This window comes from Pseudomonas sp. MS01C9 (assembly GCF_058202755.1).
In genome coordinates this window covers 1,688,641-1,800,834 of the sequence record NZ_CM177073.1, presented here as the reverse complement: position 1 = coordinate 1,800,834, position 112,194 = coordinate 1,688,641, and the positions used below count along the sequence as shown (strand labels likewise).

Annotated in this window: 113 protein-coding genes, 4 tRNA genes and 2 rRNA genes (2 of these 119 cut by a window edge); 87 read left to right on the top strand and 32 right to left on the bottom strand. The window is 61.0% G+C overall.

Annotated elements, in window-relative coordinates; translation table 11 throughout:
- The 52 genes from AC1M7R_RS08400 to bfr all read left to right on the top strand — a co-directional run.
- Positions 1 to 1,599, top strand: a 23S ribosomal RNA gene (locus AC1M7R_RS08400) (it extends 1,293 nt beyond the left edge of the window).
- A gap of 159 nt (positions 1,600 to 1,758) precedes the next feature.
- Positions 1,759 to 1,874, top strand: a 5S ribosomal RNA gene (gene rrf / locus AC1M7R_RS08395).
- A 133-nt stretch (positions 1,875 to 2,007) separates the two neighbouring features.
- Positions 2,008 to 2,964: a bifunctional biotin--[acetyl-CoA-carboxylase] ligase/biotin operon repressor BirA gene (gene birA, locus AC1M7R_RS08390; protein WP_490610344.1), complete on the top strand. Its 957-nt coding sequence runs from the start codon at positions 2,008 to 2,010 to the stop codon at positions 2,962 to 2,964.
- Positions 2,954 to 3,703 carry a pantothenate kinase gene (locus AC1M7R_RS08385; RefSeq protein WP_072399302.1) on the top strand — a complete coding sequence of 250 codons (750 nt, stop codon included), beginning with the start codon at positions 2,954 to 2,956 and terminating at the stop codon, positions 3,701 to 3,703. Before birA ends, AC1M7R_RS08385 begins: the two co-directional genes overlap by 11 nt.
- 7 nt (positions 3,704 to 3,710) lie before the next feature.
- Positions 3,711 to 4,157: a hypothetical protein gene (locus AC1M7R_RS08380; RefSeq protein ID WP_490610343.1), complete on the top strand. Its 447-nt coding sequence runs from the start codon at positions 3,711 to 3,713 to the stop codon at positions 4,155 to 4,157.
- A 142-nt stretch (positions 4,158 to 4,299) separates the two neighbouring features.
- Positions 4,300 to 4,384, top strand: a tRNA-Tyr gene (locus AC1M7R_RS08375).
- A gap of 23 nt (positions 4,385 to 4,407) precedes the next feature.
- Positions 4,408 to 4,481, top strand: a tRNA-Gly gene (locus tag AC1M7R_RS08370).
- A gap of 26 nt (positions 4,482 to 4,507) precedes the next feature.
- A tRNA-Thr gene (locus AC1M7R_RS08365) sits at positions 4,508 to 4,583 on the top strand.
- Between the two features lie 84 nt (positions 4,584 to 4,667).
- Entirely contained in the window at positions 4,668 to 5,861 is a 1,194-nt protein-coding gene (gene tuf, locus AC1M7R_RS08360) for an elongation factor Tu (RefSeq protein ID WP_076406111.1), read from the top strand.
- Between the two features lie 53 nt (positions 5,862 to 5,914).
- Positions 5,915 to 5,990 (top strand) — tRNA-Trp (locus AC1M7R_RS08355).
- A gap of 45 nt (positions 5,991 to 6,035) precedes the next feature.
- Positions 6,036 to 6,404, top strand: coding sequence for a preprotein translocase subunit SecE (secE, locus tag AC1M7R_RS08350; RefSeq protein ID WP_072399281.1), 369 nt, complete (start codon positions 6,036 to 6,038; stop codon positions 6,402 to 6,404).
- A 9-nt stretch (positions 6,405 to 6,413) separates the two neighbouring features.
- Positions 6,414 to 6,947 carry a transcription termination/antitermination protein NusG gene (gene nusG, locus AC1M7R_RS08345; RefSeq protein ID WP_010443972.1) on the top strand — a complete coding sequence of 178 codons (534 nt, stop codon included), beginning with the start codon at positions 6,414 to 6,416 and terminating at the stop codon, positions 6,945 to 6,947.
- Between the two features lie 117 nt (positions 6,948 to 7,064).
- Positions 7,065 to 7,496, top strand: coding sequence for a 50S ribosomal protein L11 (gene rplK, locus AC1M7R_RS08340; RefSeq protein ID WP_003176435.1), 432 nt, complete (start codon positions 7,065 to 7,067; stop codon positions 7,494 to 7,496).
- The gene (gene rplA / locus AC1M7R_RS08335; RefSeq protein WP_072399283.1) at positions 7,496 to 8,191 is read left to right on the top strand and encodes a 50S ribosomal protein L1; all 696 of its coding nucleotides are present in this window, start codon (positions 7,496 to 7,498) and stop codon (positions 8,189 to 8,191) included. Before rplK ends, rplA begins: the two co-directional genes overlap by 1 nt.
- 198 nt (positions 8,192 to 8,389) lie before the next feature.
- Positions 8,390 to 8,890, top strand: coding sequence for a 50S ribosomal protein L10 (rplJ, locus tag AC1M7R_RS08330; protein WP_024776458.1), 501 nt, complete (start codon positions 8,390 to 8,392; stop codon positions 8,888 to 8,890).
- Positions 8,891 to 8,969: 79 nt separating this feature from the next.
- Positions 8,970 to 9,335: a 50S ribosomal protein L7/L12 gene (gene rplL / locus AC1M7R_RS08325; protein WP_072399285.1), complete on the top strand. Its 366-nt coding sequence runs from the start codon at positions 8,970 to 8,972 to the stop codon at positions 9,333 to 9,335.
- Between the two features lie 219 nt (positions 9,336 to 9,554).
- Positions 9,555 to 13,628, top strand: coding sequence for a DNA-directed RNA polymerase subunit beta (gene rpoB / locus AC1M7R_RS08320; RefSeq protein WP_072399286.1), 4,074 nt, complete (start codon positions 9,555 to 9,557; stop codon positions 13,626 to 13,628).
- Between the two features lie 64 nt (positions 13,629 to 13,692).
- On the top strand, positions 13,693 to 17,892 hold the full coding sequence (rpoC, locus tag AC1M7R_RS08315; protein ID WP_072399289.1) for a DNA-directed RNA polymerase subunit beta': 4,200 nt from the start codon (positions 13,693 to 13,695) through the stop codon (positions 17,890 to 17,892).
- A 216-nt stretch (positions 17,893 to 18,108) separates the two neighbouring features.
- On the top strand, positions 18,109 to 18,480 hold the full coding sequence (gene rpsL, locus AC1M7R_RS08310) for a 30S ribosomal protein S12 (RefSeq protein WP_003186084.1): 372 nt from the start codon (positions 18,109 to 18,111) through the stop codon (positions 18,478 to 18,480).
- Between the two features lie 103 nt (positions 18,481 to 18,583).
- A complete protein-coding gene (gene rpsG, locus AC1M7R_RS08305) occupies positions 18,584 to 19,054 on the top strand; it encodes a 30S ribosomal protein S7 (protein WP_003186074.1) in 471 nt (156 codons plus the stop codon).
- A 30-nt stretch (positions 19,055 to 19,084) separates the two neighbouring features.
- On the top strand, positions 19,085 to 21,190 hold the full coding sequence (fusA, locus tag AC1M7R_RS08300) for an elongation factor G (RefSeq protein WP_072399291.1): 2,106 nt from the start codon (positions 19,085 to 19,087) through the stop codon (positions 21,188 to 21,190).
- 31 nt (positions 21,191 to 21,221) lie between these two features.
- Positions 21,222 to 22,415, top strand: a complete 1,194-nt coding sequence (gene tuf / locus AC1M7R_RS08295) for an elongation factor Tu (protein WP_076406111.1) — start codon at positions 21,222 to 21,224, stop codon at positions 22,413 to 22,415.
- Positions 22,416 to 22,571: 156 nt separating this feature from the next.
- Positions 22,572 to 22,883, top strand: coding sequence for a 30S ribosomal protein S10 (rpsJ, locus tag AC1M7R_RS08290; RefSeq protein WP_003186070.1), 312 nt, complete (start codon positions 22,572 to 22,574; stop codon positions 22,881 to 22,883).
- An 80-nt stretch (positions 22,884 to 22,963) separates the two neighbouring features.
- Complete coding sequence (rplC, locus tag AC1M7R_RS08285) at positions 22,964 to 23,599, top strand: 50S ribosomal protein L3 (protein ID WP_053151955.1); 636 nt, start codon at positions 22,964 to 22,966, stop codon at positions 23,597 to 23,599.
- A 12-nt stretch (positions 23,600 to 23,611) separates the two neighbouring features.
- Positions 23,612 to 24,214, top strand: coding sequence for a 50S ribosomal protein L4 (rplD, locus tag AC1M7R_RS08280; RefSeq protein ID WP_003186057.1), 603 nt, complete (start codon positions 23,612 to 23,614; stop codon positions 24,212 to 24,214).
- Positions 24,211 to 24,510 carry a 50S ribosomal protein L23 gene (gene rplW / locus AC1M7R_RS08275; protein ID WP_002555488.1) on the top strand — a complete coding sequence of 100 codons (300 nt, stop codon included), beginning with the start codon at positions 24,211 to 24,213 and terminating at the stop codon, positions 24,508 to 24,510. Before rplD ends, rplW begins: the two co-directional genes overlap by 4 nt.
- Positions 24,511 to 24,524: 14 nt before the next feature.
- A complete protein-coding gene (gene rplB, locus AC1M7R_RS08270) occupies positions 24,525 to 25,349 on the top strand; it encodes a 50S ribosomal protein L2 (protein WP_053151953.1) in 825 nt (274 codons plus the stop codon).
- A 16-nt stretch (positions 25,350 to 25,365) separates the two neighbouring features.
- Positions 25,366 to 25,641 carry a 30S ribosomal protein S19 gene (rpsS, locus tag AC1M7R_RS08265; RefSeq protein ID WP_002555486.1) on the top strand — a complete coding sequence of 92 codons (276 nt, stop codon included), beginning with the start codon at positions 25,366 to 25,368 and terminating at the stop codon, positions 25,639 to 25,641.
- An 11-nt stretch (positions 25,642 to 25,652) separates the two neighbouring features.
- On the top strand, positions 25,653 to 25,985 hold the full coding sequence (rplV, locus tag AC1M7R_RS08260; protein ID WP_003103908.1) for a 50S ribosomal protein L22: 333 nt from the start codon (positions 25,653 to 25,655) through the stop codon (positions 25,983 to 25,985).
- Positions 25,986 to 25,998: 13 nt separating this feature from the next.
- A complete protein-coding gene (gene rpsC, locus AC1M7R_RS08255; protein WP_024778328.1) occupies positions 25,999 to 26,685 on the top strand; it encodes a 30S ribosomal protein S3 in 687 nt (228 codons plus the stop codon).
- Between the two features lie 12 nt (positions 26,686 to 26,697).
- Positions 26,698 to 27,111, top strand: coding sequence for a 50S ribosomal protein L16 (gene rplP, locus AC1M7R_RS08250; protein ID WP_003186052.1), 414 nt, complete (start codon positions 26,698 to 26,700; stop codon positions 27,109 to 27,111).
- The gene (gene rpmC / locus AC1M7R_RS08245) at positions 27,111 to 27,302 is read left to right on the top strand and encodes a 50S ribosomal protein L29 (protein WP_002555481.1); all 192 of its coding nucleotides are present in this window, start codon (positions 27,111 to 27,113) and stop codon (positions 27,300 to 27,302) included. The genes rplP and rpmC overlap by 1 nt, the downstream gene beginning before the upstream one ends.
- A gap of 2 nt (positions 27,303 to 27,304) precedes the next feature.
- A complete protein-coding gene (gene rpsQ / locus AC1M7R_RS08240; RefSeq protein ID WP_003194644.1) occupies positions 27,305 to 27,571 on the top strand; it encodes a 30S ribosomal protein S17 in 267 nt (88 codons plus the stop codon).
- 23 nt (positions 27,572 to 27,594) lie between these two features.
- Entirely contained in the window at positions 27,595 to 27,963 is a 369-nt protein-coding gene (rplN, locus tag AC1M7R_RS08235) for a 50S ribosomal protein L14 (RefSeq protein WP_024778329.1), read from the top strand.
- A gap of 11 nt (positions 27,964 to 27,974) precedes the next feature.
- A complete protein-coding gene (gene rplX / locus AC1M7R_RS08230) occupies positions 27,975 to 28,289 on the top strand; it encodes a 50S ribosomal protein L24 (protein WP_003186046.1) in 315 nt (104 codons plus the stop codon).
- A 20-nt stretch (positions 28,290 to 28,309) separates the two neighbouring features.
- The gene (gene rplE / locus AC1M7R_RS08225) at positions 28,310 to 28,849 is read left to right on the top strand and encodes a 50S ribosomal protein L5 (RefSeq protein WP_024778330.1); all 540 of its coding nucleotides are present in this window, start codon (positions 28,310 to 28,312) and stop codon (positions 28,847 to 28,849) included.
- A gap of 13 nt (positions 28,850 to 28,862) precedes the next feature.
- A complete protein-coding gene (rpsN, locus tag AC1M7R_RS08220; protein WP_072395485.1) occupies positions 28,863 to 29,168 on the top strand; it encodes a 30S ribosomal protein S14 in 306 nt (101 codons plus the stop codon).
- A gap of 209 nt (positions 29,169 to 29,377) precedes the next feature.
- Positions 29,378 to 29,770, top strand: coding sequence for a 30S ribosomal protein S8 (rpsH, locus tag AC1M7R_RS08215; protein WP_011063773.1), 393 nt, complete (start codon positions 29,378 to 29,380; stop codon positions 29,768 to 29,770).
- Between the two features lie 12 nt (positions 29,771 to 29,782).
- On the top strand, positions 29,783 to 30,316 hold the full coding sequence (gene rplF, locus AC1M7R_RS08210; protein ID WP_072395487.1) for a 50S ribosomal protein L6: 534 nt from the start codon (positions 29,783 to 29,785) through the stop codon (positions 30,314 to 30,316).
- A 10-nt stretch (positions 30,317 to 30,326) separates the two neighbouring features.
- Entirely contained in the window at positions 30,327 to 30,677 is a 351-nt protein-coding gene (rplR, locus tag AC1M7R_RS08205) for a 50S ribosomal protein L18 (RefSeq protein ID WP_003186037.1), read from the top strand.
- 3 nt (positions 30,678 to 30,680) lie between these two features.
- Positions 30,681 to 31,181 carry a 30S ribosomal protein S5 gene (gene rpsE / locus AC1M7R_RS08200; protein ID WP_003186035.1) on the top strand — a complete coding sequence of 167 codons (501 nt, stop codon included), beginning with the start codon at positions 30,681 to 30,683 and terminating at the stop codon, positions 31,179 to 31,181.
- Between the two features lie 2 nt (positions 31,182 to 31,183).
- Entirely contained in the window at positions 31,184 to 31,360 is a 177-nt protein-coding gene (rpmD, locus tag AC1M7R_RS08195) for a 50S ribosomal protein L30 (protein WP_003176408.1), read from the top strand.
- Between the two features lie 3 nt (positions 31,361 to 31,363).
- Entirely contained in the window at positions 31,364 to 31,801 is a 438-nt protein-coding gene (gene rplO, locus AC1M7R_RS08190; protein ID WP_003186032.1) for a 50S ribosomal protein L15, read from the top strand.
- Positions 31,802 to 33,130: a preprotein translocase subunit SecY gene (gene secY / locus AC1M7R_RS08185; RefSeq protein WP_072395489.1), complete on the top strand. Its 1,329-nt coding sequence runs from the start codon at positions 31,802 to 31,804 to the stop codon at positions 33,128 to 33,130. It abuts the gene before it with no gap.
- A gap of 30 nt (positions 33,131 to 33,160) precedes the next feature.
- Positions 33,161 to 33,277 carry a 50S ribosomal protein L36 gene (gene rpmJ / locus AC1M7R_RS08180; protein WP_002555468.1) on the top strand — a complete coding sequence of 39 codons (117 nt, stop codon included), beginning with the start codon at positions 33,161 to 33,163 and terminating at the stop codon, positions 33,275 to 33,277.
- A 130-nt stretch (positions 33,278 to 33,407) separates the two neighbouring features.
- Positions 33,408 to 33,764, top strand: a complete 357-nt coding sequence (gene rpsM / locus AC1M7R_RS08175) for a 30S ribosomal protein S13 (RefSeq protein ID WP_072395491.1) — start codon at positions 33,408 to 33,410, stop codon at positions 33,762 to 33,764.
- Between the two features lie 30 nt (positions 33,765 to 33,794).
- The gene (gene rpsK / locus AC1M7R_RS08170) at positions 33,795 to 34,184 is read left to right on the top strand and encodes a 30S ribosomal protein S11 (RefSeq protein WP_002555466.1); all 390 of its coding nucleotides are present in this window, start codon (positions 33,795 to 33,797) and stop codon (positions 34,182 to 34,184) included.
- A gap of 18 nt (positions 34,185 to 34,202) precedes the next feature.
- Positions 34,203 to 34,823 (top strand): 30S ribosomal protein S4, encoded by a 621-nt coding sequence (gene rpsD, locus AC1M7R_RS08165; RefSeq protein ID WP_003176404.1) that lies wholly within the window; start codon positions 34,203 to 34,205, stop codon positions 34,821 to 34,823.
- 22 nt (positions 34,824 to 34,845) lie between these two features.
- Positions 34,846 to 35,847 (top strand): DNA-directed RNA polymerase subunit alpha, encoded by a 1,002-nt coding sequence (locus AC1M7R_RS08160; protein ID WP_003186012.1) that lies wholly within the window; start codon positions 34,846 to 34,848, stop codon positions 35,845 to 35,847.
- A 42-nt stretch (positions 35,848 to 35,889) separates the two neighbouring features.
- Entirely contained in the window at positions 35,890 to 36,276 is a 387-nt protein-coding gene (gene rplQ / locus AC1M7R_RS08155) for a 50S ribosomal protein L17 (RefSeq protein ID WP_024778333.1), read from the top strand.
- A 222-nt stretch (positions 36,277 to 36,498) separates the two neighbouring features.
- A complete protein-coding gene (locus AC1M7R_RS08150; protein WP_490610342.1) occupies positions 36,499 to 37,947 on the top strand; it encodes a catalase in 1,449 nt (482 codons plus the stop codon).
- Positions 37,948 to 38,105: 158 nt separating this feature from the next.
- A complete protein-coding gene (bfr, locus tag AC1M7R_RS08145) occupies positions 38,106 to 38,570 on the top strand; it encodes a bacterioferritin (RefSeq protein WP_490610341.1) in 465 nt (154 codons plus the stop codon).
- Positions 38,571 to 38,672: 102 nt separating this feature from the next.
- Here the strand turns inward: bfr and uvrA are convergent, their stop codons facing one another.
- Positions 38,673 to 41,507 carry an excinuclease ABC subunit UvrA gene (gene uvrA / locus AC1M7R_RS08140; RefSeq protein WP_072395497.1) on the bottom strand — a complete coding sequence of 945 codons (2,835 nt, stop codon included), beginning with the start codon at positions 41,505 to 41,507 and terminating at the stop codon, positions 38,673 to 38,675.
- A gap of 178 nt (positions 41,508 to 41,685) precedes the next feature.
- Between uvrA and AC1M7R_RS08135 the strand changes: the two genes are divergently transcribed.
- Together AC1M7R_RS08135 and AC1M7R_RS08130 are read left to right on the top strand one after the other, a co-directional pair.
- Positions 41,686 to 43,083 carry an MFS transporter gene (locus AC1M7R_RS08135; RefSeq protein WP_072431446.1) on the top strand — a complete coding sequence of 466 codons (1,398 nt, stop codon included), beginning with the start codon at positions 41,686 to 41,688 and terminating at the stop codon, positions 43,081 to 43,083.
- A 9-nt stretch (positions 43,084 to 43,092) separates the two neighbouring features.
- Positions 43,093 to 43,605, top strand: coding sequence for a single-stranded DNA-binding protein (locus AC1M7R_RS08130; RefSeq protein WP_072395501.1), 513 nt, complete (start codon positions 43,093 to 43,095; stop codon positions 43,603 to 43,605).
- A 79-nt stretch (positions 43,606 to 43,684) separates the two neighbouring features.
- On the opposite strand, the gene AC1M7R_RS08125 is transcribed toward AC1M7R_RS08130, so the two are convergent.
- Positions 43,685 to 44,239, bottom strand: a complete 555-nt coding sequence (locus tag AC1M7R_RS08125) for a cysteine hydrolase family protein (protein WP_341965817.1) — start codon at positions 44,237 to 44,239, stop codon at positions 43,685 to 43,687.
- A gap of 98 nt (positions 44,240 to 44,337) precedes the next feature.
- Between AC1M7R_RS08125 and AC1M7R_RS08120 the strand changes: the two genes are divergently transcribed.
- From AC1M7R_RS08120 to AC1M7R_RS08110, 3 genes are all read left to right on the top strand, one after another.
- Positions 44,338 to 45,333, top strand: a complete 996-nt coding sequence (locus tag AC1M7R_RS08120) for a GlxA family transcriptional regulator (RefSeq protein ID WP_072395505.1) — start codon at positions 44,338 to 44,340, stop codon at positions 45,331 to 45,333.
- 183 nt (positions 45,334 to 45,516) lie between these two features.
- A complete protein-coding gene (locus AC1M7R_RS08115) occupies positions 45,517 to 46,626 on the top strand; it encodes a DUF3182 family protein (protein WP_072431442.1) in 1,110 nt (369 codons plus the stop codon).
- On the top strand, positions 46,616 to 47,374 hold the full coding sequence (locus tag AC1M7R_RS08110; RefSeq protein ID WP_072395509.1) for an alpha/beta hydrolase family protein: 759 nt from the start codon (positions 46,616 to 46,618) through the stop codon (positions 47,372 to 47,374). The genes AC1M7R_RS08115 and AC1M7R_RS08110 overlap by 11 nt, the downstream gene beginning before the upstream one ends.
- Positions 47,375 to 47,506: 132 nt before the next feature.
- Here AC1M7R_RS08110 and AC1M7R_RS08105 read toward each other — a convergent pair whose 3' ends face one another.
- From AC1M7R_RS08105 to AC1M7R_RS08090, 4 genes are read right to left on the bottom strand one after another with little or no spacing between them, the layout of a single operon-like run.
- Positions 47,507 to 48,523 (bottom strand): lysylphosphatidylglycerol synthase domain-containing protein, encoded by a 1,017-nt coding sequence (locus AC1M7R_RS08105; protein ID WP_072431441.1) that lies wholly within the window; start codon positions 48,521 to 48,523, stop codon positions 47,507 to 47,509.
- Positions 48,510 to 49,808, bottom strand: coding sequence for a cardiolipin synthase ClsB (gene clsB, locus AC1M7R_RS08100; protein ID WP_072431440.1), 1,299 nt, complete (start codon positions 49,806 to 49,808; stop codon positions 48,510 to 48,512). Before clsB ends, AC1M7R_RS08105 begins: the two co-directional genes overlap by 14 nt.
- A complete protein-coding gene (locus AC1M7R_RS08095; protein ID WP_231991113.1) occupies positions 49,805 to 50,626 on the bottom strand; it encodes an endonuclease/exonuclease/phosphatase family protein in 822 nt (273 codons plus the stop codon). Before AC1M7R_RS08095 ends, clsB begins: the two co-directional genes overlap by 4 nt.
- Positions 50,623 to 51,549, bottom strand: coding sequence for a DUF72 domain-containing protein (locus AC1M7R_RS08090; RefSeq protein WP_072395515.1), 927 nt, complete (start codon positions 51,547 to 51,549; stop codon positions 50,623 to 50,625). Before AC1M7R_RS08090 ends, AC1M7R_RS08095 begins: the two co-directional genes overlap by 4 nt.
- Before the next feature lie 379 nt (positions 51,550 to 51,928).
- Between AC1M7R_RS08090 and AC1M7R_RS08085 the strand changes: the two genes are divergently transcribed.
- Positions 51,929 to 54,016 carry a mechanosensitive ion channel family protein gene (locus tag AC1M7R_RS08085; RefSeq protein ID WP_072395517.1) on the top strand — a complete coding sequence of 696 codons (2,088 nt, stop codon included), beginning with the start codon at positions 51,929 to 51,931 and terminating at the stop codon, positions 54,014 to 54,016.
- Between the two features lie 36 nt (positions 54,017 to 54,052).
- Here AC1M7R_RS08085 and AC1M7R_RS08080 read toward each other — a convergent pair whose 3' ends face one another.
- The gene (locus AC1M7R_RS08080; protein ID WP_072458879.1) at positions 54,053 to 58,366 is read right to left on the bottom strand and encodes a DEAD/DEAH box helicase; all 4,314 of its coding nucleotides are present in this window, start codon (positions 58,364 to 58,366) and stop codon (positions 54,053 to 54,055) included.
- A gap of 325 nt (positions 58,367 to 58,691) precedes the next feature.
- Here AC1M7R_RS08080 and AC1M7R_RS08075 point away from each other — a divergent pair, with 325 nt between their 5' ends.
- Together AC1M7R_RS08075 and AC1M7R_RS08070 are read left to right on the top strand one after the other, a co-directional pair.
- Positions 58,692 to 59,576, top strand: a complete 885-nt coding sequence (locus AC1M7R_RS08075) for a sugar nucleotide-binding protein (RefSeq protein WP_072395531.1) — start codon at positions 58,692 to 58,694, stop codon at positions 59,574 to 59,576.
- A complete protein-coding gene (locus AC1M7R_RS08070) occupies positions 59,569 to 60,498 on the top strand; it encodes an NAD-dependent epimerase/dehydratase family protein (RefSeq protein WP_072395542.1) in 930 nt (309 codons plus the stop codon). The genes AC1M7R_RS08075 and AC1M7R_RS08070 overlap by 8 nt, the downstream gene beginning before the upstream one ends.
- 83 nt (positions 60,499 to 60,581) lie before the next feature.
- Here AC1M7R_RS08070 and AC1M7R_RS08065 read toward each other — a convergent pair whose 3' ends face one another.
- From AC1M7R_RS08065 to AC1M7R_RS08045, 5 genes are all read right to left on the bottom strand, one after another.
- Entirely contained in the window at positions 60,582 to 61,280 is a 699-nt protein-coding gene (locus AC1M7R_RS08065) for an OmpW/AlkL family protein (protein WP_072395544.1), read from the bottom strand.
- Between the two features lie 183 nt (positions 61,281 to 61,463).
- Entirely contained in the window at positions 61,464 to 61,982 is a 519-nt protein-coding gene (locus AC1M7R_RS08060; RefSeq protein WP_072395546.1) for a DUF3299 domain-containing protein, read from the bottom strand.
- A gap of 11 nt (positions 61,983 to 61,993) precedes the next feature.
- Positions 61,994 to 63,259, bottom strand: coding sequence for an ABC transporter permease (locus tag AC1M7R_RS08055; RefSeq protein WP_072395549.1), 1,266 nt, complete (start codon positions 63,257 to 63,259; stop codon positions 61,994 to 61,996).
- A gap of 1 nt (position 63,260) precedes the next feature.
- Positions 63,261 to 63,971 carry an ABC transporter ATP-binding protein gene (locus AC1M7R_RS08050; protein ID WP_072395551.1) on the bottom strand — a complete coding sequence of 237 codons (711 nt, stop codon included), beginning with the start codon at positions 63,969 to 63,971 and terminating at the stop codon, positions 63,261 to 63,263.
- A gap of 131 nt (positions 63,972 to 64,102) precedes the next feature.
- Positions 64,103 to 64,687 carry a DUF2796 domain-containing protein gene (locus AC1M7R_RS08045; protein ID WP_072395553.1) on the bottom strand — a complete coding sequence of 195 codons (585 nt, stop codon included), beginning with the start codon at positions 64,685 to 64,687 and terminating at the stop codon, positions 64,103 to 64,105.
- Positions 64,688 to 64,817: 130 nt separating this feature from the next.
- Here AC1M7R_RS08045 and AC1M7R_RS08040 point away from each other — a divergent pair, with 130 nt between their 5' ends.
- On the top strand, positions 64,818 to 65,165 hold the full coding sequence (locus tag AC1M7R_RS08040) for a hypothetical protein (protein ID WP_490610340.1): 348 nt from the start codon (positions 64,818 to 64,820) through the stop codon (positions 65,163 to 65,165).
- A 61-nt stretch (positions 65,166 to 65,226) separates the two neighbouring features.
- Here the strand turns inward: AC1M7R_RS08040 and trxA are convergent, their stop codons facing one another.
- The 3 genes from trxA to AC1M7R_RS08025 all read right to left on the bottom strand — a co-directional run bounded on the left by trxA (position 65,227) and on the right by AC1M7R_RS08025 (position 67,411).
- Complete coding sequence (trxA, locus tag AC1M7R_RS08035; protein ID WP_490610339.1) at positions 65,227 to 66,099, bottom strand: thioredoxin; 873 nt, start codon at positions 66,097 to 66,099, stop codon at positions 65,227 to 65,229.
- A 176-nt stretch (positions 66,100 to 66,275) separates the two neighbouring features.
- Entirely contained in the window at positions 66,276 to 66,935 is a 660-nt protein-coding gene (locus AC1M7R_RS08030; protein WP_337349713.1) for a class I SAM-dependent methyltransferase, read from the bottom strand.
- Positions 66,936 to 66,946: 11 nt separating this feature from the next.
- Entirely contained in the window at positions 66,947 to 67,411 is a 465-nt protein-coding gene (locus AC1M7R_RS08025) for a YbaY family lipoprotein (RefSeq protein ID WP_072395568.1), read from the bottom strand.
- Between the two features lie 127 nt (positions 67,412 to 67,538).
- Between AC1M7R_RS08025 and nrdR the strand changes: the two genes are divergently transcribed.
- The 12 genes from nrdR (at position 67,539) to AC1M7R_RS07965 (ending at position 76,358) form a co-directional block, all read left to right on the top strand.
- A complete protein-coding gene (gene nrdR, locus AC1M7R_RS08020; RefSeq protein WP_013694316.1) occupies positions 67,539 to 68,003 on the top strand; it encodes a transcriptional regulator NrdR in 465 nt (154 codons plus the stop codon).
- The gene (gene ribD, locus AC1M7R_RS08015) at positions 68,000 to 69,133 is read left to right on the top strand and encodes a bifunctional diaminohydroxyphosphoribosylaminopyrimidine deaminase/5-amino-6-(5-phosphoribosylamino)uracil reductase RibD (protein ID WP_072458877.1); all 1,134 of its coding nucleotides are present in this window, start codon (positions 68,000 to 68,002) and stop codon (positions 69,131 to 69,133) included. The genes nrdR and ribD overlap by 4 nt, the downstream gene beginning before the upstream one ends.
- A 46-nt stretch (positions 69,134 to 69,179) precedes the next feature.
- Positions 69,180 to 69,854, top strand: coding sequence for a riboflavin synthase (locus AC1M7R_RS08010; protein ID WP_072395572.1), 675 nt, complete (start codon positions 69,180 to 69,182; stop codon positions 69,852 to 69,854).
- 16 nt (positions 69,855 to 69,870) lie between these two features.
- Positions 69,871 to 70,962 (top strand): bifunctional 3,4-dihydroxy-2-butanone-4-phosphate synthase/GTP cyclohydrolase II, encoded by a 1,092-nt coding sequence (ribBA, locus tag AC1M7R_RS08005; protein WP_072395574.1) that lies wholly within the window; start codon positions 69,871 to 69,873, stop codon positions 70,960 to 70,962.
- 246 nt (positions 70,963 to 71,208) lie between these two features.
- Complete coding sequence (ribH, locus tag AC1M7R_RS08000) at positions 71,209 to 71,685, top strand: 6,7-dimethyl-8-ribityllumazine synthase (RefSeq protein WP_072395576.1); 477 nt, start codon at positions 71,209 to 71,211, stop codon at positions 71,683 to 71,685.
- Positions 71,682 to 72,182, top strand: coding sequence for a transcription antitermination factor NusB (gene nusB / locus AC1M7R_RS07995; protein ID WP_072395578.1), 501 nt, complete (start codon positions 71,682 to 71,684; stop codon positions 72,180 to 72,182). The genes ribH and nusB overlap by 4 nt, the downstream gene beginning before the upstream one ends.
- Entirely contained in the window at positions 72,183 to 73,148 is a 966-nt protein-coding gene (thiL, locus tag AC1M7R_RS07990) for a thiamine-phosphate kinase (RefSeq protein ID WP_072395580.1), read from the top strand.
- Positions 73,145 to 73,648: a phosphatidylglycerophosphatase A family protein gene (locus AC1M7R_RS07985; RefSeq protein WP_072395583.1), complete on the top strand. Its 504-nt coding sequence runs from the start codon at positions 73,145 to 73,147 to the stop codon at positions 73,646 to 73,648. Before thiL ends, AC1M7R_RS07985 begins: the two co-directional genes overlap by 4 nt.
- A gap of 11 nt (positions 73,649 to 73,659) precedes the next feature.
- Positions 73,660 to 74,418 (top strand): substrate-binding periplasmic protein, encoded by a 759-nt coding sequence (locus tag AC1M7R_RS07980; RefSeq protein ID WP_490610338.1) that lies wholly within the window; start codon positions 73,660 to 73,662, stop codon positions 74,416 to 74,418.
- 109 nt (positions 74,419 to 74,527) lie between these two features.
- Entirely contained in the window at positions 74,528 to 75,145 is a 618-nt protein-coding gene (gene ribA, locus AC1M7R_RS07975) for a GTP cyclohydrolase II (protein ID WP_072395587.1), read from the top strand.
- Entirely contained in the window at positions 75,142 to 75,561 is a 420-nt protein-coding gene (locus AC1M7R_RS07970) for an MFS transporter (protein ID WP_072395589.1), read from the top strand. The genes ribA and AC1M7R_RS07970 overlap by 4 nt, the downstream gene beginning before the upstream one ends.
- Positions 75,561 to 76,358 (top strand): helical backbone metal receptor, encoded by a 798-nt coding sequence (locus AC1M7R_RS07965; protein ID WP_072395591.1) that lies wholly within the window; start codon positions 75,561 to 75,563, stop codon positions 76,356 to 76,358. The genes AC1M7R_RS07970 and AC1M7R_RS07965 overlap by 1 nt, the downstream gene beginning before the upstream one ends.
- A gap of 138 nt (positions 76,359 to 76,496) precedes the next feature.
- On the opposite strand, the gene AC1M7R_RS07960 is transcribed toward AC1M7R_RS07965, so the two are convergent.
- From AC1M7R_RS07960 to AC1M7R_RS07940, 5 genes are all read right to left on the bottom strand, one after another.
- A complete protein-coding gene (locus AC1M7R_RS07960; protein WP_490610337.1) occupies positions 76,497 to 78,377 on the bottom strand; it encodes a TonB-dependent receptor domain-containing protein in 1,881 nt (626 codons plus the stop codon).
- A 146-nt stretch (positions 78,378 to 78,523) separates the two neighbouring features.
- Positions 78,524 to 80,422, bottom strand: a complete 1,899-nt coding sequence (gene dxs / locus AC1M7R_RS07955; RefSeq protein ID WP_092181404.1) for a 1-deoxy-D-xylulose-5-phosphate synthase — start codon at positions 80,420 to 80,422, stop codon at positions 78,524 to 78,526.
- A 91-nt stretch (positions 80,423 to 80,513) separates the two neighbouring features.
- The gene (gene ispA, locus AC1M7R_RS07950; protein WP_072395597.1) at positions 80,514 to 81,401 is read right to left on the bottom strand and encodes a (2E,6E)-farnesyl diphosphate synthase; all 888 of its coding nucleotides are present in this window, start codon (positions 81,399 to 81,401) and stop codon (positions 80,514 to 80,516) included.
- On the bottom strand, positions 81,398 to 81,640 hold the full coding sequence (locus AC1M7R_RS07945; protein WP_072395599.1) for an exodeoxyribonuclease VII small subunit: 243 nt from the start codon (positions 81,638 to 81,640) through the stop codon (positions 81,398 to 81,400). Before AC1M7R_RS07945 ends, ispA begins: the two co-directional genes overlap by 4 nt.
- Positions 81,641 to 81,784: 144 nt before the next feature.
- The gene (locus tag AC1M7R_RS07940; protein WP_490610480.1) at positions 81,785 to 82,921 is read right to left on the bottom strand and encodes a Fic family protein; all 1,137 of its coding nucleotides are present in this window, start codon (positions 82,919 to 82,921) and stop codon (positions 81,785 to 81,787) included.
- Between the two features lie 270 nt (positions 82,922 to 83,191).
- Between AC1M7R_RS07940 and AC1M7R_RS07935 the strand changes: the two genes are divergently transcribed.
- The 7 genes from AC1M7R_RS07935 to AC1M7R_RS07905 all read left to right on the top strand — a co-directional run bounded on the left by AC1M7R_RS07935 (position 83,192) and on the right by AC1M7R_RS07905 (position 94,443).
- Positions 83,192 to 83,980, top strand: coding sequence for a YfaP family protein (locus AC1M7R_RS07935; RefSeq protein WP_076406154.1), 789 nt, complete (start codon positions 83,192 to 83,194; stop codon positions 83,978 to 83,980).
- A 36-nt stretch (positions 83,981 to 84,016) separates the two neighbouring features.
- Entirely contained in the window at positions 84,017 to 85,726 is a 1,710-nt protein-coding gene (locus AC1M7R_RS07930; protein WP_165887240.1) for a DUF2138 domain-containing protein, read from the top strand.
- Positions 85,711 to 86,370: a DUF1175 domain-containing protein gene (locus AC1M7R_RS07925; protein WP_072458873.1), complete on the top strand. Its 660-nt coding sequence runs from the start codon at positions 85,711 to 85,713 to the stop codon at positions 86,368 to 86,370. The genes AC1M7R_RS07930 and AC1M7R_RS07925 overlap by 16 nt, the downstream gene beginning before the upstream one ends.
- Complete coding sequence (locus AC1M7R_RS07920; protein WP_165887856.1) at positions 86,367 to 90,935, top strand: alpha-2-macroglobulin family protein; 4,569 nt, start codon at positions 86,367 to 86,369, stop codon at positions 90,933 to 90,935. Before AC1M7R_RS07925 ends, AC1M7R_RS07920 begins: the two co-directional genes overlap by 4 nt.
- A 1-nt stretch (position 90,936) precedes the next feature.
- Positions 90,937 to 92,556 (top strand): DUF2300 domain-containing protein, encoded by a 1,620-nt coding sequence (locus AC1M7R_RS07915; RefSeq protein WP_165887241.1) that lies wholly within the window; start codon positions 90,937 to 90,939, stop codon positions 92,554 to 92,556.
- A gap of 3 nt (positions 92,557 to 92,559) precedes the next feature.
- Positions 92,560 to 93,390 carry a YfaP family protein gene (locus AC1M7R_RS07910; protein WP_165887242.1) on the top strand — a complete coding sequence of 277 codons (831 nt, stop codon included), beginning with the start codon at positions 92,560 to 92,562 and terminating at the stop codon, positions 93,388 to 93,390.
- Positions 93,391 to 93,552: 162 nt separating this feature from the next.
- Positions 93,553 to 94,443 carry an MBL fold metallo-hydrolase gene (locus AC1M7R_RS07905; RefSeq protein WP_072395632.1) on the top strand — a complete coding sequence of 297 codons (891 nt, stop codon included), beginning with the start codon at positions 93,553 to 93,555 and terminating at the stop codon, positions 94,441 to 94,443.
- 59 nt (positions 94,444 to 94,502) lie between these two features.
- Here AC1M7R_RS07905 and AC1M7R_RS07900 read toward each other — a convergent pair whose 3' ends face one another.
- The 7 genes from AC1M7R_RS07900 to AC1M7R_RS07870 form a co-directional block, all read right to left on the bottom strand.
- A complete protein-coding gene (locus tag AC1M7R_RS07900; RefSeq protein WP_072395634.1) occupies positions 94,503 to 95,435 on the bottom strand; it encodes a phosphatidate cytidylyltransferase in 933 nt (310 codons plus the stop codon).
- Between the two features lies 1 nt (position 95,436).
- Positions 95,437 to 96,057 (bottom strand): lysophospholipid acyltransferase family protein, encoded by a 621-nt coding sequence (locus tag AC1M7R_RS07895; RefSeq protein ID WP_165887243.1) that lies wholly within the window; start codon positions 96,055 to 96,057, stop codon positions 95,437 to 95,439.
- 9 nt (positions 96,058 to 96,066) lie between these two features.
- Positions 96,067 to 96,522 carry a hypothetical protein gene (locus AC1M7R_RS07890; RefSeq protein ID WP_072431426.1) on the bottom strand — a complete coding sequence of 152 codons (456 nt, stop codon included), beginning with the start codon at positions 96,520 to 96,522 and terminating at the stop codon, positions 96,067 to 96,069.
- Positions 96,519 to 97,850 (bottom strand): phosphatase PAP2/dual specificity phosphatase family protein, encoded by a 1,332-nt coding sequence (locus tag AC1M7R_RS07885; protein ID WP_490610336.1) that lies wholly within the window; start codon positions 97,848 to 97,850, stop codon positions 96,519 to 96,521. Before AC1M7R_RS07885 ends, AC1M7R_RS07890 begins: the two co-directional genes overlap by 4 nt.
- Positions 97,850 to 99,607, bottom strand: a complete 1,758-nt coding sequence (locus tag AC1M7R_RS07880; protein ID WP_337349703.1) for a bifunctional alpha/beta hydrolase/class I SAM-dependent methyltransferase — start codon at positions 99,605 to 99,607, stop codon at positions 97,850 to 97,852. The genes AC1M7R_RS07885 and AC1M7R_RS07880 overlap by 1 nt, the downstream gene beginning before the upstream one ends.
- An 11-nt stretch (positions 99,608 to 99,618) precedes the next feature.
- Positions 99,619 to 100,242, bottom strand: a complete 624-nt coding sequence (locus AC1M7R_RS07875) for a CDP-alcohol phosphatidyltransferase family protein (protein WP_072395653.1) — start codon at positions 100,240 to 100,242, stop codon at positions 99,619 to 99,621.
- A gap of 189 nt (positions 100,243 to 100,431) precedes the next feature.
- Positions 100,432 to 101,343: a LysR family transcriptional regulator gene (locus AC1M7R_RS07870; RefSeq protein ID WP_490610335.1), complete on the bottom strand. Its 912-nt coding sequence runs from the start codon at positions 101,341 to 101,343 to the stop codon at positions 100,432 to 100,434.
- 95 nt (positions 101,344 to 101,438) lie between these two features.
- Here AC1M7R_RS07870 and AC1M7R_RS07865 point away from each other — a divergent pair, with 95 nt between their 5' ends.
- Positions 101,439 to 101,885 carry an ester cyclase gene (locus AC1M7R_RS07865; protein ID WP_072395657.1) on the top strand — a complete coding sequence of 149 codons (447 nt, stop codon included), beginning with the start codon at positions 101,439 to 101,441 and terminating at the stop codon, positions 101,883 to 101,885.
- Between the two features lie 15 nt (positions 101,886 to 101,900).
- Positions 101,901 to 102,821, top strand: coding sequence for an NADP-dependent oxidoreductase (locus AC1M7R_RS07860; protein ID WP_072395659.1), 921 nt, complete (start codon positions 101,901 to 101,903; stop codon positions 102,819 to 102,821).
- 4 nt (positions 102,822 to 102,825) lie between these two features.
- Here the strand turns inward: AC1M7R_RS07860 and AC1M7R_RS07855 are convergent, their stop codons facing one another.
- Genes AC1M7R_RS07855 through AC1M7R_RS07845 form a run of 3 tightly spaced genes read right to left on the bottom strand, consistent with a single transcriptional unit; the run spans position 102,826 to position 105,270 of the window.
- Entirely contained in the window at positions 102,826 to 103,779 is a 954-nt protein-coding gene (locus tag AC1M7R_RS07855; protein WP_123595576.1) for a hypothetical protein, read from the bottom strand.
- Between the two features lie 16 nt (positions 103,780 to 103,795).
- Positions 103,796 to 104,065, bottom strand: coding sequence for an acyl carrier protein (locus AC1M7R_RS07850; RefSeq protein WP_072395663.1), 270 nt, complete (start codon positions 104,063 to 104,065; stop codon positions 103,796 to 103,798).
- A gap of 20 nt (positions 104,066 to 104,085) precedes the next feature.
- Entirely contained in the window at positions 104,086 to 105,270 is a 1,185-nt protein-coding gene (locus tag AC1M7R_RS07845) for a hypothetical protein (protein ID WP_490610334.1), read from the bottom strand.
- A 358-nt stretch (positions 105,271 to 105,628) separates the two neighbouring features.
- Here AC1M7R_RS07845 and AC1M7R_RS07840 point away from each other — a divergent pair, with 358 nt between their 5' ends.
- The 5 genes from AC1M7R_RS07840 to AC1M7R_RS07820 are packed head-to-tail and all read left to right on the top strand — an operon-like array spanning position 105,629 to position 110,628.
- Positions 105,629 to 107,014, top strand: coding sequence for an AMP-binding protein (locus AC1M7R_RS07840; protein WP_165887247.1), 1,386 nt, complete (start codon positions 105,629 to 105,631; stop codon positions 107,012 to 107,014).
- A 51-nt stretch (positions 107,015 to 107,065) separates the two neighbouring features.
- Complete coding sequence (locus AC1M7R_RS07835) at positions 107,066 to 108,010, top strand: chlorinating enzyme (RefSeq protein WP_072431416.1); 945 nt, start codon at positions 107,066 to 107,068, stop codon at positions 108,008 to 108,010.
- Between the two features lie 53 nt (positions 108,011 to 108,063).
- Complete coding sequence (locus tag AC1M7R_RS07830) at positions 108,064 to 108,981, top strand: beta-ketoacyl-[acyl-carrier-protein] synthase family protein (protein ID WP_072458865.1); 918 nt, start codon at positions 108,064 to 108,066, stop codon at positions 108,979 to 108,981.
- Between the two features lie 32 nt (positions 108,982 to 109,013).
- Complete coding sequence (locus AC1M7R_RS07825; RefSeq protein WP_072395690.1) at positions 109,014 to 109,265, top strand: acyl carrier protein; 252 nt, start codon at positions 109,014 to 109,016, stop codon at positions 109,263 to 109,265.
- A 43-nt stretch (positions 109,266 to 109,308) separates the two neighbouring features.
- Positions 109,309 to 110,628 (top strand): tetratricopeptide repeat protein, encoded by a 1,320-nt coding sequence (locus tag AC1M7R_RS07820; RefSeq protein WP_072395699.1) that lies wholly within the window; start codon positions 109,309 to 109,311, stop codon positions 110,626 to 110,628.
- Between the two features lie 45 nt (positions 110,629 to 110,673).
- Here the strand turns inward: AC1M7R_RS07820 and AC1M7R_RS07815 are convergent, their stop codons facing one another.
- Positions 110,674 to 111,633: an amidohydrolase family protein gene (locus AC1M7R_RS07815; RefSeq protein WP_072431414.1), complete on the bottom strand. Its 960-nt coding sequence runs from the start codon at positions 111,631 to 111,633 to the stop codon at positions 110,674 to 110,676.
- Positions 111,626 to 112,194: the 3' portion of a gamma carbonic anhydrase family protein gene (locus tag AC1M7R_RS07810; RefSeq protein WP_076406177.1), read on the bottom strand. Its footprint extends 22 nt past the window's final position; the window shows 569 of its 591 coding nt (coding positions 23-591); the start codon falls outside the window, past its right edge — the gene reads right to left on this strand; its stop codon occupies positions 111,626 to 111,628. Before AC1M7R_RS07810 ends, AC1M7R_RS07815 begins: the two co-directional genes overlap by 8 nt.

Sequence of the window (112,194 nt, the reverse complement as noted above, 5' to 3'; positions counted from 1 at the left end):
CAAGGTTTCCTGCGCAACGTTAATCGACGCAGGGTTAGTCGGTCCCTAAGGCGAGGCTGAAAAGCGTAGTCGATGGAAAACAGGTTAATATTCCTGTACTTCTGGTTATTGCGATGGAGGGACGGAGAAGGCTAGGCCAGCTTGGCGTTGGTTGTCCAAGTTTAAGGTGGTAGGCTGAAATCTTAGGTAAATCCGGGGTTTCAAGGCCGAGAGCTGATGACGAGTTACCCTCTGGGTGACGAAGTGGTTGATGCCATGCTTCCAAGAAAAGCTTCTAAGCTTCAGATAACCAGGAACCGTACCCCAAACCGACACAGGTGGTTGGGTAGAGAATACCAAGGCGCTTGAGAGAACTCGGGTGAAGGAACTAGGCAAAATGGCACCGTAACTTCGGGAGAAGGTGCGCCGGTGAGGGTGAAGCACTTGCTGCGTAAGCCCACGCCGGTCGAAGATACCAGGCCGCTGCGACTGTTTATTAAAAACACAGCACTCTGCAAACACGAAAGTGGACGTATAGGGTGTGACGCCTGCCCGGTGCCGGAAGGTTAATTGATGGGGTTAGCTAACGCGAAGCTCTTGATCGAAGCCCCGGTAAACGGCGGCCGTAACTATAACGGTCCTAAGGTAGCGAAATTCCTTGTCGGGTAAGTTCCGACCTGCACGAATGGCGTAACGATGGCGGCGCTGTCTCCACCCGAGACTCAGTGAAATTGAAATCGCTGTGAAGATGCAGTGTATCCGCGGCTAGACGGAAAGACCCCGTGAACCTTTACTATAGCTTTGCACTGGACTTTGAATTTGCTTGTGTAGGATAGGTGGGAGGCTTTGAAGCGTGGACGCCAGTCTGCGTGGAGCCATCCTTGAAATACCACCCTGGCAACTTTGAGGTTCTAACTCAGGTCCGTTATCCGGATCGAGGACAGTGTATGGTGGGTAGTTTGACTGGGGCGGTCTCCTCCTAAAGAGTAACGGAGGAGTACGAAGGTGCGCTCAGACCGGTCGGAAATCGGTCGTAGAGTATAAAGGCAAAAGCGCGCTTGACTGCGAGACAGACACGTCGAGCAGGTACGAAAGTAGGTCTTAGTGATCCGGTGGTTCTGTATGGAAGGGCCATCGCTCAACGGATAAAAGGTACTCCGGGGATAACAGGCTGATACCGCCCAAGAGTTCATATCGACGGCGGTGTTTGGCACCTCGATGTCGGCTCATCACATCCTGGGGCTGAAGCCGGTCCCAAGGGTATGGCTGTTCGCCATTTAAAGTGGTACGCGAGCTGGGTTTAGAACGTCGTGAGACAGTTCGGTCCCTATCTGCCGTGGACGTTTGAGATTTGAGAGGGGCTGCTCCTAGTACGAGAGGACCGGAGTGGACGAACCTCTGGTGTTCCGGTTGTCACGCCAGTGGCATTGCCGGGTAGCTATGTTCGGAAAAGATAACCGCTGAAAGCATCTAAGCGGGAAACTTGCCTCAAGATGAGATCTCACTGGAGCCTTGAGCTCCCTGAAGGGCCGTCGAAGACTACGACGTTGATAGGCAGGGTGTGTAAGCGCTGTGAGGCGTTGAGCTAACCTGTACTAATTGCCCGTGAGGCTTGACCATATAACACCCAAGCAATCTGTCGACTCGACAGAGGCCAGATTGCGGTGTTGTGAAGACGAAACGAACCGAAAGTTCGAACGTGCTTGCAGGCAACACACAAACTATCGCATACCCATTCGCTGGAACGTGACCGCAAGGCACGCGCTGGCTACCGAATTTCTTGACGACCATAGAGCGTTGGAACCACCTGATCCCATCCCGAACTCAGAAGTGAAACGATGCATCGCCGATGGTAGTGTGGGGTTTCCCCATGTGAGAGTAGGTCATCGTCAAGATTAAATTCCGAAACCCCTATCTGCTGACGCAGGTAGGGGTTTTGTTTTGCCTTCAGGAAAGCGCCTTCTGTGTTTCTATGCAACCGTCTTGTGCATGGCTATCATGCGGGCCTCATTATCAGGGCGCGTTCGCATGCTCACGTTGCTAGAACTTCTGAAAGATGGCCGTTTCCATTCGGGGCAGGCATTAGGCGCTGCGCTCGGGATCAGCCGTAGTGCTGTGTGGAAACAATTGCAGCACCTGGAGGCGGAGCTTGGCTTGTCCATTCATAAGGTGCGGGGCAGGGGTTATCAATTAGCCAGGCCATTGCAACTTCTGAATGCGGCTGAGATTGGCGCGCAAGAGTCTTGTGATTGGCCTGTTCATATATTTGATTCTATCGACTCCACCAATGCTGAGGCATTGCGGTCCATAGAGCGTGGGATGCACGCGCCATTCCTCATCCTGGCCGAGCGGCAAACTGCTGGGCGCGGTCGTCGTGGTAGGAAGTGGGTCAGCCCCTTTGCCGATAATCTCTATTACAGCTTGGTATTGCGCATTGATGGCGGCATGCGCCAGGTCGAAGGCCTAAGCCTCGCTGTTGGCCTTGCTGTTCTGCGTGCGTTGCGTGATATGGGAGTGCTGGAGGCTGGGTTGAAATGGCCCAACGATTTATTGGTTGGTGATAAAAAAATCGCAGGTATCTTGCTTGAGCTGGTTGGCGATCCAGCAGATGTTTGTCACGTTGTTCTGGGGGTCGGTATCAATGTGAACATGCAGTCTGCAGATGAGGTGGATCAGCAATGGACCTCCATGAGCCTTGAGACGGGCAGAAACTTCAATCGGAATGAGCTTGTGGCGCGTTTGGGCGGCAGCCTTCGGCAATATCTGAGCCTGCATCAGGCGTCAGGGTTTTCGGCACTTCAGGCGGAGTGGGAGCGATATCATTTGTGGCAGGGGCGTTCCGTGTCGTTGGTTGCCGGCGCCAATCGCATTGATGGTGTTGTGCTGGGAGTCGATCGTCAGGGTGCGCTGCGTTTGAAGGTGGATGGTGTGGAAAGAATCTTTAGCGGTGGTGAGCTCAGCCTGAGGTTGCGTGATGATTCTTGAGCTCGATTGTGGCAACAGCTTTATTAAGTGGCGTGTTCTTCGCTCCGATGGCGTAACGCCTGTTGATGGGGGGGTAGTCGGTTCTGATGCTGATCTGCTGGCGAGTTTGAGTGGCTCGGGAAGATTCCAGCTTGCGAAGTGCCGCCTTGTCAGCGTGCGAACTCAAGAAGAAACCGAGTCGCTGGTTTCTTCGTTGGTTGACGCTTTTGGGATCTCTGTCGTACGAGCAGTGCCTGCCCGGGAAATGGCTGGTGTCAGGAACGGCTACGAAGATTATGAGCGATTGGGGCTGGATCGATGGCTGGCGCTACTTGGAGGGTTTCATCTTGCCTCGAGTGCCTGCCTGGTGCTCGATTTTGGTACGGCCATCACGGCCGATTTCGTAGCGGCAGATGGGGGGCATCTGGGAGGGTTTATTTGTCCAGGTATGCCCTTGATGCGTAATCAGTTGCGTACCCATACCCGGCGAATTCGATATGACGATACGGCTGCCGAACGTGCTCATGAGAGTCTTGAGCCGGGGCGTACAACTGTAGAGGCGGTTGAGCGTGGGTGCATGTTGATGCTTAGGGGATTTGTGCTGACTCAGCTCGAATTGGCTCGACAGTACTGGGGAGAGGATTTCGTTGTGTTCCTGACGGGGGGGGATGCCAACCTGGTTGCGGGGGTTGTCCCGGATGCCAGGGTGGTCCCGGACTTGGTATTTGTCGGGCTCGCGATGGCCTGCCCTTTGTCTTGAGGTTCCTATGCGTTGGGTCTTTCTGCTCTTGCTTGTTTTAAACGCGTTCTACTACGTCTGGCACCAGCAGGAGGTCCCGCTTCGCGCTAAGGATGTCACTCCGCTGAATCTGTATCGTGGTCCGCAGCAGGATATTCATCTGCTGAGTGAAACGGCGGATGCGCTAGTAAGGAGGGACTTGGCCAGGCCAGGCGAGGCGCAAAGGAGCTGCTCTTATCTGGGGGGCTTCAATCGTTCAGAAACTGCCAGGCAGCTAGAGCAGAGGTTGCTAGCGTTGGGGGTCGTGGCTCGCGCTGCTTCTTCGAGTTCTCCTGAGGTGGGGGGATTCTGGGTCCAGGTTTCGCCAGAAAGTACTGTAAAGTTGAATGACATGTTGCTCCAAAACCTTTCCAAAGAATTCAATGAGTTAAAACATAAAATAATGCCTTGTGAGGGGGTTGCACCCACGGGGTAGTTTGCATAGAATGGCGCCCGCTTCGCAGCGAAGGCCTTTAACGGTTGATGGTGCGAAGCGTCGTCAACGCATCTAACCTCAGGTTTTTAATGAGAAAATGGTTGACAGAAGGCTGGCATGATGTAGAATGCCGGCTCGCTTAGGAGGGGTTCCCGAGCGGCCAAAGGGATCAGACTGTAAATCTGACGTCTACGACTTCGAAGGTTCGAATCCTTCCCCCTCCACCAGTTTAGCGTGAGCTGCAGGCTCCGCGGGTATAGTTTAGTGGTAGAACCTCAGCCTTCCAAGCTGATGATGCGGGTTCGATTCCCGCTACCCGCTCCAAGTTTGCAGGTTGTGCAAAGTGTTTTGCTCTTGTAGCTCAGTTGGTAGAGCACACCCTTGGTAAGGGTGAGGTCAGCGGTTCAAATCCGCTCAAGAGCTCCATATAACAAGGCAGATATGAAAATATCTGCCTTTGTTTTAATGGTTAGTGTGACTTGCTAATTTCTTCTCCTAGGGGTGATTTCGATGGCTAAGGAAAAGTTCGAACGTAATAAGCCGCACGTCAACGTTGGCACCATTGGTCACGTCGACCACGGTAAAACCACGCTGACCGCTGCTCTGACTCGTGTCTGCTCCGAAGTCTTCGGCTCGGCCAAGGTTGATTTCGACAAGATCGACAGTGCCCCTGAAGAGAAAGCTCGCGGTATCACCATCAACACCGCTCACGTTGAATACGATTCGGCCGTGCGTCACTACGCACACGTTGACTGCCCAGGTCACGCCGACTACGTAAAAAACATGATCACTGGTGCTGCGCAGATGGACGGCGCGATCCTGGTTTGCTCGGCCGCTGATGGTCCGATGCCGCAAACCCGTGAGCACATCCTGCTGTCCCGTCAGGTAGGTGTTCCGTACATCGTTGTCTTCCTGAACAAGGCTGACATGGTTGACGACGCTGAGCTGCTGGAACTGGTTGAGATGGAAGTGCGCGACCTGCTGAGCACTTACGACTTCCCAGGTGATGACACCCCGATCATCGTTGGTTCCGCGCTGATGGCCCTGAATGGCCAAGACGACAACGAAATGGGCACCACTGCTGTCAAGAAGCTGGTGGAAACTCTGGACAGCTACATCCCAGAGCCAGAGCGTGCTATCGACAAGCCGTTCCTGATGCCGATCGAAGACGTATTCTCGATCTCCGGTCGTGGTACCGTTGTGACTGGTCGTGTTGAGCGTGGCATCGTCCGTATCCAGGAAGAAGTTGAGATCGTCGGCCTGCGCGACACTCAGAAAACTACCTGCACCGGCGTTGAAATGTTCCGCAAGCTGCTGGACGAAGGTCGTGCTGGCGAGAACTGCGGCGTGCTGCTGCGTGGTACCAAGCGTGACGACGTAGAACGTGGTCAGGTTCTGGTCAAGCCAGGCACCGTCAAGGCTCACACCAAGTTCACCGCAGAAGTTTACGTTCTGAGCAAGGAAGAAGGCGGTCGTCACACTCCGTTCTTCAAAGGCTACCGTCCACAGTTCTACTTCCGTACAACTGACGTGACTGGTAACTGCGAGCTGCCAGAAGGCGTTGAAATGGTAATGCCAGGTGATAACATCCAGATGACTGTCACCCTGATCAAGCCGATCGCGATGGAAGATGGTCTGCGTTTCGCTATCCGTGAAGGCGGTCGTACCGTCGGCGCTGGCGTCGTCGCCAAAGTCATCGAGTAAACGGTTGTAATGTCTTTTTCGGGCCGGCATAATGGTCGGCCTGATTTTGTTTTAGGTCAGTAGCTCAATTGGCAGAGCGACGGTCTCCAAAACCGTAGGTTGGGGGTTCGATTCCCTCCTGACCTGCCAGATTCACTCGATGTGTCTGGCTTTCTTTTCACAGGATCTTCATAGATGACTCCTAAAGCTGAAGCTCAAAGCTCTCGCTTCGATCTGCTCAAGTGGCTAGTGGTAGTCGCTTTGGTGGTTGTTGGCGTTGTTGGCAATCAGTATTACTCTGCATCGCCGATCCTGTATCGTGTACTGGCATTGCTTGCCATTGCTGCTGTTGCTGCCTTCGTGGGTTTGCAGACGGCCAAGGGTAAGTCTTTCTTTGTACTCGCTAAGGAAGCTCGAACCGAGATCCGTAAAGTCGTATGGCCAACTCGCCAGGAAACCACTCAGACCACGTTGATTGTCGTGGCTGTTGTTTTGGTGATGGCGTTGCTGTTGTGGGGGCTTGATTCCCTGCTCGGTTGGCTTGTTTCCTTGATTGTTGGCTAAGGGTGTCCCGTGGCTAAGCGTTGGTACGTTGTGCATGCTTACTCGGGTTACGAGAAGCATGTCATGCGCTCTCTGATAGAGCGTGTAAAGCTGGCTGGCATGGAAGATGGCTTTGGCGAGATTCTGGTCCCCACTGAAGAAGTGGTTGAGATGCGTAATGGCCAGAAGCGCAAAAGTGAACGCAAGTTCTTTCCAGGTTACGTGCTGGTGCAGATGGATATGAACGAAGGGACTTGGCACTTGGTCAAGGATACCCCTCGCGTCATGGGCTTCATTGGTGGTACTGCTGATAAGCCGGCACCTATTACAGATAAAGAAGCAGAGGCGATTCTGCGTCGCGTCGCTGATGGTAGCGACAAGCCTAAGCCTAAGACGTTGTTTGAGCCTGGTGAGGTTGTACGAGTCACCGATGGTCCATTCGCTGATTTTAATGGCACGGTTGAAGAAGTTAACTACGAAAAGAGCCGGATTCAGGTCGCGGTGCTCATTTTCGGTCGCTCTACTCCGGTGGAGCTGGAGTTCAGTCAGGTCGAAAAGGTCTGATTGGGCAAGCATCCCAACCCCACAGCCCAAGGCTGTGGGGTTTTGTCGTCACTGGGATAAACGCGCAAGTAACCGGGGAGCCTTTCGAGGCGTTTGAACCCGTAATTGGAGTGCCTCATGGCCAAGAAGATTACCGCTTACATCAAGCTGCAAGTGAAGGCCGCTCAGGCTAACCCAAGCCCACCCGTTGGTCCTGCCCTGGGCCAACACGGTGTCAACATCATGGAATTCTGCAAGGCCTTCAACGCCCGTACTCAGGGTCTTGAGCCGGGTCTGCCGACTCCAGTGATCATCACTGTATACAGCGACCGTAGCTTCACTTTTGAAACAAAAAGCACACCTGCTTCGGTACTGCTGAAGAAGGCTGCAGGTTTGACCAGCGGTTCCGCTCGTCCGAACACCGTTAAGGTTGGCACTGTTACCCGTGCTCAGCTGGAAGAGATCGCGAAAACCAAAAACGCGGATCTGACTGCAGCTGATATGGATGCAGCCGTGCGTACTATCGCCGGTTCTGCTCGTAGCATGGGCCTTAACGTGGAGGGTGTGTAATGGCTAAGCTGACCAAGCGTCAAAAGGCTATCGCCAGCAAGATCGAAGCAGGCAAGGCCTACAACTTTGTAGATGCCGCCGCACTGCTGGCTGAGCTGTCGACTGTCAAGTTCAGCGAGTCGTTCGACGTTGCTGTTAACCTGGGTGTTGATCCACGTAAATCCGACCAGGTTGTTCGTAGCGCTACCGTGTTGCCACATGGCACTGGTAAGACCGTTCGCGTCGCTGTCTTCACCCAGGGCCCAGCAGCCGAAGCTGCTCTGGCTGCCGGTGCAGATCGTGTAGGCATGGACGATCTGGCTGCCGAAATGAAAGCTGGCGAGCTGAACTATGACGTTGTCATCGCATCCCCGGATGCCATGCGCGTTGTAGGTCAACTGGGCCAGATTCTCGGTCCTCGTGGCCTGATGCCTAACCCTAAGGTCGGCACCGTTACGCCAGACGTAGCTACCGCGGTTAAAAACGCCAAGGCTGGTCAGGTTCGTTATCGCACCGACAAGAACGGCATTATCCACACCTCCGTTGGCAAGATCGGCTTCGATGCCGTCAAGCTGAAGGAAAACGTTGAAGCCCTGATCGCTGACCTGAAGCGTATCAAGCCGGCCTCCTCGAAAGGTATCTACGTCAAGCGCGTTACCCTGAGCACCACTATGGGCCCAGGTCTGGTCATCGACCAGAGCTCGCTCGACGCGTAAGACTCGAATTGGCGCAAGCGATTGCGCCAATTGAAAAATTGGGGTCCCTGCCTGGCGGGGGCTATCCAAGACCGTAGGCGACGCAAGTCTTAAACCACAAGCCTACGCAGATGGTGCTCCCGGTTCCTTACCGAATCAGACACCAAAACGACATTCGGTTTCGACCGGATGAAACGGTAACAAGCAGGAGTTAAACCCGTGGCAATTAAACTCGAAGACAAGAAGGCCATCGTCGCTGAAGTCAACGAGGCTGCCAAAGTCGCTCTGTCCGCTGTCGTGGCTGATGCCCGTGGCGTAACAGTAGGCGCTATGACCGGACTCCGTAAAGAGGCCCGCGAAGCTGGCGTTTACGTACGTGTAGTACGTAACACCCTGCTCAAGCGCGCTGTTGAAGGCACTCAATATGACGTGCTCAACGACGCGTTCGTCGGCCCGACCCTGATCGCATTCTCGAAGGAACATCCGGGCGCTGCTGCTCGTATCTTCAAAGAGTTCGCCAAGGGTCAGGACAAGTTCGAGATCAAGGCAGCTGCGTTCGAGGGCAAGTTCCTCGCAGCAAACCAAATCGACGTGCTGGCAACTCTGCCGACCCGTGACGAAGCAATTTCTCAGCTGATGAGCGTGATTCAGGGCGCTACCAGCAAGTTGGCTCGTACTCTGGCGGCAATTCGCGATCAGAAAGAAGCTGCTGCAGCCTGAGGCTGAGCGTTTCCTTTCTCGCGTATTTTTGTTTATTTCGATGGCCGTGCCGGCTATCCCCCAATTCAGGAATTGAGTCATGTCTCTGACTAACGAACAAATCATCGAAGCAATCGGCGAAAAATCCGTAATGGAAATCGTTGAGCTGATCAAGGCAATGGAAGAGAAGTTCGGCGTTACCGCTGCTGCTGCTACCGTTGCTGCTGCTGGTCCAGCTGCTGTTGTTGAAGAACAAACCGAGTTCAACGTTGTTCTGGCTGCCGCTGGCGACAAGAAAGTAAACGTGATCAAGGCTGTTCGCGAACTGACCGGTCTGGGTCTGAAAGAAGCCAAGGAGAAGGTTGACACCGCTCCTCAGGTTATCGCTGAAGGCGTTAGCAAAGAAGCTGCTGAAGACGCGAAGAAGAAGCTGGAAGAAGCAGGCGCTACCGTCGAAATCAAGTAATTTCGACCTTGCGTCTCCAGCCCGAGCGTCGAGCGAAAGGCTGATGGCTGGTGGCTTTTGCCACCGGCCTTTTTCCGTTATTGGCAGCCGACTGGGTCGGTGCTGATAACGAGCTGTAACCACCCGAGGCGGTGGCGCAAACCATGGGGTTTGCACGATTTTCTGGCTGCTCCCGTCGGGAGGGGCCAAACAAGCAGGTGACCAAGCTGGGGAACGCTGATGGCTTACTCATATACTGAGAAAAAACGTATCCGCAAGGACTTTAGCAAGTTGCCGGACGTCATGGATGTGCCGTACCTCCTGGCCATCCAGCTGGATTCGTATCGTGAATTCTTGCAAGCGGGAGCGACTAAAGATCAGTTCCGCGACGTGGGCCTGCATGCGGCCTTCAAATCCGTTTTCCCGATCATCAGCTACTCCGGCAATGCTGCGCTGGAGTATGTCGGTTATCGCCTGGGCGAACCGGCATTTGATGTCAAAGAATGCGTATTGCGCGGTGTGACTTACGCCGTACCTTTGCGGGTAAAAGTGCGCCTGATCATTTTCGACAAAGAGTCGTCGAACAAAGCGATCAAGGACATCAAAGAGCAAGAAGTCTACATGGGTGAAATCCCCCTGATGACTGAAAACGGTACCTTCGTTATCAACGGTACCGAGCGTGTAATCGTTTCCCAGCTGCACCGTTCTCCAGGCGTGTTCTTCGATCACGACCGCGGCAAGACGCACAGCTCCGGCAAGCTGCTTTACTCTGCACGTATCATTCCTTACCGCGGCTCCTGGCTGGACTTCGAGTTCGACCCGAAAGACTGTGTATTCGTGCGTATCGACCGTCGTCGCAAGCTGCCTGCATCGGTATTGCTGCGGGCCCTCGGTTATACCACCGAGGAAGTCCTCGACGCGTTCTACACCACCAACGTCTTCCACGTGCAGGGCGAAAACCTCAGCCTGGAGCTGGTGCCTCAGCGCCTGCGCGGTGAAATCGCGGTCCTGGATATCCAGGATGACAAAGGCAAGGTCATTGTCGAGCAAGGTCGTCGTATTACCGCTCGTCATATCAACCAGCTGGAAAAGGCCGGAATCAAAGAGCTGCAGGTGCCTATGGACTACGTCCTTGGGCGCACCACGGCCAAGGCCATCGTTCACCCGGCCACCGGCGAGATCCTGGCAGAGTGCAATACCGAGCTGAGCACCGAAATCCTGGCGAAGATCGTCAAGGCTCAGGTCGTTCGCATCGAGACGCTGTACACCAACGATATCGATTGCGGTCCGTTCATTTCCGATACGTTGAAGATCGACTCCACCGGTAACCAACTGGAGGCTCTGGTCGAGATCTACCGCATGATGCGTCCTGGCGAGCCGCCAACCAAGGATGCCGCCGAGACCCTGTTCAACAACCTGTTCTTCAGTCCTGAGCGCTATGACCTGTCTGCGGTCGGCCGGATGAAGTTCAACCGTCGTATCGGTCGCACCGAAATCGAAGGTTCGGGCGTTCTGAACAAGGACGACATCGTTGCGGTGCTCAAGACCTTGGTCGACATCCGTAACGGCAAGGGCATTGTCGACGACATCGACCACCTGGGTAACCGCCGTGTTCGCTGCGTAGGCGAAATGGCCGAGAACCAGTTCCGCGTAGGCCTGGTGCGTGTAGAGCGCGCGGTCAAGGAACGCCTGTCGATGGCTGAAAGCGAAGGCTTGATGCCTCAGGACTTGATCAACGCCAAGCCGGTAGCGGCCGCGGTGAAAGAGTTCTTCGGCTCGAGCCAGCTGTCCCAGTTCATGGACCAGAACAACCCGCTGTCCGAGATCACTCACAAGCGTCGTGTTTCCGCGCTCGGCCCAGGTGGTCTGACTCGTGAGCGTGCGGGCTTCGAAGTTCGTGACGTACACCCGACCCACTACGGTCGTGTATGCCCGATCGAAACGCCGGAAGGTCCGAACATCGGTCTGATCAACTCCTTGGCTGCCTATGCCCGCACCAACCAGTACGGCTTCCTGGAAAGCCCGTACCGCGTGGTGAAAGAAGGTCTGGTAACCGACGAGATCGTGTTCCTGTCCGCCATCGAAGAGGCCGATCACGTGATCGCCCAGGCTTCGGCGACCATGAACGAAAAAGGTCAGCTGACCGACGAGTTGGTGGCCGTCCGTCACCTGAACGAGTTCACCGTCAAGGCGCCGGAAGATGTCACCTTGATGGACGTTTCGCCCAAGCAGGTGGTTTCGGTTGCGGCCTCTTTGATTCCATTCCTGGAACACGACGACGCCAACCGTGCATTGATGGGCTCGAACATGCAGCGTCAGGCTGTACCAACCCTGCGTGCCGACAAGCCGCTGGTAGGTACCGGCATGGAGCGTAACGTTGCCCGTGACTCCGGCGTTTGTGTCGTTGCTCGTCGTGGTGGTGTGATCGACTCCGTCGATGCCAGCCGTATCGTGGTTCGTGTTGCGGATGATGAAGTCGAACCAGGCGAAGCCGGTGTCGACATCTACAACCTGACCAAGTACACCCGCTCCAACCAGAACACCTGCATCAACCAGCGTCCGCTGGTGAGCAAGGGTGATCGGGTTCAGCGCAGCGACATCATGGCCGACGGTCCGTCCACCGACATGGGTGAATTGGCACTGGGCCAGAACATGCGCATCGCGTTCATGGCGTGGAACGGCTTCAACTTCGAAGACTCCATCTGCCTGTCCGAACGTGTAGTGCAGGAAGACCGCTTCACCACGATCCACATTCAGGAACTGACCTGTGTGGCTCGTGATACCAAGCTTGGCCCGGAAGAAATCACCGCGGACATCCCGAACGTGGGTGAAGCTGCGCTGAACAAGCTGGACGAAGCCGGTATCGTTTATGTGGGTGCTGAAGTAGGCGCTGGCGACATCCTGGTTGGTAAGGTGACTCCGAAAGGCGAAACCCAGCTGACTCCGGAAGAAAAACTGCTGCGCGCCATTTTCGGTGAGAAAGCCAGCGACGTTAAGGACACCTCCCTGCGCGTGCCAACCGGCACCAAGGGCACCGTCATTGACGTGCAGGTCTTCACTCGCGACGGCGTTGAGCGTGATGCTCGTGCCTTGTCCATCGAGAAGACCCAGCTCGACGAGATCCGCAAGGACCTGAACGAAGAGTTCCGTATCGTTGAAGGTGCAACTTTCGAACGTCTGCGCTCCGCCCTGGTCGGCCACAAGGCTGAAGGTGGCGCTGGCCTGAAGAAAGGTCAGGAAATCACCGACGAAGTTCTCGACGGTCTCGAGCATGGCCAGTGGTTCAAACTGCGCATGGCCGAAGACGCGCTGAACGAACAACTCGAAAAGGCCCAGGCCTATATCGTTGATCGTCGCCGTCTGCTGGATGACAAGTTCGAAGACAAGAAGCGCAAGCTGCAGCAGGGCGATGACCTGGCTCCAGGCGTGTTGAAAATCGTCAAGGTTTACCTGGCAATCCGTCGTCGCATCCAGCCGGGCGACAAGATGGCCGGTCGTCACGGTAACAAGGGTGTGGTCTCCGTGATCATGCCGGTTGAAGACATGCCGCACGATGCCAACGGCACCCCTGTCGACGTGGTCCTCAACCCGCTGGGCGTACCTTCGCGTATGAACGTCGGTCAGATCCTTGAAACTCACCTGGGTCTCGCGGCCAAAGGGTTGGGCGAGAAGATCAACCGCATGCTCGAAGAGCAGCGCAAGGTCGCTGACCTGCGCAAGTTCCTGCACGAGATCTACAACGAGATCGGCGGTCGTAACGAAGATCTTGATAGCTTCTCCGACCAGGAGATCCTGGATCTGGCGAAGAACCTCAAGGGCGGCGTTCCAATGGCCACTCCGGTATTCGACGGTGCCAAGGAAGTTGAAATCAAGGCCATGCTGAAACTGGCTGACCTGCCAGAAAGCGGCCAGATGCAGCTGTTCGATGGTCGTACCGGCAACAAGTTCGAGCGCCCGGTTACCGTTGGCTACATGTACATGCTGAAGCTGAACCACTTGGTGGACGACAAGATGCACGCTCGTTCTACCGGTTCTTACAGCCTGGTTACCCAGCAACCGCTGGGTGGTAAGGCGCAGTTCGGTGGTCAGCGTTTCGGGGAGATGGAGGTCTGGGCACTGGAAGCGTACGGTGCTGCATACACTCTGCAAGAAATGCTCACAGTGAAGTCGGACGATGTGAACGGCCGGACCAAGATGTACAAGAACATCGTGGACGGCGATCACCGTATGGAGCCGGGCATGCCCGAGTCTTTCAACGTGTTGATCAAGGAAATTCGTTCCCTCGGCATCGATATCGATCTGGAAACCGAATAACACGTGACGCGAATCGAGAGCGGGGCTGTTTAGCCCGCTCTCTGCTCCGCCAGGAGGAAAGGCCTTGAAAGACCTACTGAATTTGCTGAAAAACCAGGGTCAAGTCGAAGAGTTCGACGCCATCCGTATCGGATTGGCCTCGCCTGAGATGATCCGTTCGTGGTCGTTCGGTGAAGTAAAAAAACCGGAAACCATCAACTACCGTACGTTCAAGCCTGAGCGTGACGGCCTGTTCTGCGCCAAGATCTTTGGCCCGGTAAAGGACTACGAGTGCCTGTGCGGTAAGTACAAGCGCTTGAAGCATCGTGGCGTGATCTGCGAGAAGTGCGGCGTTGAAGTTGCGCTGGCAAAAGTTCGTCGTGAGCGCATGGCGCACATCGAGCTGGCGTCGCCGGTTGCCCATATCTGGTTCCTGAAGTCACTGCCGTCCCGTATCGGCCTGCTGATGGACATGACCCTGCGTGATATCGAGCGTGTTCTCTATTTCGAGAGCTATGTCGTTATCGATCCAGGCATGACCACCCTTGAAAAAGGTCAGCTGCTCAACGACGAGCAGTACTTCGAAGCGTTGGAAGAGTTCGGTGATGACTTCGATGCCCGCATGGGTGCCGAAGCTGTCCGTGAACTGCTGCACGCTATCGACCTGGAGCACGAGATTGGTCGCCTGCGTGAAGAGATTCCGCAAACCAACTCCGAAACCAAGATCAAGAAGCTGTCCAAGCGTCTGAAGTTGATGGAAGCTTTCCAGGGTTCCGGCAACCTGCCAGAGTGGATGGTGCTGACCGTTCTGCCGGTGCTGCCGCCAGATCTGCGTCCTCTGGTTCCGCTCGATGGCGGTCGTTTCGCGACTTCCGACCTCAACGACCTGTATCGTCGAGTGATCAACCGTAACAACCGTTTGAAGCGCCTGCTTGACCTGTCCGCCCCGGACATCATCGTGCGCAACGAAAAGCGTATGTTGCAGGAAGCGGTCGACGCGTTGCTCGACAACGGTCGTCGCGGCCGCGCTATCACCGGTTCCAACAAGCGTCCTCTGAAATCCCTGGCTGACATGATCAAGGGTAAGCAGGGTCGTTTCCGTCAGAACTTGCTCGGTAAGCGCGTTGACTACTCCGGTCGTTCGGTTATTACCGTTGGTCCGACCCTGCGCCTGCATCAGTGCGGCCTGCCTAAGAAAATGGCTCTGGAGCTGTTCAAGCCGTTCATTTTCGGCAAGCTGGAGATGCGTGGCCTCGCTACCACCATCAAAGCGGCCAAGAAGATGGTCGAGCGCGAGTTGCCAGAGGTCTGGGATGTTCTCGCCGAAGTGATTCGCGAACACCCCGTGCTGCTCAACCGTGCGCCGACCCTTCACCGCCTGGGTATCCAAGCGTTCGAACCAGTACTGATCGAAGGTAAGGCTATTCAGCTGCACCCGCTGGTCTGTGCTGCGTACAACGCCGACTTCGACGGCGACCAGATGGCCGTTCACGTACCGCTGACGCTGGAAGCCCAGCTCGAAGCGCGTGCGCTGATGATGTCGACCAACAACATCCTGTCGCCCGCCAACGGTGAGCCAATCATCGTTCCTTCGCAGGACGTTGTATTGGGTCTCTATTACATGACTCGTGAAGCGATCAACGCCAAGGGCGAAGGTCGTGTGTTCGCGGACCTGCAGGAAGTTGACCGCGTGTTCCGTGCTGGCGAAGCCGCGCTGCACGCCAAGGTCAAGGTTCGCATCAACGAAACCGTGAACGATCGCGATGGCAACAGCGTGACCAACACTCGTATCGTCGACACTACTGTCGGCCGTGCGCTGTTGTTCCAGGTTGTGCCGAAAGGTCTGTCCTTCGACGTCGTCAACCTGCCGATGAAGAAAAAGGCGATCTCCAAGCTGATCAACCAGTGCTATCGCGTGGTTGGTCTGAAAGAGACCGTGATCTTCGCTGACCAGCTGATGTATACCGGTTTCGCCTATTCGACCATTTCCGGTGTCTCCATCGGTGTTAACGACTTCGTTATCCCGGATGAAAAGGCCCGCATCATCGGTACCGCTACCGAAGAAGTGAAAGAGATCGAAAGTCAGTACGCCTCCGGCCTGGTAACCCAGGGCGAGAAGTACAACAAGGTGATCGACCTGTGGTCCAAGGCCAACGATGAAGTATCCAAGGCGATGATGGCCAACCTCTCGAAAGAGAAAGTCATCGATCGGCATGGCGACGAAGTCGAGCAGGAATCTTTCAACTCGATGTACATGATGGCCGACTCGGGCGCGCGGGGTTCTGCTGCGCAGATTCGTCAGCTCGCCGGTATGCGTGGTCTGATGGCCAAGCCGGACGGCTCCATCATCGAGACGCCAATCACCGCGAATTTCCGTGAGGGTTTGAGCGTACTCCAGTACTTCATCTCCACTCACGGTGCTCGTAAGGGTCTTGCGGATACCGCGTTGAAAACGGCGAACTCCGGTTACCTGACTCGTCGTCTGGTAGACGTTGCGCAGGATCTGGTCGTGACCGAGATCGATTGCGGCACCGAGCATGGCCTGCTCATGACCCCTCACATTGAAGGTGGTGATGTTGTAGAGCCGTTGGGTGAGCGCGTATTGGGTCGTGTAATTGCCCGTGATGTGTTCAAGCCAGGTACCGAGGACGTCATCGTTCCTGCCGGCACTCTGGTCGACGAAAAGTGGGTCGAATTCATCGAGCTCAACAGCATCGACGAAGTGATCGTGCGTTCGCCGATCAGCTGCGAAACCCGCTACGGCATCTGCGCCAAGTGCTACGGTCGCGACCTGGCTCGTGGTCACCAGGTGAACATCGGTGAAGCGGTCGGCGTTATCGCTGCCCAATCCATCGGTGAGCCGGGTACCCAGCTGACGATGCGTACGTTCCACATCGGTGGTGCTGCAAGCCGGACCTCCGCGGCCGACAGTGTCCAGGTGAAGAATGGCGGTACTGTCCGCCTGCACAACCTGAAGCACGTCGAGCGAGTGGACGGTCATCTGGTTGCCGTATCGCGTTCCGGCGAGCTGGCGATCGCTGACGACTTCGGTCGTGAGCGTGAGCGCTACAAGCTGCCGTACGGTGCCGTGATTTCGGTCAAGGAAGGTGACAAGGTCGACGCTGGCGCCATCGTCGCCAAGTGGGATCCGCACACTCACCCAATCGTCACCGAGATGAAAGGTACCGTGACCTATGTGGGCATGGAAGAGGGCATCACGATCAAGCGTCAGACCGACGAATTGACCGGTATGACCAACATCGAAGTGCTCGATGTCAAAGACCGTCCAGCTGCCGGCAAGGACATCCGTCCTGCCGTGAAGATGGTCGACGACAACGGCAAGGACCTGTTGCTGCCAGGTACTGACGTAATCGCTCAGTACTTCCTGCCCGCCAACGCCCTGGTCGGTGTTGCGGACGGCGCGCGGATCGCGATCGGTGACGTTATCGCTCGTATCCCGCAGGAAACTTCGAAAACCCGTGACATCACCGGTGGTCTGCCGCGTGTTGCCGACCTGTTCGAAGCCCGTCGTCCGAAGGAAGCTTCGATTCTGGCTGAAGTCAGCGGCACCATCGCGTTCGGTAAGGAGACCAAGGGCAAGCGCCGTCTGGTCATTACTCCGAACGACGGTAGCGATCCGTACGAAGAGCTGATTCCGAAGTGGCGTCACCTGAACGTCTTCGAAGGCGAACAGGTAAACCGCGGCGAAGTTATCTCCGACGGTCCGAGCGATCCTCACGACATCCTGCGTCTGCTGGGCGTGAGTGCGCTGGCCAAGTACATCGTGAACGAGATCCAGGACGTTTATCGTCTGCAAGGCGTGAAGATCAACGACAAGCACATCGAGACCATCCTGCGTCAGATGCTGCGTAAAGTTGAGATCACCGAGTCCGGCGATTCCAGCTTCATCAAGGGCGACCAGATGGAACTGACTCACGTGCTGGTGGAGAACGAGCGTCTGGCGGCCGAAGACAAGTTCGTCTCCAAGTTCACTCGTGTGCTGCTGGGTATCACCAAGGCATCGCTGTCCACCGAATCGTTCATCTCGGCGGCTTCCTTCCAGGAAACCACTCGAGTACTGACCGAGGCGGCGGTTACCGGCAAGCGCGACTACCTGCGCGGCCTGAAAGAAAACGTGGTCGTGGGGCGTCTGATCCCGGCTGGTACAGGTTTGGCCTATCACAGTGAGCGTAAGCGTCGCCGTGATGCAGACAAGCCACTGCGCGTAAGCGCCAGTGAAGTGGAAGCTGCACTGACCGAAGCGTTGAACTCGAGTGGTAACTGAGTTCTGCGGTAATTGAGTGCCTGGCCCTGATCATCCCGTTCGGCGGATCGAGACAAAATGTCGAGATTCGGCGGGCGGGGAGGTCGGGGCCTTGCCTTGACTGGGGGCAAGATCCTCTTTAGACTCTTGATCCCCTAAATTTGGCGGGAATACGTTCCTGCCATTTTGCTTTTCTTGTAAGACAATAGCGTCGCAAGACAACAGTGGAGCTAGTAGATGGCAACTATCAACCAGCTGGTACGTCAGCCGCGTAAGCGTATCGTCGAGAAATCCGACGTGCCTGCGCTGCAGAACTGCCCGCAACGTCGTGGCGTATGCACCCGTGTGTATACCACCACGCCGAAAAAACCTAACTCGGCACTGCGTAAGGTATGCCGTGTGCGTCTGACCAACGGTTTCGAGGTTTCCTCGTACATCGGCGGTGAAGGCCACAACCTGCAGGAACACAGCGTGGTTCTGATCCGTGGCGGTCGTGTAAAAGACTTGCCAGGTGTTCGTTATCACACCGTTCGCGGCTCCTTGGATACCTCCGGCGTCAAAGGTCGTAACCAGGGTCGTTCGAAGTACGGTACCAAGCGTCCGAAGTAATCGGTCGTTCTGCAGTTTTTCATTTTTATTGAGTCGATAAGAGTAAGGTCGGGCACGCACATGCTGTCCCGGGCTAACCTGAAGACCGTTTGAGGGCTTATCAATGCCAAGACGTCGCGTAGCAGCCAAACGTGAGATTCTGGACGATCCGAAATACGGAAGCCAGATTCTCGCCAAGTTCATGAACCACGTTATGGAAAGCGGCAAGAAAGCCGTTGCCGAGCGTATTGTTTATGGCGCACTGGACAAAGTTAAGGAACGCAAGAACAGCGATCCCCTGGAAATCTTCGAAAAAGCTCTCGACGCCATCGCTCCGCTGGTCGAAGTGAAGTCGCGCCGTGTAGGCGGTGCTACTTACCAGGTTCCGGTCGAAGTTCGTCCGTCCCGTCGTAACGCCCTGGCAATGCGCTGGTTGGTAGACTTCGCCCGCAAGCGCGGTGAGAAGTCCATGGCTCTGCGCTTGGCTGGCGAACTGTTGGACGCTGCTGAAGGTAAAGGTGCTGCAGTTAAGAAGCGTGAAGACGTGCACCGTATGGCTGAAGCCAACAAGGCTTTCTCGCACTACCGCTTCTAATTTTAGCGTCACTCAATTTGCGAGGGCTTTATGGCTCGTACTACACCGATTAATCGCTACCGTAACATCGGTATCGTTGCTCACGTGGATGCTGGTAAGACCACCACCACCGAGCGCGTCCTTTTTTACACTGGCAAAAGTCACAAAATGGGCGAGGTGCATGATGGCGCCGCGACCACAGACTGGATGGTGCAGGAGCAGGAGCGTGGTATTACCATTACTTCTGCTGCTATCACCGCCTTCTGGAAAGGTTCTGAGAAGCAGTACCCGCACGAGCATCGCTTCAACGTTATCGATACCCCGGGCCACGTAGACTTCACCATTGAGGTTGAGCGTTCCCTGCGTGTGCTCGACGGCGCGGTAGTTGTGTTCTGTGGTACCTCGGGTGTTGAGCCCCAGTCGGAAACCGTATGGCGTCAGGCCAACAAGTACGGTGTTCCGCGTCTTGTTTATGTAAACAAGATGGACCGTGCTGGTGCCAACTTCCTGCGTGTGATCGGTCAGATCAAGCAGCGCTTGGGTCACACTCCGGTGCCGATCCAGCTGGCTATCGGTTCCGAAGACAACTTCCAGGGTCAGATCGATCTGATCAACATGCAAGCGGTCTACTGGAACGATTCCGACAAGGGCATGGTCCCTGTTCGCAAGGAAATTCCTGCTGAACTGTTGGAAGAAGCCGAGCAATGGCGCAGCAACATGGTTGAGGCTGCGGCCGAAGCCAGCGAAGAGCTGATGAACAAGTATCTCGAAGGCGAAGAGCTCACCAACGAGGAAATCAAGGCCGCTCTGCGTCAGCGTACTATCGCTGGTGAGATCGTTCTGGCTGTTTGCGGTTCTTCCTTCAAGAACAAGGGCGTTCCCCTGGTTCTTGACGCCGTTATCGACTTCCTGCCTGCTCCAACCGACATTCCTGCTATCAAGGGTTCCAACCCGGATAACGAGGAAGAGGAAATGGAGCGTCACGCAAGTGACGACGAGCCGTTCGCGGCTCTGGCGTTCAAGATCGCTACCGACCCATTCGTGGGTACCTTGACCTTTGTTCGAGTCTACTCGGGCGTGTTGGCCTCCGGCGACGGCGTGATCAACTCGGTAAAAGGCAAGAAAGAGCGCGTGGGTCGTATGGTGCAGATGCACGCAAACGCCCGTGAAGAGATCAAGGAAGTACGCGCTGGCGACATCGCGGCCTTGATTGGCATGAAGGATGTCACCACTGGTGAAACTTTGTGCAACGCTGAGAAGCCGATCATCCTGGTTCGCATGGACTTCCCGGAGCCGGTTATTTCGGTTGCCGTTGAGCCTAAGACCAAGGACGACCAGGAAAAAATGGGTATCGCTCTGGGCAAGCTTGCTCAGGAAGACCCGTCTTTCCGCGTCAAGACTGATGAAGAGACTGGTCAGACGATCATCTCCGGCATGGGCGAGTTGCACCTGGACATCCTGGTTGACCGGATGCGCCGTGAGTTCAACGTCGAAGCCAACATCGGTAAGCCTCAGGTTTCCTATCGTGAGCGCATCACGAAGAGCTGTGAAATCGAAGGCAAGTTCGTTCGCCAGTCCGGCGGTCGTGGCCAGTTCGGTCACTGCTGGATCCGTTTTGCACCGGCTGACGAAGGTCAGGAAGGTCTGCAATTCCTGAACGAAGTCGTAGGTGGTGTGGTTCCTAAGGAATACATCCCGGCGATCCAGAAAGGTATCGAAGAGCAGATGAAGAACGGCGTTGTCGCCGGCTATCCGCTGATCGGCCTGAAGGCAACTGTGTTCGATGGTTCTTACCATGACGTCGACTCCAACGAGATGGCGTTTAAGGTGGCTGCCTCCATGGCAACCAAGCAGCTGGCCCAGAAGGGTGGTGGTGAGTTGCTTGAGCCGATCATGGCGGTGGAAGTCGTTACGCCTGAAGACTACATGGGTGATGTCATGGGCGACCTTAACCGTCGTCGTGGCATGATTCTGGGTATGGAAGATACGGTTTCCGGCAAAGTGATTCGCGCTGAGGTTCCGTTGGGTGAAATGTTCGGTTACGCAACCGACGTTCGTTCCATGTCTCAGGGTCGCGCAAGCTACTCTATGGAATTCAAAAAATACAACACAGCTCCGTCGCATATCGTCGAGACTGTTACCAAAAAGCAAGGCTGATTCAGCCCCTTTAAGCTAGGAGTTAATTGTCGTGGCTAAAGAAAAATTTGAACGGAACAAACCGCACGTCAACGTTGGCACCATCGGTCACGTTGACCACGGTAAAACCACGCTGACCGCTGCTCTGACTCGTGTCTGCTCCGAAGTCTTCGGCTCGGCCAAGGTTGATTTCGACAAGATCGACAGCGCCCCTGAAGAGAAAGCTCGCGGTATCACCATCAACACCGCTCACGTTGAATACGATTCGGCCGTGCGTCACTACGCACACGTTGACTGCCCAGGTCACGCCGACTACGTAAAAAACATGATCACTGGTGCTGCACAGATGGACGGCGCGATCCTGGTTTGCTCGGCCGCTGATGGTCCGATGCCGCAAACCCGTGAGCACATCCTGCTGTCCCGTCAGGTAGGCGTTCCGTACATCGTTGTCTTCCTGAACAAGGCTGACATGGTTGACGACGCTGAGCTGCTGGAACTGGTTGAGATGGAAGTGCGCGACCTGCTGAGCACTTACGACTTCCCAGGTGATGACACCCCGATCATCGTTGGTTCCGCGCTGATGGCCCTGAATGGCCAAGACGACAACGAAATGGGCACCACTGCTGTCAAGAAGCTGGTGGAAACTCTGGACAGCTACATCCCAGAGCCAGAGCGTGCTATCGACAAGCCGTTCCTGATGCCGATCGAAGACGTATTCTCGATCTCCGGTCGTGGTACCGTTGTGACTGGTCGTGTTGAGCGTGGCATCGTCCGTATCCAGGAAGAAGTCGAGATCGTCGGCCTGCGCGACACTCAGAAAACTACCTGCACCGGCGTTGAAATGTTCCGCAAGCTGCTGGACGAAGGTCGTGCTGGCGAGAACTGCGGCGTGCTGCTGCGTGGTACCAAGCGTGACGACGTAGAGCGTGGTCAGGTTCTGGTCAAGCCAGGCACCGTCAAGGCTCACACCAAGTTCACCGCAGAAGTTTACGTTCTGAGCAAGGAAGAAGGCGGTCGTCACACTCCGTTCTTCAAAGGCTACCGTCCACAGTTCTACTTCCGTACAACTGACGTGACTGGTAACTGCGAGCTGCCAGAAGGCGTTGAAATGGTAATGCCAGGTGACAACATCCAGATGACTGTCACCCTGATCAAGCCGATCGCGATGGAAGATGGTCTGCGTTTCGCTATCCGTGAAGGCGGTCGTACCGTCGGCGCTGGCGTCGTAGCCAAAGTCATCGAATAAGACTCTTATCAGAGTCCGCTTGATGAGTGAAGAAGCCCCCGCCTAGCGGGGGCTTCTTTATTGAGTTGACACCTACCAGGGGCGTCTATAGAATTGCGCCTCCTTTTAACGGGCGTATTGCGCCCGGTGGGAATAGCAGCCGGAGTCTGAAATCCAATGCAAAATCAGCAAATCCGTATCAGGTTGAAGGCTTTTGACCATCGCCTGATCGACCAATCCACCCAGGAAATCGTGGAAACCGCGAAACGTACTGGTGCTCAAGTGCGTGGTCCAATTCCACTGCCTACCCGTAAAGAGCGGTTCACCGTTCTGGTCTCCCCGCACGTCAACAAAGACGCGCGTGACCAGTACGAGATCCGTACTCATAAGCGCGTTCTGGACATCGTCCAGCCAACGGATAAAACCGTTGATGCACTTATGAAGCTCGATCTTGCGGCCGGTGTGGAAGTGCAGATCAGCCTCGGCTAAGACTCGGTCTTGGTCGTGTAACGCTCTGAAATGGGCGGCCATAGCGGGTGAAAGCCCCGTACACTCATGAGGTTTACAACATGACTATTGGTGTAGTCGGTCGTAAATGCGGTATGACCCGTATTTTCACCGAAGAAGGTGTCTCCATTCCGGTCACGGTCATTGAGATCGAGCCGAATCGCGTCACCCAGTTCAAAACTGAAGAGACCGATGGCTATCGTGCAGTGCAAGTCACTGTCGGCGAGCGTCGTGCTTCGCGTGTAACAGCAGCTCAGGCTGGCCACTTCGCCAAGGCGAACGTTGCCGCTGGTCGTACCGTAATGGAATTCCGCCTTGAAGAAGGCGAGTACCAGGCCGGCGATCTGATCAAGGCCGAAATCTTCGCCGCAGGCCAACTGGTTGATGTAACCGGTCAGTCCAAGGGTAAAGGCTTCCAGGGTACGATCAAGCGTTGGAACTTCCGCGGGCAAGATAACACCCACGGTAACTCCGTATCCCACCGCGTCCCAGGCTCTATCGGCCAGTGCCAGACTCCTGGTCGTGTATTCAAGGGCAAGAAAATGTCCGGTCATATGGGCGCTGAGCGCGTGACCGTGCAGTCCCTGGAAGTAGTGCGCGTGGACGCTGAACGCAATCTGTTGTTGGTCAAGGGCGCTGTTCCTGGCGCTACTGGCGGCAACGTGGTTGTACGTCCAGCAGCCAAGGCTCGCGGTTAAGGGGAAGCTGACATGCAATTAAATGTAAATGACGCTCAAGCGATCGAAGTTTCCGAACTGACATTTGGCGGCGAATTCAACGAGACGCTGGTTCACCAAGCAGTCGTGGCCTACATGGCTGGCGGCCGTCAAGGTAGCAAGCAGCAAAAGACCCGTTCCGACGTTTCCGGTGGCGGCAAGCGCCCATGGCGTCAGAAAGGTACTGGCCGTGCTCGTGCCGGTACTATCCGTAGCCCAATCTGGCGTGGCGGCGGTACCACTTTTGCAGCTCGTCCTCAGGATCACTCCCAAAAGCTGAACAAGAAGATGTATCGCGCAGCAATGCGTTCCATCCTTGCTGAGCTGGTGCGTACTGATCGTCTGGTCGTGGTTCAGGACTTCGCTGTCGAAGCACCGAAAACCAAAGATCTGCTGAACAAGCTCAATGGCATGGGTCTGACTGATGTCCTGATCGTGTCCGATGCTGTTGATCAGAACCTGTACCTGGCTGCTCGCAACCTGCCACACGTCGATGTTCGTGACGTGCAGGGTTCCGATCCGGTCAGTCTGATCGCATACGACAAGGTGTTGATCACCGTGTCGGCCGTGAAGAAATTCGAGGAGCTGCTGGGATGAACCAGGAACGCGTATTTAAAGTTCTGCTTGGCCCGCACGTTTCCGAGAAGGCTACGGTTCTGGCAGACAAGAAAGGCCAGTTCGTTTTCAAGGTTGCTACCGACGCAACCAAGCTGGAAATCAAGAAGGCCGTCGAAAGCCTGTTCAGCGTGAAAGTAGAGCGCGTGACTACCCTGAATGTTCTGGGTAAGAGCAAGCGCACTGCTCGCGGTCTGGGCAAGCGCAATGACTGGAAGAAGGCAGTTATCTCCCTTCAGCCAGGCCAAGATCTCGATTTCAGCAGCAGTGCTGAGTAAGGAAGGGGTGCATCATGGCAATCGTTAAATGCAAACCGACTTCCCCTGGCCGCCGTTTTGTGGTCAAGGTGGTCAACCAGGAGCTGCATAAAGGCGCTCCTCACGCACCGCTGCTCGAGAAAAAATCGAAGTCTGGTGGTCGTAACAACAATGGCCGTATTACCACTCGTCACGTTGGTGGTGGTCATAAGCAGCATTATCGTCTGGTCGACTTCCGTCGCAACGACAAGGATGGCATCGCTGCCACCGTCGAGCGTATCGAATACGATCCAAACCGTACTGCTCACATCGCCCTGCTGCTGTACGCAGATGGCGAGCGTCGCTACATCATCGCCCCTAAAGGCGTGAGCGCTGGCGACCAGCTGATCTCTGGTGCTCTCGCACCGATCAAGCCGGGCAACGCTCTGCAACTGCGTAACATCCCAGTGGGTAGCACCGTACACGGCATCGAACTGAAGCCAGGTAAAGGCGCGCAGATCGCTCGTTCCGCTGGCGCCTCGGCTCAGCTGATCGCTCGTGAAGGTGTGTACGTTACCCTGCGTCTGCGCTCCGGTGAGATGCGTAAAGTACTGGCTGAGTGCCGTGCGACCCTGGGTGAAGTCTCGAACTCCGAGCACAGCCTGCGTTCGTTGGGTAAAGCTGGTGCCAAGCGCTGGCGTGGCGTTCGCCCAACCGTTCGTGGTGTTGCCATGAACCCGGTTGACCACCCACATGGTGGTGGTGAAGGTCGTACCTCTGGTGGTCGTCATCCGGTATCGCCATGGGGCTTCCCGACTAAGGGCGCGAAGACTCGTGGTAATAAGCGTACCGACAAAATGATCGTCCGTCGTCGCAAGTAAATAGAGGGATACGACAGTGCCACGTTCTCTGAAAAAAGGTCCTTTTATTGATCTTCACCTACTGAAGAAGATCGAAGTGGCGGCGGAAAAGAACGATCGCAAACCAGTTAAGACCTGGTCGCGTCGTTCGATGATCCTGCCACAGATGGTCGGTCTGACCATCGCTGTACACAACGGTCGCCAGCACGTCCCAGTTCTCGTGAACGAAGACATGGTCGGCCACAAACTGGGCGAGTTCGCCGGTACCCGCACATACCGTGGGCACGTGGCTGACAAGAAAGCCAAGCGTTAAGGGGTAAGGAAATGGAAGTAGCCGCTAAGTTGTCGGGCGCTCGAATCTCCGCCCAGAAAGCCCGCTTGGTCGCCGACCAGATCCGCGGGAAGAAGGTGGGCGAAGCGCTCAACCTGTTGGCTTTCAGCAGTAAGAAAGCCGCCGAGATCATGAAAAAAGTGCTGGAGTCGGCCGTAGCCAACGCCGAGCATAACGAAGGCGCAGACGTTGATGATCTGAAGGTCAGCACCGTTTTCGTTAACGAAGGGCGTTCGCTGAAGCGCATCATGCCACGTGCCAAAGGCCGTGCTGATCGCATCGTCAAGCGGTCTTGCCATATCACTGTCAAGGTTGCTGACAAGTAACGGAGTCGAAGAGATGGGTCAGAAAGTACATCCCATTGGCATTCGCCTGGGAATCGTCAAGGAGCACACCTCCGTCTGGTACGCAGACGGTCGGACTTATGCGGACTACTTGTTCGCTGATCTGAAGGTGCGTGAGTATCTCCAAGACAAACTAAAAAGCGCGTCCGTAAGCCGTATCGATATCCATCGTCCGGCTCAGACAGCACGTATCACCATCCACACCGCTCGCCCAGGTATCGTTATCGGGAAGAAAGGTGAAGATGTTGAGAAACTGCGTCAGGACCTGACCAAGCAAATGGGTGTGCCTGTGCACATCAATATCGAAGAGATCCGCAAGCCGGAGCTCGACGGTATGCTGGTTGCGCAGAGCGTAGCTCAGCAGCTGGAGCGTCGCGTAATGTTCCGTCGCGCTATGAAGCGTGCTGTACAGAACGCCATTCGCATTGGTGCCAAAGGCATCAAAATCCAAGTGAGCGGTCGTCTCGGCGGTGCTGAAATCGCACGTACTGAATGGTATCGCGAAGGTCGTGTGCCACTGCACACCCTGCGTGCCGACATCGACTATGCCAACTACGAAGCTCACACCACCTACGGTGTGATCGGTGTAAAGGTTTGGATCTTCAAAGGCGAAGTAATTGGTGGTCGCCAAGAAGAGCTGAAGCCACAAGCACCAGCGCCTCGTAAAAAAGCTGCTAAGTAAGGGGTACGCCAAATGTTGCAACCAAAGCGTACGAAGTTCCGCAAGCAGATGACCGGTCACAACCGTGGCCTGGCATTGCGCGGTAGCAAAGTCAGCTTCGGCGAGTTCGCGCTGAAGTCTGTTGCTCGTGGTCGTCTCACCGCTCGTCAGATCGAGTCAGCACGTCGTGCTCTGACCCGTCACGTAAAACGTGGCGGCAAGATCTGGATCCGTGTGTTCCCGGACAAGCCTGTCACCAAGAAGCCTCTCGAAGTGCGGATGGGTAAAGGTAAGGGTAACGTGGAATACTGGGTTGCCCAGATTCAGCCAGGCAAAGTCCTGTATGAAATCGAGGGTGTTTCTGAAGAGCTGGCGCGTGAGGCTTTCGCCCTGGCTGCTGCAAAGCTGCCGCTCGCCACCTCCTTTGTTAAACGGACGGTGATGTGATGAAAGCGAATGAACTTCGTGAAAAATCCGCACAGCAGCTGAACGAGCAACTGCTCGGCCTGCTGCGCGACCAGTTCAATCTGCGTATGCAGAAGGCAACTGGCCAGTTGGGGCAGTCTCATCTGCTCTCGCAAGTTAAGCGTGACATCGCTCGCGTGAAAACTGTGCTCAACCAGCAGGCAGGTAAGTAATCATGGCAGAAGCCGAAAAAACTGTCCGTACGCTGACTGGCCGTGTTGTCAGCGACAAGATGGACAAAACCATCACCGTTCTGATCGAGCGTCGCGTAAAGCACCCGATCTACGGTAAATACGTTAAGCGTTCGACTAAGCTGCACGCGCACGACGAAACCAATCAGTGCCACATCGGCGACAAGGTCACTATTCGTGAAACCCGTCCGATGGCCAAGACCAAATCTTGGGCGCTGGTTGATGTTCTCGAACGCGCTGTGGAAGTCTAAGGGCTAGGGGTCGGAGAAATTATATGATTCAGACTCAATCCATGCTTGATGTGGCCGATAACAGCGGCGCTCGCCGCGTTATGTGCATCAAGGTGCTGGGTGGCTCCCATCGTCGTTACGCTGCAATTGGCGACATCATCAAGGTTACCGTCAAGGAAGCAATTCCTCGCGGTAAGGTGAAGAAAGGCCAAGTGATGACTGCTGTTGTAGTCCGCACTCGCCATGGTGTTCGTCGTGCAGACGGCTCCATCATCCGCTTTGATGGCAACGCTGCTGTTCTGTTGAACAACAAGCAAGAGCCAATCGGCACCCGTATCTTTGGGCCAGTGACCCGTGAACTTCGTACTGAGAAGTTCATGAAGATCGTCTCGCTCGCCCCAGAAGTGCTGTAAGGAGATCCGACATGCAAAAGATTCGTCGTGACGACGAGATCATCGTGATCGCCGGCAAAGACAAGGGCAAGCGCGGTAAGGTGCTTAAGGTTCTCGCTGACAACCGTCTGGTTGTTGGTGGTCTGAACCTGGTCAAGCGTCATACCAAGCCTAACCCGATGTCGGGCGTACAGGGCGGTATCGTCGAGAAAGAAGCGCCACTGCACGCTTCCAACGTCGCCATTTTCAACGGCGAAACCAACAAGGCTGACCGCGTTGGTTTCAAAGTAGAAGACGGCAAAAAAATTCGTGTCTTCAAGTCGACCCAAAAAGCGGTTGATGCTTGAACACTGCTAGGTAGAAGACCATGGCACGACTGAAAGAGATTTACCGGAAGGAAATCGCACCGAAGCTTAAGGAAGAACTTAAGCTGGCGAACGTGATGGAAGTTCCGCGCATTACCAAGATCACCCTGAACATGGGTCTGGGCGAAGCGATCGGCGACAAAAAAGTCATCGAGCACGCGGTAGCTGACCTGGAGAAGATCACCGGCCAGAAAGTCGTTGTGACTCACGCTCGCAAATCCATCGCTGGCTTCAAAGTCCGTGAAGGTTGGCCGATCGGTGTCAAAGTGACCCTGCGTCGCGATCGTATGTATGAGTTCCTGGATCGTCTGCTGTCGATCTCCCTGCCTCGGGTTCGCGACTTCCGCGGCCTGAATGCCAAGTCCTTCGACGGTCGTGGCAACTACAGCATGGGCGTGAAAGAGCAGATCATTTTCCCGGAAATCGATTACGACAAGATCGATGCTCTGCGCGGTCTGGACATTACCCTGACCACCACTGCCAAATCGGATGACGAAGGTCGCGCTCTGCTGCGTGCTTTCAAATTCCCGTTCCGCAACTGATTGGAGTAGGAAAATGGCCAAGAAGAGCATGAAGAACCGTGAGCTGAAGCGTCAGCTCACCGTTGCCAAGTACGCCGCCAAGCGTGCAGCGCTTAAAGCTATCATCGTTGATCTGAACGCAAGTCCAGAAGCACGCTGGGAAGCTACCGTAGCACTGCAGAAGCAGCCACGTGACGCGAGCGCCTCGCGCATGCGTAACCGCTGCCGCCTGACTGGTCGTCCGCATGGCGTGTACCGCAAGTTCGGCCTGGGCCGTAACATGCTGCGTCAAGCTGCAATGCGTGGTGACGTTCCAGGTCTGGTCAAAGCCAGCTGGTAAGCACTGTCAAAGTCTCGGTGGTCAGGGTCTCAGGATCCTGACCGCCGGTGGCCTTGAAGCCGAATCAAGCCCCTTTTGGGGCTTGATTCATTTCTGGGGTGTGTCTAGAATGACCGGCTCGCCTGAGCCCGTGTTTTTCATGCCCGGAGTTTCTCGGCGACACGTAGTAGCCGTAAGGCTAATTTTTTTGCATTAGGAGCGTCTAGCCCATGAGTATGCAGGACCCGTTAGCGGACATGCTAACTCGAATCCGTAATGCCCAGATGGCTGAAAAGTCCGTCGTAAGCATGCCGTCTTCCACGTTGAAGGTGGCTGTAGCAAAAGTCCTGAAGGACGAAGGTTACATCGCGGGTTATCAGATCAGCAGCGAAATCAAGCCTCTGCTGTCCATCGAGCTGAAATACTTCGAAGGCCGTCCGGTCATCGAGGAAGTGAAGCGCGTTAGCCGTCCAGGCCTGCGTCAGTACAAGTCCGTCGAGGAGTTGCCGAAAGTTCGCGGCGGTCTGGGCGTGTCTATCGTCTCCACCAACAAGGGTGTGATGACTGATCGTGCTGCGCGCGCTGCCGGTGTCGGCGGCGAAGTTCTTTGCACTGTGTTCTAAGGGGGGATAAGCATGTCTCGCGTCGCTAAGAACCCCGTTAAGCTGCCAGCCGGTGTCGAAGTCAAATTCGCAGGCCAACAGCTTTCGGTGAAGGGTGCCAAGGGCACTCTTGAACTGAACATCCATTCGTCCGTTGAGATCGTTCAGGAAGCCGGTGAGCTGCGTTTTGCTGCTCGCAATGGCGACCAACAGACTCGCGCAATGGCTGGTACCACTCGTGCGTTGGTAAACAACATGGTCCAAGGCGTAAGCCAAGGCTTCGAGCGCAAGCTCCAGCTGGTCGGTGTTGGTTACAAAGCGCAAGCAAAAGGCTCGGTTCTGAACCTGGCTCTTGGCTTCTCGCACCCAGTGGATTACGAACTGCCGGAAGGCATCACCGCTGAGACTCCTAGCCAGACCGATATCCTGATCAAGGGCATCGACAAGCAGCTGGTAGGTCAAGTGGCCGCCGAGATCCGCGACTTCCGTCCACCAGAGCCGTACAAAGGCAAAGGTGTGCGCTACGCGGACGAAGTCGTCCGTCGTAAAGAAGCCAAGAAGAAGTAGGGCATAGCAAATGACCGACAAAAAAGTTACTCGACTGCGTCGCGCTCGCAAAGCACGCCTGAAAATGCACGAACTCGAAGTCGTGCGTCTCTGCGTGTTCCGCTCTTCGCAGCACATCTACGCCCAGGTCATTTCGGCCGACGGCAACAAAGTCCTGGCAAGTGCCTCGACTTTGGATAAAGAACTGCGTGATGGTGCTACCGGCAACATCGACGCGGCCACTAAGGTTGGCCAGCTGGTCGCTACGCGTGCTAAAGCCGCTGGCGTCTCGCAGGTGGCTTTCGACCGCTCTGGCTTCAAGTACCACGGCCGCGTCAAGGCGCTGGCTGATGCTGCTCGTGAAGCTGGGCTGGAGTTCTAAGTTATGTCCAATAACGACCAAAAGCGCGACGAAGGCTACATCGAGAAGCTGGTTCAAGTTAACCGCGTAGCCAAAACCGTAAAAGGCGGCCGTATCTTCACTTTCACCGCGTTGACCGTGGTAGGTGATGGCAAGGGCCGTGTTGGCTTCGGCCGTGGCAAGTCGCGTGAAGTGCCTGCTGCGATCCAGAAGGCAATGGAAGCTGCTCGCCGCAACATGATCCAGGTTGATCTGAACGGCACCACTCTGCAGTACGCAATGAAGTCTGCCCATGGCGCTTCGAAGGTGTACATGCAGCCTGCTTCTGAAGGTACCGGTATCATCGCCGGCGGCGCCATGCGTGCTGTCCTCGAGGTTGCTGGCGTTCAGAACGTTCTGGCCAAGTGCTATGGCTCGACTAACCCTGTAAACGTGGTTCACGCCACTTTCAAGGGCTTGAAGGCTATGCAGTCTCCTGAATCCATTGCCGCCAAGCGTGGCAAAAGCGTCAAGGAGATCTTCTGATCATGGCTACCGTAAAAGTTACGCTGATCAAAAGCATGACCGGCCGCATCCCTAACCACAAACTGTGCGTTAAGGGTCTGGGTCTGCGTCGCATCGGTCACACTGTAGAAGTCCAGGATACTCCCGAGAATCGCGGGATGATCAACAAGGCTTACTACATGCTGCGTGTCGAGGGTTAATCGATGAAACTCAATGATCTGAGTCCAGCGCCGGGTTCCCGTCGCGAAAAGCATCGTCCGGGCCGTGGTATCGGTAGTGGTTTGGGCAAGACTGGTGGCCGTGGTCACAAAGGTCAGACCTCCCGCTCCGGTGGCACCATTGCTCCAGGCTTTGAAGGCGGTCAACAGCCGCTGCATCGTCGCCTGCCGAAGTTCGGTTTCGTTTCCCTGAAGGCCATGGACCGCGCAGAAGTGCGTCTGTCCGAGCTGGCTAAAGTGGACGGCGACATCGTCACCGTGCAGTCCCTGAAGGATGCCAATGTGATCAACCAGAACGTACAGCGTGTGAAAATCATGCTGTCGGGCGAAGTTGCTCGCGCTGTCACCATCGGAAAGGGAATCGGCGCCACCAAAGGTGCGCGTGCGGCTATCGAAGCAGCTGGCGGCAAGTTCGAGGAATAAATGGCTAAGCAAGGTGCTCTCTCTGCGCTCGGCAAAGGCGGTATGTCTGAACTCTGGGCTCGTCTGCGTTTTCTGTTCCTGGCGATTATCGTCTACCGAATAGGCGCACACATCCCGGTTCCAGGTATCAACCCGGACCGACTCGCAGACCTGTTTCGACAGAATGAGGGGACCATTCTTAGCTTGTTCAACATGTTTTCCGGCGGCGCGCTGGAGCGGATGAGCATCTTTGCACTGGGGATCATGCCGTACATCTCGGCATCGATCATCATGCAGCTGATGACCGCTGTCAGCCCGCAGCTGGAACAGTTGAAGAAGGAAGGTGAAGCTGGCCGTCGCAAGATCAGCCAGTACACCCGCTACGGCACTGTCGTTCTCGCTCTTGTCCAGGCCATTGGCATGTCCATCGGCCTGGCGGGGCAAGGCGTTTCGTTCACTGCTGACTTCAGCTTCCATTTCGTCGCGGTAACCACTTTCGTGGCGGGCGCGATGTTCATGATGTGGCTGGGTGAGCAGATTACTGAGCGTGGTGTTGGCAACGGTATCTCGATGTTGATCTTCGCAGGTATCGTCGCCGGTCTTCCGAGAGCGATCGGGCAGTCTTTCGAGTCTGCGCGTCAGGGTGATATCAACATTTTCGCTCTGGTTGCCATCGGTTTGCTGGCAGTAGCGATTATCGGTTTCGTGGTATTCATCGAGCGTGGTCAGCGTCGTATTGCTGTTCACTACGCCAAGCGTCAGCAGGGCCGCAAGGTATTTGCTGCGCAGACGAGCCACTTGCCGTTGAAGGTGAACATGGCCGGTGTTATTCCGGCTATTTTCGCGAGCAGCATCTTGCTGTTCCCGGCTTCGTTGGGCGCCTGGTTCGGCCAGTCTGAAGGTATGGGCTGGTTGCAGGATCTCTCGCAGTCGATCGCTCCTGGTCAGCCGTTGAATATTCTGCTGTTTAGTGCAGGGATTATTTTCTTCTGCTTCTTCTATACGGCGTTGATGTTCAATCCGAAAGACGTAGCGGAAAACCTGAAGAAGTCCGGTGCCTTTATTCCGGGTATCCGTCCGGGTGAGCAGTCTGCGCGCTACATTGATGGCGTTCTGACTCGCTTGACCATGTTCGGTGCTCTTTACATGACGGCCGTCTGCCTGTTGCCCCAGTTCCTGGTGGTTGCGGCAAACGTACCGTTCTACCTTGGCGGGACCTCGTTGCTGATCGTGGTCGTGGTTGTGATGGACTTCATGTCCCAAGTACAATCGCACCTCGTTTCGCACCAGTACGAATCCCTGATGAAGAAAGCCAACCTGAAGGGCTACGGCAGCGGCATGTTGCGCTGAGTAGCGTCCATAAGGTTCGAGGAGTTGGTGATGAAAGTTCGTGCATCGGTGAAAAAGCTGTGCCGTAACTGCAAGATTATTCGCCGCGAAGGTGTTGTTCGGGTAATTTGCAGCGCGGAACCGCGTCACAAACAGCGCCAAGGCTGAGTGTGATTGTGCTTTAAGCCCGGCAGCTAGTGCGCTGCCGGGTTGATTATTTGTTATTACAGCGATATTATCTCGCGCCCTATTTCTTGGCTTCCGGGGCGTAGGTAGCTGTCAATTGGAGTCCCACTGAATGGCCCGTATTGCAGGCGTCAACATTCCAGATAACAAGCATACTGTTATCTCGCTGACCTACATCTATGGTGTTGGTCGCACTACTGCACAGAAAATTTGTGCAGTGGCTGGGGTCAACCCAGCGGCAAAGATCAAAGATCTGAGCGACGAGCAGATTGAACAGCTGCGTGGCGAAGTGGCGAAGTTCACCACTGAAGGTGACCTGCGCCGTGAAACCAACATGAAAATCAAGCGCTTGATGGACCTCGGTTGCTATCGCGGTCTGCGTCATCGTCGTGGTCTTCCAGTACGCGGTCAGCGTACCAAGACCAACGCGCGTACCCGTAAAGGCCCGCGTAAGCCGATCCGCAAGTAATCGCCCCAGCGAATCGACAGGAATTTAATCATGGCAAAACCTGCTGCTCGTCCTCGTAAAAAAGTTAAAAAGACAGTGGTTGATGGCATCGCCCACATCCATGCATCTTTTAACAACACCATCGTGACCATTACCGACCGTCAAGGTAACGCTCTTTCCTGGGCTACCTCCGGTGGTTCGGGTTTCCGCGGTTCCCGCAAGTCCACCCCGTTTGCCGCTCAAGTTGCTGCTGAACGTGCTGGTCAAGCTGCGCTGGAATACGGCCTGAAAAACCTCGACGTCAACGTCAAGGGTCCAGGTCCAGGTCGTGAATCCGCAGTTCGTGCATTGAACGGCTGTGGCTACAAGATCGCCAGCATCACCGACGTGACGCCAATCCCGCACAACGGGTGCCGTCCGCCGAAGAAGCGCCGCGTGTAATCCAGGAGATTGTAAAGAATGGCTCGTTACATTGGTCCAAAATGCAAACTCGCTCGTCGCGAAGGCACCGATCTCTTCCTGAAGAGCGGCGTGCGCGCGATCGAATCGAAGTGCAACATCGAAGCAGCACCTGGTATCCACGGCCAGCGCCGCGGTCGCCAGTCCGATTACGGCACCCAACTGCGTGAGAAGCAGAAGGTTCGTCGTATCTACGGCGTTCTCGAGCGTCAGTTCAGCGGCTACTACAAAGAAGCAGCTGGCAAGAAAGGCGCAACCGGCGAAAACCTGTTGCAACTGCTCGAATGCCGTCTGGACAACGTTGTATACCGTATGGGCTTCGGTTCTACTCGTGCCGAATCCCGTCAGCTGGTATCGCACAAGTCGATCAGCGTTAACGGTCAGACCGTAAACGTTCCGTCCTACCAGGTTCGTGCTGGTGACGTGGTTGCTGTTCGCGAGAAAGCAAAGAATCAACTTCGCATTGTCCAAGCTCTCGATCTGTGTGCCCAACGTGGCCGCGTAGAATGGGTAGAAGTAGACACTGAGAAGAAGTCGGGCGTTTTCAAGAACGTTCCAGCTCGCAGTGATCTGTCCGCCGACATCAACGAAAGCCTGATTGTCGAGCTCTACTCCAAGTAAGGGCTAGAAAATAGGTGCATCCATGCAGATTTCGGTAAATGAGTTCCTGACACCCCGCCATATCGATGTGCAGGTTGTCAGTCCAACCCGCGCCAAGATCACACTCGAGCCTCTCGAGCGTGGTTTCGGCCACACCCTGGGCAACGCGCTGCGCCGCATCCTGTTGTCCTCAATGCCCGGCTGTGCAGTAGTCGAGGCCGAGATTGACGGTGTACTCCATGAGTACAGCGCGATCGAAGGCGTACAGGAAGATGTCATTGAAATCCTGTTGAACCTTAAAGGCCTGGCTATCAAGCTGCACGGTCGTGACGAAGTTACGCTGACCTTGTCGAAGAAGGGTTCGGGGGTGGTTACCGCTGCCGATATTCAGCTGGATCATGATGTCGAGATCGTTAACCCCGATCACGTAATCGCTAACCTGGCGTCTAACGGCGCCCTGAACATGAAGCTCACCGTAGCTCGTGGTCGTGGTTATGAGCCGGCAGACTCGCGTCAGAGCGATGAAGACGAAAGCCGCAGCATCGGTCGCTTGCAGCTTGACTCTTCGTTCAGCCCGGTTCGCCGTATCGCATACGTGGTGGAAAACGCCCGTGTCGAGCAGCGTACTAACCTGGACAAGCTGGTTATTGATCTGGAAACCAACGGTACCCTGGATCCTGAAGAGGCTATCCGTCGTGCTGCAACCATCCTGCAACAGCAGTTGGCTGCGTTCGTCGACCTCAAGGGTGACAGTGAGCCAGTGGTTGTCGAGCAGGAAGACGAGATCGATCCGATCCTGCTTCGCCCGGTTGACGATCTGGAACTGACTGTACGTTCGGCTAACTGCCTTAAGGCGGAAAACATCTACTACATCGGCGACCTGATTCAGCGTACCGAAGTAGAGCTGTTGAAGACTCCGAACCTTGGCAAGAAATCCTTGACTGAAATCAAGGACGTTCTGGCCTCCCGCGGTCTGTCCCTCGGCATGCGCCTCGACAACTGGCCGCCTGCAAGTCTTAAGAAGGACGACAAGGCGACTGCCTGATCGTCGTAATCACCGAACGTTGTGTTTGGTAAGGAATGAACCATGCGTCATCGTAAAAGTGGTCGTCACCTGAGCCGCACCAGCTCGCACCGCAAGGCCATGTTCCAGAACATGGCGGTGTCGCTGTTCGAGCACGAGCTGATCAAAACTACACTGCCGAAAGCCAAAGAACTGCGCCGCGTTGCCGAGCCGCTGATCACTCTGGCCAAGACAGACAGCCTGGCTAACCGCCGCCTGGCTTTCGACCGTACTCGTTCGAAAGCTATCGTTGGTAAGCTCTTCAACGACCTGGGCAAGCGTTACGCTACCCGTGAGGGTGGCTACCTGCGCATCCTCAAGTGCGGTTTCCGCGCTGGCGACAACGCGCCTATGGCGTACGTCGAGTTGGTTGATCGTGCTACCGGCGGTGAAGCTGTATCCGCTGAGTAAGACGGCAATAAAGAAAAAACCGGGCCTTGTGCCCGGTTTTTTTGTGCCTGTGAAAAGGTAAGCGGCCGTTTCGGCTGGTCTCGCTATTGGCAACACGGCAGCATTAGATAATGACTATCGATATCCATGATTTAATGAATTTGGATACTGTAACTAACATGGTCAATACTCCTTTCCAGCCGATTAGCCGGCAGTTCAGAGACCGACCGAGGAAGATTGAGCATGAGCCAGACCAAAACGCTTACGACAGCAAGCGGCGCTCCTGTCGCCGATAACCAGAATTCTCGCTCTGCGGGCCCCCGTGGCCCGTTGCTGCTCGACGACTTCCACCTTATCGAGAAGCTCGCTCACTTCAACCGCGAGAATATCCCCGAGCGCCGCGTGCACGCCAAAGGCTCGGGTGCCTACGGCACATTCACCGTGACACGGGATATCACCCAATACACCAGTGCCAAATTGTTCGAGTCTGTCGGCAAGCAGACGCCTACTTTCCTGCGGTTTTCCACTGTGGGAGGCGAGCGAGGCTCTGCCGATACTGAGCGCGATCCCCGTGGTTTCGCCCTGAAGTTCTACACCGAGGAAGGTAACTGGGACATTGTGGGTAACAACACGCCGGTATTCTTCATTCGCGATCCGCTGAAGTTCCCGGACTTTATTCACACCCAGAAACGTCTGCCGCAAAGTAACCTGAAAAGCGCCCAGATGATGTGGGATTTCTGGTCGCATTCGCCTGAGGCCCTGCACCAGGTCACCATTCTGTTCTCTGACCGCGGCATTCCTGACGGCTATCGTCACATGCACGGCTTTGGTAGCCACACCTACAGCTTGATCAATGCACAGGGTGAGCGTCACTGGGTCAAATGGCACTACAAGACCAAGCAAGGCATCAAGAACCTGTCGCCGGCCGAGGCCGCTCGCCTGGCGGGTACTGATCCGGATTACGCCCAGCGTGACCTGTTCAACGCCATTGAGCGCGGTGATTACCCGAAATGGAGCGTCTGCATCCAGATCATGACCGAAGCCCAGGCTGCTGCGCATTACGAAAATCCGTTCGATGTGACCAAGACCTGGTCGCAGAAAGAGTTTCCGCTGATTGAAGTCGGCGAGCTGGAGCTCAACCGCAACCCTCTGAACTACTTCGCTGAAGTGGAGCAAGCAGCGTTCGGGCCCAGCAACATGGTGCCAGGTGTGGGGCTTTCGCCGGACCGCATGTTGCAAGGCCGCGTATTCGCCTACGCGGATGCGCACCGCTACCGTGTCGGCACCAATCATCAGCAGTTGCCGGTGAATGCTCCGCGCAGCCCGGTCAACACCTATCAGCGCGACGGTGCCATGGCGTTCGGCAGCAACGGTGGAGCAGCGCCCAACTACGAGCCGAACAGCTATGTGGAGGCGCCGAAGCAGGCACCACGTTATGCGGAGCCGGCTCTGGCCTTGAGCGGGGCGGCCGATCGCTACGATCATCGCGAGGATACTGACTACTACAGCCATGCGGGAGCGCTGTTCCGCTTGATGAACGACGAGCAGAAAGCGCTGTTGATCAGTAATATCGCCGGTGCGATGGCGGGTGTCTCGGCAGACGTCGTCGACCGTCAATTGCAGCACTTCTTCAAGGCAGACGCCGCTTACGGCGAAGGCATCGCAAAGGCGTTGGGCGTACAGCTTAACTAAGTCTAAACGAGAAGCAGAACCGCCCTCATTTGGGCGGTTTTTGCGTTATTTAACCCTATTTTCTCGGATTTTCTTCGCTTTTATTGCGATGAGCGAGTGACCTTGCAGTCAGCATGGTTCAAACTAGAGCCTTTCAAAGCTTGTGGAGATGTAGGGCGATGCAAGGTCACCCAGACGTAATCGATTACCTCAACACGCTGCTGACCGGTGAGCTGGCGGCACGTGATCAATATTTCATCCATTCGCGGATGTACGAGGATTGGGGTTTTACCGAGCTCTACGAACGTATCAACCATGAGATGGAAGAAGAGACTCAGCACGCCGATGCACTCATGCGCCGGATCCTGATGCTTGAAGGCACTCCACGCATGCGCGCAGACGACCTGGATATCGGAACCACCGTGCCCGAAATGCTGGTCGCTGACTTGCGTCTGGAATACAAGGTCCGCGCGGCGTTGTGCAAAGGCATCGAACTGTGCGAGCAACACAACGACTACGTGACCCGCGAGATCCTGCGCGTCCAGCTCAACGATACCGAGGAAGACCACACCTACTGGCTTGAGAAGCAGTTGGGGCTGATCAAGTTGATCGGGTTGGAAAACTACCTGCAGTCGCAGTGCTGATTCTGGCTTGAGGTCGGTGAGACCGTTGTTCTGGTGGGCATGCCGTTATGAAAAAGCCCCTGGCATCGATGAGATGGCAGGGGCTTTTTCATGTCCGGTGTCTCAATCCCGGTCGCGCTCCAGCAGAGGCTTGAGGTAGTGACCGGTATGGGATTGCTTCATCTGCGCCACTTGCTCGGGCGTCCCCACCGCAATGATCTGGCCACCCTTGGAGCCACCTTCCGGCCCAAGGTCCACCAGCCAGTCGGCGGTCTTGATCACGTCCAGATTGTGCTCGATCACCACCACGGTGTTGCCGTGATCGCGAAGACGATGCAGCACGTCGAGCAATTGCTGGATATCGGCGAAGTGCAGGCCGGTGGTCGGTTCGTCGAGGATGTACAGGGTCTTGCCGGTGTCGCGCTTTGACAGTTCCCGGGACAGCTTGACCCGTTGGGCCTCCCCCCCGGACAAGGTTGTCGCCGACTGCCCGAGCTTGATGTAGGACAGGCCCACGTCCATCAGCGTCTGGAGCTTGCGTGCCAGGGCCGGCACCGCGTCGAAGAACTCCCGCGCCTCTTCGATGGTCATCTCGAGGGTTTCGTGGATGTTCTTGCCCTTGTATTTGATCTCCAGGGTTTCGCGGTTGTAGCGCTTGCTCTTGCACACGTCGCACGGCACATAGATGTCCGGAAGGAAGTGCATCTCCACCTTGATAAGGCCATCGCCCTGGCACGCTTCGCAGCGCCCGCCCTTGACGTTGAACGAGAACCGGCCCGGGCCGTAGCCCCGGGAACGGGATTCGGGCACGCCGGCGAACAGCTCACGAATCGGCGTGAACAAGCCGGTGTAGGTCGCCGGGTTCGAACGCGGCGTACGGCCGATCGGGCTCTGGTCGATGTCGACCACCTTGTCCAGGTGCTCCAGGCCCTTGATGCTGTCGTGAGCCGCCGCTTCCAGGGTGGTTGCGCCGTTCAGGGCCGTGGCGCTGAGAGGGAACAGGGTGTTGTTGATCAGAGTGGATTTGCCGGAGCCGGATACGCCGGTGACACAGGTGAGCAGACCGATCGGGATCTCCAGGTCAACGTTGCGCAGGTTGTTGCCACGGGCCCCCTTGAGGGTCAGGGACAGCTTCTTGTTGCGCGGCGTACGTTTGGCCGGGACCTTTATCTTCACACGGCCGGACAGGTATTTGCCGGTCAGGGAGTCAGGATGGGCCATGACCTCGGCGGCAGTGCCCTGCGCCACGATATGCCCGCCATGTACCCCCGCACCGGGGCCGATATCCACCACGTAGTCCGCCAGGCGGATCGCGTCTTCATCGTGCTCCACCACGATCACCGTGTTGCCGATGTCCCGCAAATGCTTCAGGGTCCCCAGCAGCCGATCGTTGTCCCGTTGGTGCAGGCCGATGGAAGGTTCGTCGAGGATGTACATCACCCCCACCAGGCCCGCGCCGATCTGGCTGGCCAGGCGGATGCGCTGGGCTTCGCCGCCGGACAAGGTGTCCGCGCTGCGATCAAGGGTCAGGTAGTCCAGGCCGACATTCACCAGGAACTGCAAGCGTTCACGAATCTCCTTGAGAATCTTGTCCGCGATTTCGCCGCGGCGCCCGGTGAGCTTGAGGCCGCCGAAATAGTCGGTGGCATCGCCGATCGGTAGGTTGGTCACCGCCGGCAAGGTCTTCTCGCCCACCCAGACATGCCGGGCCTCCCGCCGCAAACGGGTGCCACGACAGTCGGGGCAGGGCTGGGTGCTGAGAAACTTGGCCAGCTCTTCGCGCACGCTCGCCGATTCGGTCTCACGGTAGCGCCGCTCGAGGTTCGGCACGATGCCTTCGAACGGGTGGGAGCGCTTGACGATGTCGCCGCGGTCGTTCAAGTACTTGAAGTCGACGTTCTGCGAGCCGCTGCCGTGCAGGATGTACTGCTGCCGGTCGGCGGGCAGTTCGTTGAACGGCTTGTCCAGGCTGAACTTGTAGTGGGCCGCCAGGGACCCGAGCATCTGGAAGTAATAGACGTTGCGCCTGTCCCAGCCGCGAATCGCGCCTTCGGCCAGGGTCAGTTCGCCATTGACCAGGCGCTTGGTGTCGAAGAACTGCTTGACCCCCAGGCCATCGCACGTCGGGCAGGCGCCCGCCGGGTTGTTGAAGGAGAACAGCTTGGGTTCCAGCTCGCTGATGGCATGGCCGCAGACCGGGCAGGCGAAGCGTGCGGAAAAAATGATTTCCTCACCGGGTTCGTCGTCCATCGGCGCGACCAGAGCAATGCCGTCGGCCAGCTTCAAGGCGGTCTCGAAGGACTCGGCCAGGCGTTGTTGCAGGTCGGGTCGGACCTTGAAGCGGTCCACCACCACATCGATCGAATGCTTCTTCTGTTTATCCAGCTTCGGCAGTTCGTCCAGTTCGCACAACTTGCCGTTGACCCGGGCCCGCACGAAGCCCTGGGCTCGCAGCTCTTCGAAGACCAGCAGGTGCTCGCCCTTGCGCTCGCGGACGACCGGTGCCAGCAGCATCAGCTTGCTGCCTTCGGGCTGGGCCAGTACCAGGTCGACCATCTGGCTGACGGTCTGGGCTTCCAGGGGGATGTCGTGATCGGGGCAGCGGGGGATCCCGACTCGCGCGTAGAGCAGGCGCAGGTAGTCGTAGATCTCGGTGATGGTGCCGACCGTCGATCGGGGGTTATGGGAAGTCGATTTCTGTTCGATGGAAATCGCCGGCGACAGGCCTTCGATGGTGTCGACGTCGGGTTTTTCCATCATCGACAGGAATTGCCGGGCGTAGGCCGACAGCGATTCGACATAGCGTCGCTGGCCTTCGGCGTACAGGGTGTCGAAAGCCAGGGATGATTTGCCGGATCCGGACAGGCCGGTGATGACGATCAGCTTGTCCCGTGGCAGGGTCAGGTCGATATTCTTCAGGTTGTGGGTACGGGCCCCACGAATCAGGATCTTGTCCAAAATGGCCTCGCTCGGCGGGCGTCGAAAACGTAGGAGTATAAGGGCAAATACTGGATGGATGCACACTATTGAATCGCGACGGCGGCCATACATGAAGACTGCGCGTCAAACCGTCGCGATATACCCCCTCAATCGATGGGACTGGTAGAATCGCCGCCGGTTCAGATGAGGTTTTTCCATGCACGATCCCCACAGCGAACGCATGAGTAGCGGCGAGACCCGAGCGGCAAGCGGTCTGGCCCTGGTGTTCGCCTTCCGTATGCTGGGCATGTTCATGGTGTTGCCGGTGCTGGCGACCTATGGCATGGACCTGGCGGGCGCGACGCCGGCCCTCATCGGGCTGGCGATTGGCGCGTATGGCCTGACCCAGGCGATTTTCCAGATTCCCTTTGGTGTCATTTCCGACCGTATCGGCCGGCGTCCGGTCATTTACCTGGGGTTGATCGTCTTTGCCCTGGGCAGCGTCCTGGCGGCCAGCGCCGATTCGATCTGGGGCGTGATCGCCGGGCGGATCCTGCAAGGTGCCGGGGCGATTTCCGCCGCCGTCATGGCACTGCTGTCAGACCTGACCCGCGAGCAGCACCGGACCAAGGCCATGGCCATGATCGGCATGACGATCGGCCTGTCGTTCGCCGTCGCCATGGTGGTCGGTCCCTTGCTGACCCGGGCTTTCGGCCTGTCGGGGCTGTTCCTGGCGACCGGTGCCATGGCCCTGCTGGGCATCCTGATCGTGGCCTTCGTGGTACCGCAATCCACCGGGCCGCTGCAGCATCGCGAGTCCGGCGTGGCCCGCCAGGCGCTGATACCCACGCTCAAGCACCCGGACCTGTTGCGCCTGGACCTGGGCATCTTCGTGCTGCATGCCATGCTGATGTCCAGCTTCGTGGCCTTGCCGCTGGCGCTGGTCGAGAAGGCCGGCCTGCCCAAGGAGCAACACTGGTGGGTTTACCTCACCGCGCTGCTGATTTCTTTCTTCGCCATGATTCCCTTCATCATCTATGGCGAGAAGCGACGCAAAATGAAACGAGTTTTGCTCGGCGCCGTCGTGACGCTGATGCTCACTGAGCTATTCTTCTGGCAGTTCGGCGACAGCCTGCGGGCCCTGGTGATCGGCACGGTGGTATTTTTCACCGCGTTCAATCTGCTGGAGGCCTCCCTGCCGTCGCTGATCAGCAAGGTTTCACCGGCGGGCGGCAAGGGCACGGCGATGGGGGTCTATTCCACCAGCCAGTTCCTGGGTTCGGCGTTGGGCGGGATCCTGGGCGGCTGGTTGTTCCAGCATGGCGGTTTGTCGGTTGTATTCCTGGGATGCGCGGCGCTGGCTGCACTTTGGCTGGTCTTTGCTGTTACCATGCGCGAACCTCCGTATGTGACGAGCCTGCGCTTGCCGTTGTCGCCCGAAGCCATCCGCGAAGCAGGCCTGGCCGAGCGCCTCAGGGCCGTCGTTGGAGTAACCGATGCAGTGGTGGTCGCCGACGAAGCGGCCGTTTATATCAAACTGGACACCGAATTATTGGATCGTGCGACGCTCGAGCGCCTGGTGAACAACCCGGCACCGACCGCGTGCGAAGCCTAGGAGAACGTTATGGCCCGTGGGGTTAACAAAGTCATATTGGTCGGTACTTGCGGCCAGGATCCCGAGGTTCGCTACCTGCCTAACGGCAACGCCGTGACCAACCTGAGTCTGGCGACCAGCGAACAGTGGACCGACAAGCAGACCGGCCAGAAGGTCGAAAAGACCGAATGGCACCGCGTGTCGATGTTCGGCAAGGTGGCGGAGATCGCCGGCGAATACCTGCGCAAGGGTTCGCAGGTGTACATCGAAGGCAAGCTGCAGACCCGCGAGTGGGAAAAAGACGGCATCAAGCGCTACACCACTGAAATCATCGTCGACATGCAGGGCACCATGCAACTGCTGGGCGGCCGTCCGCAGGGCGATCAACAAGGTGGCAACAACTACCAGCAGTCCGCGCCTCGTCAGCAGGCTCCACGTCCGCAGGCGGCGCCTCAGCCACAGCGCGAGCGTCCGGCCCCGCAACAGACCGCACCGCAGCCGGCGCCGGATTTCGACAGCTTCGATGACGATATTCCGTTCTAAGAGTCGCTGAATACCGCATCGCACAAAAAACCGCGCTTCGTTTTCGAAACGCGGTTTTTTTACGCCTGGCCCTTGGTGCTCAGGCCCTGCCACCTAGAAATTGCTCCGCGCTCACGACGTTTGCATAGGCAAACCCCAGCGCCGCCATGAAGGCCGCATGCACTTGGGCGGCGGGGACGACGACGCCGTTGAATTCCAGGTCCAGGGTGGCGCAAGCGTCGTGGATCACCGTGACGTCATAACCCAGATCCGCCGCCGCACGGGTGACACCGTCGACGCACATATGGCTCATGCTGCCGACGATGACCAATTGTTCGATACCGTGCTGGTCGAGGAGGGCCTGCAGCTCGGTTTCACGGAACGAATTGACATAATGCTTGAGCACCACCGGCTCATCGGCGCGGTTGAGCACCTTGGAATGCAGCTTCGCGCCTTCGGAGCCTGGCGTGAAGAACGGAGCATCTTCGGAGGTGAATTCGTGGCGAATATGCACCACTTGGTTGCCGGCCTGGCGAAAGGCTTCAATGATCCGGGCGGCGTTGTCGGCGGCGGCTTCGGCGCGGACCAGCGGCCATTTTCCCTGGGGGAAGTAGTCGTTCTGGATATCGACTACGATGAGCGCTTGCTTGGACATGGGGCTTTCCTCGATCAGGTTGGAAGTGAGGCCATCATCGGCTTTTGCCGCCGCGTCGAGGATTGGCCGCAACGACAATAAGCGAGGGAAAACTGACAATGGTGCAACAAAGGGCGGTCGCGGAGCTCGGGGTGTTGATCTATCCGGGCGCGCAGTTGGCGGCGGTGCATGGCTTGACCGACCTGTTCGCCGTGGCGGACCGGATCGCGCTGGAGCATGCCAGCGCGCCGTTGCCGCGTTTGCGGGTCAGCCATTGGCGGGCGGAGCACGGTGAGGCACCGTCACGGGTGTTCGACAGCGCAGCCGGGCCGGCGGGCCAACTGGCCGCGCTGCTGATCCCGCCATCCCTCGACGGTTTCAGCGAAGGCCAGGCTGCCGACGGACTGATGAACTGGCTGCGGACACAGCATGCCGGCGGCACGGTACTGGGCGGGGTCTGCGTCGGTTCGATCCTGCTGGCCGAAAGCGGCTTGCTCGATGGGCGTAGCGCCACCACTCACTGGACGTCCGCCAAGAGTTTCGCCGCCCGCTACCCCAAGGTCAGGCTCCAGGCGGACAAGCCCATCGTCGACGATGGCGACCTGATTACCACGGCCGGACTGATGGCCTGGTCGGAGCTGGGGTTGCGCCTGGTGGACCGCCTGCTCGGGCCGAGCATCGCCACACGCACGGCGCAATTTCTGGTGATCGAGCATAGCGACAGCGCCAGCCAGTGCGGCAGCAACTTCGCGCCGATCCTCGGGCATGGGGATGCGGCGATTCTCAAGGTCCAGCACTGGCTGCAAGGCAGCGGAGCGGTGGATGTGTCTCTGGGCGCGATGGCCGAACGGGCAGGGCTGGAAGAACGCACCTTCCTGCGAAGGTTCCGCGCCGCCACCGGCCTCAAGCCTACCGAATACTGCCAGCACCTGCGGGTTGGCAAGGCACGGGAAATGCTGGAATTCACCAACGGCACCATCGACCACATCGCCTGGACCGTGGGCTATCAGGATGCAAGCGCCTTCCGGGCGATCTTCAGGAAAATCACCGGGCTGGCGCCGAGCGACTACCGGACGAGATTCGGTGTGAGCCCGCCGAGCGGTTCAAAGGGATAGCGACGCCTTTATCCCCAGTCGTGCAAATTGCGGGATGCTTTGCGCTGGTCGTGCAGAATGAAACAGGCCAGATGCTATTAATCCTCCGACGGGACGCCCATTTTCCTGACCGTTCGTCCCCCGCCGAGCCTTGGCCTGATCTCTGCACCCCTTTACTTGAAGCCATCGAGGTAAGGGCAACGCATGACGTCAGTCAAACGCAACAAAACGGTAGTGGCGCATTCCATCAATCCTCACGCGCCCGTCCATGAGGTGCAAACCAATCGAGCCTTGGCCCATTGGTTGGCGCAGATCCTCGGGTTTGAATACGGCGGCAGCTATGACCGCGAGCAACATGCGGGGCGCGACTTGTATCTGCTGCCTACGCAAACCCTGATCGGCGCCGAAGCCGCGCGGCAGTTCGGTGTCCATGGGCCGGACGATCTGTGGGGCGGCTATGTCGAGCATGATTTCATCTGCACCAAGGCCATCACCCACGGTCTGTTGAACAAGTACGCCGTCGCGCCCGAGGGGTGGTCGCCGTTGTTCGCCAAATTGAGCCGCGGCGTGGTGCTCGACGGTGTCAGTGTCTTTTCGCTCAAGGACGCGCGCCCCGCAGCCGAACATCTGCTGTACGCCGGGCCGATCCGCTTCAAGCCCATCCATGCCTGTGCCGGGCGCGACCAGCGCGTGATCGAGAGCATCGCCCAGTTCGACGAAATCGTCGCCGCGCCCGATGCCCAGGCGTTGTTCAGCGCCGGAGTGGTATTGGAGCAGAACCTGCGGGAGGTCAAGACCCAGAGCGTTGGCCAGAGCTGCATCGGCGGCAAGGTCATCAGCTATTGCGGCGTGCAACACCTCACCCGTGACAGCGAGGGGCTGGAGGTCTACGGCGGTTCGGACCTGCTGGTGGTGCAGGGCGGTTACATCGAGTTGCTCAGGCTTGAACTGGCCGACGACGTTCGCGAAGCGGTGCGACTGGCCCAGGTGTTCGACGATGCCGCCAACCAGGCCTATCCCGGTTTCTTCGCGTCGCGGCGCAACTACGACATTGCCCAGGGCCTCGACGCCGGCGGCCAGCCCCGTGGCGGTGTGCTGGAACAATCCTGGCGCATGGGCGGGGCCAGCAGTGCCGAGCTTGCGGCGTTGCAGGTATTCGTCGAGGACCCCTCCACCAGTGTGGTGCGCGTGTCCTCGGTGGAAACCTATACCGACCAACCGCTACCCGCCGGTGCCCGGGAGGTGTATCGCGGCGCGGCGGAAAATGGTGATTTCCTACTCAAATACGTAACGGTTCAATCCCATGACGGCTAGAAGCGAAACCATTCAGATCGAGATCGATGATGAGCACATGAACGGGACGTTCCTCAGTCCCAAATCGAAAGTGCCCGGCGTGTTGTTCGTACACGGTTGGGGTGGCAGCCAGGAGCGTGATCTGGAACGGGCCAAAGGCATCGCCGGCCTGGGCTGCGTGTGCCTGACCTTCGACTTGCGCGGCCACACTGGCGGGGCGGGCATTCCGTTGTCCCGGGTCACCCGGGAAGACAATCTGCGGGATTTGCTGGCGGCCTATGACCGGTTGCTCGCCCATCCGGCCCTGGACACCTCGGCGATTGCTGTGGTGGGCACCAGCTACGGCGGTTACCTGGCAGCCATCCTGACCTCGCTGCGACCGGTACGCTGGCTGGCCTTGCGGGTGCCGGCTCTGTACCGCGACGAGCAATGGCATACGCCCAAGCGCGACCTGGACAAGACTGACCTGCTGGATTATCGCAGCACCCTGGTCCACGCCCATACCAATCGTGCCTTGCACGCGTGTTCGCAGTTCACGGGGGACGTGCTGTTGGTGGAGTCGGAGACCGACGATCATGTACCCCACGCCACCATCATGAGCTACCGCGCCGCGTGCCAGCAGACCCACTCGCTGACGCACCGGATCATCGACGGAGCCGACCATGCCCTGAGCGATCCCGTGTCACAGCAGGCTTACACCTCGATCCTGGTGGACTGGATCACGGAAATGGTGGTGGGAGAGCGGTTGAGCATCATCCAGGAGCGCTGATCATGTGGGTGTGTGCGGGGCTTATCGCGAGCAGGCTCGCTCCCACACCGGACTGCGACGGGCGCCAACCCCATGTCCAATGCCATCTCCTGTGGGAGCGAGCTTGCTCGCGATGGGGCCGGGCGTGGCACCTCAGCGCTTGACCCCAGGCTTGACCCGCAACGCCTTGGCCTTCGCCTCGATCACCAGATACATCACCACCGTGATCAGCAACGGCAGGATGAAATAGATCGCCCGATAGGCGATCAACCCCGCCAGCAAGCTGCCCCGAGAGACTTCGTGTTGCAGCAGCGCGATGAACACCGCTTCCAACACGCCGAGCCCCGCAGGAATGTGCGTAATCACCCCGGCGATGCTGCTGATGAGCAATACGCCCAGCACCAGCGGATAGTCCAGTTTGCTCGGCAGCAAGGTAAAGATCACCGCCGCCATCAGCGACCAGTTCAACGCGCCGAGCGCCAACTGCAGCACCGCCATGCGCAGGGACGGCAGATTGATTTCCATGCCCCGGATCGTCCAGGCCCGACGTTTGGAGAACCGGCAGGCCAGCAGATAACCGGCACTCACCAACAGCAGCAGCACACCGACACCCTGCAAGGCATTGCTGCTGAGTTTCCAGCCCGGTGGCAGGGTGACCAGCCCGCTGCTGAACACCACGCCGGCCAGGGTCATGTAGCCGAACCAGTTGGTGGCCAGGCTCAGGCCTAGGATCTTGGCGATGTTGCCGGTGCTGACCCCCAGCCGCGAATAGAGCCGGTAGCGCATGGCGATGCCGCCGACCCAGGCGCTGAGGTTGAGGTTGAAGGCGTAGCTGATCACCCCCACCGGCAGGATCTGCCGCCACCCCAGTTTCTGCCGGATGTAGGTCCGTCCGATCAGGTCGAAGCAGGCATAGGTAATGAAGCTGGTAATGGTCAGGGCTGCGGCGATGAGCAATGTGCGAATCTTGAAATCGGCCAGGGTGGCCAGGACCTCCGCCCAGTCGATACGCCTCGCCAGGGCTGTGAACAGTACGATCAGCAGCAGGAAGAACGCCAGGGTCAGCGGTCTTTTCCAGCGGCTCCAGCGCGATGCGGGCCTGGATGCGGTGTTGGCCTGGTCCGGCCCGTGGGCGTCCCTCGGCACGGAATGCGCTTCAGAGTGGTTCATGGGGTTCGCTCCGAACCGCCGTCGGCGGCGAAAAAGGTTTCAGACGCGGTTTATGGGCCGGCAGCCATCCGGCCCAGGCCGGAAAATGCCGCAGGAAGTGGAACACCATGAAACCGATGGTCATGCGCCACAGCAGCCCGCGTGGGGCATGGTTGGGGCGCATGACGGTGCAATGGTTGTGGCTCAGGTGTTCGAGCCGCTGGAACAGTTCGCGGTTGAAGGCCCGGTCGCGGATCAGCACATTGGCTTCCAGGTTCAGCGACAGGCTCAGGGGGTCGAGGTTGCTGGACCCGACCGTGCTCCAATCCTCGTCCACCAGGGCCACCTTGCCGTGCAGGGGGCGCTCGCAGTATTCGTAGATCACCACTCCGGCCTTGAGCAGATAGTCGTAGAGCATGCGCGCCGCGAGCTTGGCGATCATCATGTCCGGCTGGCCCTGCAGGATCAGCCGCACCTCCACGCCACGCCGCGCCGCATTGCGGATTTCGCGCAGCAACCGGTAGCCGGGGAAGAAATAGGCATTGGCGATCACCACCCTGCGCTTGGCGCTACGCAGCACTTGCAGATAGACCTCTTCGATATCGGTCTGGTGCTCGTGGTTGTCGCGATAGACCAGGCGCACCTGGCCATCATGTTCGTTGAACGCCAGTTCGCTGCGGCGGCTGCGGCGTCGCTGCCACCAGTATTTGGCCCGGGCCGGCCGGCCGCTTTGCAACAGGGCGAAATGATGGATATCCACCACTGCCGGCCCTTTGACTTCCACGGAATAGTCCTGCTTGGCCTCGGGGCCAAAGTCGCCCAGGTGGTCGGCGGAAAAATTGATCCCGCCAATGAACGCGATCACCCCGTCCACCACCACGATCTTGCGGTGCAACCGCCGGAACCAGTTGGTGCGGATGCCCAGGTGCCGGGGTGCCGGGTCGAACATCTGCAGGCGCACCCCCGCGTCGCTCAGCGATGTCAGGAACTGCGGCGTCAGTTCGCCGCAGCCGAAGCCGTCGAGACTGACGGTGATGCGCACGCCCCGTTGGGCGGCGTCCACCAGCAGGTCCCGCAGTTCGTAGCCGACCTTGTCCTCGAACAGGATGAAGGTTTCCAGGAGGATCTCCTGCTCGGCCCGGCGTATGGCCTCGAAGACCCTGGGAAAGTATTGCTCGCCATTCTCCAGCAGTGTGACGCGGTTATTGCCATGCCAACCGTATTCGATGTCCACCAGCGCCGGATTGCGCTCGGTGGGTGGAACCTCGACCTGTTCCACCGTCGCCTTGTTCATCGTCGCGCTCATAACTCGATCTCCACCGACAAAGGGGCATGGTCGGAAAGGTGCGACCAGGGTCGTACGCTCAAGACCTTGGGATGATGGGCCTTGAGGTTGCGCACGTAGATGCGGTCCAGGCGCAGGATGGGCAGGCGCGCCGGAAAGCTGCGGGCCGGTTTGCCCCATTGCTCGGCGAACACTTCCCGCAGGCCGCAGGGCGCAAGCAGCTCGTTGGCCTTGCCGCGCCAGTCGTTGAAATCCCCGGCCACGATCACTGGCGCCTCGGGCGGCAATTCGCTCAACCGTTGGCAGAGCAGTTTCAATTGCTCGACACGATGGTTCTCGCGCAATCCCAGGTGTACGCAGATGGCATGCACCTGCGGGGCATCGCCATCCGGCAGGCGCAGCACGCTATGGAGCATGCCGCGGTTTTCATGGCCGCTGATGGAGACGTCCAGGTTGTCGTGACGGATGATCTGGAACTTCGACAGCAGCGCGTTACCGTGGTCCCCCGCCGGGTAGACCGCGTTGCGCCCGTAGGCGAACTGTGGCCACAGGCTGTCGGCCAGGAATTCGTATTGCGGCATGCTCGGCCAGTTGCTATAGCGCTGGGGATGATGCTCGTGTGTGCCATGGACTTCCTGCAGGAACACCACATCGGCGGACACGCTGCGCACCGCTTCGCGCAGCTCCGGCAGGATGAAGCGCCGGTTCAGGGCGGTGAACCCCTTGTGGGTATTGACCGTCAGCACCGTGAAACGGCGGATCCGGCCAAGATCCCGGGCCTGGCCCTGGATCGCGTCACCCCTTGGGTCCAGGCCCGTTTCGGAGGGGATCGTGCTCATGGCAACACTCCCTCGGCGGGACGCTGGCCGGGAGCTGTGGCCAGGTCCTTGTCCAGATCGAAGCGCTCCAGCAGATGGCGTGCGTCGTAAGGGGCGCGAACCTTGATGTCGTTGTCGAAATAGCAGAACACTTCCCGGTGCTTGCGCGCCCTGGGTCGGGTTGTCGGATCGATCAGTTGGGCATCCTCCGGTTGCTTGCCGTGGCTCCAGGCTTCGATCCGGTCACCCCAGCGCTTCAAGGCTTCGTCGGTATAACCGCTGGCATACAGTTCCTCGGCGCCGTGCAGGCGCAGGTAGACGAAATCGCTGGTGACGTCTTCGCGATACGGCCATTTACCAGCGGTGTCGGCGATCACCAGGGCGACGTCGTAGCGCTTGAGCAGCGCGACGAAGCGCGGGTCGATGAAACTTTCATGGCGGATTTCGACCGCATGGCGCAGCGGGCGTTTCTTGTCGGTTTCGGTACTGGCGTGGCCTTCCATGCGCGGTTCGTGCTCCCGGGCCAGGGCCGCGGCCGCTTCGGTGTCGTGGGGCAGTTGTTTGAGAAAGTCTTCGAACAGCTCAGGGTCGAATTTGAAGCTGGGGGGGAATTGCCAGAGGATCGCCCCCAGCTTTTCCTTGAGCTCCAGCACCCCGGAGGCGAAGAAATTGGCCAGGGGCTTGCGGATGTCCCGCAGACGCTTGATGTGCGTGATGAAGCGCGGCGCCTTGACGCTGAACACGAAGCCCGGCGGTGTTTCGGCGTACCACTGGGCATACCGTTCAGGGCGTTGCAGGGCATAGAACGATCCGTTGATCTCGATGCTGTTGACCGCTCGCGAGGCGAACTGCAATTCACGCTTTTGGGTCAGTCCCTTGGGGTAGAAGTCCCCCCGCCAAGGCGTGTATCGCCAACCGGAAATACCGATGTGGATCGCCGTCATGTGTCCCTCCCGCGCCAGATGACCTCGTACTGCCTGTGTCTTGTGATGACCTTCGCGCGGTGAAGAAAGTTTCGACGGGATGCCCGGCGGTGAGGCCCATGAGGTCCTGTGGAGAAAGGTATTGATGGCAGTGAGCATTGTGGCGAGGGGATTTATCCCCGCTGGGCCGCGAGGCAGTCCCAGACAAAAACACGCGGTTGAGCTGATGCACCGAGGTGCCGCCTTATAGGGCTGCTGCGCAGCGGGGATAAATCCCCTCGCCAAAGGATCTGGTCTTGGCTGAAGTCCCGGAGGTTTTCCCGATTCACCCGGCAAAGCGAACTTGCCGGCTCGTTTTGAATCAGTTCCTTACCAATCCCGTGTGAAGGAGCCTCGCGTTTTGTCTCGATTGAGCACTGCCTTGCTGCTGGTCCTGTCGCTGCTGACGGGCGGTATCGCCCACGCTGCGGCCGCCGCGCCTGCCGCACCGGCGCCCAGTGAGGCCCCCGCCGAACCCGAGCCACTGGTGCAGGGCGGTTTACTGGGCGCCATCAGTTCGAGCATCGACGATGTCCAGGACAAGCTCGACCTCAACCAGAGCCTGATCGATGCCTGGCGCCTGCGGGCGGACCGGGCGGCGGACGAAGTGGACAGGCTGGTGGACCAGACCGCCCGGTCCTCCTGGCGCGTGGCGGGGGATTTCCTGTTGCTTTCCGGCGTCTGGCTGGGTGCCTTTGCTCTGATCTGGGCCGGGGCCCGGCTGCTGCTGCGCCATCTGGGCCATCGTCGTTGGCTGCGCAGCCGGCAACGGATACGGGACCTGCTCGGCTACCTGCTGCCCTACACCGTGCCGGCGCTGGTCTGCCTGCCGCTGACCCTGTATGTCAGCCACTTCCTGCAAGTTTCGGTCGGGCGTGCCCTGGCCCTGTGTTTTGCCTATGCCACCAGCAGCGGGATCTTCTCCACCTCGGTGCTGCTCTGCGTGATCGTGATGTTCAATGCCGGCCACAAACGTCGGGCGGTGTCGATCATTCGCCATTTCATTCCCCGTCCGTTGTTCCTGTTCGGTTTCCTCGCCGCCCTCAGCGATGCACTGACCAGTCCGCAGATCGCCCGGCAACTGGGGGGCAACATCACCGCCAGCGTCGCGGTGTTCACCGGGCTGTTCGCCTCGGTGCTGTTTGGCTGGCTGGTGATCCGCATGCGCCGGCCCGTGGCGCATCTGATTCGCAACCGCCCGCTGGCCCAACGCTTGAAACAGCCGGCCCTGCAGGAGTCGCTGCGGGTTTTTTCCGGGCTGTGGAACTGGCCGATATTGCTGATGGTGCTGGTCTCGGCGGTGAGCCTGATCGGCGTGGGCGAGGATAACCAGAGGGCCCTGCGCTGTGCGTTGTTCACCACTATCCTGCTGATCGCCACGGTATTTCTCAGCACCGTGTTCCAACAGGTGTTCAAGTCTCCCAAGGCCGAAGCCATCCAGCGCAACAGTGCCTACAAGGGCCGGTTGTTGAGCCTGTTGCATGCCTTGCTGCGGATTGTCATGGCGGTGGCGTTCATCGAGATCCTCGGCAGGATCTGGGGGCTTTCGTTGTTCGAATTCGCTTCGCGCAATGCCGTGGGGCGGGCGATCAGCGATTCCTTGAGTCGCATCGGGTTGATCCTGCTGGTGACCTGGCTCATGTGGGTGGTGCTCGATACGGCCATCCAGGAAGCCCTGAAACCACCGCTCAACAAACGTGGGGCGCGCCAGCCCAGTACGCGGGTCAAGACCATCCTGCCGCTGTTGCGCAACGCGGCGAAAATCATCCTGGTGGTGATTTGCGCAATCACCACCATGGCCAACCTGGGTATCAACGTCGCCCCGTTGCTGGCCGGTGCCGGGGTGGTGGGGTTGGCGATCGGTTTCGGTTCGCAGCAATTGGTGCAGGATGTGATCACCGGGCTGTTCATCATCATTGAAGACACGCTGTCCATCGGCGACTGGGTGGTGCTCAGCTCCGGCCACGCCGGCACCGTCGAAGGCCTGACCATCCGCACCCTGCGCCTGCGCGACGGCAAGGGGTTCGTGCACTCGGTACCGTTCGGCCAGATCAAGGCGGTGACCAACCAGTCCCGCCAATTCGCCTTTGCATTTTTCTCGGTGCAGTTCACCTACGACACCGATGTCGACCAGGCCATCGAGCTGATTCGCGAGGCCGGGCGTTCGATCGCTGAAGATCCGTTTCTCAAGTTCAACCTGCAAGGGCCGCTGGATGTGTTCGGCGTGGACAAGATGGACCTCAACGGCGTGGTGCTCACGGCGCAGTTCCGCACGGTCTCCGGCGGGCAGTACGCGGTGAGCCGCGCGTTCAACCATCAATTGAAGAAGCTTGTGGATAACCACCCGGCGGTGCACTTTGCGCAGACTTATCCACAGCAGGTGATGATGCCCAAGCGATTCGTGGAAGAGCCGAAAGAGGGGGAGCAGGTGCCTGATCAATCTCGGTAGTGGGTGAGGTTCGGGCGGGGGCCCGTCCAGACACCCTCAACCTTTCTGAATAAGCTTGTTCCGGACCTCAGCCATCCCTTGAGCATCCAGCTCCATCCAAAGATGCTGCTTGCCGGCGATCTGCGCCGCTACCGGCAGCCCATCCAGATACACCAGCCGATTACTCGCCAGCGCCGGTACTTTCGCCCCTGGCAGCAGGGTGCCGGCCAGGTTCAATGGGTCGACCCCGCACACGGCGATCAGGCTGCCGTCGGTGGGGCGGCGGCGCACTTCGCGCAGCAGCGGGATGGCTTCCGGCAGGGCGAATTGCTCGCCTGCCAGGCCGCTGACGAAGCGCCCGCCGCGAATTTCCCCGCGGGCTTCCAGGCGATGGAACGTGCGCAGCAGCTCGCGCCAGCTCGGCAGCCAGTCGGCTTCGCGCTCCAGCATGCGCCAGAACACCACCCCGTAGCGGCGCAACAGGGTCATGGCGATGTGTTCCAGCGTCTCGGGCGGGGTCGATGCGGGGCGATTGCCTTCTTCGGGGGCGGGTTGGCTGCGGCGGAGCAGGGCCCAGCGGCCGGCGTCGTCCATGCCGCCGACAAACGCCCCGCGCCCACGCCGACTGCTGCGGGCCTGGCGTTTGCTGGCAGGGGTGATCAACGCCCGTAACCCGGCGAAACTGTCGGCGTTCACCAGTCCGGCGCCCACCAGCTCCTGCAAGGCGATCTCCAGTTCACTGCGCAACAGATGCGCTTCGTGCAGCAGTTCGTCGAAGAACAGGGCGCCGTGCTCGCTGAGGGCCCGATGGACCTTTTGCGTCTTCAGGGACAGTTCGCCGGGGGGCGTTTGCTCGGCCAGGCCACTCCACAGGGCGACCCGGTTGCGCGGCAGCAATACGATCGGCGTGCTGCGCAGGGCGCCGGCCGATGGTTTCTGCCGGGCATTGAGGCGCGTCCACACCAGTTTGCCGCTGCGACACAGTTCGTCGAGCCAGGTGGGCGAATAGTCCTTGATCCGCGCCGGCAGCAGCTCACCGTCCCAGGCCGAGGCGGCGGCCGGGTAGCCTTCGAACTGACCAACGATCGACGGCAGGACGGCCGCGCCCCGGCCCTGGGTGGCGGGCGACAGGTGTTGCCAGTCGAACAAAAAGCGCATGAAGTCCTTAAGCGACACCGGTTCGATTTCCCGGCGCAGACGCTTGACGGTATAGCGATGGATGCGCGCCAGCAGGTGTCGCTCGCACCATTGCTCCTGCCCGCCACCCGGTGTGAACCGCCCCCGCAGCACGTAGCCTTGCTGTTCGAGTTGCGCCAAGGCCTGGGTGACCTGTGGCGTCGACAAGCCCAACGGGTAAGCGATGGCCATGAGGGGCTGCGGACCGAAGGCGCTGAGGCGAGCGCGGAGCAGTTCCACCACGGCCTCGTCGGGATCCCAGGCTTCGTCGAAACCGGCCAGGGGAGTCAATGGCGGTTGCCATGAAGCCTGTGGATAAATCGCCTGCAGGCAGGTCAACCGTTCCAGGGGCAGCCACAGGCCGCGTTCGGTGCTGAGCTGAATGTGACAGGCGCGACCGCTGTCGGCCAACGTCCGCAACCAACCCGGCCATGAGGCATGGGCGGTGGCTTCGTGGTCGGCGATACAGGCCAGGCTCATCAGCGTTTCATGCATTTCATCGACAGTGGCCGGTGTCGGCCAGGCTTCGTCCTGGACGGCCTGGATGGCCTCGGCGTCCAGCGCGCCAAGGTCATCGGTGGACTGTGGGTCGCTCCAGCGGCGATTGATCACCGCCTGGGTGCGACGCTCTTCCAGCGGTGCATCGTCGAGGAACGTGTAGGGCCGGGCGCTGAGGATTTCCGCCGCCAGGGGCGAGGGGGCCGGCAGGTCCCGGCTGATCAGGCGGATTTCCCCCGCTTCCATGCGTCGCAACAGTGTCAGCCAGCCTTCGCTGTCCATGGCTTCATGCAGGCAATCGTCGAGCGTCTGTTCCACCAGGGGATGATCGGGGATCTCCCGTTCACCGGCGAGGTTTTCCAGGCAGGCGATCTGGTCGGGAAACACGCTGGCGATCAGGTCTTCGCTTTTCATCCGCTGGATCTGCGGCGCGACCTTGCGCCCGCCGGTGTAGCGCGGCAAGGCCAGGGCCACGCCGGCGTTCCAGCGCCAGCGCACGCCGAACAATGGCGCATCCAGCACGGCCTGGACGAGGACCTGCTCGGCGCTCTGGCTGTTGAGGTAGCGCCAGACCTCGTCCAGCTCGAAGCTATGACCGGTGGACAGCGAAAGCACGATGGCGTCTTCGCTGGCGGCGGCCTGCAGCTCGAAATTGAAGGTGCGGCAGAACCGCTTGCGCAGGGCCAGGCCCCAGGCGCGGTTGATGCGGCTGCCGAAAGGGCTGTGGATGATCAGTTGGGTGCCGCCGGACTCGTCGAAAAAGCGTTCCATCAGCAAGGTGTCCTGGGACGGCAAGGCGCCGAAGGCCAGCCGGGCCGGGGCCAGGTAATCCACCAACTGCTCGGCGCTGGCCTGGTTCAACTGCAGGGTGCCGGTCAGCCAGTCCAGGGCCGGTTGCAGATTGCCCGGCGTCGCGCCCAACAGACGGTCGAGCTGAGCCTGCAGGCGCGCCACCGCCATGGACAGCTCGGCGCTGCGCCCTGGCGCTTCGCCGAGCCAGAACGGAATGGTCGGGGGCTGGCCCTGGGCGTCCTCGACCCGCACGCGGCCGGTCTCGACGCGAATGATGCGGTAGGACGTGTTGCCCAGCTGGAACACGTCGCCGGCGATGCTTTCCACCGCGAAGTCTTCGTTGACGCTGCCGATGTTCAACCCCTGGGGTTCGAGCAGCACGCTGTAGTCGGCGTTGTCCGGGATGGTGCCGCCGCTGGTCACCGCCGTCAGCTTGCTGCCCCGGCGCCCGCGCAGGGTACGGCTGACAGCGTCTCGGTGCAGGTATGCGCTGCGCACGCCCTGGCGGCCGTTGACGCCTTCGGCGAGCATCTGCAGCAATGCCTGGTAGTGCCCTTCGTCCAGGGCGGCGTAGGGCGAAGCGCGACGGAAGGTCTCCAGCAGCGCCTGTTCCTGCCATTCCTGGCAACTGACCTCCGCGACGATCTGCTGGGCCAGCACATCCAGCGGCGCGGTGGGAATGTGCAGGATGTCCAGCTCGCCACGGCGCACGCAATCGAGCAGGGCGGCGCATTCGATAAGGTCGTCGCGGGTGGTGGCGAACAGGCGCCCCTTGGGCGTCCCTCCGACCTGGTGGCCGGAGCGGCCGACCCGCTGCAGGAACGCCGAAATCGAGCGGGGCGAGGCGATCTGGCACACCAGGTCGACATCACCGATGTCGATCCCCAGTTCCAGGGACGCGGTGGCGATCAATACCTGCAGTTCGCCGCGCTTGAGACGCTGCTCGGCGTCGAGGCGGAACTCCTTCGCGAGGCTGCCGTGATGGGCCGCCACCGCGTCCTTGCCCAGGCGTTCGCTCAGATGGCGACTCAGGCGTTCGGCCAGGCGTCGGGTATTGACGAACACCAGCGTGGTGCGGTGCTCACGGGCCAGGTCGGCGAGGCGGTTGTAGACCAGCTCCCACACATCGTTGGCCATTACCGCCGAGAGCGGTACCGGAGGCACTTCGATGCCCAGGTCCCGGGGGCGGGCGTGGCCGATGTCGACGATTTCACACGGGCGTCCTGCGCCCACCAGAAAGCGCGACACCGCTTCGATGGGTTTCTGCGTGGCGGACAGGCCGATGCGCACCAGCGGTTCGGCACACAACGCCTGCAGGCGCTCCAGGCTCAAGGCCAGGTGACTGCCGCGCTTGCTCGCCGCGATGGCATGTATCTCGTCGACGATGACCGTACGGGTGCTGGCGAGCATCTGCCGGCCCGAATCGGAGCCCAGCAACACATAGAGCGATTCAGGGGTGGTCACCAGGATGTGCGGCGCGGTCTTGCGCATGGCCGAGCGTTCTTTCTGCGGCGTGTCGCCGGTGCGCACGGCGGTGGTGATGTGCAGGGGCGGCAGGTCCATCCGCCGCAGTTGTTCGGTGATGCCGGCCAGTGGATTCTGCAGGTTGATCCGGATGTCGTTGCTCAGCGCCTTGAGCGGCGAGACGTAGACCACCAGCGTCTGGTCCGGCAGGCCGCCCTGTTCAAGGCCGCGATGCACCAGTTCATCGAGCACCGCGAGGAAGGCGGTCAGGGTCTTGCCCGAGCCGGTGGGCGCGGCCACCAGGGTCGAACGGCGCTGGCCGATCAGCGGCCAGGCCCGGGCCTGGGCGGCCGTGATCGCCGGGAATGTCTGGCTGAACCAGGCGCGGACGGCAGGGTGGAAGCCTGCCATGGCGTGGTCGGCGGCAAGGGGCAGATTCATGTGGCAGTTTATGCGGGCGCAGTGGGGAAGATGCAAGTACTGATACTGCGTCTGTGGCGAGGGGCAGTTATCCCCGCCGGGCTGCAAGACAGCCCCGGACGAATGGAATGGACCTGACCCGCCCGGGTGGCAATCAAAGGGGCCGCTTCGCAGCCCAACGGGGATAAATCCCCTCGCCACAGGCCAGCTACCAGCCTTGTAGGATGCGATCCACACTTTACGGATGACGGTTGCGCACTAAACCCGCAAAATGCAAGGATTCCGACGACGCCTGTGGGCGTTGTCGACCAAATTCTTGTGCCAACAGACTGGGCCTGCTGACTTTATGCGAATGCGCCTTATGTTACTGGGCGGCGGAAATGCCCTTGGGCAGGCGCTGATTCGCCTCGGTGCGGAAGAAGACATCGGTTTTCTCGCCCCCCGCCCGCCCGAAGACGGCTGGGATGCCGCGAGCCTGACGCAGCTGCTCGACGACACCCGCCCGGACGCCGTGATCAACCTGGCGTACTACTTCGACTGGTTCCAGGCCGAGGCGGTGAGCGAACAGCGCCTGGCCAGCCAGGAGCGTGCCGTCGAGCGCCTGGCCGAGTTGTGCCAGCATCACAATATCGTCTTGCTGCAACCGTCGAGCTATCGCGTCTTCGACGGTTCCCGCGCCACCGCCTACAGCGAAAAGGACGAACCGGTGCCCCTGGGCCTGCGCGGCCAGGCACTGTGGCGGATCGAGCAGAGCGTGCGGGCCACCTGCCCGCAGCATGTGCTGCTGCGTTTCGGCTGGCTGCTGGACGACAGCCCCGACGGCATCCTGGGGCGCTTCCTGGCCCGGGCCGAACACCCCGAGGAATTACTGCTGGCCGACGACCGTCGCGGCAATCCAACGCCGGTCGATGACGCGGCGCGGGTCATCATCTCCGTGCTCAAGCAGCTCGACTGTGCGGCGCCGCTGTGGGGCACCTACCATTACGCCGGACACGAGGCGACCACGCCGCTGGCGCTGGGGCAGGCGATCCTGACCGAAGCCCGCGCCCTGCATCCGCTGGCGATCGAGTCGCCCACGCCCCAGGCCCACGCCGCACGGCCGGACGCCGCGGAAGAACCGCAGCACGCGGTCCTGGCCTGCAAGAAAATTCTGCATACCTTCGGGATCAAGCCCCGCGCCTGGCGCGCGGCCCTCCCGTCTCTCCTGGATAGGTTCTATCGTCATGGCTAAAGGCCCTGTTCTCATTACCGGCGGTGCGGGTTTCATCGGTTCGCACCTGACCGACGCGTTGCTCGCCCAGGGCCATTCGGTGCGAATCCTCGACGATTTGTCTACCGGCAAGCGCAGCAACCTGCCCCTGGACAACCCTGCCGTGGAGCTGATCGAGGGCGATGTCGCCGACGCGGCGCTGGTGGCCCGGGCCATGGCCGGTTGCAGTGCCGTCGCGCACCTGGCCGCCGTGGCCTCGGTGCAGGCTTCGGTGGACGACCCGGTGCGCACCCACCAGAGCAATTTCATTGGCACCCTGAACGTCTGTGAAGCCATGCGCCAGGCCGGCGTCAAGCGGGTGCTGTTCGCTTCCAGCGCGGCGGTCTATGGCAACAACGGCGAAGGCCAGTCCATCGACGAAGACACCCCCAAGGCGCCGCTCACGCCGTATGCCTCGGACAAGCTGGCCAGCGAGTTCTACCTGGATTTCTATCGTCGCCAGCATGACCTGGAGCCGGTGGTGTTCCGCTTCTTCAATATCTACGGCCCGCGCCAGGATCCGTCCTCACCGTATTCCGGTGTGATCAGCATCTTCAGCGAACGGGCGCAGAAAGGCCTGCCGATTACCATCTTCGGCGATGGTGAGCAGACCCGGGACTTTGTCTATGTCGAAGACCTGGTGGACCTGCTGGTGCAGGCCATCGAGAAAACCGAGGTTGAAGTCGGGGCGGTGAACGTGGGCTGGAACCAGGCCACGACCCTCAAACAGATGCTTCAGGCGCTGGCCGCGGTGGTCGGTGACTTGCCGCCGATCAGCCATGGTCCGGCGCGTCCTGGCGATATCCGGCACTCACGAGCCGACAATCACCGGCTGTTGCAGCGCTTCCGCTTTCCCCCACAGACACCGATGAGCGTGGGGCTGGCGCGGCTGCTGGGCCGCTGAATGAGAAAAGGCGCCTTTCGAGGCGCCTTTTTTTGTCACGGCATACGCTGTTGTGTGTTTTCAACTTGCCATCGTGCTGCAGGTCAGAACTTGTAGCCCAAGCCCACCATGTAGATCCATGGATCCACGTCGACGTTCACCTTGGCCCGGGTGCCGCCGGCCACGGCGTTGTTGTCGACATAGGCGGTAGTGTCGATGTCGATATAGCGAACCTGACCGTTGATCATGATGTTGTCGGTCAGCATGTAGTCAGCGCCCACCTGCCACGCCATGCCCCAGCTGTTGCTCGCGCGGAAGTTGCTGAAGCCGTTGGCGCTGGCTTCGCTGCCCACGTGTTCGTCGTAGATCCAGGTGTAGTTGATGCCGGCGCCGACATAAGGCTGGAAGGCCGACTTCGCGTCGAGCGGGTAGTAGACCAGGCTCAGGGTCGGAGGCAAGTGCTTCAGGGTACCGAGCTTGTTGTTGGCCGCGCCCAGGGCGGTGCCCTTGATCTTCACATCGTGCTCGAACGGCGACGCCGCCAGCAGCTCGATCCCCAGGTTGTTGGTGATCATGTAGGCGAAGTTCAGGCCCAGTTGAGTGTCGCTGCTCATGGTCGCCTTGCCGCCCAGGTCGGCACCGGCCAGCGGACCACGGTCGACCTTGACGCTGGAACTGTCGGCCTCCGGATTGACGGTGATGGCGCCGGCGCGAACGATGATATCGCCGGCCGTATGGGCCTGGGCGATGGGGGCAGCGAGTGCGAGGGCGACCAGGGAGGCGCTGAGCAAGGACTTGTGCATGGGGGCTCCAGAGAACATTTGAAATTGATGTCCTATGGTACGAAGGCGTCTGCCCCGGTCTTTTGACTCAGCTCAATGAGTCTTGGTCGATTAATTGACTCAGCTCAATGAAGTGATGATGAGCAAGCCTTGACGGCCCCATCGCGAGCAAGCTACCCGACGGACTGCACATCACCAGCCGATTCACTCCGGCAACTCATACACGTAGATCTTCTCGGCCTCCATCTGGTACCCGGCATCGGCCAGTTCACTGGTGGACGGCTTGACCTGCATCGGCCCTTCGACCCAATACGGCTGGTACAGCTCATCGAGCTTGACCCCGACTTCGCTTTTCACATGCACGATCTGGTTCGAGGGCGGAGGCGGTACATGGATGCAGGCGCCGAAATACGGCACCAGCAGGAAGTCCGTGGTCCGGCCTTCCTCGCTCACTTCCAGGGGCACGATGTAGCCCGGCAAACGAATCTGCTGGCCATCGAGTTCCTTGACCACCGGCGCATTGGGCATGTCCTGCCTGGCCGCCGGGGCGGATTCGGCGGCCAAGGCATCGCCCATCTGCGACAGGTCGTGCAGCGGGGTCATGTTCGGCACCTCGGGCGGTGCCCCGGCCGGGATCATTTCCGACCAGGCCAGGTCTCTCGGTTCGGCCGCCCACAGGGGCAGGGCGACCATCAGCAGCAGTGCAAGCACGGCGCGGGGCATGTTCAACGTCCTCATAAACGGATCGACAGGCCATCGGCCAGGGATTGGCGATAGGCGCGCCAGGCCGGCACGGTGCCCATCAGCAGGGCGGCGACCAGGATGCCAGCCATGAGCGTCCATTCATACTCGCTCGGCCAGGCCAGCGGCAGGTACAAGCCGTAGGTCGACTGCACGTAGCCCTGTGCCGCGGCAATGCCGACATAGAGCAAGACCAGCCCCGCGGCCACCCCGGCCAGCGCCAGGGCGAAGGCCTCGAGCACCAGCAGGCTCGCGATGTGCCACGGCCGGGCACCCACCGAGCGCAGGATCGCCATTTCCCGGCGGCGCTCGTTGAGGCTGGTGAGGATTGCCGTGAGCATGCCGATCAGGCCGGTCAGCACGACGAACAGGGATATCACGAACAGGGCCTTTTCCGCCGTGCCCATCAGGCTCCACAGCTCCTGCAACGCCACGCCGGGCAGGATCGCCAGCAGGGGTTCGCCTCGGAACTCATTGACCTCGCGCTGCAGGGCAAAGGTGGAAATCTTGTTGTTGAGGCCGAGCATGAACGCGGTGATCGCCTGGGGCGTGAGGTCCATGTTGCGAGCCTGGTCGGCGCTGATGCGACCGTTGCCCTGGGCCGGCACGCCATTCTTCCAGTCGATATGGATCGCCTCCATGCCGCCGAGGCTGATGTGCAGCGTGCGATCCACCGGAGTGCCGGTGCGCTTGAGGATGCCGACCACGGTGAAGGGCTTGTCGTCATGCTTGACCAGGCTGACTGTCGCCACGCCGTGGGCCAATACCAGTTTGTCGCCGAGCTTGTAGTGCAACGCTTCGGCCACTTCGGCGCCAAGCACCACTTCGAAGGGATCGGTGGCGAACGCCCGGCCATCGGCCAGCGCCAGGTGTTGCTGGCGGCCATACCGGTAATGCTCGAAGTAGGCCTCGGTGGTCCCCATGACCCGGTAGCCGCGATGGGAATCGCCCAGGGACATGGGAATGGCCCATTTGACCTTCGGATTGCTGGCGAAGTGTTCGAAGCTGTCCCAGCGAATGTTATTGGTGGCGTTGCCGATGCGGAATACCGAATACAGCAACAGGTTCACCGAGCCTGAGCGGGCGCCGACGATCAGGTCGGTGCCACTGATGGTGCTGGCGAAACTGGCGCGGGCCTCGGTGCGCACTCGCTCCACCGCCAGCAACAGGCAGACCGACAGGGCAATGGCAAAGGCGGTGAGGAACGCGGTGAAGCGGCGGTTCGCCAGGCTGGCCATGGCTAGACGGAACAGATACATCTCAGACCTCGAGTGGCTTGGCGGCGCGATTGAGATCGGCCAGCGAGAGGTTGCGGTCGAACAGCGGCGCCAGGCTCCGGTCATGGCTGACAAACAACAGGCTCGACCCCGCTTCGCGGCATTCGGCGAACAACAGCCGCAGGAAGTTTTCCCGAGCATCGTGGTCCAGTGCCGAAGTGGGCTCGTCGGCGATCACCAGTTCCGGCTGGCCAATCAGGGCCCGGGCGGCAGCGACCCGTTGCTGCTGGCCGATGGATAATGAGTCGGCGCGGCGCCCGAGCAGGTCCGGATCGGCCAACCCCAGGTGCGTCAGCAGCGTAGCGGCGGCCTGGCCGATACTGCCATGGCGCTGCACGGCACGTTGCGCGCGCAACCGGGAAAAGTGGCAGGGCAGCTCGACGTTTTCCCGCACCGAAAGGAACGGCAGCAGGTTGAATTGCTGGAAGATATAGCCGGTGTGGTCCACCCGAAAGCGATCGCGGCTGGCGGCGCTCAGCGCGCTGAGCTCCTGACCGAGCAGGCGAATGCTGCCCCGGTCCGGTGTCTGTACTGCGCCCAGCAGCCCCAGCAGGGTGGTCTTGCCGCTACCGCTGGGGCCTTTCAGGAACAGGGTCTCGCCGGCTTCCAGGCGAAATGCCGGGATGTCCAGCAAGGGCGGATGTCCGGGCCAGCTGAAGACCAGGTCGGACAGTTCGATGAGAGCTTGGGTCATATGAAACCGGTCAGATCAAGGTGAACCCTGTGGGAGCGAGCTTGCTCGCGATGGCGGTGTCAGGCTGCATCCGTTCGGATGTGTCGGCCTGATCGCGAGCAAGCTCGCTCCCCCATGGGGTTTGCAGTGAATCAGAATTTCAGGCTGGCCGCCTTGGGCGTCAATTCCGCGCCTTGCTGGCCGCTCGGGCCGATCAGTTGTACCTGGATTTTCTGGGTGGCGGGGAAGATCTTGAACAGGGGCGCCAGGTCCAGGTGGGTCAGGGCGCCAGGCGCGACACAGGTGAACTGGTAACGGGCGTGGATCTCGCTGTGTTCGTGGTGCTCGTCGCCATCGTCGTCTTCGTCATGGCCTGCATGCTCCGGCTCGTCGCCGAACAGCGGGCTTTCCAGCTCCTGCTGGGCCAGGGAGCATTTGGCATCGGCCAGGTTGAACAAGGCCTGGGGCTTTTCCAGCTGGGCCCGGACGGCGGCGACCTTCTTCTTGTCGGCGTCGCTGGTGGCGGCATGTTCGAAGCCCACCAGGTTCATGGCCGGGCTGTCCAGGTCCAGTTCCAGGGTCTGGCCGTCCAGCACGGCGCTCAAGCGGCCGACCCCGTGTTCGTGGGCGCCGAGGCTGCCATGTTCATGGTCATGGTCGTGATCATGCTCGGCGGCCGCATGGGCGACAGCCAAAGGCAGCAGGGCAAACGGCAGGGCGAGAAGCAGACGGCGCATGACGAGTCTCCGGACAGGTGAATATGTGTTATGTAATCTTATAACGAAAGTGCGGAGAGTTTGACCGGCTGCTTGGCGTCGCGCAAGGCCCATGGGAGCATGGCAACATTAAATCTTCAGGAGCACGGTGATGTTGCGCATACGCGGAACCGTCGGCGATTGGCCGGTGGACTTGACGATCGAAATGGATGAGGGCGACTGGGCGCAGCTCGGCGCGCAGTTGCAAGTGGCCAAGTCCGAAGGCACGGCGGCACCGGCGACCAAACCGACGAACCAGGACGATGCCCAATGGCAGATCGCCAGGGAACTGCTGCGCAAGGCTGGGCAACTGAGCGGCCCGGACCTGCTGGAACAGCTCGAAGGCCTGACCGGCAGCGCGTCGGCGGGCAAGCGTCTGCTGGTGCGGTTGCGCCATTGCGCCGAGGTGAAAGTATCGAGCGGCGGCGATACGCCGCTCTATAGCTGGGTCGCAGAGTAGGTTTCAAGCTACAGGCTAAAACCGTCTTGACGCTTGTAGCGTGAAGCTTGCAACTGCCTCTTCAATACAACGCTGCGAACAGCTTGCGACGATAGGTCGTCACCAGCGGATGGTCGTTGCCCAGCAGTTCGAACACCTGCAGCAGCGTCTTGTGAGGCAAGCCTTCGCTGTAGGCGCGGTTGCGGGTGAACAGCTTGAGCAGCGCATCGAGGGCCGGTTCGTACTGCTGGCGGGCCAGTTGCTGGACAGCCAGTTGATACACCGCTTCATCGTCCTGCGGGTCCTTGGCCAGGCGTGCCTTGAGGTCGGCGGCATCCGGCAGGTTCCGGGCCAGGGCGAGAAACTGGATCTGCGCCTTGGCCCCGGCAAGGGCGGCCTTGTGCTCATCGCTTTTCACCGCGTCGAGCACGGTTTGCGCTTCGCCCAGTTCACCGCGTTCGGTCAGGCAACGGGCGTACAGGATCAGCGCCTTGGCGTTGGTGTTGTCTTCACCCAGCAGCGTCTTGAGCAGGGCTTCAGCGTCGGCATAGCGCCCCTCGTCGAACAGTGCCTGGGCTTGCTCGAACGGGTCGGCGGCGGCTGGCGGCGGCATCTGTACGTGGGGTTCGAGCATCGCCCGCACCGCCGATTCGGGCTGGGCCCCGGCGAAACCATCGACGGGCTGGCCATCCTTGAACAGCACCACCGTGGGCAGGCTGCGGATACCGAAGCGGGCGACGATGTCCTGTTCGATATCGCAGTTCACCTTGGCCAGCAGCAGTTCGCCCCGATAACTCTCGGCGATCCCTTGCAGCATCGGCATCAGCGCCTTGCACGGGGCGCACCACTCGGCCCAGAAATCGACCAGCACGGGCTTGTGGAAAGAGGTCGCGATCACCGACTGGTCGAAATCGGCGGTGGTGGCGTCGAAGATGTAGGGCGTGTCCTGGGTCATGGGAATCTCATAGAACGCTTGAGTGCAGCAACTATACGGCTTGGTGGGGGTGGCTGAAAGCGGGGTGTGGGTAAGAGGCGTGTTGATGGGCAGGGCCCCATCGTGAGCAAGCTCGCTCCCACGGGGCTTGCATGAGCACTGGATCCCTTGTGGAAGCGAGCTTGCTCGCGAGGCTTCTAGGACTGGCGCTGCGCGTGGTACAGGCTCACATGCCGAAACTCTTCTGGCTCGGCCAGGTCCGGCAAGGTCATGGCCTCGAGCAGTTCGATACGTCGGTACAGCGGATGCCGGAAGTCCCGTACCCGGGAGTCGGCCACCAGGGCCTCGCGGCCGCGGCTGAGGAAGTGATCGAGCAGTGGCAGGTTGGCCCGGTCGTAGAGCACATCGGCCACCAGGACCAGGTCGAAGCGATCGGCCTCGGCGAAAAAATCCGTCGAATACCCCAGCTCCACGCCATTGAGCGCCGCATTGGCCCGGCACGCGGCAATCGCCAGCGGATCGAGGTCGCACGCCACCACTTCCAGCGCCCCGGCCTTGACCGCCGCGATGCCCGCCACGCCGGAGCCGGCGCCGAAGTCCAGTACCCGCTTGCCTTCCACCCAGTGCGGCCGCTCAGCCAGATAGCGGGCCATCGCCAGGCCGCTGGCCCAGCAGAAGCTCCAGTACGGCGGTTCGTGAAGGATGCGCCGGGTTTCTTCCGGGCTGAAGGCCCGGTCCATGTTGTCGCCGTCGATCAGCCACAGCCCCAGGTCCGTACCGGGCAGCGGGCAGGCCGTCAGCCGCGCGTCGCCCAGCAGTTCGCCCAGGGCCTGTTGCAGGGTCTGCGGTGCCTGCATGCCTTGGCGGATCACGGCGCCTTGACGAATTGCAGCGAGCCCAGGGCCTGGGTGGTCGGTTGCGTGATCCGCTGTTCCGGCAGGTGCAGGATCAACTGGCCCGACTGGGTGGCGCGTCCGCGCAACTCCACCCGTGCGCCGACCGGGAAGGCCTGTGGGTTGAAGCGCAGGCGGAAGGGCAGGGTCTGGTTGGTACCGATCAGGCTCGAACTGGCGAGCAGTTGCTGGGGACGATCCTTGTCGTCGATCACCAGCAGTGCCAACTCCACTTCGGCCCCGGCCGGTACACCGTCGAGGGTACCGCTCAGCTCTCGTTGGTGGGCGGGCAACGGCCCCAGCTCCGCGGCTTGCCGGGCTTTCTCCTGGGCCTGTTTCGGCGCCGGAGCCGGTGCTGGCGCAGCGGGTTTCGGGGCGTCGCTGCTGCACGCCACCAGCAGGCTGAAAAGACTGAGCAGAACGAGCGATCGTAGCGGCATGTGTGGCTCCAGCAAGGTGAATTCCATGGATCAGGCGATAAGCCCGTCTGTATACCGTAAACCCTATGGCTTGTCTTGCCAGTGGGATGCGCTACCATGGCCCTCCCTTTTTTTGTTGCCTGCCACCATGCACTGTCCCTTCTGCGGTGCCAACGACACCAAGGTCATCGACTCGCGACTGGTCGCCGAGGGCGAACAGGTGCGCCGCCGGCGCGAATGCCTGGCCTGCGGCGAACGCTTCACCACGTTCGAGACCGCTGAACTGGTGTTGCCGCGCCTGATCAAGACCGACGGCAGTCGCCAGCCGTTCGACGAAGAAAAACTGCGCGCCGGTATGCAGCGCGCCCTGGAAAAACGCCCGGTGAGCGTCGAGCGCCTGGAAGCGGCGCTGGTGCACATCAAGCACAAGCTGCGGGCCACCGGCGAGCGGGAAGTCAAATCCCTGGTGGTCGGTGAGCTGGTGATGGCCGAGCTGCAGAAGCTCGACGAAGTCGCCTATATTCGCTTCGCCTCGGTGTATCGGCGCTTCCAGGACCTGAACGAGTTCCGCGAGGAAATCGACCGCCTGGCCCGCGAACCGGTGAAAGAATGACCGTTACGGCGCAACAGGCCATCCTCGATGCCCAGTACATGGCCCGTGCCCTGGAGCTGGCGCGGCGTGGTCACTACACCACCCATCCCAATCCGCGGGTCGGTTGCGTGATCGTGCGTGACGGACAGATTGTCGGGGAAGGCTGGCATGTCCGCGCCGGGGAGCCCCACGCCGAAGTCCATGCCCTGCGCGCCGCCGGTGAACTGGCCCGGGGCGCCACGGCCTACGTGACCCTGGAACCTTGCAGCCACCATGGGCGTACGCCGCCCTGTGCCGATGCGCTGGTCAATGCCGGTGTCGCCAGGGTCGTGGCGGCGATGCAGGACCCGAACCCGGAAGTCGCCGGTCGCGGCCTGCAGCGGCTGGCCCAGGCCGGCATCGCCACCCAAAGCGGCGTGCTGGAGGGCGAGGCGCGCAAGCTCAACGAAGGTTTCCTCAAGCGCATGGAACACGGCCTGCCCTTCGTGCGGGTCAAGCTCGCCATGAGCCTCGATGGCCGCACCGCCATGCAAAGCGGCGAAAGCCAATGGATCACCGGTCCCGCCGCGCGTTCGGCGGTACAGCGCCTGCGCGCCCAGGCCAGCGTGGTCTTGACCGGCGCCGACACGGTGCTGGCGGACAATGCCCGGCTGACCGTGCGCGCCGACGAACTGGGGCTGGATGCGCAGCAGACGGCGCTGGTCATGAGCCGTCCGCCGCTGCGGGTGCTGGTGGACGGGCGCCTGCGGGTGCCGCTGGACGCGCCTTTCTTCAAGGCCGGTCCGGCGCTGGTCGCCACCTGCATGGCGGTTGAAGAACAGTATGCCAATGGCCCTGAGTGCATGATCGTGGCGGGGGATGACGGCCAGGTCGATCTGCATCGCCTGCTCAAGGCACTGGCGGCCCGTGGCGTCAATGAAGTGCTGGTGGAGGCCGGTCCGCGCCTGGCGGGGGCATTTGCCCGGCAAGGGTTGGTGGACGAATTCCAGATTTTCATCGCCGGCAAGTTCCTGGGCTCTTCGGCGCGACCGTTGCTGGACTGGCCGCTGGCGCAGATGAAGGACGCTGCGGAACTGAAAATCACCGAAATCCGTGCCGTGGGCGATGACTGGCGAGTCATCGCCATTCCCGTTCCGCTGGCCAGCGTATAATTGCCGGCCTTCGCTCAAGCGGCGGCCTGTTCTCGAGGAGGACTCCATGTTTACCGGCATCATCGAATCCATCGGCAGCATCCGCGCACTCACCCCCAAGGGCGGTGATGTGCGGGTCTACGTCGAAACCGGCAAGCTCGACCTGAGCGACGTCAAGCTGGGCGACAGCATCGCCGTGAACGGCGTGTGCCTGACGGCCGTCGAACTGCCGGGCAACGGTTTCATGGCCGATGTCAGTCGCGAGACGCTCGACTGCACCGCCATGAACGACCTCAAGAGCGGCAGCCCGGTCAACCTGGAAAAGGCCCTGACTCCCACCACGCGACTGGGCGGGCATCTGGTCAGCGGTCATGTGGATGGCGTCGGCGAAGTGGTTTCCCGCACCGATAACGCCCGGGCGGTGGAGTTTCGCATCCGCGCCCCGAAAGAACTGGCCAAGTACATTGCCCATAAAGGCTCGATCACCGTCGACGGCACCAGCCTGACGGTCAACGCGGTGGATGGCGCCGAGTTCCTGCTGACGATCATTCCCCATACCTTGAGCGAAACCATCATGGCCTCGTATCGGCCGGGGCGCCGGGTCAACCTGGAAGTCGACCTGCTGGCCCGTTACCTGGAGCGCCTGCTGCTGGGGGACAAGGCCGCGGAGTCGGGCTCCTCGCAAAAGCCTGGCAACATCACTGAAAGTTTTCTGGCCGCCAACGGCTACCTCAAATCCTGACCCAAGGGGGTGCCGCGTGGCGCTCAATAGCATCGAAGAACTGGTTGAAGACATCCGCCAAGGCAAGATGGTCATCCTCATGGATGACGAAGACCGCGAGAACGAAGGCGACCTGATCATGGCCGCCGAGTGCTGCAAGGCCGAGCACATCAACTTCATGGCCAAGCATGCCCGTGGGCTTATCTGCATGCCGATGACCCGCGAGCGCTGCGAACTGCTGAAGCTGCCACTGATGGCGCCGCGCAATGGCTCCGGCTTCGGCACCAAGTTCACCGTCTCCATCGAGGCCGCCGAAGGCGTGACCACCGGCATTTCCGCCGCGGACCGTGCGCGCACCGTGCAGGCCGCCGCCGCAAAGGACGCCAAGGCCGAAGACATCGTCAGCCCCGGTCACATCTTCCCGCTGATGGCCCAGGCCGGCGGCACCCTGGCCCGCGCCGGCCACACCGAAGCGGCTTGCGACCTGGCGCGCATGGCCGGTTTCGAGCCTGCCGGGGTGATCTGCGAAGTGATGAACGACGACGGCACCATGTCCCGTCGCGCGGAACTGGAAGCCTTCGCCGCCGAACACAACATCAAGATCGGCACCATCGCCGACCTGATCCACTACCGGATGATCCACGAACGTACCGTTCAGCGGATCGCCGAGCAGCCACTGGACAGCGAGCTGGGCCATTTCAACCTGGTGACCTACCGCGACTCGGTGGAGGGTGATGTGCACATGGCGCTGACCCTGGGCACCGTGTGCGCCGAAGAGCCAACCCTGGTCCGGGTGCACAACATGGACCCGCTGCGCGACCTGCTGATGGTCAAGCAGCCTGGCCGCTGGAGCCTGCGCGCCGCCATGGCCGCGGTGGCCGAGGCCGGCAGCGGCGTGGTGCTGCTGCTCGGACATCCCCTCGACGGTGACGTGCTGCTGGCCCACATCCGTGAAACCGCCGATCAGACCGCCGTGAAAAAACCGACCACCTACAGCATCGTCGGTGCCGGTTCGCAGATCCTTCGCGACCTGGGCGTGCGTAAAATGCGCCTGATGAGTGCGCCGATGAAGTTCAATGCGATATCCGGTTTCGATCTGGAAGTTGTAGAATACGTGCCCTCCGAATAAAGGCCCGGAGATTTCAGCATTGTTGTTCAGGCTTGTCGGATTATTGTGGCGAGGGGATTCATCCCCGCTGGACTGCGCAGCAGTCCCAGGAAAAGGGGCCGCTTTGCAGCCCAGCGGGGAAGCCCCTCGCCACAAACGTGACGCAAGCGAGCGGCAATGGCGGGATCTGCGGTGCTGTAATTCGAAGCTAATATCACTGAAAGAGCGCGTATAGAACGCGCTCTGGCTCTTTAAGAGATCTGACGAATGACCCTGAAGACCATCGAAGGTACCTTCATCGCCCCCAAAGGCCGCTACGCTCTGGTAGTGGGCCGTTTCAACAGCTTCGTGGTCGAGAGCCTGGTTGACGGTGCGGTCGATGCCCTGGTTCGCCACGGCGTGAGCGAAAGCGACATCACCATCATCCGTGCCCCTGGCGCCTTCGAAATTCCGCTGGTTGCGCAGAAAGTCGCTCAAAAGGGCGAATTTGCGGCAATCATCGCCCTCGGCGCGGTCATTCGCGGCGGTACTCCGCACTTCGAATACGTGGCCGGCGAGTGCACCAAGGGCCTGGCCCAGGTCTCCATGGAGTTCGGCGTGCCGGTCGCCTTCGGCGTGCTGACCGTTGACTCCATCGAGCAAGCCATCGAGCGTTCCGGCACCAAGGCCGGTAACAAAGGTGCCGAAGCTGCCCTGTCCGCCCTGGAAATGGTCAGCCTGCTGGCGCAGTTGGAGGCCAAGTGATTAGCGACGAAAGCGATCGTTTCAACCCGCGCGATCCCAAGCCGGCCGATGCCGGCAAGCCGTCGAAAAGCGCCAAGCGTCGCGAAGCCCGTCAGCTCGCGACCCAGGCCCTGTATCAATGGCACATGGCCCGGCAATCGTTGAACGAGATCGAAGCTCAGTTTCGGGTCGATAACGATTTCAGCGATGTCGACGGTGCGTATTTCCGCGAGATCCTGCACGGCGTCCCGGCTCACAAGACCGAGATCGACAAGGCCCTGGCCCCTTGCCTGGACCTGACCATCGAAGAGCTGGATCCGGTTGAGCTGGCGGTATTGCGGCTGTCCACCTGGGAACTGATGCACCGCGTCGATGTACCCTATCGTGTGGTGATCAACGAGGGGATCGAGCTGGCGAAGGTCTTCGGTTCCACCGATGGCCACAAATTTGTCAACGGCGTACTCGACAAGCTCGCACCGCGTCTGCGCGAAGCCGAAGTGAAGGCGTTCAAGCGCTGAATGGGTGAGTTTGAGCTGATCCGCAGCTACTTCGCCGCCGCGCCTTGTGCGCAGGGCGGCGAGGGCGTTGCGCTGGGGATCGGCGACGATTGTGCCTTGCTGGCGGTCCCTGCCGGGGAACAGTTGGCCGTTTCCACCGACACCCTCGTGGCCGGTGTGCATTTTCCCGACCCTTGCGATCCCTATCTGCTGGGCCAGCGCTCGCTGGCCGTGGCGGTCAGTGACCTGGCTGCCATGGGGGCGACCCCGCTGGCCTTTACCCTTGCCTTGACCTTGCCGACGGTGACCGCCGATTGGTTGCAGGCCTATGCCCGCGGCTTGAACCAGATGGCCCAGGCCTGCGGTGTCGGGTTGGTGGGCGGGGATACCACCCGAGGGCCGCTGAGCCTGACCATGACCGTGTTCGGCCGCGTGCCGACCGGCCAGGCCCTGACTCGAAGCGGCGCGCGCCCCGGCGACTGGCTGTGTGTCGGTGGTGAACTGGGTAACGCTGCCGGTGCGCTGCCCCTGGTGCTCGGCCAGCGAGCAGCCGAACCGGCGGTCGCCGAGCCATTGCTGGCGCAGTACTGGTCGCCACGGCCCCAGGTCGACCTGGGCCTGGCGTTGCGAGGCCTGGCGAGTGCGGCGATGGACATTTCCGATGGACTGCTGGCCGACTGCGGGCATATCGCATTGGCGTCCGGCGTCGCATTAAAGGTTGAACGGGACCGCCTGCCGTTGTCCAAGGCTTTGCTGGCATTGCTTGGGCGTGCCCAGGCCGAACAGGCCGCGCTGAGTGGTGGGGACGACTATGTGCTGCTCTTCACCCTACCGCCTGTCCGATTGTCGCAATTGCAGGCGCAAGGTTGGCCCGTCCACGTGGTCGGCCGTGTCGAAGCAGGGCAGGGCGTCAGCCTGGTCGACCCGGACGGACGCGACATCACCCCGCAAATCCGGGGTTATCAACATTTTCGGGAGACACCGTGACAGATCATCCCAACCAGGTCCCGGCTGAATTCGTACCCCCGTCGGTCTGGCGCAATCCCTGGCATTTCGTGGCGTTTGGCTTCGGTTCCGGCACGTTGCCCAAGGCCCCGGGCACCTGGGGCTCGCTGGTTGCGCTACCCTTCATACCGTTGTGGCAGATGTTGCCGGACTGGGGCTACTGGCTGGCGCTGGGCATCACCATGCTGTTCGGCTTCTGGTTGTGTGGCAAGGTCGCGGACGACCTGCGGGTGCACGATCATGAAGGTATCGTCTGGGACGAAATGGTCGGCATGTGGATCACCCTGTGGCTGGTGCCGGAGGGCTGGTACTGGTTGTTGACGGGGTTTTTGGTGTTCCGCTTCTTCGATATCCTCAAGCCATGGCCGATTCGCTGGGTCGACCGTCACGTACACGGCGGTGTCGGTATCATGCTTGACGATGTGTTGGCGGGTGTTTTCGCCTGGTTGGCAATGCAGGGGTTGGTGTGGTGTTTCACCTGAGGGATTCAGGCATGGGCGTAAGCCGCGCACTGTTGCTGTTGCTGTGTCTAGGAGCTGGCCTTGGCATCCGGGTGGCCGACTCGGCGCCGCTGCCCGACAAGGTCCGTGCCGCCAGCGAGGAATGGTCCGACTACACCCAGGCTGATGGCAAGGGCATGGCTTGGGACATCCTGCGGGAAGTGTTCGAGCCCGAAGGCGTCCGGTTGGAGATCCGCAGCGTGCCCTACACCCGTTCGATCGGGTTGGTGCAGCGCGGCGAGGCCGACGTGCAGGTCGGCGCGTACCTCGATGAGTCCGAGGGCGTGCTGTACCCGAAGTGGCATTACGATGTCGATCACATCTATGCCCTGGGGTTGGCCTCCAAGCCAACGCCGACCCTGGCGACCATAGGCAATTATCGCCTGGTGTGGATGCGCGGGTACGAATACAACAACTACCTGCCCAATATCCGGCGCTTCAATGAAATCCACCGCTCCGTGGGCATCCTGCCGATGTTGCTGCATGATCGGGCCGACTTCTACATCGACGCCTTGATGGAAATCGAGGATGTACTGTCCAAGGCCGATAACCCCCAGCAGTACAAGCTCTCGCCGCTGATCAACCTGCCGTTGTACCTGGGCTTCGCCAACACCGAAAACGGAAAGACGTTGAGCGCGCTGTTCGACCGCCGCATGGAGATCCTGGTCAGGAGCGGCCAGTTGAAACCGATTTTCGAGCGTTGGAAACAACCTTATCCTTTCGACGCACACGGCAAGCCGCCGAAACCGTGATCAACCTTTTCGATGGTAATGGCCGATAATTCAGCCTAAGCGTCCATCGGAAGCTGCTGTTACAATGCCCCCCTCTGCGAATCTCCAGTACTAGATCAGGAGCACACCGGTGCCTGTCGTTTTTGTTGCCGCTTCCAAGCTGCCAACGCCCTTTGCGCAATTCACCATGCATGGTTTCCTCGATGAAGCCACCGGTCGCGAACACGTCGTGCTGAGCCTGGGTGATGTTGCCGATGGTGCGCCGGTGCTTGGTCGCCTTCACTCCGAATGCCTGACGGGCGATGCCCTGTTCAGCCAGCGCTGCGACTGCGGTTCGCAACTCGAAGCCGCGCTGCAGGCCATCGCCCGGGAAGGCCGCGGCGTGCTGTTGTACCTGCGCCAGGAAGGGCGCGGCATTGGCCTGTTGAACAAGATCCGCGCCTATGAATTGCAGGATGGTGGCGCCGATACCGTGGAAGCCAACGAGCGCCTCGGGTTCGCCGCCGACCTGCGCGACTACAGCATCTGCCAGCCCATGCTCGAACACCTGGGCATCAAGTCCCTGCGGTTGATGACCAACAACCCGCGCAAGGTCAAGGCGCTGACCGACATGGGCATCGTGGTGGCCGAGCGTGTGCCGCTGCACACCGGCCACAATCCTCACAACAAGCTCTACCTGGCGACCAAGGCCAGCAAGCTCGACCATATGATGGGCAACGAGCACCAGGGCGAGGTCGACCGCGCGTGACGCGGGGTCAGGTCCGCAGGCGGCTGGCCGTCAGTTGGTGGAAATACCTGGCGCTGGCCTTGCTGCCGCTGTTCGTGATCAACGCGGTGTTTGGTCAGGGCGAGGCGATCCTGCCGGTGCTGGCGATGCCGCTGTTCATCGCCGGCGTGGCCTCGATGTTCGTCAGCCTGCGATTCTTCGGCGCGTACAAGCTTGCCCTGATTGCCACGCAGAAGTCTCTCGACACCCCTGAAGAGCCCCAGGCCTGGATCGAGCTGGCGGCCCGCCGCCGTGCCGCTTTCCTGGCCGCCGGCTTGCCGGCCTGGATCGGTGCGCTGGCGGTGTTCGTCGGCCTGGAGGCCGTGCCGTTGATGCTGCTGGCCTTGTCTACTGCGGTGCTGTTCTACCTGTATCGCCTACCGCGCCAACTCGGCTGATGGGCCGCTGGCTGGCGGTCTTGCTGCTGGTCGCCAGCGCCTCGACTGCCGCGGCCCCGCGGGTGGTCAGCCTGGCGCCGTCAATGTCGGAAATCGTCGTTGAGCTGGACTCCGCCGACCTGCTGGTGGGGGTGCTGGATGGCGGTGAGCGTCCGCCCGTGCTGAAGGATCTGCCTTCCGTAGGACGTTACGGGCAGCTGGATATGGAGCGGTTGCTCAGCCTGCGGCCCGATCTGCTCCTGCTCTGGCCCGGCAGCGTCGGCAAGGCGCAACGCGAGCAGCTCAAACGCCTGGCTATCCCGGTCTATGTGGCCGAGCCCCACAACCTCGACCAACTCATCGGTCAGATCGAAGACATTGCCGCGCGGCTCGGCCGTCCCGAACGAGGGCAGCAGCGAGCGGCGCTGTTGCGCGAGCGTCTCGAGGCGTTGCGCCGCCGCTATCGGCGCGCTGAGCCATTGCCGGTGTTCTACCAGGTCTGGGATCGGCCGCTGTACACCGTCGGCGGTGGGCAGGTCATCAGCGATGCCCTGGCGGTTTGCGGGGCGCGTAACGTCTTTGCCGACCTGACCCTGCCGGCGCCGCAGGTCAGCGTGGAATCGGTTTTGCAGCGCGATCCCCAGGTCATCCTGGCCACCGAACAGGCCCAGCTCGACGCGTGGAAAGCCTGGCCGCAGCTGGCGGCGGTGAAGCAGGGGCGCTTGTTGCGGGTCAGTGACAAGGGCCTGGAGCGGCCCAGTGGGCAGATGATCGAGGCGACGGCGGGGTTGTGCGGGTTGATCGCGCCAGACCGTTAGAGCGCGGTGCGCCCTTGGCGAGCATGCCCGCTCTTGCATGGGCGTTTTGCAATGCATGGCATGTTGGATTTTTTGCCAGCCCCAGGTCCGTGGCAGCTTGCTCGCGAAAGGGGCGCTGCCGGCACTGAAGATCGTGGATCAGAGTGACGGTGTCCAAGTCACCCCGAACAACCAGGCCCGACCTTCCTCCCGATACCCATACTGCCCACCTTCATGGCTGTACAACGCCCGGCTGTAAGCCTTGTCCAGCAGGTTATCCACCTTCATCTCCAACTTCACTTCCCGGGTCAGTGCCCAGCTGCCGCGCAGCCCGAGCAGGGTATAGCCGCCGAGGGTGTTGCGGTTGCCTTCGTCGTCATAGCTGCTGCTGACCGCTTGCCAGGTGGCACCCAGGCCCAGTCGGTCGAATTGCCGGTCCAGGTCCAGGCTCAAGGTCCGGCGGGCGCGACGGGCCAGGGTGTGGCCGCTGTCCCGGTCCCGTGGGTCGATCACCGCCAGGCCCAGGTTGCTTTGCCAGCCGTGAAAGTCCTGCAGGAGTGCCATTTCAAACCCGTCGATGCGCGCCGAGGCGACGTTCTGGGGACGTGAGTCGCTGCCAAAAATGATCGCGTCTTGCAGGTCGGTACGGTACAGCGAGGCCTCCAGGCGGGTGTTATCGGCCAATTGGCTGCGCCACTGCAGCTCGTAGCTTCTGGCGGTCTCGGGCTTGAGGTCCGGGTTGCTGAATTGCGGGTAGTACAGGTCATTGAAGGTCGGCGCGCGAAAGCTTTCGCTGTAGGTCAGCAGCAGGTCGTTGCGCGGGTCAACCGGCAGGGTGGCGGTAGCGCTCCAACTGTTCTGGCCGCCGAATTGCTGGTTCTGGTCGCGGCGCAGGCCCAGTTCGGTGGAAAAGGTTTCAGCCTGGAAACGATGCTGGATAAACGCCGCGCGGTTCCAGCGGCTGTCTTCGTCGAACGGTGTGCTGCTGTTGACCCGGTCCTGGTACCAGTCGCCTCCCAGGATCAGGCTGTTGCGAGCATCCAGCGCCAGGTCGTTCTGCCAGGTCAGCGAGTCACGGTAGGTATTGAATACTTCCCGGACATCGCTGAGCTTGTCGAAGGTTTTCTCGCGGTTCTCGCTGTGACCCAGTTCCAGGCGGGATTTCCAGGCGTCGTTGATCCGGCCATCCACGTAACTGCTGAAACTGCTCACGGCAAAATCGCTGTAGGGCTGCTGGGGCAGTGATTCGAATGCAGTCGGGTCGAAGCGGCCGAACGGGTTGTCGAACTCGTTCTTGCCGCGGTTATCCAGCAGGTTCAGGCCGACTTCCACGTTATCGTCGATGACATGGCTCAAGCTCAGGCTCAAGGACTGGTTGCGATTGGCGTCACGGTCCCGGTCGCTGCCATAGGACTCATGGGTGCGATTGGCCCCGGCGGTTTCAGTCAGGCTGGCGCCGAGGTTGACGCGGGTCCGCTCGTCCCCACCGGACAGGCCCAGGCTGCGCTCCCAGGTCCGGTGGCTACCGGCCCCCAGGTGCAGGCGCGGTTGCAGGCCGGGTTCATTGCCGCGTCGGGTGAAGATCTGGATCACCCCGCCCACCGCGTCGGCGCCGTAGATCACCGAGCGCGAGCCGCGCAGCACTTCTACCCGTTCGATCTGGTTGATGTCCAGGCGCTGCAGGTTGCTGTCGCCGGAGGTGGCATTGCCGATGCGCTGGCCATCCACCAGCACCAGGCTCTGGGCCGACTTGGTGCCGCGAATGTAGATGCCCGGCAGGCTGCCGCGCCCACCCTGGGGAGCCACCTGCACGCCGGGCACACGGCTGAGCAGGTCGGTGACACTGGCCGGTTGCAGGCGGTCGATATCGTCGCGGGTGAAGACTGTGTTGGCAGCGCTGCTGTCATTGCGCGCCTCGACCTGGCGGTTGGCGCTGATGACCACGTCCGGCAGTTTCAGGGCCTGCTCGCGTTCGAAGGTGTCGGCCAGCAGTTCGGGGGTTGGCAGTAGGGTCAGGGTGAGGGCGAGGCGGAGTTTCATGGGTGTTCCGGATATTTCTGGTCTGCACAAACCCTTGTGGGAGCGAGCTTGCTCGCGATGACGGAAGATCAGTCAAGCCATCCATTGGCTGACACACCGCTATCGCGAGCAAGCTCGCTCCCACAGGGAGTTTGTGTTGGCTGAACTTACAGGCCCAGCAGCTGTAGCCGCTGGCGCACCGACGCCTCGATCCCGGCCTCGTCCAGCCCGCACTCAGCCAGCATCTGCGCAGGCTTGGCATGTTCGACGTAGATGTCCGGCAGGCCCAGGTGCAGCACGGGCTTGAGGATATTCTCCCGGGCCAGGAATTCGCTGACCGCCGCGCCGGCGCCGCCCATGATGGCGTTTTCTTCGATGGTCACCAGCAATTCGTGATGACTGGCCATCTCGCGCACCAGGGCTTCGTCCAGGGGTTTGACGAAACGCATGTCCACCACCGTGGCATCCAGGGTCTGTGCCACTTTCATGGCTTCGGCCAGTTGGACGCCGAACACCAGCAGGGCGGTCTGCCTGCCCTGGCGACGAATCACGCCCTTGCCGATCTCGATGGGCTCCAGGTCGGTTTCGATGGTCGCGTTCGGGCCGCTGCCACGAGGGTAGCGTACCGCTGCGGGGCCATCGAACAGGTGGCCGGTGGTGAGCATCTTGCGCAGCTCGTTTTCATCGCTCGGCGTCATGACCAGCATGCCGGGGATGCAGCGCAGGTACGAAAGATCGAAGCTGCCGGCGTGGGTGGGGCCGTCTTCGCCCACCAGGCCCGCGCGATCGATGGCGAACAGCACGTCCAGGTTCTGCACCGCGACGTCGTGCACCAGTTGGTCATAGCCGCGTTGCAGGAACGTCGAATAGATCGCGACCACCGGCTTGGCCCCTTCGCAGGCCATGCCGGCGGCGAGGGTCACGGCGTGCTGCTCGGCGATCGCCACGTCGAAATAACGCTGTGGATAACGTTCGCTGAACGCCACCAGGTCCGAACCTTCCTTCATCGCCGGGGTGATACCCAGCAGGCGCGGATCGGCTGCCGCCATGTCGCACAGCCACTGGCCGAACACGGCGGAATACTTCGGACCGCCGGCCTTCTTCGGCGCGGCAGCCGGTGCATCCAGCGGTTCGAGCTTGGTGATGGCGTGGTAGCCGATGGGGTCGACTTCCGCCGGGGCGAAGCCTTTGCCTTTCTTGGTCACCACGTGCAGGAACTGCGGCCCCTTGAGGTCGCGCATGTTGCGCAGGGTGGCGATCAGCGTGGGCAGGTCATGGCCGTCGATGGGGCCGATGTAGTTCCAGCCCAGCTCTTCGAACAGCGTGCCGGGCACCAGCATGCCCTTGGCGTATTCCTCGGTGCGGCGGGCGATTTCCCAGGCGCCGGGCAGGCGCGACAGGACCTTCTTGCTGCCTTCGCGCATGCTGGCGTAGGTGCGGCTGGAGAGGATTTTCGCCAGGTAGTTGGACAGCCCGCCAACGTTGCGCGAGATCGACATGTCATTGTCGTTGAGGATCACCAGCATGTTGGCGTCGACTTCCGGCGCATGGTTCAGCGCCTCGAAAGCCATGCCCGCCGTCAGCGCGCCGTCGCCGATCACGGCAATGGCCTTGCGCTCGCTGTTCTGCAGGCGGGCGGCAATCGCCATGCCCAGGGCAGCGCTGATGGAGGTGCTGGAATGACCGACCCCGAAGGTGTCGTACTCGCTTTCGGAGCGCCGTGGGAACGCGGCGATGCCGCCTTTCTGGCGAAGCGTGCTCATGCGCTCGCGGCGACCGGTGAGGATCTTGTGCGGGTAAGCCTGATGGCCGACGTCCCACACCAGTCGGTCGTCTGGCGTGTCGAAGACGTAGTGCAGCGCGATGGTCAGCTCGATGACGCCCAGGCCGGCACCGAAGTGCCCGCCGGTCTGGCCGACCGTATAAAGCAGCTCCAGACGCAGCTCATCGGCCAGGGTTTCCAGCTCGGCTTCACCTAACCGACGCAGGCCGTCCGGCGTGGCAGCGCGGTCCAGCAGGGGCGTGGTCGGGCGTTTGCGGGGAATCTCTTGGAACGTCGTGGGCATCAGGCGAATCGTTATAGGTATAAAAGAGGCGGCAGTTTACCTCATGCATCGCCAACTGCCCACGCGTTGGCCGGAACTTGGCTACCTGTGATCAGCTGCGACGCTCGACGATATATCGCGCCAGATCGCGCAGCGGCTCGGCCGCCGCGGCAAACGGTCGCAACGCGGCCAGGGCCTGGTCGCGCAGTTCCAGGGCGTAGGCCTTGGCCACATCAAGGCCGAGCAGGGCCGGATAGGTGGGTTTGTCCCGGGCGATATCGGCGCCCTGGCGTTTGCCCAGGGTCTGGGTATCGCTTTCCACATCGAGGATGTCGTCCTGCACCTGGAATGCCAGGCCGATTGCCCGGGCATAGACCTGCAAGGCCTGCAACTGCTGCGGGGTGGCCCGGCCGCTGGCGAGGGCGCCGAGCCGGACGCTGGCTTCGATCAGTGCGCCGGTCTTGTGCCGGTGCATCTGTTCCAGGGCATTCTGGTCGAGTTTGAGTCCCACCGAGCCGAGGTCGATGGCCTGGCCTCCCACCATCCCGGCGGGCCCTGCCGCGTGCGCCAGGGTACTGACCATGTCCAGGCGGGTCTGCGCCGGGCAATCGCTCAGGGCCGGGTCCAGCAGGGCGCTGAATGCCAGGCTCTGCAAGCCATCGCCGGCCAGGATCGCGCAGGCTTCGTCGTACTGCTTGTGAGTGGTCGGCTGGCCGCGACGCAGGTCGTCATCGTCCATGGCCGGCAGGTCGTCATGGACCAGGGAATACGCGTGGATCAGTTCCACCGCGCACGCCGCGCCGTTGGCCTGCTCGGCCTGGCCGCCCAGTGCCTCGCAGGCGGCATAGGCCAGCAACGGACGCACGCGCTTGCCACCGTTCATCACGCTGTAGCGCATGGCTTCATACAGGCGGGCCAGCTCGGGGCTCGGGGCGTTGAACAACGTCTCCAGCGCAGCATTGACCCGGGCCTGACTGCTGGCCTGATACGCGCCGATCATTCAGGCTGTTCCGCGTCGAAGGGCTCTTCGGCCAATTCCCCGTCGCGTTCGAGCAGCAACTGCACTTTCTGCTCGGCCTGGGCCAGCGCCGCCTGGCAGTCGCGAGTCAGGCCGATACCTTGCTCGAAGGCGGTCAGCGAGTCTTCCAGCGACAATTCGCCGTTCTCCAGCCGTTCGACCAGTGTTTGCAGGTCGGCCAGGGATTGTTCGAAGTCCAATGCAGCTTTTTTGCGGGCCATGGCGGCTGATTCCGGTTGACTGTTAAACCGGCGCGACACTAGCAGACATGGGGGTTCGGGGCAAATCAGGACAGGGCTGGAGGGGGAGTGTTCCTCTGTGGCGTGTCTTTGCCGCAGCAACCTCCGCTTACCACAAACACAGTCTCACGCAGCTGGATAATGGATTCGGTACCGAGTACTGCGTCCTCCTCCCGGTAATCGCTCCAGACAGCCTTTTTCCAGCAACTCCGCCAGGTGTCGGGTTGCGGTTGCCTTGGAAACCTTGGCCACGGCCTGGTACTGCGCTGCGCTGATACCGTGCTCAAAACCTTTTTCACCACCATCGAGCAACCGGTTCAGCACTTTGGTCTGTTCTGGGGTGAGTCCCGAGGCGCGGTGAACCTGCCAGAATCGAGCCTTGCGCAACACGCTTTCGATCTGGGCCATGGCTTTGTGCAAGCTGCGCGACAGGGTCCGCAAAAACCAGGTAAGCCAATCGGTGATATCCAGCGTGGCTTTCTGAGCGCTTTCAAGTGCTCGGTAGTAGCCAGCGCGGTCATCAAGAATGCTCACGGACATGGCGTAGAAACGGATCGCCTGGGCTTCGCCCTGGGCCAGTGCGAGATCGGTGAGGGTGCGTGTCAGGCGCCCGTTGCCATCGTCAAACGGATGCAGGGTGACAAACCAGAAGTGGGCGATACCGGCCCGCAACAAAGGATCGAGTCCGGATTGATGACGGCTGGCCTCAAACCAGTCGAGGAAGGTTTGCAGTTGCTGTTCGAGACCTTGGCGAGGCGGGGCCTCGAAATGAACAGTGGGACGGTCCAATCTGCCCGAGACCACTTGCATTGGCTCGTCTCCCCGCAGCGAACCTACGCGAATGTGCTGATGGGCCAGGTCGCTCGCCTGTTCAGGGAATAGCCACTCGTGCCATTCAAGCAGCCGCTCGACGGTCAGGGGCTGGCTGAAGTGTCGGGTAGCATCCAGCAAAAGGTTCGCCAGGCCCTCACTGCGCGGGCTGACCGGAGTGTCACTGGCCCGCTCCAGTCCCAGGCGTCGGGCCAGAGACGACCGCACCGAGCCCACATTCAATTGCTCCCCTTCAATGGCCGATGAGGTCACGATGTTCTGCAACAACGTATCCAATTCGTTCTGGGCGTTGAGCGACGCGGTGACAGCGCCGGTCATGCCGAGCAGTTGACCTTGGGTTTGCACGCATTCACGTAGCAGAGCCGCCAATGTTTCGGGCTGCCAGTGAAAGTTGGGCCAGTCGGGCTGTTGCCAGATCCAATAGGGTTCCATGAGCCTGTCCATACCGGGGATGAGCCGAATAATAACGTTATTCGGCTCATTTCGTGAGCCGAATAACTTCGCTAATCGGCTCACGCTCTCCCCAAGACGTGATTTCCCACACAGAATCACGCGTTCCCCGATTGTGAATAATGCGCCGAATCGCTAACCTTCGCGCCATCTACAGCCCCCGTATGGCGGGCTCCTGACGAAACCTGAAAAAAGATAATCAATGCGCCGAGGAAGGGCGCCAGGTTGCGTTGCGCATGGCAGGAGGCATACATGCGTTTTCTTTCATTGCTGATCGCGCTGATGGCCGCATCGTTGGTGTGGGCGGAGCCTGCGGCCGAGATGTCGGAGCCGGTGGGCGGCTGGCGCTTCAACGGTCTGCTCGATCGCACTGAAAACCCGCAGGTGGCCTATCCCACGCCGCCCATCGACCGGGGCGTGCAGCGTAATCGCACGATGATCGAAGGCCGGCTCAAGGACATCGGCACGGCCCGACAACCCCACAGCCTGGCGGTCAACGGCAATCCACTGAATCTCTATACCGACGATGAGGGGCGTTTTGGCCGGCCCTACGCGTTCGGTGCTGGCTCCAACAGCGTCGAGGTGCGCAGCTCAGAAGGCAAGTCCCTCAAGCGCGTGCAGTTCTATGAAGCCAACAACCTGCGAACGCCGGCGCAGATTCGCGTAGTGCTGGGCTGGGACGATCCCAAGGCCGAGCTGGATCTGCATATCGTCACACCCGACGGCCAGCATGCCTTCTTCGGTCGCCCGGCACTGACCAATGGCGGCGGCCTCGACCCGGATGGCGTCGATGGCCCCGGCCCCGAGATGTTCACCATGACCGCGCCGATGCACGGCACGTACCTGGTCTACGTCAACTATTGGGGTAACTACGGCAGCGGCGGCTACAACTTCGACGAAACCAGCAACCAGAACGAGGTGATCACTTCCCAGATCAACCTGGTGCTCAACGAAAACACTGTCGATGAAAAACGCGAGACCTTCGTCGTGCCCTTGCGCGCCATCGGCGACCTGCTGCTGGTCAAGACTTTCAACTATTAAGTATCCCGCTCCACGGATGAATAGGCCCTTGTGAATATGAGCGACAACACTGCTTCCCCGACCACGCCGACACCTGTCGCTAAACCTGCGCGCCGCTGGCCGGCGATGCTGATCGGGCTGTGCCTGGTTGCCGGTGTGGCTGCCGGGCTGGGCTGGTTCATGAACAAGCCCAAGGCGCCGCCCATGGCGCTGGCATTGGAAAAGCTCGGCCTGAGTCGCCCCGATGGCTTGCTCGAGGCCCACTCCCTGAGCCAGTTGCCCAAGGATCTGCTGGCGGTGCCATTTCTCAAGGCCACGCTCACCGAGGACTTCGTCTTCTATTACCAGGCCCATGCCGACCGCCTCGGGCTGATTGGCAGCCTGCGCCGGATCATCTACGAGCATGACCTCAAGTTGCAGGACAGCCTGATCGAGGAACTGTTCGACCAGCCGGCCGACGTGGCCCTGTGGCGCGGTGCCGATGGTCGCCTCAAGGATTTCCTGCTGGTGATGGATCGCGGCGGATTGGCCAAGGTCCTGGAGCCCCTGGCGAAAGTCGCGCTGGACGACACGCAGTTGAGCAAGCTCAGCGACCTGAAGGTCGGTGGCGATGAGGTCGCGCTTTATCAACTCAGCTACAACGCCAGCAAATCACTGGTCTTCGCGTCCCATGGCGACAAACTGGTGGTGCTGTCCAACCCGACGAAGCTCTATGACCCGGCCAACGGGCCCTCGCAGGAGCGCGGCAGTGTCTCGACGACCGCCCTGGCAGCCTTGCTCAGTGGCGAAAAACTCTTTCCGGAAGCCTTCGGCCTGCCGCCCAGGGCGCCTGAGGTCAAGCAACGCATCGCGGTCAATGCCAGCGTCCTCGCCATGGGTTACCAGCGTTTCATCCCGAATTTCGCCGGGGTGCGTTTCGACATGGACGACAAGGGCTGGCACAGCTTCCTGGCCCTGGATGAGCTGGAGAACCAGCCGGACTTCGACTTCAAGCCAATCTGGCAAGCCATGCCCATGGGCGCCAGCGCCTGCGTGTCCTTGCCCCTGGCGGCCGAACAACAGAAGCCGCTGCTGGTGAAACTCGGCGCCGATGAAAAAGCCGCCCAGGCCATGACCGAACACATGGCCGGCGCGGCGGGCCTGTGCTGGTACGCCGATTCGCGGCTGTACACACCGCTGCTGGTAGCGAGCCTGAACGCGGACGACGGCAAGCTCGACGCCGACCTGGGCGGCCTGTTCGGTTCGATGGTGGGCGCCTATGAAAACAATGTCGCCGAGCACGCGTTCCCGGTCGTGGAGAAGCAGGAAGGCCCGATGCATCACTGGCAACGCCAGGTGAGTTCCAACTTCGGCCCCTACCTGGCCAAGGACTCGCTGCAGCCCGAATCCATCACCGGCAAGGCCTTCATGCGGGTCAGCCTGGCGCGTCACGGCTCCACCCTGCTGTTTTCCCTGGACGACAAGCTGGTGGACAAGGCCCTCGGCACGCTCGACAAGCGCTTCCCGCCCATGGCCGACGTCTTGCCCAAGGGTGTGCTGATGCCTGTCTACTTCGGCCCGGACGCCATGGCGCAACTGATGCAGCGTGAAACCCTGGACAGCCTGCCCCAGGACATGGAACCGGTGTTCTACAACGCCGCGCAGACCTACCTGATCCCGAAACTGCGCACCCTCGGCGGTTATGGCAAGTACGCCCTGACGCTGCCCGAAGGCAGCGAGCCGGACGGCCACTGGCAATGGCTGCCGCTGGAATGGAAAGCGCTGTGATCGGACTGCTCCGCAATCGCCATTGGGTGCTGACGCTCGCGTTGCTGCTGGGCGGACCGGCGTTCGCCGTCGAGACGCCGCCTCTGGATGTCCAGCAATCCCAGGTCTTTCGTGCCTGGTTCGTGCGCATCGCCCAGGAACAGCTCAGTCGTGGCCCGAGTCCGCGCTGGTACCAGCAGGACTGTGCCGGCCTGGTGCGTTTCGCCGCCAACGAAGCGCTCAAGGTCCATAACGAAAAATGGCTGCGCAGCAACGGCATGTCCAACCGCTACCTGCCGCCGGAGCTCGAACTGAGCGACGCCCAGCGACGCCTGGCCCAGCAGTGGCAGCAGGGTGGCGGCAAGGTCGGGCCCTACGTCAACGCTATCAAGCTGATCCAGTTCAACAGTCGCCTCGTGGGCCGTGACGTGACTCAGGCCCGCCCCGGCGATTTGATGTTCTTCGATCAGGGCGACGACCAGCACCTGATGATCTGGATGGGCCGCTACATCGCCTATCACACCGGCACCACTACCCCTACCGACAACGGCATGCGCTCCGCAAGCCTGCAACAACTCATGAACTGGAAGGACACCCGATGGATACCCGACGCAGCCAACCCCAACTTCATCGGCGTCTATCGACTCAACTTTCTCTCCCAATGACCGGTGCCCGCATGCTGCGCTTGTGTTCGAAACTGCCCCTGCTGTTTGCCCTGTTGCTGGCCCCTGTCGTCAATGCCGAAGACACCGTGGAGCCCAGCGGCTACACACCCGTGGCCGGTGAAAGCTTTTTCCTGCTGGCCGACAGCAGTTTCGCCAGCGACGAGCAGGCCATGGTTCGCCTCGAAGCGCCGGGCCGCGATTATCGCCGGTTTCGCATGGAGCCCTACGGCGGCGCCGACATCCGGGTCTATCGCATCGAAAAACCCCTGGACTTCCTCAAGCGCCAGAAAAACCTGCACCGGGTGGTCAGCGACGGTCAGTTCAAGGGCGAAGGCCTGTCCAATACCCTCGCGTACCTGTGGGACAACTGGTATCGCAAGTCACGTCGGGTGATGCAGCGGGCGTTCTCCTACGAGTCCCGCCAACAGGTCACCGAAGAAGTGCCCGAGCTGAAAATGGGCGATGCGATGGTCGCGCCGACGCCTTACGAGGCCTCGCCGCAATTCGCCTTGATCCCGGGCCTGCCGGTGGTCAGCCAGTTCCGTTACCCGCTGTGGCAGGCCAAGCCGATCCAGCCGCCGGCAGGCGTCAATCTGGCCGGTTCTTCCAGTGAGTTCGTCAGCGTCGCGCCGGGCAACGTCTATATTCCCCTGGGGCAGCTCAAGCCTGGCCTGTATCTGGTGGAGGCGCTGATCGGCAAATATCGCGCGACCACCATGGTCTTCGTTTCCAACACCGTGGCGGTGAGCAAGATCGCCGGCGACGAACTGCTGGTCTGGGCCGCGCGCAAGCATGAAGGTCGTTCGGTGCCCAAGGTCAACGTGCTCTGGACCGATGGCCTGGGCGTGATGAGCAGCGGTGCCACCGATGAAGACGGCTTGCTGCGTCTCAAGCACGTCAGCCCCGAGCGTTCCTTCGTCATTGGCGAAGACGAGGAGGGCGGCGTATTCGTCTCCGAGAACTTCTACTACGACAGCGAAATCTACGACACCAAGCTCTACGCCTTCACCGACCGGCCGCTGTATCGCCCTGGAGACTGGGTGTCGCTGAAGATCGTCGGCCGCGAATTCAAGAATGCCCGTGATTCGGTGCAGCCGGCGGCGGCTGACGTCAACGTCAGCGTGCTGGATGCCACCGGCACCGCGTTGCAGACCCTGGCCCTGAAGCTGGACGCCAAGGCCGGTACCCAGGGACGCTTCCAGTTGCCGGAAAACGCAGTAGCCGGTGGTTACGAGCTGCGTTTGAGCTACAAGGACCAGCTCTACAGCAGCGCCTTTCGCGTGGCCGAGTACATCAAGCCGCATTTCGAAATCGCCTTGAACCTCGACAAGCAGGATTACCGCACGGGCGAGCCGGTCAAGGGCAAGCTGGTGCTGTTGTATCCGGACGGCAAGCCGGTGGCCGACGCTACCGTGAGCCTGAGCCTGCGGGCCCAGCAATTGTCGATGGTGGACAACGAGCTGCAATACCTGGGGCAGTTCCCGGTGGAGCTGACCAGCAGCGAAGTGACCACCGATGAGCAGGGCGTCGCGACCCTCGACCTGCCGGCCGCCGACAAACCGAGTCGCTACACCCTGACGGTATTCGCCAGCGATGGCGCGGCCTATCGGGTCAAGACCACCAAGGAAATCCTCATCGACCGTGGTGCGGCGAACTTTCGCCTGAGCGCCCCCCAGCGCTTCAGTGCGGCGGGGGAGAAGGTCGCTTTCAGCTATGTCAACGAAGGCGGCAACGAGCCGAGCAAAGCCGTGACGCCGGCCGGCTACGCCTGGGTGAGACTGGAAGACCAGAGCACGGGCGAAGGCAAGCTGACGGCCAAGGACAAGGGCTTCAGCCTGGCCTTCGAGCGGCCCGGTACCTATAACCTCACGCTCAAGGATGACCATGGTCGAGTCATTGGCGCCACCGGGCATTCGGTGACCGGTGAAGGCGTCAAGGCGGTGCCGGGTACCGTGGAGATTGTCCTCGACAAACCCGAGTACAAGGCTGGAGACGAAGCGCTGGCGCTGATCACCTTCCCTGAGCCGGTCACTGACGCACTGTTGTCCCTGGAGCGGGACAAGGTCGAGGCCACGGCGCTGCTGTCGAAGGGGGGCGACTGGCTGAAAATGGAAAGCCTCAGCCCCACCCAATACCGCGCGCGCATCCCGGTCAAGGACGCCTTCGCGCCGAACATGACCTTCTCGGTCCTGTACACCAAGGGCGGCCAATACAGCTTCCAGAATGCTGGCATCAAGGTGGTCGCGCCACAGATCGACGTCGCCGTCACCACCGACAAGGCCACTTACCGGCCCGGTGACACGGTGACCGTCGACCTGAGCACCCAGTTCGCCGGCAAGGCGATACCGGCCCACCTGACGGTCAGCGTCGTGGACGAAATGGTCTATGCCCTGCAACCGGAGGTGGCCCCGACCATCGACCAGTTCTTCTATCACCCGCGGCGCAACAACGTACGCACCAGCGCCAGCCTCTCGTTCATCAGCTACGACGTCGCGTTGCCGGGCAGCCCCGGCGCGCCGGGCAAGGCCAACCGCAGCGAGCGTGGTGTCAAGGTGCTGGAGCGACCACGTCGCGAGGACGTGGACACCGCCGCCTGGCAGCCGGAACTGGTAACCGATGCCAACGGCAAGGCCCGTTTCACCTTCAAGATGCCGGACTCGCTGACGCGCTGGCGCATCACCGCGCGTGCCATTTCCGACGACGGCCAAGTGGGACAGAAAAAGCAGTTCATCGCTTCACAAAAGCCGCTGTACCTGAAGTGGAGCGGTCCGACCCGGTTCCGCAGCGGCGACAAGCCGCAGTTGGGCCTGTTCGCTTTCAGCCAGTCGGAAAAGCCGCTGAAGGCCGAGTTGCTGATCCGCTACGCAGGCACTGAACAACGCGTGGTGGCCGAGCTGAAACACGGCATCAACTATGTCGCGTTGCCGGCGCTGGCGTTGAGCAACGGCGACCTGGACGTGCAGTTGCAGTTGAACGGTGAAACCCAGGACGCCCTGGCCGTTCGCCTGAACGCCAGCGGCAACGGCTGGCAAGTCACCCAGAACCAGCGCCTCGACGTGGCCACGGGCGATACCCCACTGGCATTGCCAGCAGATGCCAGCGATATCCGCCTGCGCCTGGACGACAGCCCGCAAGCGCTGTTCCGTTCGGCCCTGGACGACCTGTTGAGCTACCCGTACGGCGGCGTCGAGCAGACTGCCAGCCGTCTGCTGCCGTTGAGCATCGCTTACCCGACCCTGGCCGCGGATTCGCAGACCCGCGACCGCTTGCGCCTGGTCATGCAGAACAGCCGTCTGCGCCTGGTGCAGATGGCCGGTCCTTCGGCGAGCTTTACCTGGTGGGGCCAGGAAGGGGAGCCGGATGCCTTCCTGACCGCTTACGCCTATTACGCCGACTGGCACGCCAGCAAGGCCCTGGACCTGAACCTGCCGCCGGAACACTGGCAGCGGGTGCTGGAGGTCTACGCCAAGCAGGCGGGCAACACTGCGCTGTTGCAGCGTGCGTTGATCCTGTCGTTCGCCCGGCAGATGCAATTGCCGGTGAACACCTTGCTCAGCGGCTTGATGGAAGATCTGGCGAAGGCAGGCGAGGGCAGCGCCGGGAGCGTGATGGAGGATGGCGCGGACAGCCTGATCATGAGCGCCCCGGATTCGGCCCTCGGATTGGCCAGTGCCCGTGTACTGACCGCCTCCCTGGCCCGCCAGGCGAAGGTGCCGCTGCCGGACGCCTTCAACCGTCAGCTGGCCGCTGCCCAGCAGCAACTGGATGTCAGCTCGCAGCCGTTCGTCGAGGCGCTGCTGGCGTCGTTGCAAGCCTTCGATCAGGCACGCTCCGCCGCCCTGCTGGAACGCCTGCTGCCGCAACAGTCGACCCTGGAACGGGCCCTGGCCTTGACCTGGCTGCAACGCAGCATCGAACAGGCTGCGCCGGCCGTGGCATTGACCCCAGGCGAGGGTTGGAAAGCCCGACAAGGCGCCACCGGGGAAACCTACTGGCAGTGGCAAGGCGCCCAAGTCCCGACCGTGCTGACCCTCAGCGGCGCCCAGGAGCGTCCATTGCAGGCCGCGCTGAGCTTCCAGAGCCAGCAACCGCCGATGGCACCGATGGCGGTGTCCATCACCCGTCGCCTGTCGCGTTTGGTGCCGGGTGTCGATGCCTACACCTTCACCCTCGAAGCCGTGGGCAGCAAGCCGTTGTCCAGCGACGGCCTCTATCTGGATGAGGTGATCATCAACAGCAAGGCGTCGACCCCGCTGCGCTACGGCATGCTCGAAGTACCGCTGCCACCGGGTGCCGATGTGGAGCGCACCACCTGGGGCATCCAGTTGCTGGGCAAGGCTGGCAGCGAGCCGACTTCGCTGGAAAAGGCCCGCTTCGAACCCGGCCAGATGGCCTACGCGGTGCCGGTGGATGCCCTCAGTGGCGAACTGCGCCTGCGGCATCTGGTGCGCTTCTCCCAGAAGGGCCAGTTCAACCTGCCGCCGGTGCGCTTCACCCAGGTCTATGCACCGCAGAATCAGGCTTGGGAAAAGAAACCGGCGCTTGGTCAGGTCACGGTCGACTGACATGCGCGGCCTGCTGGTTGGGTGGCTGTTGTGCTTGATTCCTGCGCTGGCGACAGCGCAGGACGAGCCACTGCGCCTGGCCTTCGACGGCCAGCTGCTGCGGGTGGGCCAGGGCCAGGTGCTGGACCGCCAGCCGTTGCCCGATTCCCTGCAGGCACCACTGGGCAGCCTGTGGAAGCTGTTCGTCTACGCCTGGCTGGTGGACACCCATGCACAGGAACCGGCCTACGAGTGCCGCGGCCAGTCCAAGGAAGAAGTGTATTGCTGCAGCGCCGGGAAGAGCATCGGTCGCGACCAGGCCCTGGTGAAGTCCTGTGGGCTGTATTTCGAGCCGCAGCGGCTCGGGCTGGGGGCCACGGACTGGCGCGACTACTGGCAGGCTCGCCAGGCGCCGTCCTGGCTGCTGGACCTGCCCGCCCTGCAACCGCAAAAGCAGGTGCCCGTCGTCGAGCTGCTCAAGGCGCTGGCCACGTTGCCGGCCCAGGACCAGGCCCGTCGGGTGCTGCTGGATGTGGTGCTCAACGCCTCGGATGGCCGGCTTGTCGGTCAATTGGGCAGTCGCCTGCGGGTCAAGACCTGGAGTTGGCTCGGCGAGCAGGGGCCGGCATCGCGCCAGGGTGGCTTCGCCGGTTGGCTGGCCGATGGGACGCCCGTATGGGCCGGGGGGCGGGGCACCAGCCAGCAGGTCCTGAAGGTGTTCGGTGACGGGCTGGCCGCGGCGCTGCCGGTGCGTTGGCCGGCCGAAACGGGACGTTGCGTGGAAGTGGGCCTGTTTGCCCGATACCCGTTGCAGCGTGTCATGTCGGGTGATCGGCCGGTCGCGCCGGGTCAATTGCGCGGTGATTACCGCGTCGAGTTCGCCAACGGCAACCAGTTGGATATCCATAGCGACGGCGAGCTGTTCCTGACGCCCGGCAAGCTGGTGGCGCGGCTGGACCGGGAGGAATACGTCGCCCGGGTCCTGCAGCGCGAAGCCAAGGCCGAACCCTCCGAAGCGGCCAAGGCCCTGGCCGTGGCGATTCGCACCTACCTGTTGCAGAACGCCCAGCGCAACGGCGATTGCCTGAGCATCGACGACAGCAGCCATCGGCAACGGGTCGCCCCGCGCCCGGCGACGGCCGAAACCCGGTCGATCGCCGCCTGGACCAACGACCTGGTCCTGGCCGGCACCGATGTGACCTATCACTCCGACCAGCCAGGTCCGGACAAGCTGTCCTGGCAGCAGGCGGTGGAACAAGCCAGCGCCGGGCAGCGCTACGACGCCATCCTGCTGCATGCCTATCCACGCGCCAGCCTCAGTCGCTGGGACAATCCGGTGGCGTCCTGCGAAGCGTTGCCGGCTGCCCAGCAATGGCTGCTCAAGCAGCGTCGAGGCTGGCGTCCTCGGCTGGAAAGCGAAGTGGGCTACAACGAAATCAGCGCTTTGGCAGTATGCCGTCTCGCCTTCGGCCGGCCTTATGTCGACCGCGAGCGCCAGCGCATCTACGTTCGGGGCGTGCTATCGCTCCAAGACCGCCTCGACCTGACTCATGAATACCTGCACCTGGCCTTCGAAGCTCATCCCAACGGCCAGGACGAAGACTATATCGAAGGGCTCGCCCGTCACCTCTTGCTGGAATAGACCATGACACTCCGTTATCCACAGGTCTTGCTGTTGCTCTGCGCCATGACCGCGTTGCCCCTGGCCGTTGCCGCTGACGGCATCAAACTCGACACCCCGGTCGGCGGCTGGCGCAGCGGCGCACCGGGCGGCGAGGATGAAAACTTCAGCCAGACCGTCAACTACCCGGCCTCGTCGGTCAATACGCCCGAGGGCCAGGCCGGCACGGCCCGCATTACCGGCCAGATCAAGGCCATGCCCAAGGACACGAGCGAGCCGGGCAAACTCATCGTCAACGGCGTGAGCCTGCCGTTGAAGCTCGATCCAGAGGGGCGCTTCGACCGGCCATTCTCGTTTCCCAACGGCACCAACAGCGTCGAAGTGCGCAGTCCCGATGGCCAGCATCGTCACCGCACCCAGTTCCTCAACACCAGTGGCGGCGCCACGCCGGCCAAGCTGCGGGTCTTGCTGACCTGGGACAGCGACGGCACCGACCTGGACCTGCACCTGCTCACGCCCGACGGTGCCCACATCTGGTACGGCGACCGGGTCGCTCCCAACGGTGCCGCGCTCGACGTCGACGTCACCACCGGCTACGGCCCGGAGATCTTCGCCATGCCGGCACCGATCAAGGGGCAGTACCAGGTCTACGTCAACTACTACGGCGGCGGTTATCGCAACGAGGAAAGCGATGAAGACGCAGAATCAGTCGAGCAGGCGAAACAAGCCCTGACCACGGCGCAGATCACCGTGATCACGGAAGAGGGCACGCCGAGCGAAAAAATGGAGACGTTCGTGGTCCCGATGCGGGCGCCGGGGGAGTTGACCCTGGTGAAAAGTTTTAGTTATCCGTGAGGAGAATTGGCCAACAGCTATTGGACAATCGTGGGTGGTAGACAGGCAGGAGACTGTCACCGCCTGTCGCCTTCCCTGAATTCCCAACCCCCCTTCCAGTCGATTCCAGAGAGCCCCTACAAAACCGAAACAAACGCCCCACCCCGCAAAAGGAGGCCATCCATGCGCATCCATCACCTGAACTGCGGCTGCATGTGCCCGGTGGGCGGGGCGTTGTTCGATGGCTACAGTCGTGGGCTGACGGCGTGCCTGGTGTGTCACTGCCTGTTGGTCGAAACAGACACCAACGGCCTGATCCTGGTGGACACCGGATTCGGCCAGCGGGATATCCAGACCCCCGAGCGGCTGAGCCGATTCTTTCGCACGTTCAACAACATCCGGTTCGAGCATCGGCTCACGGCGCTGGAACAGATCCGACGCCTGGGTTTCGACGCCCACGATGTGCGACACATTCTCTTGACTCACCTGGATTTCGACCACGCCGGCGGGCTCCAGGATTTTCCCCAGGCGCGGGTGCATGTGATGCGCGACGAGATGGCGGTGGCCCGCTCCGCGAACACCTGGATCAGTCGGCGTCGGTTCCAGGCCCGGCAGTGGCAGGGTGTGGACAGTTGGGAGTTCTACACCACTGAAGGCGACACCTGGTTTGGCTTCGACTCGGTGCGGGCGCTGATCGGGGCGGAAGAAGAGGATATTTTCCTGGTGCCGTTGCAGGGCCATACGGCCGGTCATGCCGGGATCGCCCTGCGCACCCCCGGCGGCTGGATGCTTCACGCCGGCGATGCGTATTTCTTTCACGATGAAGTCCATCAACCCGAACGCCATTGTCCGCCGGGCATGCGGTTTTATCAGTACATGATGGACACGGACCGTCCGGCACGCCTGCATAACCAGAGTCGTTTGCGGGAACTGGCATTGTCCCGGGATCATCAACCTGTCGAGATCTTTTGCAGCCACGACGTCCGGGAGTGGGAACGAGCCGTGGCCCGGGCGCGCAAGCTGCGGGTCGACTCCAGTGCTATGCCGTCGGCCACGGGCAAGCAGTCAACCTGACGCTGGCCTGATGTTGCCGAACAGCTGCTTTCCCTTCGCCCACTTTCAGTGGGCTTTTTTCAGGTCCACCAATACCGGACCAGATGAAAGAAGATCGGTGCCGCGAAACACACCGAGTCCAGTCGGTCGAGCATGCCGCCGTGGCCTTCGATCATATGGCCCCAATCCTTCACCCCGCGGTCGCGCTTGATCGCCGACATCACGATGCCCCCGGCAAACCCCAGCAGGTTGATCAGCAAGGCGATGAGGAACGACTGCCAGGGGTTGAACGGCGTGATCCACCACAGCGCGCCGCCGATCAGCGAGGCCAGCAGGATGCCGCCGGCAAAGCCCTCCACGGTCTTCGAAGGCGACAGGTTCGGTGCGATCTTGCGCTTGCCGAACAACTTGCCGCACACGTACTGCAACACATCCGACAGCTGCACCACGATCACCAGGTACGCGATCAGCAACAGGTTGCGGCCCTCGAAACCGGCGATGTCCAGGGTCAGCAAGGCCGGGACGAAGGAGATGCAGAACACCGCGATCATCAATCCCCACTGCACCTTCGAAGCACGCTCCAGGAAGTGCGTACTGTCGCCGCCCAGGGACGCCAGGATCGGCAGCAGCAGGAACACATACACCGGGATGAAGATGGAGAACAATCCGTACCAGTCGTAGTAGATCAGCAGGTATTGCAGCGGCAGCGCCAGGTAGAACGCGGCCACCAGGGCCGGGTAATCGCTGCGTCGGGTGGGCGTCAGGGTCAGGAATTCACGCAGGGCGTAGAACGACACTGCGTAGAACAGCAGGATGACCGCCGCATTGCCGAGCCAGAACGCGATGCCGATCACCAGCACCATGATCCACCAGGCATTGATTCGCGCGTTGAGGTTATCGATGACCGAGTTCGGTGCGCCCTTGGTCCGCAGCTTGAGAATGAAGCCGATCACGGACGCCAGCACCAGAATCGCGCCGATTCCGCCAAACAACATCAGGGTGTATCGATCCATGTCAGACGTGCTCCGGGGCCAGTGCCAGCAGTGCGGCGCGGCTGCGTTCAAGAAATTGCTCTTTGCTTTCGCCTTCTTCGATGCACAGCGGTGCACCGAAACTGGTGGTGCATAACAGGGGCAAAGGCAGCACCCGGCCCTTGGGCATGACACGGTTGAGGTTGGCGATCCATACCGGGATCACTTCGACCTCGGGATGGCTTTTCATCAGGTGATAGATCCCGCTCTTGAAGGGCAGCAGGCCTTCGTCTGGGTTGCGCGTGCCCTCGGGGAAGATGATCAGCGAGTCGCCGTTGTGCAGGGCATCGAGCATCGGTTGCAGCGGGTTGTACCCGGGATCCTTGCGCTCCCGGTCCACCAGCACGCCATTGAAAACCCGGTTGATGATGTAGCGGCGCAGCGGGCTGGTCTGCCAATAGTCGGCACCGGCCACCGGGCGAGTGAGCTTGCGCAGTGCCGGCGGCAGGGACGCCCAGAGCAGCACGAAATCGCCATGGCTGCTGTGGTTGGCGAAATAGATCCGCTGCACCGGCCGCGGCGCGCAACCGAGCCACAGGCTGCGGGCGCCCGTGACCATGCGGGCGGCGGAGGTGATGAGGTTGGCGATCACGGGTTCGAACATGAGGATTCCTTATCCTGAAAAGGCTAGCCAGGGACTGGCCAGGATGAAGCCCAGCGTCAAGACAACTTGTGCCCCCAGCAGGCGCGACTGTCGACGCAACAGCATCAACGCGCCTCGTTGGCGTTCGCTCCACAGGCGGCCGGCGCGTTCGGCCGGCTGCAGGCCCAGGGTGGTGAGGGCCTGATCCAGGGCGAAGGTGCGCTCGGCCAGCGAATGGGCGCTGTCGGCCATGCGCTGGAACAGATCGGCATCGAATGCCACGCGCAGCGCCCAGTATTTTTCCAGCAAGCCGAGGACGATCAATGTGGCACTCAACAGCAGCAACCATGGGTCGATCACGCCCACCAGCCATTGCCCGAACCCCAGCAGCGCCGCCAGCAGCGTCAGCCCGGTGGACAGCTGGTCCAGGGCGTGACCGCGGCGCAACAGGCTCGCGACGGTATGCAGTTCCATGTCGCTGATCATCGCTGGTGCTCCTCGGCCAGTTGCGTCAACACCCGGCGGTGGGCCGGATGCAGTACGACGCCCGGGCGGGCCCGTTGGACTTGCCCGATGGCGTCATCGGCACTCGCCGCCCGGCCACTGTGCAGCAGCCACGCGGCCACGGCGGTGGCGCTGCGTGAATAGCCCAGGGCGCAGCAGACCAGCACCGGCCCGTATGGGCGCAGGTTCTCGATCGCCTGCGCCGCTTCCAGGCATTGCCCGGCTGTCGGCACCGTCAAGTCGAGCACCGGCAATGAGCGATAGGCGATGCCAGTGCTGTCCACGGACAGTTCGGCGCAGAGGTCGAGCACGCCGCCGAACGGGCTGCCCTTCAATTCCGCCGACGTAGGCACGCGCCCCAGCCAGACGCCATCCGTGACCTGATCCGGCTGCGGATGCTGGCGTGTCCACCAACGGGAATTGACCCAGGCGGCTGCCAGGTAGGGGGCCAGCATCCAGCGTACGGCGGGGTTCAGCCGGCCATCGGCACGCTTCTGGAACCCGTCGGCGCCGAACAGCAGGTAATTGAGCGCCACCCAAAGCAGCGCCACCGCCGGCCAGACCAGCCACAGCCAGGCGCCGGCGAAGGCAAACGCCGGAATGAACATCGCTGCCGCGCCCAAGGCATAACGCAAGGCCAGTCGCAGGCGTGCGCGGTCATGGCTCAGGCGCGCGCTTCGCAACGGGCTGGGCCGATCCAGCGGCCACAGCCAGACACACAGCCAGCCGGCCAGCGCGCCGGTGGGAACGTCGATGAAATGATGCTGGTAAGTGGTGAGCACCGACACGCCGATCAAGGCGAACCAGCCGTGCATCAGCCAGCGCCAGATACCTTGCAGATGGCGCTGGTAGCAAACCCAGAGGATGACCAGCAACGCGATGTGCAGCGAGGGCGCCTGGTTGAATGGCTTGTCGAAACCGGCCAGCACGTCGAACAGCCAACCGAACACCCCATCCATCTCCGGTCGGGCAAAGGTGAAGCGCAGCGGCCAGAGCAGGAAGCAACTGACCGCGATCGCCTGGGCCGTGAGCAGGCGCAAGGCGTGTCGCTTGAGGGCCTCGCGGCTGTTGGGCAGCAGCAGGGACAAGCCATACAGCAGGTCGATCGACCAGTACGGCACGATGGTCCAGGCCATGAACGGCATGTGGCTTTCCCAGCCGAACACCAGGCTGCCGACATCGTCGCGCTGGGACGTGACCCAGGTGGCGAAGCCGTAGGTGCTGAAGAACAGCGGGGCCAGCAACAGCAGCCAGAACACCGCCGGCTTCAGCAGCGCCGGCTCCCGGGCGGGGGGGATGACAGCGCTCATCACTGCACTCGCTGGGCCAGCGAAACGCTGAAGATGCCCCATGCATCGACCCGCAGGGTGATCTTGCGAAAGCCTGCAGCCTCCACCAGTTGGTCCATTTCCGCCTGGCTGCGCCGACGCATCACCCACGCCTGCCCGGCGCGGTGGCTGGTGAGGGCGCGGGCAATGAGCTCCAGCTGCGGGTGCCACGGCTGGCCGGTGTAGATCAGGAACCCCCCCGGTTCCACCGCTTCGGCCAGGCCCGCGAGGGAGCCGCCGACCATCTGGTTATCGGCGAACAGCTCGTACAGGCCGGACACCACCGCGAGGGTCGGCTTGGGCTCCAGGGCCGCCAGGTCCTGGCGATCGAAAGCATCGCCTTTGACGAAACGGGCGATGTGCCCCAGGCCTTTTTCCTGGATCAATGCGCCGCCATCACGCACGTTGATGTCGCTGTAGTCCCGCAGCAGGATCGACTCCGGCAACGGGCTGACACCCTGCAGCGCTTCGAGAATGTAGCGGCCGTGGCCGGCGGCGATATCGACGATGCGCACTTCGCGCTGCTCTTCGCGCAGCTTGCCCATGGCCAGGCGCAACAGTTCCTCCACGTGCAGCTTGCGCTGGCGGATGCCACGCCAGCCGATGGAGTCCAGGTAGTTCCGGTCGATCAGCCGCCCCAGCGCCGAAGTACCGGTGGCGCGGTTGCGGTAGACATAATCCAGGGTGCTGCCGGAGTCGAAACCGGTGTCGAAGCCCAGCTTCACGCCGGCTGACAGGGTGCTGCCCAGGCGCATGCTGGCGCGGGTCATGCGCCAGTACAGGTCGCGCGGCGAATTGTGCGGCAGCGGCGTTGCCAGGGATTCGGCTTCGGCGCAGGTCGCGCCCAGGCGGTCGGCATCCAGCAGGGAAGGGCGCTCCAGGGGGCGTTCGAAATTCTGCAGGATAAAGCGCCGGGCGCTGGCAATGGCCGGTGCGCGGTGCTTCTCCCCCAGGGTGTCGTGGAAGAAACCCGGCAGGATGTGCTTCTCTTTCTGCAGGCTGCCCAGTCGCTCGAAGAACTGTTCCTGGGGTTTGCGGTGCACCACGAAGTCGGAACCGGAGATCAGCAACTGCGTCGGCACCTGGATCGCCTGGGCATCGGCCACCACCCGCTCGGCGGCTTCGTACAGGCCCAGCAGCACATTGACCGAGATGGCCTTGGTGATCAGCGGATCGCTGTCGTAGGACGCCACGCGCTGCGGGTCATGGCTGAGGAATTTCGCCTTGACGTAGCTGTTGACGAAGAAATTGCCGCGAAACCTGCGCATCAGCGCCAGGCCCGGACGGGCGAAAGGCACGTAGAGCTTCACCTTGAACGCCGGCGATGCCAGCACCAGCGAACGGATGCGCGGTGCATAGTCATGGACCCAGGTCGCGGCGATCACCGCGCCGACGCTTTGCGCCACCACGGCGATGTTCTGTTCATCGATCTGGTGCTGCGCGCCGATGTGGTCGCAGAACGTCTGTACATCCCGCGCACTGGTGGCAAAGCTCGGGCTGTCGCCCCGCTCGCCAGGGGACTGGCCATGGCCCCGGGCGTCCCAGGCAAAAAAGTCGAAGCCGGGCAGGTCCAGTTCGTCCACCAGGTGCGCGATGCGCCCGGAGTGTTCGTGGCCACGGTGAAACAGCAGCACGGCCTGGCGGGGTTCGCCCGGGGCCACGTCGACGGCCGGCCAGTGTCGGTAGAACAGCTCCACGCCGTCATGGGTGGTGAATGTCCGGTGTTGGGCTTCGCGCATTGCAAGATCCTTTATGCTGAGGGAGCGTTTTCCTTCACTTGGTCCAGGCCATGACGCACCCGGTTGACCAAGGTATAAACCAGCAGGGCGGCAACCACCGCCATCACACCATCGACCCAGGGAGCCCCGAGCCAACCCAGGGCGATGCCAGTCGCCAGCACGCCCAGCACGAAGGCCCGGTCACTCTTGCCCATCGGCCCGTCGTAGCGTCGCGAAGCCCCGACCATCGGCCCCAGCACACCGGCGTATTCGCTGAACAACGCCAACAGCGTGACCGACAACACGAGCAACAGGCTGGCATCGGGAATCAGGGCGAAAGGCAGGATCAGGGCAGCGTCGGCGATGATATCGCATAGCTCGTTGAGGTAGGCGCCCAGATGCGATTGTTGGCCGAACTCCCGGGCGAGCATGCCATCCACGGCGTTCAAGGCCATGCGCAGGAACATCCAGGCTGGCACCAATACGAACACCCAGGGGTGATGGGCGAACCCGGCGACGATCGCGCCGACCAGCACTGAAACGGCACCTGCCAGCACGGTGACCTGGTTGGCGGTGACGCCCTTGTCGTAGAGCCGTTGGACCATGGGCCGCAGCAGGTTCTGGAAGGCGGGTTTGAGTTGGTAGATCGAGGGCATCGCGATGGTCTCGGGACGTTGGCGGACGTGATGAATGCAGGTGCGAGATTACGACAGGTCATGGCCTGGCTGGTGGGGTATTTCTCCAGATTGGGCTCAGGTCTACATCTTGCCGTGAAAGGCCTGGCTGGTATCGCGTGCCGGGGAGCAAGAGGGACCGTCCCCATGGCCGCCACGCTGGCCGTGGCGTCATAGCTGCCCGGCGACTTCGGCGATCAATTCCCTGAACCATTGCTGCGCCGGATGGGACTCGCTGCGCCTGTGCCAGATCAGGTCGAAGGTCATCGGCGGCAGCGTCACCGGTGGCGGGAACATCACCAGCTTATGGCTGCCGGCCGCGCTCATCGCCACTCTTCGCATCACCGTGGCGGTCAGCCGGGTACGGGCGATCAGCGAGGGGACGGCGAACATCTGCGGCAATGTCAGGGCGAGCTCCCGCTGTTTTCCTTGCTGGGCGAGAGCCTGGTCCACCACGCCGTACAAGTCTTGCTCGGGAGACACCAGGACATGGCGCAGCGCCAGGTAAGCCTTGAGGGTCATGGCGCGGCGGGCAACCGGATGGTCATGGGCCACGATGGTGACGAATTCGTCCCTGAGCACGGTTCGATTCAGGATCCTCGCCGCAGCCTGGGTCGGCGGCACGCCCACCGCCGCGTCGATCAGGCCGTTGTCCAGCATGTCGACGGTATGGTCGCGGTCGTTGAACGCATGGACATTCACCGAAACCCCCGGCGCCTGTTCGGCGAGGGCCTGCAACAGGGCGGGCAGGAGCACATAGGCCGGGTAGTCCGACAGGCCGAGCTTGAATACCGCGCGAGCCTCGGAAGGGTTGAACGCGGGGCGCTCCACCAGTGCCACCTGCAACTGATGCAACGCCTGGGCGATCGGCACCGCCAGTTCCCGGGCCCTGGGTGTCGGCAACAGACCGTCGGCGCTGCGGGCAAACAGCGGATCGCCCCACAGTTTGCGAAACCTGGCCAGGGCCGCGCTCATCGCCGGCTGACTGACCCCCACCCGAGCCGCGGCCCGCGTGACGTTGCGCTCGGTCATCAGTGCGTCGAATGCCACCAGCAGGTTCAAATCGATGCCATGAAAATCCATGAATCAAATAAATATCCATATCGGTTATTTGTTAGACGGATCGTATCCCGCCCTCGCACTATCTCGCTACCCCACCTGGCCACAGCGAGAAACCGATGAATATCTCCAGCATCAGCCTTGCCGACCAACTGCGCGCCGAGCGCCTGGCGGTCGAAACGTTCTACCGCGCGTTCAGCGACAAACAACCGGATCTGGTCGACGAAGTGCTGGCCCCGCACTGGGACGACATCCCGTTGGCGCCGGGGCAGGCCCCCGGCCCTGAAGGCATCAAGACCATCATCCGCAGCGTTGTCCAGGCGTTCCCCGATGTGCGGATCGTTATCCACGACGTGGTCCAGGAGCCTGGAAAAATGGCCGTGCGCGCGCAAATCAGCGGCACCCATGACGGTGAGCTTTTCGGCATCGCCGCCACCGGCAGGCAAGTCAGTTTCCCCATCCATGAATTCCACCGCTTCCACGACGCGAAGCTGACGACGACATGGCACCTGGAAGACTGGTTCGGCGTGTTCATCCAGCTTGGCCGGTTCCCCACCCAGGCCTGAAGAGGAGTCTGCCAAATGAAGAGCGCTTTGATTCACGAGTTCGGTAGCCCGGATGTGCTGGTCGCTGGTGAAGCGACCCTGCGAACCCCTCAACCCGAGGAAGTCGTCGTCAGCGTCGAGGCCGCCAGCGTCAACCCGCTGGACGTCAAGATCATCGCCGGCTACATGCAGCCGATCTTTCCCGTGACGTTTCCCTATGCGCCAGGCACGGATTTCAGTGGCGTGATCGAATCGGTGGGCGAGCGGGTGAGGCACCTGAAGGCCGGCGACCGGGTCGTCGGCCGCACCACTCCCAGCCACGGTGGCGCCTTCGCGCAGCGGCTGGTCATCGCCGCCGCCGAGCTTTGCGTCATTCCCGCGTCGATGGGTTTCGAACAGGCCGCCGCCTTACCAACGGCCTATGGCACCGCCGCGCAGGCGCTGTTCGACGTCGGCAAGTTGCAGCCAGGGCAGCGGGTCCTGATCCATGCCGGGGCCGGGGGCGTGGGCAGCATGGCCATCCAGCTGGCCCAGCTTGCCGGCTGCCATGTGATCGCAACCGCATCGGCGAAGAACATCGAGCTGGTGAAAAGCCTGGGCGCCGACGAGGTCATCGACTACCGGAGCCAGACCCTTGAAGGTGTGCGGGATATCGACCTGGTGCTCGATACCCTGGGCGGCGAGACGCTCGAAGAGTCCTGGCAGGTGCTGCGCCCCGGGGGACACATCTCGACCCTGGTGGAGTTCAACATCCAGGGACGGGACGGTTGCACAGGCGAATTCGTCTTCTTCGCCAGCGCAGTGCCGTTCCTTCCCGAGGCGGTCAGGCAGTTCAGTGCGGGCCGGCTGCAAATCATCATCGACTCGAGCTTTACCTTGTCCGACACCCGCGCGGCGCTGGAGAAGGTCGCCACCGCCCACGCGCGGGGCAAGGTGCTGATTCGTCCGGGTACCTGAGCGGTCAGGCCTGGACCACCGTTTGTCGAAGCATCGAGCGAAGGTCGTCGAGGTAGTCAGCCTCCAGGCCTTCCAGGGCAGCGCACCGCGTGACCAAGTCGCGGCGACGGACCTTGCCGGTGATCTGCGCCATGGCCATCAAGCCCTTGAGCACACCGGCCTCCTGGGCAAACCGCTGGACCCGTTCGAGGGTCGCCTCGGGTACGCCGGTCATCGACAGGTAGCGGGCAAAGCAATTGCGCGAGCCAGCCAGGAGCGTGAACACGTCATGCAGCGCGCGAAACTTGGTCGTGTCGCAGGCCAGGGGGTTGTCCAGCAGCGCTTCGAGGTGGCCGTAGAACCAGGGTTCCACCTTGAAGCCGTCCAGGAATGCCTGATGGCGCTGGCGGAATGAACGCTCGACACTGTGTCGTGGTGGTGTCCACTCCAGGCAGAACATGCGGCGACTGCCCTCGTTCTGGAAGAACTGGTCGATCACTTCCTGGGGGTAGCGGTATTCGCACAGCACACTGGCGGCATTGTCATCGACGATGTCCCAGGTGCCGTCGGCATGGGCCTGGCGCAGCACGACAACGTGCTGGGCATGTGACCTGCGGTATTCGGGACAGTGTGCAAAGTAATACACGTCCCCCGACAGGAAGGCGCAACCGTAGGCCTGGATCTGCTGGTGGATGACCGGCAGCAGCTCATCCAGGTGTTCGGCCTTGCGCTCATGAAAACGTACGCCCAGCAGCGCCAGGTCGTCGTCGGCGAAATAACCGCTTTGCAGCGCGTACTTGGCTTTGTTCTGCACCACCATCTGCTGGAAGATATCGTCCACCGCCGGCAAGGCGTTGTAGAAGAGCCAGTCCACTTCTATGCCCAGGCGTTTCATGAACACAACGGCATGGCGCTGGAAGCAATTGAGGAAACGTCGGTCGTACAGGTGCACATCGTAGGCAAACGGTTGTTCTTCCATGACGGGCGATCCTCGCCTAGGCAGTCAGGTAGTGCTCCAGGAGAAGCCCGGCGACAGCTGCCGGGCTGCCCAGGAACTGGGGGGCCAGATGGTCGGTTTCGAACTCGATCTCAAAGGCATCCTCCAGGCGCGTCACCAGGAGCATCAGCTTCATCGAGTCCACCCCTGCTTCGAGAAAAGACAGCTGCGGGTCGACCTGGACGCTTTGGGGCGCCACTTCCTTCATCAGCGCGTAGACCTGCGCGAGCACGGTCTGTCGATCGGTTTCAAGCTCTGTGGAACTCATCGGATGCCTCCATCAATCAATCATGAGCGCGCCAGCGGAACGGGCTGCGCGGGGCGACGCAACTGGGCCAGTCCCAGCAGCCCGATGGCGGTGACCAGGCCGGTGCCGATCATCAGCGCCGGGCCGGATGTCGGGCCCAAGACCGATGCGGAGGTCGCAAAGGTCAATAACAAGGGGCCGGTGGCCTGCATCGAATAGGCGCAGAACGTGCTGCGACTGCCCACCAATGCCGCCTGGGCATCGTTGTTCGCGCAGCGCATCAATTGGCTGCGAACGGCGATTCGCAGGTGGTTGGTGACGAATCCGACCAGGAACGCCCCGACCAGCGACAGCGGCACCAGGGGCGCCAGGACCATCAGCGCATCCACCACGATCAGGGCGCTGGCGAACAGCACCAGGCGGTGCTTGCCCAGGGGCAGCAGCGCGGCCAGGAAAGCCCCGATGCCCGCGACGCCGGAGGCGATGCCGAAACTGGTGGGGCTCCAATGGTTAACTTGCTGGTAGACGACCGGCATCATGCTGTTGAAAGCGCCGATGTGCAGGGCGATCAACCCGAGGCAGGCCATCCAGCCGTAGGGCATTTCGAACGTATCGTCCTGGCTTTGCCTGGCCTGCCGAGGGGCAGGGCCCGGGGCCTCGACGATGACGCTGCGCCTCATCCGGCCGGCCAGCAACGCCGGGCTCAGGGCCGCCCCCGTCAACGCCACGGCCATCAGAAAGACCGAATCGTCGAGCAGGCCCAGCAGTGCGCCACCGGCCAACGATCCCGAGAAACCGCCGACCTGGATGGCGGTTTGCATATAGCGCGCGGCATCGTCCGCCGGTAGCCAGCCGGCGACGACCCGGCGGGTGTTCTCGATTTCCAGGGAGCTTGCCGTGAGGAAATCGACTGTCCCCACCAGCAAGGCGATCAACAGGAAGACACCCAGGGCCGAGGCCAGTCCGGACCAGGCGAAGAGTGCCGCAATGGCAAAGGCCGAGATACGCAACGCCACCAGCCAAGGGGCGTCGATGTTGGCCGCTCGTCCTCGACTCAGCAGATCCAGCGCGAAGGGAACGGCGACCGAGAGACACAGGACCACGCCAAGGGGGACGCTGGAACCGGAGAGCTTGAGCGACATCCAGATCACGCCGGTCAATACGGCCTGGTCGCAAGCCGTGGACAGCGCAACGACACCGTAGAACAGCAAGTTTCGCGACGACATGAATGAAACTCCGGTGGGGCCAACCGCGTGACGGGCGAGTGACCAGGGCGTGGATCGTCGAACGAGCGCCTCGAAGCAAACCCGCCCGCCACAGCCTTGATGATCGGCAGAGAGGGCGCGACGAGGACGCCTGAAAATACCCAGGCCCCGACACGCGGCGCAACTTGCGTTAGCAAAACTAAAGGCCACTGCAAAAACCTAACGCAACGCCACGAGGGTGTTTGCCAGTAGTAGGCTCTGACGACCGATGCCATCGGACGCAGGAGCGAGCGGCGTGGAAAGTGAAGGACTGCAAACACTGATTTCAAAGTTGAAAGGCAACCCGCGCAATGGGGTTGTGTTTCATCAACGTACTGAAATGGAACGTGTCCGGTTCGCTGACGTGTACCAGGAGGTTTCGCTGGTTTCGCGCCAGCTCGCCGAGGTAGGCCTTCAGGCGGGCATGCAGGTCGCGGTGATCGCCGAGAACGGCAAGGCGGCTTTTTTACTGGACCTCGCTTTATTGAATATCGGCTGCATCGCCTTGCAGATTCCCGAGAAAACCGCCCGCAGCGCCCTGGCCGACATCGGCCAGCAGAACATTGCCTTTGTGCTGGTCAGCGCCTTGTACCGCGACGAGGTGGACCCTGGTTCATGGGAGCCCGTTGGAACATTCCATGGCTTGAGGCTGTGTCGGAACCGGGCGTGTCCGAATGCCTTCGCTGCGGTTGCGGGGCCCACCATTTTCTCCTCCGGCACCAGCGGCAAAGAGAAGAAGATTCGCGTCAACAACGCCACCGTCCTGCTCAATGCCCGGCAGTTCTTCTCGGCCATCGACGCCCGGCCGGACGACAGTTTCCTGATCTTCCTGCCCCTGTCCAATTATCAGCAGAAGCTGTTGATCTACGGGTGCATCGATGCCGGCATCGACATCGTGCTCAGTGGCATGCAGACCGCCATGCAAGCCCTCAAGCAGACCTCCCCGAGCCTGTTCCTGGCCCCTCCGCTTTTTTACGACGCGATGTGGCGCCTGGCCGATGGCAATGGCCAGAAGCTGCGCGAACTGTTCGGCTCGAACATGCGACAGATGTGGAGCGGCATGGCTGCGTTGCCGCAGGCTGTCCTGGACGGATATCACACGGCGGGCCTGCCGCTTCTGGAAGCCTATGGCATGACCGAGTACGGCCCCATCGCCGTCAACACCCTCCAGCACAATCGACCGGGTTCGGTCGGTCGGGCACTGGTGCCGGGCAGCGTGACCCTGGAAAGCGACGGGGAGATTGTGCTCAGGTCGCATCGGCGGCTGACCTGCGGATACGTGGACCAGCCAGAAGAAGTCGCCAGGGCGGTGTATCGGGACGAAGTCGTCATTGCCACCGGCGACGTCGGCCGTATCGATGCCGACGGCTATATCTTCATTGAAGGCCGCAAGAACGACACGATCATCACATCAGGTGGCCAGAAAATTCACCCCACGGCCGTCGAGCAGTCATTCAACAGCCTGCCTGGCGTGCAGTACGCCGTGGCGCTGGGAGCCCGCCGTCCCCACCTGGGAATGTTGCTGGTGGTCGAACAGATCGATTCGAGCGCCCGGCAACTGATCGAAAAGACCATCGACGATTACAACGCCGGTGCCAGCGTACCGATCCGCAATTATTTCCTGTCCACCGAGCCGTTTACCGCCGAGAACGGTTTGCTGACCCGGAACCTGAAGCTGCAACGCAAGAACATATCGTCCCGATACGAAACTTGCGTATTCAACTGAGTCGTCACGCAAACATTGATCTTCCACACTGAGCAGGCAAGGAGATTTACCTTGGACGCGTTAAAAGAAGACTTCGGACTTAGCGATGAGGAAATTGCTTTCTTCTTCAAGAATGGATACGTAAAGCCGTTCAAGGTTTATGAACCGGAAGAGATGGAGCGGCAATGGCGAACGGTGCGGCTGCAGACACTGGACCGCAGCAACGCCGTGTATGCCGACAATACAATCTCCAACGCCGGCAACAATAACCTCGCCAACTATGACCGGCACCTGGACATCCCTTTCCTCGGCCAGCATGTCTGCAACCCCAGGATCGTGCACAAGGTGCGCAGCCTCATGGGCAAGGACCTGCTGTGCTGGCGCACCGAGTTCTTCTCCAAGTACCCCGGCGATGCGGGCACCGACTGGCACCAGGCCAATACCTTCGCCGGCGTGGCGGGGCGTCCCCATATCGTCTGGCCCGATGACTCGGGACGTCGCGGGACCCTGACCGCCTGGACCGCTTTCACCGACACGATGAAAGACACCGCCTGCATGGCGATTGTCCCCGGCACCCACAACATGATGCATTACGACGAAGAGAAGCGTCTGATCTTCAACCCCGAGAAGAACAACAACCTCGTCAAGGACGGCGTCCGTCGTGGGCTGTGGGGCTACGATTACCGCGACCTGCAAGTCGACCCGGACTGGAAGCCCGACGAGTCCAAGGCGGTCTACTTCGAGATGAAGGCCGGCGAGTGCGTGATCTTCTGGTCGACGGTGCTGCATTCCTCGCTTCCGCACCTGGGCCTGACCGACAAGATGCGCCTGGGATACTCCGCCCGCTACGTACCCCCGGAAGTCCTTATCCACCCCGATACCGACATGCTCCACGAGTTCGGTGGCGAGGTCAGCCTGGAGAATTACGGTGCTGTCGTGGTGTCGGGCGAGAACCGCTACACCCATAACCGTATCCGCGAAACGAACATGCTGGGCGAGCCGTTCATCCCTGCCTGATGACTCCAGGGCCGGAGCATCTGCGGCCCTGTTCCGTAAAAGGACGAATGCGCATGCGCATAATGATTGACGCTTGTTCCTACGCCCTGGGTGAAGTCGAACGTCCTTATCACGATGTGCCTGACTTCAAGGCTATGCTCGATCGCTTCGGCTATCCGGACGAGCCGGGGGTATTCGGCTGGGGAAGCTACTTCAAGACCGACGGCGATATATTCGACCTGGGCATCAGGTCCGCTCGCCAGACCCTGGCCCAGAGCCGCGTGTCTGCCGGCGATATCGACTTCGTCATGTTCTGCTCGACCTGCTTTCCCGGCAACGAGATCGAGTACATCAATTTCAACGTTCGGCTGTATGAAGGTCTCGAACTGAGAAAGGCTTTTCCCATCGGCGTCACCCTCAACAACTGCATCAGTTTCATGAGTGCCATCGTGATGGCTGAGAGCATGGTGCGCGCCGGTGTCTACAACAACATCCTGATCATCACCGCCGACAAGGTCTACGACGAGTCCATACGCTTCAACAACTTCGCCTTGCTCAGCGATTCGGCGGCCAGTTGCCTGGTCACCCGGTGCGATGGGCCGGGCCTGGAGATCGTGTCTTCGCGTTTCGGCGTCAGCCAGGATCCGATCACCTCCAACCACGGCAAGGACGAGCCCGAACTCTACGGGCGAATCCTGAATGAAGTCCTGGAGACTTCCGGGATCACCCTGGCCGATATCAGCAAAGTGTTCTGCAACAACATCTTCCGCCCCGTGACGCAGCTCAAGGAAACCCGCCTCGGGTTTTCGCGTCGCCAGCTGTACCTGGATAACGTGGCGCGCTGCGGGCACTGCTTCTCGGCAGACACGATGATCAACTACGTCGATTACGCCCGGCAAAACACTCCCGCCGAGGGCCAGAAATTCCTGTTCTCGATCGACGCGCCCAACCTGCGCGCCAATCTGCTTGCCCAATACACACCTCAACCGTGATTCAGCCAATCCCGCTCTCTGGAGGAACGCCCATGAACATGCCAACCCAGGAACTGCACACTCAGACCGACACCGGCCCGTTGTCCACGGTCCACTCCATTTGGGCGGAAGTGCTCAAGCACCCGGCGCAGACCGACCAGGCGGACTTCTTCGACGCCGGGGGCAACTCGATGCTGTTGATCGCGATACTGAACCTGATCCACGAACGGCTCGATCGCGAGATCAACCCGGCCGCGCTGGTCAACGGCATCACCCCGGCCAGGCTCGCTGAACTGGCCGCCTGAGCATGCCCAGGCCGACGCAGAGACCCACAGGGAAGGATTTCTTATGATCGAGTTCATTGATTCTCGCGGTGTGCCTGTGCGAGTGCAGGACGCCGACGAAGCAGACGAATTGGAGACTGCCCTGACGGGCATTCTTGGGATGGAGTTCGATCCACTTCCACTGTTGCAGCGGCGCGAAGTGCGTTGCCCGATTTCTCGGTTGATCGAAAGCGTCGTCAGGTTATCGAGCATGGAGGACCGGCAGATCCAGCAGGCCACGTTGCTGCTGGGCGGTCTCGATCCCGAGTGTTTGAACCCCCGCGAGCAGGGGCACCTGGCGGCCTGCAATCATTGGGTCAATCAGGACTACGAACTCGCCCATGCCTGCTGGCGCGAACTGCTGGCCCAGCATCCGCGGGATGTGGTGGCCTTGTTCAGCGTGCACATGCTGGAGTTCAACATGGGGTGGACCGAGCGGATGCGCGAGACGGTGCTCACCATAAGACCCTTCTGGGGCCCCGCGCATCCCTTGTATGGATACGTGCGCGGCATCGAAGCCTTTGCCCTGGTGGAAAACGGCGACTATGACGCCGCCAGTGTCGCGGCCGAATGCGCGCTGGCGATCAACCCCCGGGACATCTATGCGATCCATGCCGCCTGTCACGTCGGCTACGAGCGCGGGCAGTACGCCCAGACGCTGAAGTGGCTGGACGACACCGAGGACAACTGGGGCGACAACCTCTGCATGCGCATCCACCTGTGGTGGCATCACGCGCTGTTCAACCTCTATATGCAGCGCCCGGAGGCGGTCCTGCAGACGTTCCATCAGAAAATCAGGATCAAGAACGACCCCGACGGGTACGAGGACCTGGACGCAGTCAGCCTGTTGTGGCGCTTGTCGCTGACGGGGGTGGATGTTTCCGAGCTGTGGCAGGAAGTGGCGCAATACTGGATGCCTTCCATCGATCAGTCGCAGTACTGGTTCAACGATGTGCATTCGATCATGGCGATGGCCAGCTCCAATCACCAGGTGCTGGTGCAGCGCATCCTGCGACGCATCGACTCCACGTATGCCAAGGTCCCGATGATCGCCAACGTGACACGCACCGTTTGCCGGGGGCTGATTGCCTTCCAGCAGGAGGACTACGACAGCGCCCTGGATCTGTTGAGCAAGATCCTGCCGGCGGTGCGGGCCATTGGCGGCAGCAATGCGCAGCGTGACCTGCTGGAGTTGACCACCATCGAGGCGGCCATACGGGCCCGGCAGTTCGATCGTGCCAGGCAGCTCATCCAACAAGGACGCAGCCTGCGTCATCCTTCGCCTTTTCGGACGTTCTTCGTCGACCGTCTGCAGGACGAGGAGCCGATCCACCTGCGCGCATGACCGAGCCGGAAAAGGCATTGCGCCCAAGGGTGCAATGCACTTTCTTCAGCGCTGCGGGGAAATGATTCCGTCGAGCAGGCGCTGCAGGTTCCCCGAAAGGATCAGGCGCGCATCGTGATCGCTGATGGCCTGGTCCGGATCGACAATGAAGGCGCGCAGTCGCTTGTTGATCGCCTCATGATTGTTGATGGGCCAGTCTGTCCCGAAGATGATCTTGTGATTGATCTCGCTTTCCAGCAGCGTGCTCAGCACTGGCGAACGGCCGCGGGCGTCGATCGCGTGCTGGGCACCACTCAAGTCCAGGTAGACGTTGGGGCGGTACTTGCACAGCTGGATGCACTGCACCTGGTCGTTGACTGCGCCGTGGGCGAGGATGAACGGGATGTTCCGGTAGCGACGGGCGGGCTCGTCCACCCACATGGCCTGGGCGGGGGCGAAGGACAGGGCGGGGGAGGTGGGGCCGATGTGCAGCAGTACGGGCAGGTGGTGGGCGTCACAGTATTCGTAGAACGGCGCGAGCGCCGGATCATCGGCCTGGTAGCCGCAGGGCGGGTAGAGCTTCATGCCGCTGAAGCCGTATTGCTCGATGCCGCGGATGAACAGGTCGAGCCCGTCTCGCCCCCAGCGTGGGTCCACGCCGGCGAAGACCGCGAAACGTCCGGCATGGCGCTGGAGAATGGCCCGGTGTTCCTGGAACATCTCGTCGATGGTCAGCTCGGTATCCGGCAAGGCGAAGGAGAAGTCCGGCAGCAGCAGGACGGAGCGGCTGATTCCGGCCCTGTCCATCGCCGCGATCTGGGCATCTCCCTGGTGATCGGCCAGTTCGCGCTGGAACTGATCGAGGATCCTCGTGCGGGAAACCGGGAATCCACTGGCCCGCAGCTTCACTTCGATATTGTCGGCCACCCCCTCCAGGAAACTCAGCGGTGTGAAGCGTGTGGAAGCGATATGGCTGTGGCCGTCGATGAGCGTCGGTTCGTCAGTGCCCCCGGGTGTGTCACTCATCGCCCACCTGCTGCTGGCGCAGGAAGCGGGCGTAGCGCTCCATCATCTGCCTGACGACGCCTTCGCTTTCGCGGTCGACGCCGAAAACGTAGCGGGGGAAATCCAGCTCCTTCTGCACCGCCCAGAGTTCATCATGCTGGTCGGGGGAAAAAAGCTGTGCCGGGTCGCCCGCGGCGATCCAGCCGATGGGCACCGTGGCGCCTGGCTCCAGCGCGGTCTTGATATGCACCACGCCGTTGATGCGCACCTCCGCGCCTTTGCCCAGGCGAGCGCCGTTGAAGACCGACGCACCGGTCGCGACGAACACCTCGTCGTCGATGCGGCAGCCGGTCAGATGGCAGTGCGGGCCCACCATCACGTGATTGCCGATGTGGCAGTCGTCATGGGCGGTGCTGCGGATCACGGCGTTTTCCATGACGATGCAGTTTTCCCCGATCGTCAGCGCGCCACCTTCCGCGACGAGGACCGCACCGTGTCCGATCACCGTTCCGGCACCGATGGACACATTGCCTTCGAGCACGGCGCTCGATGCAATCCGCGCCGTGGGGGCGATTTTCTGGT

Coding starts and splice junctions, on each gene's coding strand:
- birA (WP_490610344.1), top strand. CDS start 2,008: ATGCTCACGTTGCTAGAACTTCTGAAAGATGGCCGTTTCCATTCGGGG.
- AC1M7R_RS08385 (WP_072399302.1), top strand. CDS start 2,954: ATGATTCTTGAGCTCGATTGTGGCAACAGCTTTATTAAGTGGCGTGTT.
- AC1M7R_RS08380 (WP_490610343.1), top strand. CDS start 3,711: ATGCGTTGGGTCTTTCTGCTCTTGCTTGTTTTAAACGCGTTCTACTAC.
- tuf (WP_076406111.1), top strand. CDS start 4,668: ATGGCTAAGGAAAAGTTCGAACGTAATAAGCCGCACGTCAACGTTGGC.
- secE (WP_072399281.1), top strand. CDS start 6,036: ATGACTCCTAAAGCTGAAGCTCAAAGCTCTCGCTTCGATCTGCTCAAG.
- rplK (WP_003176435.1), top strand. CDS start 7,065: ATGGCCAAGAAGATTACCGCTTACATCAAGCTGCAAGTGAAGGCCGCT.
- rplA (WP_072399283.1), top strand. CDS start 7,496: ATGGCTAAGCTGACCAAGCGTCAAAAGGCTATCGCCAGCAAGATCGAA.
- rplL (WP_072399285.1), top strand. CDS start 8,970: ATGTCTCTGACTAACGAACAAATCATCGAAGCAATCGGCGAAAAATCC.
- rpoB (WP_072399286.1), top strand. CDS start 9,555: ATGGCTTACTCATATACTGAGAAAAAACGTATCCGCAAGGACTTTAGC.
- rpsL (WP_003186084.1), top strand. CDS start 18,109: ATGGCAACTATCAACCAGCTGGTACGTCAGCCGCGTAAGCGTATCGTC.
- rpsG (WP_003186074.1), top strand. CDS start 18,584: ATGCCAAGACGTCGCGTAGCAGCCAAACGTGAGATTCTGGACGATCCG.
- fusA (WP_072399291.1), top strand. CDS start 19,085: ATGGCTCGTACTACACCGATTAATCGCTACCGTAACATCGGTATCGTT.
- rpsJ (WP_003186070.1), top strand. CDS start 22,572: ATGCAAAATCAGCAAATCCGTATCAGGTTGAAGGCTTTTGACCATCGC.
- rplC (WP_053151955.1), top strand. CDS start 22,964: ATGACTATTGGTGTAGTCGGTCGTAAATGCGGTATGACCCGTATTTTC.
- rplD (WP_003186057.1), top strand. CDS start 23,612: ATGCAATTAAATGTAAATGACGCTCAAGCGATCGAAGTTTCCGAACTG.
- rplW (WP_002555488.1), top strand. CDS start 24,211: ATGAACCAGGAACGCGTATTTAAAGTTCTGCTTGGCCCGCACGTTTCC.
- rplB (WP_053151953.1), top strand. CDS start 24,525: ATGGCAATCGTTAAATGCAAACCGACTTCCCCTGGCCGCCGTTTTGTG.
- rplV (WP_003103908.1), top strand. CDS start 25,653: ATGGAAGTAGCCGCTAAGTTGTCGGGCGCTCGAATCTCCGCCCAGAAA.
- rpsC (WP_024778328.1), top strand. CDS start 25,999: ATGGGTCAGAAAGTACATCCCATTGGCATTCGCCTGGGAATCGTCAAG.
- rplP (WP_003186052.1), top strand. CDS start 26,698: ATGTTGCAACCAAAGCGTACGAAGTTCCGCAAGCAGATGACCGGTCAC.
- rpmC (WP_002555481.1), top strand. CDS start 27,111: ATGAAAGCGAATGAACTTCGTGAAAAATCCGCACAGCAGCTGAACGAG.
- rpsQ (WP_003194644.1), top strand. CDS start 27,305: ATGGCAGAAGCCGAAAAAACTGTCCGTACGCTGACTGGCCGTGTTGTC.
- rplN (WP_024778329.1), top strand. CDS start 27,595: ATGATTCAGACTCAATCCATGCTTGATGTGGCCGATAACAGCGGCGCT.
- rplX (WP_003186046.1), top strand. CDS start 27,975: ATGCAAAAGATTCGTCGTGACGACGAGATCATCGTGATCGCCGGCAAA.
- rplE (WP_024778330.1), top strand. CDS start 28,310: ATGGCACGACTGAAAGAGATTTACCGGAAGGAAATCGCACCGAAGCTT.
- rpsN (WP_072395485.1), top strand. CDS start 28,863: ATGGCCAAGAAGAGCATGAAGAACCGTGAGCTGAAGCGTCAGCTCACC.
- rpsH (WP_011063773.1), top strand. CDS start 29,378: ATGAGTATGCAGGACCCGTTAGCGGACATGCTAACTCGAATCCGTAAT.
- rplF (WP_072395487.1), top strand. CDS start 29,783: ATGTCTCGCGTCGCTAAGAACCCCGTTAAGCTGCCAGCCGGTGTCGAA.
- rplR (WP_003186037.1), top strand. CDS start 30,327: ATGACCGACAAAAAAGTTACTCGACTGCGTCGCGCTCGCAAAGCACGC.
- rpsE (WP_003186035.1), top strand. CDS start 30,681: ATGTCCAATAACGACCAAAAGCGCGACGAAGGCTACATCGAGAAGCTG.
- rpmD (WP_003176408.1), top strand. CDS start 31,184: ATGGCTACCGTAAAAGTTACGCTGATCAAAAGCATGACCGGCCGCATC.
- rplO (WP_003186032.1), top strand. CDS start 31,364: ATGAAACTCAATGATCTGAGTCCAGCGCCGGGTTCCCGTCGCGAAAAG.
- secY (WP_072395489.1), top strand. CDS start 31,802: ATGGCTAAGCAAGGTGCTCTCTCTGCGCTCGGCAAAGGCGGTATGTCT.
- rpmJ (WP_002555468.1), top strand. CDS start 33,161: ATGAAAGTTCGTGCATCGGTGAAAAAGCTGTGCCGTAACTGCAAGATT.
- rpsM (WP_072395491.1), top strand. CDS start 33,408: ATGGCCCGTATTGCAGGCGTCAACATTCCAGATAACAAGCATACTGTT.
- rpsK (WP_002555466.1), top strand. CDS start 33,795: ATGGCAAAACCTGCTGCTCGTCCTCGTAAAAAAGTTAAAAAGACAGTG.
- rpsD (WP_003176404.1), top strand. CDS start 34,203: ATGGCTCGTTACATTGGTCCAAAATGCAAACTCGCTCGTCGCGAAGGC.
- AC1M7R_RS08160 (WP_003186012.1), top strand. CDS start 34,846: ATGCAGATTTCGGTAAATGAGTTCCTGACACCCCGCCATATCGATGTG.
- rplQ (WP_024778333.1), top strand. CDS start 35,890: ATGCGTCATCGTAAAAGTGGTCGTCACCTGAGCCGCACCAGCTCGCAC.
- AC1M7R_RS08150 (WP_490610342.1), top strand. CDS start 36,499: ATGAGCCAGACCAAAACGCTTACGACAGCAAGCGGCGCTCCTGTCGCC.
- bfr (WP_490610341.1), top strand. CDS start 38,106: ATGCAAGGTCACCCAGACGTAATCGATTACCTCAACACGCTGCTGACC.
- AC1M7R_RS08135 (WP_072431446.1), top strand. CDS start 41,686: ATGCACGATCCCCACAGCGAACGCATGAGTAGCGGCGAGACCCGAGCG.
- AC1M7R_RS08130 (WP_072395501.1), top strand. CDS start 43,093: ATGGCCCGTGGGGTTAACAAAGTCATATTGGTCGGTACTTGCGGCCAG.
- AC1M7R_RS08125 (WP_341965817.1), bottom strand. CDS start 44,239: ATGTCCAAGCAAGCGCTCATCGTAGTCGATATCCAGAACGACTACTTC.
- AC1M7R_RS08120 (WP_072395505.1), top strand. CDS start 44,338: ATGGTGCAACAAAGGGCGGTCGCGGAGCTCGGGGTGTTGATCTATCCG.
- AC1M7R_RS08115 (WP_072431442.1), top strand. CDS start 45,517: ATGACGTCAGTCAAACGCAACAAAACGGTAGTGGCGCATTCCATCAAT.
- AC1M7R_RS08110 (WP_072395509.1), top strand. CDS start 46,616: ATGACGGCTAGAAGCGAAACCATTCAGATCGAGATCGATGATGAGCAC.
- AC1M7R_RS08105 (WP_072431441.1), bottom strand. CDS start 48,523: ATGAACCACTCTGAAGCGCATTCCGTGCCGAGGGACGCCCACGGGCCG.
- clsB (WP_072431440.1), bottom strand. CDS start 49,808: ATGAGCGCGACGATGAACAAGGCGACGGTGGAACAGGTCGAGGTTCCA.
- AC1M7R_RS08095 (WP_231991113.1), bottom strand. CDS start 50,626: ATGAGCACGATCCCCTCCGAAACGGGCCTGGACCCAAGGGGTGACGCG.
- AC1M7R_RS08090 (WP_072395515.1), bottom strand. CDS start 51,549: ATGACGGCGATCCACATCGGTATTTCCGGTTGGCGATACACGCCTTGG.
- AC1M7R_RS08080 (WP_072458879.1), bottom strand. CDS start 58,366: ATGAATCTGCCCCTTGCCGCCGACCACGCCATGGCAGGCTTCCACCCT.
- AC1M7R_RS08075 (WP_072395531.1), top strand. CDS start 58,692: ATGCGAATGCGCCTTATGTTACTGGGCGGCGGAAATGCCCTTGGGCAG.
- AC1M7R_RS08070 (WP_072395542.1), top strand. CDS start 59,569: ATGGCTAAAGGCCCTGTTCTCATTACCGGCGGTGCGGGTTTCATCGGT.
- AC1M7R_RS08065 (WP_072395544.1), bottom strand. CDS start 61,280: ATGCACAAGTCCTTGCTCAGCGCCTCCCTGGTCGCCCTCGCACTCGCT.
- AC1M7R_RS08060 (WP_072395546.1), bottom strand. CDS start 61,982: ATGCCCCGCGCCGTGCTTGCACTGCTGCTGATGGTCGCCCTGCCCCTG.
- AC1M7R_RS08055 (WP_072395549.1), bottom strand. CDS start 63,259: ATGTATCTGTTCCGTCTAGCCATGGCCAGCCTGGCGAACCGCCGCTTC.
- AC1M7R_RS08050 (WP_072395551.1), bottom strand. CDS start 63,971: ATGACCCAAGCTCTCATCGAACTGTCCGACCTGGTCTTCAGCTGGCCC.
- AC1M7R_RS08045 (WP_072395553.1), bottom strand. CDS start 64,687: ATGCGCCGTCTGCTTCTCGCCCTGCCGTTTGCCCTGCTGCCTTTGGCT.
- AC1M7R_RS08040 (WP_490610340.1), top strand. CDS start 64,818: ATGTTGCGCATACGCGGAACCGTCGGCGATTGGCCGGTGGACTTGACG.
- trxA (WP_490610339.1), bottom strand. CDS start 66,099: ATGACCCAGGACACGCCCTACATCTTCGACGCCACCACCGCCGATTTC.
- AC1M7R_RS08030 (WP_337349713.1), bottom strand. CDS start 66,935: ATGCAGGCACCGCAGACCCTGCAACAGGCCCTGGGCGAACTGCTGGGC.
- AC1M7R_RS08025 (WP_072395568.1), bottom strand. CDS start 67,411: ATGCCGCTACGATCGCTCGTTCTGCTCAGTCTTTTCAGCCTGCTGGTG.
- nrdR (WP_013694316.1), top strand. CDS start 67,539: ATGCACTGTCCCTTCTGCGGTGCCAACGACACCAAGGTCATCGACTCG.
- ribD (WP_072458877.1), top strand. CDS start 68,000: ATGACCGTTACGGCGCAACAGGCCATCCTCGATGCCCAGTACATGGCC.
- AC1M7R_RS08010 (WP_072395572.1), top strand. CDS start 69,180: ATGTTTACCGGCATCATCGAATCCATCGGCAGCATCCGCGCACTCACC.
- ribH (WP_072395576.1), top strand. CDS start 71,209: ATGACCCTGAAGACCATCGAAGGTACCTTCATCGCCCCCAAAGGCCGC.
- thiL (WP_072395580.1), top strand. CDS start 72,183: ATGGGTGAGTTTGAGCTGATCCGCAGCTACTTCGCCGCCGCGCCTTGT.
- AC1M7R_RS07980 (WP_490610338.1), top strand. CDS start 73,660: ATGGGCGTAAGCCGCGCACTGTTGCTGTTGCTGTGTCTAGGAGCTGGC.
- AC1M7R_RS07965 (WP_072395591.1), top strand. CDS start 75,561: ATGGGCCGCTGGCTGGCGGTCTTGCTGCTGGTCGCCAGCGCCTCGACT.
- AC1M7R_RS07960 (WP_490610337.1), bottom strand. CDS start 78,377: ATGAAACTCCGCCTCGCCCTCACCCTGACCCTACTGCCAACCCCCGAA.
- dxs (WP_092181404.1), bottom strand. CDS start 80,422: ATGCCCACGACGTTCCAAGAGATTCCCCGCAAACGCCCGACCACGCCC.
- ispA (WP_072395597.1), bottom strand. CDS start 81,401: ATGATCGGCGCGTATCAGGCCAGCAGTCAGGCCCGGGTCAATGCTGCG.
- AC1M7R_RS07945 (WP_072395599.1), bottom strand. CDS start 81,640: ATGGCCCGCAAAAAAGCTGCATTGGACTTCGAACAATCCCTGGCCGAC.
- AC1M7R_RS07940 (WP_490610480.1), bottom strand. CDS start 82,921: ATGGAACCCTATTGGATCTGGCAACAGCCCGACTGGCCCAACTTTCAC.
- AC1M7R_RS07935 (WP_076406154.1), top strand. CDS start 83,192: ATGCGTTTTCTTTCATTGCTGATCGCGCTGATGGCCGCATCGTTGGTG.
- AC1M7R_RS07930 (WP_165887240.1), top strand. CDS start 84,017: ATGAGCGACAACACTGCTTCCCCGACCACGCCGACACCTGTCGCTAAA.
- AC1M7R_RS07925 (WP_072458873.1), top strand. CDS start 85,711: ATGGAAAGCGCTGTGATCGGACTGCTCCGCAATCGCCATTGGGTGCTG.
- AC1M7R_RS07920 (WP_165887856.1), top strand. CDS start 86,367: ATGACCGGTGCCCGCATGCTGCGCTTGTGTTCGAAACTGCCCCTGCTG.
- AC1M7R_RS07915 (WP_165887241.1), top strand. CDS start 90,937: ATGCGCGGCCTGCTGGTTGGGTGGCTGTTGTGCTTGATTCCTGCGCTG.
- AC1M7R_RS07910 (WP_165887242.1), top strand. CDS start 92,560: ATGACACTCCGTTATCCACAGGTCTTGCTGTTGCTCTGCGCCATGACC.
- AC1M7R_RS07905 (WP_072395632.1), top strand. CDS start 93,553: ATGCGCATCCATCACCTGAACTGCGGCTGCATGTGCCCGGTGGGCGGG.
- AC1M7R_RS07900 (WP_072395634.1), bottom strand. CDS start 95,435: ATGGATCGATACACCCTGATGTTGTTTGGCGGAATCGGCGCGATTCTG.
- AC1M7R_RS07895 (WP_165887243.1), bottom strand. CDS start 96,057: ATGTTCGAACCCGTGATCGCCAACCTCATCACCTCCGCCGCCCGCATG.
- AC1M7R_RS07890 (WP_072431426.1), bottom strand. CDS start 96,522: ATGATCAGCGACATGGAACTGCATACCGTCGCGAGCCTGTTGCGCCGC.
- AC1M7R_RS07885 (WP_490610336.1), bottom strand. CDS start 97,850: ATGAGCGCTGTCATCCCCCCCGCCCGGGAGCCGGCGCTGCTGAAGCCG.
- AC1M7R_RS07880 (WP_337349703.1), bottom strand. CDS start 99,607: ATGCGCGAAGCCCAACACCGGACATTCACCACCCATGACGGCGTGGAG.
- AC1M7R_RS07875 (WP_072395653.1), bottom strand. CDS start 100,242: ATGCCCTCGATCTACCAACTCAAACCCGCCTTCCAGAACCTGCTGCGG.
- AC1M7R_RS07870 (WP_490610335.1), bottom strand. CDS start 101,343: ATGGATTTTCATGGCATCGATTTGAACCTGCTGGTGGCATTCGACGCA.
- AC1M7R_RS07865 (WP_072395657.1), top strand. CDS start 101,439: ATGAATATCTCCAGCATCAGCCTTGCCGACCAACTGCGCGCCGAGCGC.
- AC1M7R_RS07860 (WP_072395659.1), top strand. CDS start 101,901: ATGAAGAGCGCTTTGATTCACGAGTTCGGTAGCCCGGATGTGCTGGTC.
- AC1M7R_RS07855 (WP_123595576.1), bottom strand. CDS start 103,779: ATGGAAGAACAACCGTTTGCCTACGATGTGCACCTGTACGACCGACGT.
- AC1M7R_RS07850 (WP_072395663.1), bottom strand. CDS start 104,065: ATGAGTTCCACAGAGCTTGAAACCGATCGACAGACCGTGCTCGCGCAG.
- AC1M7R_RS07845 (WP_490610334.1), bottom strand. CDS start 105,270: ATGTCGTCGCGAAACTTGCTGTTCTACGGTGTCGTTGCGCTGTCCACG.
- AC1M7R_RS07840 (WP_165887247.1), top strand. CDS start 105,629: ATGGAACGTGTCCGGTTCGCTGACGTGTACCAGGAGGTTTCGCTGGTT.
- AC1M7R_RS07830 (WP_072458865.1), top strand. CDS start 108,064: ATGCGCATAATGATTGACGCTTGTTCCTACGCCCTGGGTGAAGTCGAA.
- AC1M7R_RS07825 (WP_072395690.1), top strand. CDS start 109,014: ATGAACATGCCAACCCAGGAACTGCACACTCAGACCGACACCGGCCCG.
- AC1M7R_RS07820 (WP_072395699.1), top strand. CDS start 109,309: ATGATCGAGTTCATTGATTCTCGCGGTGTGCCTGTGCGAGTGCAGGAC.
- AC1M7R_RS07815 (WP_072431414.1), bottom strand. CDS start 111,633: ATGAGTGACACACCCGGGGGCACTGACGAACCGACGCTCATCGACGGC.